Here is a 113100-nt window from a genome sequence, read left to right as displayed (position 1 = left end):
GACTCGACCACCTCACGCACGCCGACACGGTGATCGTCCCCGGCTGGGCCGACACCGACCGAGACCCGCCCGCCGAGCTGGTCGAGGCGATACGTGGCGCCCACGAGGCCGGCGCCCGCGTGGCCTCACTGTGCACGGGCGCCTTCGTCCTGGGCGCGGCGGGACTGCTGGACGGCAGGCGCGCCACCACACACTGGGCCCACACCAGGGAGCTGGCCCGGCGCCACCCGGCGGCCACCGTCGATCCGGACGTCCTCTACGTCGACAACGGCGACGTCCTCACCTCCGCGGGCAAGGCCGCCGCCATGGACCTGTGTCTGCACCTGGTCCGCCTCGACCACGGCTCGGCCAACGCCAACAAGATCGCCCGCCGCCTGGTCATTCCACCCCACCGCGACGGCGGGCAGGCCCAGTTCATCGCCACCCCCCTCCCCGCCCCGGGCAACCACCCACTGGACGAGCTCTTCCCCTGGGCGCTGGAGCGGCTGGACCAACCGCTCACCGTGGAGGACCTGGCCCGCCAGGCCCGCATGAGCTCACGCCACCTCGGCCGCTACTTCAGACACCTCACCGGCACCACACCACTGCGATGGCTCCATACCCAGCGCATCCGCCACGCCCAGGAACTACTGGAGACCACCAACGCCACGGTGGACACCATCGCCACGGCCACCGGCATGGGCACCGCCACCACCCTGCGCCGCCATTTCCACCGCAGCGTCGGCGTCCCACCTGACACCTACCGGCGTACCTTCCGCCCCTGAGGGGTGGTTGGTCCCCTTGATGTGCGGGTCGGCACCGGACTCGTCGGTGAAGGGCGCCTCGCCGCACTCGATGCCGAATGCGCACGACTGGTCCCGCTCGGCGCGGTACACGTGCGAACGCTGTACGACGACAATGACTCGTGCATCCGATGCTGGACATCAAGGGCAACGAGTTCTGTATCGACTGAGCGTTCTCACGGCGTGGTCAACGCGGTCGCCTTGAGACGGGCCCCACCAGGCTTGTGTTGTGGCAAACAGCCCGAGGCCGTCACAGTCGTCAGTCCCGGGATGACCACCTCAAGGTGGGAACCCAGTGCTACGGTCGCCCGTATGACGCTCTCGGCAGCGACAAATCGTGCCGTCGACCTCCGGGTTGCATCCATCGATGAGGTTCTTGATCGTGTGGAGCGGTCGCTTCAGACGCGTTTGGCCCAGGACACCGTGGTACGCAAGCGCCGCTCGGTCGGGGCGCGGACGGACCGTGGTCCATGGGTGCGTATCGAGAGGCGGGGGCTGGACAAGATCGGTGTTCAGGGCTGGAACGGTACGGAGTGCGCTGCGCGTCTGCAGGGCATTGCCCAGCCCGCATGGGGGCAATGCCTGGTCTGGCAGGACCCAGATGAGCCGGTGATGTGACGGGCGGATGAAACCGAGCTTTTGCCAGGGGCACCCGTCGGCACCGCTGTTCTCGGTGCGGACCCCAGACTGCCGGATGAGTGGTGGGGGGCGCTCAGCTCCTCGATGGACGCACTCTCGGCTCAGGACACGAGACGAGTCGCTACGCCGGACACCGTCAACATCACACAAGATCTCGTCACGGAGTCCATCCGTACTGCGTTCTCCGGCGACTTGGACACGACCGTCAAGCGGTGGGTACCGGCCCACGCGGATCTGAACTGGGCCAACGTGACCGCGCCGACGTTCTGCCTGTTCGACAGGGAGGACTGGGAATCGCACCGCGGGGGCTCGACTCGGCATCGCTGTGGGGAAGCTCCCTCGCCGTCCCGGCTCTGGCTGATCGCGTACGGCAAGAGCGGCGCCATGACTTCGCGAGCCGGGACGGCAAGTTGATGACGGTGTTCGTGTGCGCGAAGATCCTTCAGGTCAGCGGCGTACCTCGGCCAGAAGACTGGCCCACGCCAGGACCGACACCGCGAGGTGCGGGTGCTCAGGCCGCTTTGAATCCCGCACGAGTACGCCGGACGGGACGAAGGCGGCCTCGACGCACTCAGTCGCGTTGCCGCCGCTGTACGAGGACTTGAACCAGACGGGCTCAGAGGCAGGCTGGGGACCGGCGGGCATTCACAGCTCCTTGCGGGCGCGATGGATCATGGCGGAGGAAGCTTCCATGTCCAACGCTTGTGCCCGGAGGTACTCGAACGCAAGTCTGTAGCGGTCCAGTTCTTCGTCCTGCTCCAGGAAGAGCGAACCCGTGTGGAAGTCGACGTACACCACGTCGAGAGACGGGTTGGTGCCGCCGATGATGACGAAGCTTCCGAGCGCTGCGGCGTGGGCTCCCTTGGAGAAGGGGAGTACCTGAAGCGTTGTGTGCGGAGACTCGTTCGCTTCGAGCAGGCGGTCGAGCTGGGCCCTCATCACCTGCGGAGATCCGACGACGCGGCGGATCACGGACTCGTCGAGGATCGCCCACAGATGCAGCGCCTTTGGCCGGCTGAGGATCTCCTGGCGCTTCATGCGGATGTCGACCAGGCGCTCGATCTCCGCTGACTCAAGGGGTACTTCGTTGGCCTTCTGCAGCGCCGTGCTGTAAGCGCGAGTCTGGAGGAGGCCGGGAACGTAGACGCAGGAGAAGTGGCTCTCGCGGACAGCCTCGTCCTCCAGCGTGAGCAGCAGGTTCATGCTCTCCGGGATGGAGTCGGCGAAGGAACTCCACCAGCCCTGCTGCTTGGCGTCCTTCGCAAGCCTGACAATGGCCGCACGTTCGGCCTCAGTAGCTCCGTACTCCCGGCAAAGCGCGTCGATGACGATCCACTTGACCGGCCCGGACTGAGTCTCGTACCGACTGACCGTCGCCTTCGATACGCCGACGAGCTGCCCAGCCTCCTCAAGGGTCATGCCCTTCCGAGCACGCAACTTGCGCATCATCGAGCCCAGTTGGCGGCGGCGGGTGGTCGTCCGTTCAGACATGCGGCTCCTTCGCCGTGCATCGGGCGTCGGGCCCGGAGAACCTCCTCAGGCTAGGCAGCCAGGCGGCAGGACCACCATCAGATTCACTCGATGGATTCTCATGAGAAGTTACACAGTGAGACTTCTCTGTGTCATGCTCGCTCACGGATCGCTACGCAGTGCAGTCGTACGGATACGGCAGGCGCAGCACATGCGTGGCTTGGGAGGGAGGAGTGGCCATGCCTGGCTACCAAGTCACCGAACCCCGACTCCGTTGCGTGCTGCCTTTCGAGGCCGCGCCGGCGGAAGTACGGCTGCTCCGGAGAGCCACCGTCAAGCAACTCGACCGATGGGGGATGCCCGTCGCGGCCGATGAAGCGGAACTGCTGGTAACCGAGTTGGCGACGAACGTCGTCAAGCACGTCGGTGAGGGCGCCTCGGCGACTCTGATCCTTGAGTGGAGCGGAGAACGACTCCGCCTTGAAGTGCACGACAAGAGCCGGATCGTGCCGTCACTGAAGACCGCGAGTTGCGACGAGGAGTGCGGCCGGGGCCTGCACCTGCTCTCCATTCTTGCAGTGGACTGGGGCACGGTTCTGACTACGGTGGGCAAGGCGGTTTGGTGTGAGATCTCGACAAGCTCAGGCCAGGCGTACCGTCGCATTGAGCGTGCTGTCGAGGTGCTTGAGGCCTATCAGGGGCCAAGCCGTGGCCTGACGCTTCCGAGGGACAGGCCAGACCTCGGCCTCGACGCGGCGGCGGTTGAGCTGATCGCTGACCTGCTGCACTGGACTGCCGCTCGTGGACTCGACCCGGACGACATCCTCGACCGTGCTCAGATGCATTACGAAGCCGAAGCGGATGCCGCCTAGTGGGGCGGTGTCTGGACGGACTTCGGCATCTGCCTCCGGAGGGCACCCGGGGTACGCCGAGATTCTCCGCGGAAGCTTCTGTGGCGCATGCGGTGGCAGCTCGCGCGCAGGAGGGCAAGATCCGCGATCCGGGTCACTCGAACGAGCACACCTCGTACCCCAGCGGAATGCCTTCTTCCTGGACGGCCTTGATCGCCTTGTCACGCAGGGGTTCGATCCGCCCGGGACAGAGGGCACAGCGTCTGAGGAGCTGCCCCTTGCATCCCGAAGCAGTCTCGCCCTCTTGGGAGGGTATGCATACCAGCTCGGTGGACGCCGTGCCCGCGCACAGAGTCTGGACGGCGGTGCGGATCTCGGCAGCGCGCTCTGGGAAGTCGGCTGGGAGCTGCCGCCGCGCCATCCTGCAACGGAAGCTTCCTGGGGATCTGGGACAGGTGCCGCACCCGCTTGTCGGCTGGCCGCAGCTCACGCCAGCCGTTTTCGACAACGAGCGCGCAGGCCAGCAGCAGCTCCTCGCGTGTCCAGTTTATTTGCGCCACAGCGGTATCGTACGGACATTCGAAATTGCCATGCTGTTGGTGACCGAGGTGGAGCAGAGGATGCCGCACACTGGTGTGTGCCGCCGTGTCGAGTCGCAATGTCACTGGGTCATGTCACCCTCTGTGATGGCTGCCGTATGAGGCGTCACTGGAATTCGTGCAAGAGGAGGGGCCATGACGGGCACTGACCGGGACTACACGTCGATCGAGATCTGCGCCGGTGCTGGCGGACAGGCGATCGGACTGCACCTGGCGGGATTCAGACACCTCGCCCTCGTGGAGATCGACAAGTACGCGGCGGCGACCCTGCGCGAAAACATCGAGGTGCACCCGAAGTGGGACTGGGAACGCGCCAACTGCGATGTTCTCTGCCAAGACGTGGTGGAGTTCGACCCCGCGCGTGACTTGGTGAAGAGTGCCGGGCTCTACAAGCGGGGTGATGTTGACCTGCTTGCTGGGGGTGTGCCGTGCCCGCCTTTCTCGCACGCTGGCAAGCAGCTCGGCGAGGACGATGAGCGTGATCTCTTCCCGCGCATCTTGGACCTGGCCGAACTCATCCGTCCTCGCGCCGTGATGATCGAGAACGTCCGCGGACTCATGGATCCCAAGTTCGACGACTACAGGTCACGGATCCAGGCCAGCCTTGAGGACATGGAAGATGACGAGGACGGGCGGCCGGGCTACGAGGTCGTGGGATGGGACGTTTACGAGGCGGCGGAGTTCGGTGTTCCGCAGCTTCGGCCACGCTCCATCCTCGTCGCTTTCCGGAAAGACGTGCTCAAGGATCTGAAGTACGAAGCTCCCGCGCCGAGCGCCGAAGTGGTAACGGTCTATAAGGCGCTTAAGGACACGATGCAAGAGCGCATCGCACCATTTTTGACGGGAGCTAAAGCCGTCCAAGCGCAGAAGGTCTTCGATGATTGGGCAGACGGCGCTAAAAAGGGCGTAGCCCCCACTCTCGTGGGCGGCTCCAAGAAGCACGGTGGCGCTGACCTCGGTCCCAGCCGGGCTAAGAAGGCATGGGCAAATCTGGGCGTCTCGGGCATGGGTGTGGCCAACGCGCCTGTAGACGGCAAGCCGACCGGCACTGAGGATCGCGATCTGTTTCGTGCCGGAGGGCCCATGCTCACTGTTCGCCAAGCCGCGATCATTCAAGGATTCCCGACGTACTGGGAATTTTCGGGTGGCAAGACGGCCCAGTACCGACAGGTCGGAAACGCGTTTCCGCCGCCCGTCGCACAGGCCATCGGTGAATCGATCATGGACGTGCTCAAGGCAGACCGCAACCGCTCCGCCAGCCAGTGACTGAGGGCGGCTGAGCTGCGGCGCACATAAGCGGTGTCGCAGCTCAGCCGTCCGTCAGGGCAGTCGGCTGTTCAAGTGCGCGAGTAGGGCATGGATGTCATCGGCGTCCATGCCCAGGCCGGTGGTCTCCTCCTCTTGGAGGTCGCCTAGTTGTCGCACCGTCGGGTCATCGAGCACGCTGCCCAGGAAGTGCAGCTTCTTTTCGAGGCGCACGGCCACGATTTCGTCGATCGTGCCCCGGGCCGCCAGCACGGTCACGCGTGTCTCGGTGCCTCGGGGCAGTCCTAGCCGGTGAATGCGGTCAAGGCTCTGGAGGAAGCGGCCGGCCATGAAGTCGCGGTCCACGTACACGGCGTCATGGCAGACCTGGTGAAGGCTTATCCCCTCGCCCAGGGTCGCAGGGTTGGAGATCAGGACCATGCACGATGGGTCCTCACGGAAGCGGCTGAGCTCAGCTTCCCGGTCCTGGGTGGCTCCGTGGACGGAAGCTGGGGCATGCGGCGCCAGTAGCTCCTCCAGGGTTTTCTGGCTTCGGATGAACCCAGTCCAGACCAGTGTCTTGCGGCCGGCCCGCGCGTTCTTCGCGACAATGCGAACGGTTTCCTCGTATTTGGGTGACAGTTCATGCCGAGGGAGCCGCTGGAGCAGTGCGTGAAGCGAGTCGCCGTCGGAGACGTCAAGCGCCGGAAGCTGAAAGGCGAGCGCTTCATAGGGGGTGTCGCTCGGGGCCAGCAGGGCCGGGCTGATTGCGGCCATGAGCGTGCGCATAGCTGCCTTGCCGAGTGAGGCCAGGTCACCTCGGCGTGCGGACGGATTCCCCCTGAGCGCGTCGTACAACTCGCGGTGCAATGGGGGGAGATCGACATAGCGAACTACGGGTTCAAAAGGAGGGAGGCCCAGCTCCTTCTTCGTCGTCCGAGTGAACAGCGGGCGCAGGGCCTGGCTGGCGTAAGCGAGATCCCCGCCGCTGACCGCTTCGACGACGAGTTGCTTGCCGCGTCCTGGCCAGACGAACGAGAGCAGGCTCTCCAGATCCCGGGCACCGTTTGGAGCTGGTGTTCCGGTGAGGATGAGCCGCCGCCGGGCCAGCGGACCGAGCGACAAACAGGCGGAGCCGTAGGTGCCGCGGGCCCCGAGTTTCATGCGGTGCGCCTCATCAAGCACGAACATTGCCGGGGCCGTACGCAGCCACTCTGACAGGTGACCGACGGAACCAGCCAGACGTTCGTAATTGACCAGGACGACATCGGCTTCTGGATCAGGGAAGCCGGCGTCCATGACCGAGGTCAGCAGTGGTTCCTTAAAGCAGACCTCACCTTCGAATTGCCATGCTTCGTAGGCCGGCTTGGGGCATACGACGAGAAGGCGCTTGACTTCTCCTCGCTCCCGCAGGGCGCTGAACACCGCCAGTGCTGTGCGCGTCTTGCCGGCGCCGGGGACGCTGAAGTTTGCGCCGTGGCCCAAGGACAGCAGTTCCCCGATGTCCCGCAGCTGGAACGAAGTGAGGTCTGCCTGCCAGCCCGCACCCAGCAGGGCGGGCGCATCATCCGGTGCGAGCCGTACCTGCTCAGAGCTGGTGGGCGAAAAGCTGAGCCTGGTCTGCACGGTCTCGGAGTCATCAAGGACGCCGGTGACCAGGCTGGCCAGCGCAGGTTCCCACTCGACGTCAGTGTGGGGCCAGTTGGCCAGCTCGCCGATGGAGAAGAGAAAACTGTCCAGGTCGGCATCCGAGGTCAGCGGGCCGCGCTGGCCACCCGGAGTCAGCCGGGTGGCCAGCATCCCAAAGTCCCCTTCCAATCCTGGTCGGGCACGGAGTAGCGCACGCGTCCTAGTGATGTCGAAGGTGATCCGGAGAGAGGGGAGGCCAGAGTGCGTCATCGCTCGTCTGCCATAGCCTCACGCAGCCACGACAGGCCCTCCCCTGGAAGATGGATGCTCTTTGACGCTTCGGCAGACACCTTCGTCAGCGCTTGCCTGAGCGTGAGCAGAGCGTCATCGAAGGCTCCTTCGTCCAGGCTGTTGTTGCCCCGCGCCAGCGCCAGGTCTGTGACGCACTGCTGAAGTTCCTTAACTGCCGCGCTGACACGATCAGGGGCTGCAAGCCGCTTCTTTCGATCGCGGTTCGCCTTGTGAGCGTCCTGGATCGATTCCTCGAAGGCGTCTCGGAGCGAAGACATGGAGCTGTTGGCGGCGGCGAGTTCTTCGGCGGTCGCGGTGGAGACAGACTTCTGCGTGGCCTTCGCCCTGAGGAGCGTGTCAGTGAGCGCACGGGCCCCGGCTGTTTCGGAACTCGGTGCCGGCACGGAACGATTGAGGCCGGGGATAGAAACCGCCTTGGGGGCCTCTGGGGCCACTATGGTGGCCCCTTCAGGCAAGTAACGTTCTAGGTATTTTTCCCGGAAGTCGGTGCGGATGCTACGAATGTCGGTCTTGGCGAAATCGAGGACAATCGCTGCCAGCCGGTATTCGAGAAGGGTGTCGGCCGCCTCCTTGTTCCTGGTCTTCTCCTTTGCATAGGTCCGGTAGAGCTCGGCGAAGCTCTCCTTGGCGTCCTCGAAGTCCATGAGACGCAGTTTGACCTGGCCGTGTTCGCTGCGCTTGACCAGGTCACGTAGCTGCCCCAGAACCCATGTGTCCCGTTCTAGCGCCGGCGTTGAAGTGTGGAACAACTTGGCGATGGCGGCGGGGGGCTGCCCCTGGACAATCTGTTCCTCAATAGCCATGAGCTGGTTGATGTAGGAGTACTCGCGCCGCCGGTCTGGCCTGAGCTGCAACGACAGTTCGACGGAGCGGATATCGTCCCAGGTGCAGCTGGGCGGTAGAACACCCACGCGGATGGACTGGACACCCAGCTCCTTGAGAGCGGCCCTGCGGGTGTTGCCGTTGACGAGAACGCCTTCACGGGAGATGAGACCCGGCTCGTTCTGCCGATGGTCGCGCAGGCTCTCCTTCAGTTTGTCGAAGTCCGGATCGCGCTGGCGCGGGTCAGACGGCATGGCGGTCAGCAGATGGTGCAGATACCTCTGGCCGGCGTCTGACCAGTGGTCCTTCGTCAGTGCCTCTTCCTGCACGGGGTCATAAGCGCGCTGCGCATTGATTCTGTGGGTGGCGGGGTTGTAGTAGAGCTCGTCCACGGGCATGTCGATAACTTCGACGTGGATAGGGCTGCCCCGGAACTCCACGCGGAGCGTTTCAGGAACTGCGCCACCTGCACGCACATCCTGGAGCCGCTGTTCGACTTTGGCGCGGTTCTCATCCGCGATCGGGGGGACGCCGAAGTCCGTCGGCATGGGTACCTCTCGTAGCTGGAATGACCTGTGGGAACAATGGCGCGAGCGTCGGCAAAGGGCCTGCGGGCGCCTAACTCAAGCCTTCGCGAAAGGCTTCGCGTGCCTCAGCCGGCAGTGCCCGGTACTTCGCCCAGACATCCTCCACTGAACTGAAGGTCCGGGCATCCTGGCTGATCCAGGACTTCAGGATGTCGAGTTCGAAGGAAGGGAGCGCGGAGGCCTCCGAGAGCAGCGCCGGCACATCGTACGTGGAACCGATACCGCCGACCCGGCACCGGTTGCACTCGACGACGTACTGCTGAGCCTTCGTGCCGTTCGGCAGCCGGACCTCACGCTTGGCCACATCGAGCTGAGCGGTGACTTCCGAGTCGGTGTACGTGTCCCCGGGAGTGGCCCCACACGAACTGCACTTGTGGTTGTAGGTGGCCAGCAGCTCCCGGCGCTGGTTCACCGTGATCGCGTTCTTCGGACGAGTGCCGCGGCCGGGCTCCCAGACGGCTTCGCCGCGCTGGACGTAGCGCTGTTCGTTCGCGTCGAGGTCGATGTCCTCGCGCTTGGTGTCGATCTTCCATCCGAAGTCGCGGAGATCCCGCATGCGGCGGTCGATCTGCGCCACATCCGGAAAGGCGTCACGGAGTTCCGTCTTGGTGAAGACGTTTCCCTCGCCAACCACCTGGACGAGCCAGAGAGCGGCGCGCTTCATCGTGCCCAGTTTGCTGTCCTGCCAAGAAGGCAAGGCCGTGCTCATCTGCACCTCGCAGAGCCTGAGCGGGCCAGCCCGACTGCGTGTCAGGACAGTTGGTGCCTGACAGTGGCCCGCAAGACACAACGGAACATCAAGTCCGTCTGAAAGCGAAGTGTCTGGGTGTCCGGATGAGCATCCGGACAAAACTGAGGGGCCAGTTGGGGATGGGCAGAGGCACACTGTCGTCAAAGCTTTGATGGGGTGGGACAGAAGGAGCTGGCGTGCCGCGACCGGGTCGCTTCAAAGAACTGGATGCTGGAATACCGGACGAGAGACAGGCTCTGGCCAGGGCCGTGCGCGGCTTGCTGAGAGTGGTCGACCTCTCTCTGAGGGAGATACACCAGGAACTGGCGAGGCGGGACCGCGGCTGCGACACCTCGGCGAGCGCGCTCTCCGACCTGCTCAACGCGCGCATACACAAGCCCAAGCGTGAGGTGATCCGCGGACTCTACGAACTGGCCGAGGCAGTCGCGAGGACAAGCGACGCCTCCATGCCCATCACCTGGGAAGAGCTTGAGAACCTTCTGGTCAAGGCATGCGAACCGCCGGCGGCTTTGTGTGCGAACTGCGAGCGCACCGTGTTGCCGGTCCCCCGAGCGCAGGGGGACCGGCAACACGCGCAAGGTCAGTGGCCCACCGCGCTGACCCTGCTGGACATGAAGCAGAACCGAAGGGCCGAGGATGTTGCCGGCATCCTGAGACACGTGGGCGTGACCAGCGAGCCGGCCGAAGTGGCTCACGCGGTGGCCGCATGCCAGGCATGCGGGCTGAGTTCCGAGGCAGACGTGATTCTCCGCTACGCGCAGACCGGACGCGATGGGCGCCAGCTGGCGGAGATCGCCTATGAGTTTCTGAGGATCGAAGACAGCATCATGGCCCGGCGGGTACTCAAGATGTCCCTGGCTCTGTAGCGGTGTCTGCCTTGCCGGCACGAGAGGCCGGACGCCTGGATATCACCGCCTGGCAGATCGCTGCACTGCTTACTTCCGCTGACTCGTGCTCCCAGAAGCGCAGGACAAGCCAGCCGGCTGCCCGCAGGCGCTCGTCCGTATCGCGGTCCCGGGTCATGTTCCGGGCCACTTTTTCGGACCAGTAGCCGGGATTAGTCCTTGGGGAAACGTAATGTTCAGGGCAGCCGTGCCAGTAGCACCCATCGATGAAGACGGCTACTTTCGCGGGCCGGAAGACCATATCGGCGGTGCGGCGGAGGTCGGGCAGCGGGCGAGCCGCCACTCGGTAGCGCAGACCTTGGGCGTGGACCAGTCGGCGGACAAGCCGTTCCGGCGTGGTGTCCCGGCTCCGGATCGCCTGCATGTTGCGGCGGCGTGCGGCGGACGACGCCCAAGAGCCCTCGGGCGGCACCCAGGCGGCCTTGGACGGATCTGGTTCTGGGGTCGGTGTAGTCATCAGTAGTGAGCTATCAGCCGGGCAGAGTTGGCGGCAAGCATGGCGATCAGACTCTTTATTTGCTTATAGGGTACTGCGGCGGGCAAATATGGATGGCGCGTCCAGCGTCAGTCTCCTCTGGTGTGTGAAGGAAGAGCCGGTGCGGGTACAACCAGGTCATCCGGCTGAGCGAGGACCCATTCCTTCCCGTCCAGGGATACTCGCGGGGAATCCCCGTGCTGGGGTCCGGAGGGGGTCACCCGGGCGCTGACGAATTCGCCTTCCTCGGGGAGGGGAAGGCCAAGCCGGCCGGCGATCTCGCGGTGGCTGGCGTAGTCCCCCATGATGAGGATGCCCTCCGGCCTCAGCGCTGACCGGCTGCCGCCGTTGCCGCGGACTCGTTTCATGTAGTCCTTCTGCTGGGCCACTGTGCGCACCACGTTTCGGCCGATGCGTCGCTTCTGAGCGCGCCGGAAGAGTTCGTTCAATCGGCGCTGCCCCGAGTTCGCTGTGAACACGGCGTCCCGGTCTGCGGCATTCATGTGGAGCAGCACGTTCTCGGGGAGGTCCTCGTCATGCCAGATCCATTTGATCTTGTCCCGGTGGCCCGCCTTGATCGTGAGCTTGAGGTCACGGTTGTTCCCCGTATTCAGCCACTCGTTGCGTATCCGGACGAGGCCGACGCTCCAGAGGGACTTGTAGTCGTCCGCCCAAGCCAGCAGGCAGAGGTGGCCCACTGCTTCTGGCGGAATCATCCAGCCGCCGAACTGCTGGGAGTACTTGCAGTCGACGTCGACGGCGGCGATCTGGTAGTCCATAGCCTTGCCGTCCGCGAACTTGAACTCACGCTGGAAATTGATCTCCACCAGGGTTCCCGCGTGAGTCTTTTCGGTCTTAAAGAGCGTCTTCCAGTCGTAGCGTCCGGTTACCTCGCCGTTGAGCAGCTGGTCGATCGTGTCACGAAGGACCCTGGCGAACCGTCGGCCGGTAGGGTCGAGCGCCATGATGTGCTCGTATACCTTGTCGAGTTCAGGGTCCGCTCCGGCCGCCGCATGCTGTAAGGCGACCGACGCAGCGGCCTTGATATCGGCCTCTTCGAAAGGAAGCATGCTCTCCCCGTCAGTGAGTCATTCGTTACATATAGAGCCATGGCGCCTCAGGACGCGTTGACGATAACCGCATCCGGACGAGTGGAATCCCTTGTCTGGAAGCGCACGAGCCGCTGTTTCGTGTCGATGGCTGTCTTCGGCGGAATTACGGTGAACGCCATGATGACCCGGTCCGCCGCCGCAGTGCCCGTCGCGGCAACGGCCTTCACTCCATCGTCGTGGGTGGCTTCTACGACGGGATACAGGAGGACTACACCTCGAGTCGCTCCTAGCACGGGGGAGCTGTCTCCAGCGGAAGTGGAGTCTGGTCGGTCGATCAACTGCTGGGCGTACAAACGATGTTCCAGGCCCGAGATACGGCCGAAGGACAGCTTTCCGGACTGGCGGCTTCGGCGGAACAGGGAGAAGGGGCCCTGGCCCAGCACGGCCGCCTCTATCCGGTTGCGCTGTGTGCGCTGCGGAGCGATGACCAGCCAGTCGTCGACCTTGGCCAGGCGTCCGTCGAGCTGGGACAGGTAGGTCAGGTGCGGGGCGAGCACGTTGCCGTCCTCCCACTCCAGCGAGCTGAGGGTGGAAAGGAGCTGGGCGTGCGAGACCACCGTGGTAGCTGCCTGGAAGCTACGGGAGAGCGGTGAAGTGTCATCCGGCAGCAGCAGGCAAGTTGTCGGAGCCACGCTGACTGCCGCGAGGACGGACTTCCAGCGCTCGGTGTTCCGCGCCGTCATCTTGGCGTCCTGCGGGTACGCCGCCGGTTCGATCGGCGTACCTGGCGACCGTACCTCCACCAACTCCGCGTTGAACATCTTGTTCCGGGCTGACGGCTTCACCCACGGCAGGTGCTGGGCCACAAGTGGTGGGACCTGAGCAGGCGTGACCTGAGGGCGGCCGTCCACCAAGGGTGCGTAGCGAGCCAGTTCGGCGCGGAAGAGCTCCTCGTCGCGGCAGATCGCCTCGAAGGCCTCGTACAGGTCGACGGTCTTGGCGTTGCGGCCGCGCCCGAGAGACTCCTCACGGCCGATGTAGAGACGTACGAGATCGCGGTAGCCGAGGCGGAAGCCGAACCATCGGCCCATCTGCATCAGGGTGTCGGCCTGTTGGGTCGTGCGGCGGTAGTACGTGATCGTCAGGCCCTCGACCGTGAAGCCGCGGGAGAGTTTGGTGCCGCCGACGAGGATCTTCCAGACGTTCGGGGTGCGGTCGAAGTCCAGATCGGGCTGGGCGTAGTCGCGTTCGCTGTCGCCGTTGACGACTATGACCGGGGTGCCGCCCTTGGTGATGAGCTGGTGGGCGCGGGAGATGTATCGCTTGAGGTCCGCGTACGTCGCTGGGGTGGGCAAGGCGCCGTCCGCGTACGTGTGGAAGTCCTTCTCGAAGAGGGAGGCGAGGCGGGCATGGCCTTCCGGCCCCGTGTATGCCGCGTTGTGCCACATCGTGCTGATGCGCAGGGCGAGGGCAGCGTGCTCGGCCATCCTGACCGACTCGTGCACCAGCATGGTGTGGTGGCGGAACGGGCCCTCGGGGACGCCGTGGTCAACTCGGTAGAGCTTGATTGCGCCAGTGAGGACGAAGGCGTCCATGGCCTCCTGGAGGCGGTCGCCCGTGGAGTCGTAGATGCCTCGGACATGCTTCTTCTCGGCTTCGCCCTCGCCGTTCTCGACGCCGTCCAGATCATGGAAGTCCTGTACGCCCATGTAGCCGGTGGGGCGCGGGAGGGAGATCAGGAAGTCGCGCGGGAAGATGTCCTCCTCGTCACCCGGGTCGACGAAGACGTTGGCGAAGGGAGTTGCGGTGTAGCCGACGTACTGGGCGCGAGGCAGGAGCTTGAGAAGCTTGCTGATCTGGCCATTGATCGCGGTGCGGGTGACGGTGCCAGCCTCCCATTTCTTCGGGTCCGTCGTGTTGACCGAGGCCTGGTCCGACTCGTCGTCGATGATCAGGGCTGGTATCTCGCCGAGGATCGGGCCCATTTTCTTGAGGTCCTTGACCAGCTTCTCCAGCACCGACTTGTTCTTTTTCACGACCATGACGCGGGCGCGGGCCGCATGCAGGTTCGCCGGGTCGTACAGGGGGCGGCTGCGGTCCGGCTTCTCGAACTCCAGGGCGCTGATGCCGCGTTCTAGTGCCATGTAGTCACGGTCGCGAGAGGTCAGACGCTCGATGTCGAAGGCGCCGAGCGTGGAGGGACGGGCGCCGAATGAGACGAACTTCGCGGGCCAGTCCTCGTCGTCCTGGTAGTCGATGCCGACCAGGGCGTCCGGGTCGTTCGCATCGGTGGCACCCAGGATGTTCTCCTGGCCGATCAGTTCCATGTCGAGCCGGCGCTGGGTCTGGCCGCGCAGCAGGTTCAGGGTGCCGCCCAAGACGATGACCAGGCGGTAGCCCGCGTCGATGGCCTTGGCGGTGACGCCGGTGAAGTTGGCGGTCTTGCCGGACTGTACGTAACCCACGACGAGTCCGCGTGCACCGTAGGAGTCGTCACGGGTAGGGTCGGCAAGCCGCTCCACGACCGCATGAGCGGCCTCGTCCAGACTGGAGACCGCCGCGTCGCTCCAGCCTTTGCGGCGCAGCAACTGCTCGTACGAAGTCCAGTAGAACGAGCGATTCGCCGCCTGCTCCCGGGTGTACCAGGGCTGGAACTCGCGGCTGATGGTGACAGGACCCGGTTCTTTGTGGACCGGGACGGCCGCGTCGAGCGCTTTGCGTAGATCCGCGTGGAACGCGAGCTTGTCGTAGACCTCGGCGCGGCGCTCCGGGGTGCGAGGCGTGGTGGCCGACCACGCGGGGGACTGTTCGAAGTCCCATGCGGTGAGCTTGCGGCGCCAGAGAGCGAGCAGTTCGTCGCCGGGGTCCGCGGTCAGGATGCGATCGCGGAAGTGGGATATGTCCGTGTCTGTTGGTTCGTCGGCGTCGCCGAGGGCGAAGACCAGTTTGGCGAAGTTCCTGGGGCCGCGCCGGCTCATCGCGTCGAGAACCTCGCCGTGGAGGTCGGTGAGGTGGTCGAGAGGGGGCGTGTTCTCGGTGGTCACGGCGGCTCGGCGGCCTCTCTGGGAGTACGGGAAGGATACGGGGGAGAGGAGTGGACTAACCCTCGGCGCGGGAGAGTTCGGCCCGTACCGCGGTGACGAGCACGCTGTTCCACAGGGCGACTTTGTCGGTCTGGTTGGCCCAGACCCGCTCCTTCTGGAAGATCTCGTTGAGCATCAGATAGAGAAGGCTCTTGAGGACCGGGGCGTCGTTGGAGCCTCCGCGCCGGCCGCCGTTGAAGGCATGCCGATAGTCCTTGTTGAGGACCACGAGGCGTTCCTTGTGGTCGATCGTGAAGAGCAGGTCTGCGGAGTCGACATCGGGTGGCACGTCTAGCTTGGCCCAGGTGAAGGTGATGGGGTCATCCCCCTCCATCTGCGGAAGTTCGTCGCGTAGTGTCCGCTTCAGCTTCGGGTCGATGCCCTTGCCGGGCGGGATGACGGTCATGCGCTTGACCTCGGTACGCCGTTTGGCGGCCTCGCGGTAGGTCGCCTCAGCCTCGCGGACGTACTCGGTGAAGGTGTGGCCGGTGGCGCTATCTGCTGCCTTCTCCAGTCCTCGGGCGAACGCCGGGGTGACCTGGACACCGTCCTTCTTGACGGTCAGGGCGAACACGTCGTTGGGCTCGGGCGGCAGATCGACGGCGATGCGGGCGAGGGCGAGGTGGCCCTCTGAGCTCCGGGTGTCGTTCCAGCCGCCGGCCTGGACGAGCCGGTCGTTGCGGTAAAGATAGAAGCCTTGACGCTCGGCGAGCGGCCCGATGCCGCGGTATGCGACGAGCGGTGACTTGGGCGGCCATATGTGCGCGGTGAGTGCGACGTCGCCGACACCTTCGACGGGCGCGACGTACGTACGGGGATAGCCGGGGCGGCCCGGGATCCGGTAGCCGAACGGGTCGATGGGCTCCACGCCCCGGTGGTCCAGCTCCTCACGCGTGTGGACATCCTCGACGACGATATCGACGTTGAAGCCGTCGCGCGCGAGGAAGCGGTGGAGGTAGAGGCCGAGGTGGGTCTCAAGCCGTTCGATCGCGTCATTGAGGTAGCGGTCGGTCTGTCCGGCCGTGATGGTCTCGAACGCGCGGACCTGATCCCAGCGCACGATCGTGCCGTGCCAGCCGATGACCCCGTCGTAGCGGTCGACCAGGCTCTGACAGTACGTCGCATCGACGATGTCGCAGGTGAAGTCGGCCTGCGCGCGGGCGGTGAGCCAGCGGCGGCCGGTCGACGGGCTGCGCTTGGTCCGGCTGATCACGGTGAGCGCAGCGGCGTGCGACAGGGATGCTGCCTTCAGCCCGGCACCGAAGTGCCCAAGGGCGTCGGCAGCGTACTTTTCACGCCCGCCGACGGTCATTGCTGTGTCCAGGCCCGCGTCGTCCATGCCGTGGCCGTCGTCGATGACGAGAAGGCCGACGAGGCGGTCTCGGCTGCTGTGCTCACCGGTGTCCCGCAGGAAGCTCACGACGACGTTTTGAGCTCCTGCGTCGATCGAGTTGTCGATCAGGTCGGCGATGGCCGCCTCGAAGCCGTAGCCCTGGTGCGCGAGTGATTCGAAAGACCTGGCTGCCGGGGGGAGCCGCTTGCTGCCGGTTGTGGGGACGTCGTACTGCCAGTCGGCGCTGGGCTTGTAAGGCATGCTTCCTCAAATGCACAGGTCAGGGCCTGCTTCGCGAAGTAGCAGCCCCTTACACACAACAAAACGGAGAGTGTGACCGTACTGCAAAAGTTGGATATAGAGGGAGGTGGATGCTGAACAGGGGTGATAGGTCCCTTATTTCTCACTAGCTTTGGCCATGGATATTCCTCGCGTGTCATCCTTTGTATGCATTATCTGGGCAGGGTCGCTGAGCACTCTGGCGTGATTTCGGCCCGTCACCGGTGTGTGACGTTGAGTTTGCGCGTAGCGGTTGCGGTTCTCGGTCCTTGGAGGGTTTCGTTGCCTGGAGGGCGTTGTTCGGCGCCGTAAGGCCGCTCGCTTCTAGTAGTCGGAGATTCCTCGCCATATCGGCGGCCGTCAGCCGGATGCCGTACGGCTGCCAGGTCCGGGCCGGCTTGCTGGAATCCGGCCGCTAGCACGCCAGTCAGCTCGCGAGATCTACCCGAAATTCTCCGACTCTGGTCACTAGGCCAGTGTCGTGCTTCCGCGGGCCGAGGGTCTTGGTGCAGGGCCTGTTGGGGCCAGTGAGCCGAAAGCCCGCCAGGAGTTCCCGGCGGGCCGTACCTACGTTCTCAGGAGAGATCAGGCCGTGAGGCCGTGGCACTCCGCGTACGCGTGCCCCGACCCGCACCAACACGACGCCCCCCTCTGCGGTGGCCAAGCCACGGCCCGTCCCCGTGCTGCCAGCGTCGTCGCGTACTGGGGGAGCAAGTCACTGTCCGCCGGTGAAGTCCCCTCCGAAGCAGCGAAAGCCTCGTAAGAAGGCACCGTCCCCGTGACGATGCCCAGGTTCGGGGTGCCGGAAGCCGACAGCTCCCTCAGCGACGCCTCTATCGTCGCCAGGTGCTCCTCGTGCGACGGGTACTCCGCAGCCAGCGAGGGATACGCCGACACCAGCTCCGACAGTTCGTCCGCCGGCCAGTGCAGCACGGCCACCGGGAACGGGCGGGACAGGGCCTCCCGGTAGGTACCCAGCTCGGCGCGGAGGCGGGAGATCTCCGCCTCCAGTTCCGCGGGGTTGTCCGAGCCCAGGGACCACACCCGTTTCGGGTCGTGGAGCTCGTCCAACGACACAGGGGACGAATGGAGCGTGTCGGCCAGCATGTCCCACTCGTCGTGGCCGATGCCGAGCATGCGCCGCACCCTGTGGCGGCCGAACAGCAACGCGTGCGTGGCGTACGGGGGCTCCGCGCCTTCCGGGATGAGCAGTTCCGCGCCCTCCGTGAACGTCTTCTGCGCCGCCTCCAGCTCGTCGTGGGACTCCAGGGCCTCCGCGACGATCACCCAGGGGGCCGGGTCGCGCGGGGCGGCGGCGCGGATGCCGTCGATGATCGCGCGGGCCTCCGCCTCGTGGCCGTACTCCCAGAGGTTCGAGGCCTTGAGGGCTCGGACCAGGTGGGGGGCGTCCAGTTCGGCGTCGGAGGACAGCAGGCGGTCGTAGAGTGCGGTCGCTGCGGGGCGGTCGCCGGACAGTTCCAGGTGGGCCGCGGCCTGCAGGAGCAGGGCCTCGGCGTCCTCGGGGTACAGGCCGGCGGTCCGCTCCAGGCGTGCCGCTTCGGCGGGGTGGTCGAGGTTCTCGGCAGGCGTGTCGGGGCGCATGGACGACACCGTACTGCGGGCGGGTGACAAGCGTGAGGTATGCGCAGGCCGGAGGCCCATCGACGCCGACTGGAGATCGGGGTGCCACGACGTCAGGAGGCTGCGCGGAGTAAGGAGGCCCCTCGCCAACTGCACCGTGTGATCCGCGCAAGCCCTTCCAAGTGCCCTGAGTTGATGCGTGCATGTCTGTCTGGCTTGTCACAAGAGCCGGTGTGATCGGGGAATGCAAAAACCGAACGCTTATCTCTTCGCCAAGGGCGCCCCCGTCAATCGCACTGATCCCAGCGGCCTGCTGTCACTCGACGTCTTCGAGAACGCGGGCAGCGCACTCTCGGTGGCGGGGATCGTGTACGCGGGTCTGTCCTTTGGCGAGGACGCGGCCGAAGCAGCGACCGCGGGCGTCATAGCCGACATCGGCATCACCGGCCTCTGCGAGGCGGGTGCAGCGGTCATGGGCGGACGGGCCGGCGCGGTCGCCGCCACGCCCTATCGCACGGCCATCGGCGCCGCCGCAGGCACATACGTGTCCAGCAACTACCAGAAGGGCCTCACATAAGACGTGATATCCCGGGTGTGCTTGCGTGCAGGCACACCCGGGTACACGAAAGCCCGCATGAGACCAACAGGGTGAACGTATGAATGACCGAGAAGGCCAGTTGTTAGCTGTCATTGCCTGCGTAAAGGGAAGGTGCTCACGGTGCTTTTCCTCGGCGGGGCTTGTGCCTGTCTGGCGTTGGCTCGGAGGGGGGACAGGTGAACAGCTTCGCCATCATTCTGGCTGTTCTCCGGGTTCTCGTGCGCGGGAACCGCGGTGGGTGAGGCAGGGCCGAGCGGCTAGATGGTCACGCCGTCGATCTGCAACGTCTGCACCGACTGCGCCGCGAACGGCACCGCCACGCTCTTCCCGTTCAGCTTGATGTCCGAGCGGGGGGTGTACAGGTCGCCGCCGCCTGTCGTCACCGTGTTCCAGCGGGGGACCAGGCCGCCCGTACCGCCGGTCACCGTCGAGAAGCGGGAGAGGTCGAAGGTCAGGGTCTGGGCCGAGGTGGACGTGTTCACGGCGACTATGACCAGGCGCTTCGCCGTAGCGTCGTAGCCCGCCGCCGCGTAGCTCACGCCCGTGTCGAGGATCTTCATGCCGGGGCGGATGTGGCGGCTGAACTGGGCCATCACGTAGTACTTCGTCTGGACGGTGGTCGGCTGGAGCGTGTTCTGGTCGTACGCGATCATCGCCCAGCCCGTGGTCGGGTCCATGACCTGCCAGTACACCCAGGCCGTGGGGTGCAGCCAGCGGAAGTCGTAGCAGAGGTTCGACGCCATCGTGAGGCCGGTGGCGTCCTTGTCGCCGGTCTCCGAGTTCCACAGCTTCTTGCCGGACGTCGTCACCACGTCTGTGTAGAGGAGGTCGCGGCGGCCGCCCGAGCCCTGGTAACCGTGCACGTTGACCTGGTTGACCAGGGCCTTGGTCGAGGAGGAGAACGCGCTCCAGGTCGAGCGGGCCGTGTCGTAGTTCGTCTCGTCGGACGCGGAGATCTTCACGCCGGTCAGGCCGCGCTTGTCCAGCTCGCTGCGCATGTACGGCAGTACGGCCGACTGGACCGTCGAGTCGATGTGGCAGCCCTCCTGGGTGCCCGTCGCCGTCCACCAGTTGGAGCTCGGCTCGTTGAAGGGGTCGACCGTCGCGAAGTTCACGCCCCAGTTGTTCTTGGCGTAGAGGGCCACCGCGGCCAGGTGGGAGGCGTGTTGGCGGTAGTTCCAGGTCTGGAGGTTGTTGCCGCCGTCCGCGGCGCCCGACGGGTTGTGGTTCTTGCACATCCACCACACGGGGGAGTTGGCGAAGAGCTCGCTGGTCGCGCCCCGCTGCGTCGCCTTCACCAGCATCGCGCGCTGCTTGGCGTCGGCCGACCAGTTCCAGGCCGAGGACGTCGGGTCCTCGTTGTTCCAGTCCTGCCAGTAGGCCTCGATCTGCTTGAAGGCGGGGATGTTGGGGGAGGCCACCATGGTCTGGCCGCCGACGGAGTTCCAACTGCTCGCGCCCAGGTTGTAACGGGCGATGTTCAGGCCCAGGCCCGGGAGTGTCTTGCCGCCGTACGCCACCGACTTGGTGGTGAAGAAGATGTCGGCGAAGTCGTCCCGGTTGCCGAAGACGTTGCCCCACCAGGCCAGGGAGGTGCCCCAGCCCTCCCAGGTGCCGTACGACGTGCCGGGGTTGACGGCGATCGTGGCGTCCGCGTGCGCGGTGCCGGTGGCGAGCGCGCTCCCGAGGATCGCTCCGCCGGTGGCCGTCAGCAGGGTTCTGCGTCGGATCATGGCTTCTCCGCTTCGATGATTCGACCGACGGCCGGCCGTCCAACCGGCGTCGTGCCCTGGCGTCCCGTCCAGGCCGACACGAAGCATCGGGTGTGACGTGTGAGGTTGTCGAGAGTTCTGACATCCCTTTCTCAAACCTATGGAGGAAGTGACGAGGGGGCGGGGACGGGGAGGGTGGCCCCTGCGCGGCTCTGGAGACCTCGCGGCCCGGCCCTTATCGTGCCGTCGGTCCCTGGGAAGGGAGGCGTCGCGTGCGGGTTCCCGTCGTACGGCACAGCACCCGGCGGCGACGTGCCCTGCGCCGGCGCGTGCTGTGGAGCGGGGCGGAGCTCCTCGTCACGGCCGGGGTGGTTCTGCTGCTCTTCGTCGTCCATCAGGTGTGGTGGACCAACCGGGAGGCCAAGCAGGGTGCGGGGCGGACCGTCGAGGCGCTGGAGAAGCAGTGGGCGGTCCCCGCCGACGGCGACGGTTCCGCCCGTAGGCGGTCCGCCGAAGGGGGCACGCGCGCGCGTACGTCCACCGCGCCGCCCGATCCCACCCCCGGCCGCACCGGCCGGTCCGAGGGCAGTAGGGGCAACGGGAACGACGGCGACGGCACCTCCGCCGCCCCCCACGCCTCCTCCGCCTACGCCATCCTCACCATCCCCCGCCTCCACCTCCGCGTGCCCGTCGCCGAGGGCACCAGCAAGCGGCACGTTCTCGACAAGGGCTACGTCGGCCACTACACCGGCACCCAACAGCCCGGACAGGCGGGCAATTTCGCGGTCGCCGGGCACCGGAACACGCACGGTGAGCCCTTCCGGTACGTCAACCGGCTCCGCAAGGGCGACACGGTCGAGGTGGAGACGCGCGGCGCGGTGTACACCTACGCCGTCGACCGGACCCTCCCGCGCACCTCCGCGCGGGACGGCACCACCCTCGCGCGCGTGCCGAGGAGCACCACCCACCCCGCCTACGGCTACAGCGAGCCCGGCTACTACCTCACGCTCACCACCTGCACCCCCGAGTACACCTCCCGGTACCGCCTGGTGGTGTGGGCCAGGCTCACGTCGATGAGACCACGGTGAGCGTGCGGGAACTGTCGCGCCGGAACGGGACGTTGTGAGGTGTAGGTCATTGCGCACCGTCGAGCTGCTTCAGGTATAACCGAGTAACGACGGCCGCACGGCCGTTCGGGGGCGTGCGTGTGCGAGAGGGGGAGCTGTCGATGATCCAGGACCGGGCGGGGCTGCGTCCCGCCGTCGTGCTGCTGCTCCTCGTCCTCCAGACCGCGCTGCTCGACACCGGCAGCCTCACCGCCACCGTCGCGCTCGCCGCGACCGCCGCGGCCGGCTCCGCCCTCGTCGTCTGCTCCCTCCTCGGCTCCCGCAGCGCCCCCGCCGTGCCGCCCACCCGGGTGCGCACCGCGATACGCGACCGTGCCCGCCGTACGGCGTTCCTGCCCCAGCGCGACCCAGACGCGAGCGGTCGAATACGACCCCGGGCACCCGGACACGCCCTCCCGGCGATCACCGCGTAGGCACGTAAGTCCCTCAGAGACAGTTCGTGACCCACGCGGGTCGTCATGCCGTCATCCCATTCTCTCGGCACGACGAGACCCCTGGAGGGCTCACCCATGTCCGTTTTCGCCCACCTCGTCGAGCAGCTCGCCGAGCTGCTCCGCCCCTTGTTCGGCGCCTCCGCGGCCGCCGCCGCGATCGTCCTGTTCACCGCGCTCGTACGGCTGCTGGTGCACCCCCTGTCCCGGGCCGCCGCCCGCGGGCAGCGGGCCCAGTCCGCGCTGCGGCCCAAGATCGCCGAGCTGCGCAAGAAGCACGTGAAGAGTCCCGAGCGGCTGCAGAAGGCGATTCTCGAGCTGCACCGGCAGGAGAAGGTGTCACCGGTGGCGGGCTGCCTGCCCAGCCTGTTCCAGCTGCCCGCGTTCTTCCTGCTCTACCACCTGTTCTCCAGCACGACGATCGGCGGTGAGGCCAACGCGCTCCTCTCCCACGAGCTGTTCGCCGCACCCCTCGGTGACCGTTGGGCGGACGCGTTGAGCGACGGGGGTGTGTTCGGCGCGGCGGGGATCGTGTACCTCGGACTGTTCGTGATCGTCGCCGCTGTCGCCTGCTTCAACTACGTGCGGACGAAGCGGACGATGGCCGCGGGCGGCGCCGGGTCACTGCCGGTGGCCGACGGCGGTGAGCAGGTGCCAGGGCTCGGTGCGGTCAGCAAGCTGATGCCGTTCATGTCCTTCTTCACGTTGGTCACCGTGGCGGTCGTGCCGTTGGCTGCCGCGTTGTACGTGGTGACCAGTACGACGTGGAGTGCGGTGGAGCGGGCGGTGCTCTATCCGACCGGGGCGGCCGTCCAGCTTGCAGGAAACGCCTGAGGGGTGGGGGCTGCGGTGCGTTGGTGGCCGGCGGGCCGTGGTGGCTTGTCGCGCCCGCGCGGCGGAGCCGCACATCGATACAGCCCCGCGCCCCTTTCAGGGCGCGCTGTCCCTTACGCCAGTAGCGAGGCCAAGGTGCGCCAGGCTTCCGTCGGGAGGGAATCCCGGGACTCGCCGTCGATCACCTGGAGGGCCAGGTGGTCCGCGCCTGCCTGCTGGAAAGTGGTGATCCGCTCCCGGATCCGGGTCTCGTCGCCCCAGGCGAAGAGGGCGTCGACCAGGCGGTCGCTGCCGCCGTCGGTCAGGTCGTCCTCGGTGAAGCCGTGGCGCAGGAAGTTGTTGGTGTAGTTCGGCAGGGGGAGGTAGAGCGCGAGGAACTCGCGGGCCAGGGCGCGGGCGCGGGCCGGGTCCGTCTCCAGGACGACCCCGAGCTCGGGTGCGAGGAGCGGGCCCTCGCCGAGGATCTCGCGGGCGTGGGCGGTGTGCTCCGGGGTGACCAGGTAGGGAATCGTGCCGGCGGCCCGGTCCCGGGTCAGCTCCAGCGACTTCGGGCCGAGGGCGGCCAGGACGCGCCGGTCGGCGGGCGTGCCGGCCTCGTCCAGGGCGTCGACGTAGGAGACCAGGGCGGAGTAGGGGCGGCGGTACTGCTCCACGCTCCGGGCGTGGCTCACCCCGATGCCCAGGACGAAGCGGCCGGGGTGGGTCTTCTCCAGGTCGGCGAAGGCGGCCGCGCTGTCGGCGGCCTCGTGCTGCCAGATGCTCTGGATGCTGGTGCCGACGGCGATGCGCGAGGTCGCCTCGATGAGCGGGACGGCGTGCGCGGCCGCGCTGTTGCCGCCCAGCCAGATGGCGCCGTAACCCAGCTCCTCCAGCTCGGCGGCGGCCTCGCTCAGTTCGCCCCGGCGGTCCGGGTCCTCGGAACGCAGACCGACGCTCCAGATGCCGTACCGTCCGACGGTCTCCTTCAGTGCCTTGCTCATCGGTTACCGGTCCCTCCGGAAGGGGGCGCTGTGCCCATGATCGTCATGCCTACAGCACGTGCCAACAGGAGGGAGCCCGGCGATCATTCCCGCTGAAGCCTGTCGTTGGCCCTACACCTTCAGGAACTCCTCCAGCGCCTCCACCACGAACCGGTGGTCCTGCAACTGAGGCAGTCCGGACACCGTGACCGCGCCGATCACGCCCACGCCCTCGACATGGATCGGGAAGGAGCCGCCGTGGGCCGCGTACACGTCCGGGTCGAGGCGCGAGGAGTCCTCGAACGTCGTGCCCTTGGCCCGGAAGCGAGCGCCGACCAGGTACGACGAGGAGCCGTAGCGCTCCACGACCCGGCGCTTGCGGGCGATCCAGGCGTCGTTGTCGGGGGTCGAGCCCGGCAGGGCGGCATGGAAGAGCTGCTGGCCGGCGCGGTGGATGTCGATGGCGAGCGGCGCCTGCCGCTCGCGGGCCAGGTCCACGAGGAGCGAGCCGAGGGCCCAGGCGTCGTCGTGGGTGAACTGGCGGAAGACCAGCCGGCGTTCCTGGGCTTCCAGCTCCTCCAGGGGCGGGGTGATCTCCGGGTGGAACTTCGGGGTCAGTTCGTGCGAGCTCATCACAGCTTCACCGCCACTTCCTCGTGCGCCGAACGGCGGGCCGCCTCCAGTACGTCGAGAGCGGCGGCCGCCTCCAGGGCGGTCACCGGGTTGGGGCCGCCGTCCAGCAGTGCCTTGGCCACGGCCGCATAGTAGGCCGGGTAGTCGCCGGGGAGGGTCGGTTCCGGGCGGCCGCCGCCGGTCAGCGGGGACTCCCCGGCGCCGACGCGGCCCCACAGGTCCTCCGTCTCCGTGCCCCAGTCCGACGCCGTGCCGGGTCGCTGCCCCTCCCGCAGCGCGGCCTCCTGCGGATCAAGGCCGTACTTGACGTAGCCCGCTCGCGAGCCCAGCACCCGGAAGCGGGGGCCGAGTTGGGGGGTCGTCGCGGAGACGTACAGGTGGGAGCGGACGCCGCCGGCGTGCGTGAGCGCGATGAAGGTGTCGTCGTCGGCCTCGGCGCCGGGGCGGCGGACGTCGGACTCGGCGTAGACATGGGTGACGGGACCGAAGAGGACCAGGGCCTGGTCGACGACATGGCTGCCGAGGTCGTAGAGCAGGCCCCCGATCTCCGCCGGGTCGCCGGACTCCCGCCAGCCGCCCTTCAACTGCGGCCGCCAGCGCTCGAAGCGGGACTCGAAGCGGGACACCTCGCCCAGTTCGCCCGCGTCGAGCAGCCTCCGCAGGGTCAGGAAGTCGTTGTCCCAGCGGCGGTTCTGGAAGACCGAGAGCAGCAGGCCGCGATCCTCGGCGAGGGCCGCGAGAGTGCGTGCCTCGGCCGCCGTACCGGCGATCGGCTTGTCGACGACGACCGGGAGGCCGGCTTCGAGAGCGGTGGTGGCGAGCGGGACATGTGTCTTGTTCGGGGACGCGACCACGATCAGGTCCAGGTCGCCGGCCCGGTCGAACAGCTCGTCCGGCGTGCCGACCGCGCGGACGTCCGGGAACTCGGCGCGGGCCTGCCGCTGCCGCTCCGGGTTCGAGGTGACCACGGTGTCGAGGACGAGGCCCTCGGTGGCGGCGATCAACGGGGCGTGGAAGACGGAACCGGCGAGTCCGTAGCCGACGAGGCCCACGCGGAGGGGGGTACCAGCGGTCTTGCGTCCAGTCATGCCCTCCACTTTCGCAACGCTGTTGCCAAAGTGCAAGTGAGGAGGACAATGGGGGCATGAAGGGCTCTTCCGTCGGTGCGAACCTGTTCGCCATGCGCAGTCACAACACCGCGCTCGTCCTCGATCTGCTGCGTACGGCGGGACCGCTGGGCATCAGCCGGCTCGAACTCGCCGAACGCACCGGACTCACCCCACAGGCGGTCAGCAAGATCACGGGACGGCTGCGGGAGGACGGCCTGGTGGTGGAGGCGGGGCGCCGGGCGTCCACGGGGGGCAAGCCGCGCACGACGTTGCAGCTGGTGCCGGAGGCCGGGCACGCGGTGGGCGTGCATCTGGACCGGGACGAGCTGCGCACCGTGCTCGTCGACCTCGCGGGGGCGGTGGTCGGGGAGCGGCGCGCCGCACTGGACCTCGGGGCGGGGGCGGACGCGGTCGTCTCGGCCGTGGCCCGGGAGGCGCAGGGGCTGGTGGAGGAGGTGCTCGGGCCCACCGCCGACTCCGAGCCGGGATCGGAGGACTCCGGCTGGAGCCTGGGATCCGGCTGGGGCCTGGGCTCCGGCTCCGGCTCGCTGGCTGCCTACGGGTCGCTCCTCGGGCTCGGCGTCGCGCTCCCCGGGCCGCTCGACCACGCGAGCGGAGTGCTGCACCGGGTCACCGGGTTTCCCGAGTGGGACGGATTTCCGCTGCGGGACGCGTTGGCGCCGCGGCTGGGGGTGCCGGTGGTGATCGACAAGGACACGAACGCGGCGGCGCTGGGGCTGGCCGTGGCGGGTGAGAGCGGCTCCTTCGCCTATCTGCACCTCGGTACGGGGCTGGGTGCCGGGCTGGTGATCGGCGGGGTGCTCCACCGGGGGGCACGGACCGGGGCGGGGGAGTTCGGGCACCAGGTGATCCAGCTGGACGGCCCTGTGTGTTCGTGCGGGAACCGGGGCTGCATAGAGGCGCTGTGTCTGCAGGCCATGGGGCGCCAGGACGCGGAGGAGGCGGCGCGGGTGCTGGGGACGGGGACGGCGAATCTGGTGGCCCTGCTGGACATCGATCTGGTGCTGCTGGGCGGGCGGACGGTGGAGGAGGCGCCGGAGCGGTTCGTGCGGGGGGTCGCGGGGGTGCTCGAGGAACTGGCTCGGCGGGAGGGGGCGACGTGGAGCCCGGTGCCCGTGCGCGTTGCCTCCGGCGGGGTGTGGGGCGTCGCGGTGGGGGCGGCTCAGCTGTTGCTGGGGCCGCTGTTCGGGCGGGGGGACGGGTAGGCCGGGGGCGCGCGGTGGCTCGCGGCTGAGCCGGCCGCGTAGGCCGCCGGCCCGTCCTCCACGGCGTCACCGCCCTGCCGCCGCCTCCATACCGCCGAACGAGCGCATTCGTCCCCCCATTCGAGCCCCTTGGCGGCCCGGCACCTCCCCGGCGCCCCCACTCTCCGCCACGCTCATGTGTTTATGCGACCGTGCACTCCTGCCGCCTCTCTCTGCCTGGCCGCAGCCGCCCTTCTCCTGCCCGTGTCCGTGCCGCCCGCGTACGCGGGTGACGTGCCCGCCTGCGCCGGTGGTGACGCACGGGACTTCCCCCTCACCACCCGCATCCACGGCGGGCCGGACACCTACGAGGCCGGGGGCGGCTACGGCACCTGGTACCTGGACCTCACCAACACCACCTCCCGTACCTGCTCCGGCGTGCACCCGGTCGTCGTGCTGGTCGACGGGAAACGGGTGCTCGCGCCCTCGCAGCCGCGCCTGGAGTTCTACGACGGGGAGCGGCCCCACGCGGTCCGCTTCCTGACGACCGACCAGGACGAGCTGGTCGGCGCGTTCGACGACGGCTTCCCCGGGTTCACCGTGGGCCCGGGGGCGACGCTCAGTGTGAAGGTGCGGCTCGCGCTCACCTCGGACGCGGCGCCGAACGAGATCACCGTCAACGCGGCCGTGGTGCAGCGGCACGAGGCGGACGGGGACTGGGTGGGACAGTCGAACGACTACCGCTTCACCGTCGAGGGCGAAGCCACCCCCGTGCCCGAGGCGACGCCCTCCGAACGGATCGGGCGGCTCCCCTTCGCCGACGAGCTCGCCAGCACCGGCCTCGCGACACCGGCCGGTGCGATCACCGCCACCCTCGCCCTGCTCCTCGTGGGCGGATTGCTGCTGCTGGCCCGCAGGCGGCGCTGATGAGGCACATTCCCCGTACACCCGGTATTACCCGTACACCCGGTATTACCCGTACGCCGGGTATTCCCCGTACTCCCCGCATCCCCTTCTTTCCCTGCATTCCCCGCATTCCCTCAAGATCGGGCCTATGTCTAGGCTGGGGCCCACGCAGTACGGCGTACGGCAGGAGATCCCGCACATGGCAGAACGCAGGCCCATTGAGTCGTGGCTCACCGACATGGACGGTGTGCTCATCCACGAGGGCATCCCGATCCCCGGCGCTGACGCCTTCCTGAAGAAGCTGCGGGAGTCCGGCAAGCCGTTCCTCGTCCTCACCAACAACTCGATCTACACCCCGCGCGACCTGCACGCCCGGCTGCGCCGCATGGGCCTGGACGTGCCGATCGAGAACATCTGGACGTCCGCCCTGGCCACCGCGAAGTTCCTGGACGACCAGCGGCCGTGCGGTTCGGCGTACGTCATCGGCGAGGCGGGCCTGACCACCGCGCTGCACGACATCGGCTACATCCTCACCGACCACGAGCCCGACTACGTGGTCCTCGGAGAGACCCGCACCTACTCCTTCGAGGCCATGACGAAGGCGGTACGGCTCATCAACGCCGGCGCCCGCTTCATCTGCACCAACCCGGACGAGACCGGCCCCTCCGCCGAGGGCCCGCTCCCCGCGACCGGCGCCGTCGCCGCGTTGATCACCAAGGCGACCGGCAAGAAGCCGTATTTCGCGGGCAAGCCGAACCCGCTGATGATGCGTACCGGGCTCAACGCGATCGGGGCGCACTCCGAGACCAGCGCGATGATCGGCGACCGCATGGACACCGACGTGCTGGCCGGTATGGAGGCCGGGATGCAGACCTTCCTGGTCCTCACCGGCCTGACGACACCCGGGCAAGTCGAGAACTTCCCGTACCGCCCTTCGAAGGTCGTCGACTCGATCGCGGACCTCGTCGACCGGATCTAGGCATTCAGCGGTGCGACTGGACCGATTGGTGTAACCCGTACGGAGCAGTGGCCCGGCCCAGCGGATGCAGGGGCGGGCCGCGCGGGGGAGTCTCCAGAGAGCTGGAGGTTCACGATGCGTTCACTGAAAGTCACCTTCTGTGCGGGTGCCGCCGTCGCCGTGGCCGCCCTGGCCCCGGCCGCGTACGCGGCGGACGGGCACGGCGTCTCGGTGACCCCCTCGACCCCCGCCCCCGGCGCCGACGTCACCCTCCGTGTCGCCGACTGCTCCGCCACGACGGCCACCGCGGCCTCGGCCGCGTTCGTCACGGACGCGCACCTCGCCCCGGCCGGAACCGAGGGTCACGCCCTCTCCGGCGAGACCCGGGTCCGCACCTCCGCCCGACCCGGCACCTACGAGGTCAGGATCACCTGCGCGGCGTCCGATGTCACGAGCCACCTCACCGTCGCGACCAGGTCCTCCGGACACGGCCCCCACGCAGCCCCCCTCTCCGACCCCGTCACCCCCGCCTCTCCCGTCGCCCCGGTCCACGCGGGCGGCGGTGGCACCGCTCACCTCTCCTCGTCCGTGGCCGACACCTCCGTCGGGGACTCCTCCGTGGCCGACGCCCGCGCGGCCGGCCCCGGTACCGCCCAGGAGGTGACCGGCCTCGTCCTCGCCGGTGTCGCCGCCGTGGCCGTCGCGCTGCGCAGCGCCCGCCGGGGCCACGGGACGGACTGACCCCGGTGTCCGACGGCGAGCGTTCCTCCGCTGCCGGGCGGCTGCTCACCGGCCTGATCTGGGCGGTACTGCTGCTCGGGCTCTGGCTGTGGGGCCGCGAGGTGACCGACCTGCCGCAGGGGAGGTCCGGGGCGACCACGGGAGACGCGGCCACGGTCGGGCGTCCCCGGCAGGCGGAGCTGCCGCCCGCAGCCGAGCCGCTGGCGGACGCCCTGCCGCAGCGCGTCGACATCCCCGACCTGAACGTGCAGGCGCCGGTCGTGGGACGCGGTCTGGACGGGCGGGGCGCGATCGACCCACCGCCCTTCGACCAGGCGGGCGTCGTGGCCTGGTACGCGGCCGGAGTGAAGCCCGGGGCGGCCGGTACCGCGCTGATGGTGGGCCATGTCGACACGAAGACCCGGCCCGCCGTCTTCTACAGGATCGGCACTCTGCACCCGGGCAACCGGGTCCGTGTGGTCCGCGACGACGGCAGGATCGCCGAGTTCACCGTCGACGACGTCGAGGTCGTCGGCAGTGACCCCTTCGACGCCCGGCGTGCCTACGGTCCCCGCCGGCCGGGCCGGGCGGAACTGCGACTCATCACCTGCGGGGGCACCTTCGACCGCGCGAGCGGCGGCTACACGGCCAACGTGATCGTGTCGGCGTACCTGACGGGAACGGGCGTCTGAACGACGGGAACGGGCGTCCGGGCGAAGGCACTGTCCGACGGCTCCCACGCTGTAACAGCTCCTCGACATCGCCTCGGTGATCTCTTGGGCATGATTGGGTGTATGTCAGGATTGATGGTGGAACTGGCGTGAGCCTAGGGGGAGTTGGATGTACGTCAGCAGGGGGGTCATGGCTGCGCTGGGGGCGGCGCTGCTGATCGCCGGGTGTTCCTCGGCGGGGGAGGGCAAGGACGGGAAACCCGAGCCGCCCGGGAAGGGGGCCCGGATCACCCAGCAGCCCAAGGGGACCGACCCGTTCTGGGTGAACCCGGACGGAACCGCGGCACAGCAGGTCGCCGCGTACGAGAAGACCGGCGAGAAGTCGGACGCCGAGCAGATCCGCAAGATCGCCGAGCAGCCGACCGGCGAGTGGATCGGCCCGGAGAACCCGGAGCAGGAGGCTCGCGGCTTCACCGAGGCCGCCGACAAGGCCGGCCGCACCGCGCTCCTCGTCCTCTACAACATCCCGCACCGCGACTGCGGCCAGTACTCGCAGGGCGGCGCCGCCGACGGCAACGCCTACCGCGCCTGGATCGACGGCGTCGCCAGGGGCATCGGCGACCGCCCCGCCACGGTGATCCTGGAACCGGACGCCGTGCTGCACCTGGTCGACGGCTGCACCCAGGACGCGTTCCACGAGGAGCGCTTCAACCTGCTGGACGGCGCGGTCACCACGCTCAAGGCGCTGAAGAACACGAAGGTCTACATCGACGCCGGGAACGCCGGCTGGAACGCCCCCGACCGCATCCACGACCCGCTGCGACGCGCGGGCATCGAGCAGGCCGACGGATTCGCCGTCAACGTCTCCAACTTCTACTCCACCGAGGACTCCATCGCCTACGGCAAGGAACTCTCCGCGAAGGTCGGCGGCAAACACTTCGTCATCGACACCAGCCGCAACGGCAACGGCCCCTACACGGGCGGCGACCAGGACGAACGCTGGTGCAACCCCCCGGACCGGGCCCTGGGCGAGACCCCCACCACCGACACCGCGGACCCTTCGGTGGACGCCTACCTCTGGATCAAACGCCCCGGCGAGTCCGACGGCGAGTGCAAGGGCGGCCCGAAGGCGGGCCAGTGGTGGCCCGCCTACGCCATGAAGCTCGCAAAGGCTTCACACCCATAAGGGAGCGGGGCGGCGTCGATTGCGGCTCCGCCACGTGGGCGCGACAAGCCACAGCGCTCCCGCACCCGAACGCGGCCCCGCGGGAGCGCTACGGCACCCGAACCCACCGCGCCTCACTGGGCGTCCCCCGGTCGTCGTCCGCGAACAGCATGTACCAGCCGCCCTGCACCAGATTCCTGTTCTTCGGGACGGTGACCGTCACCTTGTCGCCGGCCACCGTGTAGTCCAGCGCGATGGAGCGCTGATCCACATCCGTCACATGGGTGGACGCGCTCGGCCGCATCAGCCGTACCTTCCTGATGGACGACGCCTGACGCGAAGTGAACGTCCCCGTCCCACCCCGAGGAATCGTCTTCGGTCCCCCGGACAGCGACGGCCGGGAATCCCGGTACAGATAGGGCGGCGTGTAGATCTCGATCCGCTGTTCGAACTTGCCCGGCTTCGTGTTCGCCGCGTCGCCGTACAGCGAGTCGGACCCGAAGAACATCACCCGGCCGTCCGGCAGCAGGATCGACCCGGAGTGGTAGTTCCGTCCCACGAGCGGGTCGGCGACGCGGTCGAAGGTGTTCGTGTCCGGGTGGTAGATCCGGGCCTGGAGGATGTTGGAGTCGCCGCGTCCCCGGTAGTCCTCGGAGCCGCCCGAGACCAGAACCGTGTCGTCGGGCAGCACCGACGCCTGCGGGTAGCGGGTCCCCTCCGCCAGGGACGGCCCGTCCACGAACCGCGGACCGTCCGCCTTGAGGTCGACGATCCGCGTCCTCCTGCTCGACAGCCTGGACTCGCCGACCCCGCCACCCCCGATCACCATGAACCGCTCGTCCTGCGCCGGCGCCAGCAGCACCGTCCCGGAGGTCTCCATCAGCTTGGGGTCACTGAGCCCGGGCAGCTTGGTGAATCTGTTGCTGCGCACGTCCCAGATCCCCGGTTCGCGCCCCACGTCGTCCGGCCCGTACCCGGCGTTGGAACCCGAGTAGAAGATCTTGCCGTTCTGCATCAGGAACAGCGCCGGGTAGGTGGGGAACTGACGTTCCTTCGGCGTGTACGTCCACGTCCGCGCCTTCGGGTCGAAGACCTCGTTCTTTCCGGGCACCAGCTGCCCGATGTCGTCGAGACCCGAGACGCTGAGGACCTTTCCGTCGCTCAGGGTCGTCAGCGTCGGATACCAGCGGGCCTCCTTCATCGGATCGACCTTGATGTACTTCTCGGCGACCGGATCGAACTCGAAGGCGTCCCTGATCCCCTGGAAGTCCTTCTTGTCGAGCGCGAGCTTCTGTGCGATGCCGTAGGTGTTGCGGGCGTCGACGCCGGTCAGGCCCTGGATGCGGTAGTTGTCCTGCGTACCGGTCTCGTACTTCGCGCCGCGCTTCTGCGCCTCGACGTAGATACGGCCGAGGCCGGGCGTGTTGCCGAGGAACTTGCCGGTCTTCTTGTCGAAGTTCTTCGTCGCCCGCTCGACGACCACCGGGTCCTTGGAGACGAACGTCCTGCCGTTCTCCCTGCCCTTGAACTTCGTGCCGGCGGGCAGCGTGATCGGCTTGTCCGGGTTCTCGTTGTGGACGATCATCAGGCCGCCGGCCTTGGTGACGTCACCCTTCAGCTTCTCGTACCGCTTGGTGCCGCCCGCGATCAGCAGATTGCCGTTGGCGAGCTGGGTGTGGCCGGTGCAGAACAGGTCCTTCGGGGTGGGCACCTTCTTGATGGTGCCGTTCACCGGGTCCCAGATCCGGGTGTCGAACCGCTTGGCGTCGAAGTTGTCCTGGTTGTTGCCGGAGCCCGCGACCAGCAGGAGCTTGCCGGTGTGCAGGAGCGCCGCGTGGATGGTGTTCTGGCGGTACTCCTCGGGGAACTCGACGATCTCCCAGTGGCCGTTCTCGGCCTTGTACTCCGGCCTGTTGATCTTGTACTGGTGGTACTGCTCCGTGCTGAAGCGGTACACCCACGGGCCGTTCATTCCGGCCAGTGCGAGAACCACCGCCGTGCCGATCGCGAGTCGACGGGCACGGCGGCGGCCGGCTCCCTCCGTCATTCCTTGCGCCCTCCGAGTCCGCCGAGGGCGATCTGCATGGTCTGGTCACCGGTCCCGTGCGCGTCGGGAGAGCCACCCGAGGAGGCCCAACTCGGCTTGCGCGCGGGCGCGTGACCGTGCGGCGCGTACGGCACGGCCCCGGTGGTGGCGCCCACCGGCACCGCGTCCTGCGGCCCCCGGTCCGGGTCCGGTCCGGGCGTCGCGGGCCGCTTGCGTGCCTCGCGCAGTGTCCACCGCCAGGCGAAGATCGGCGAGGCGGTGATCAGCAGGGCGAAGGAGGCCCAGGTGATCATCGCGGGGTGGGCGTGCCCGAGGGTGAATCCGGCGGTGATGGACGCGCCGAAGACCGTGATGAAGAACAGGTGGATCCGGAAGGTCCCGAACAGGGTGTCCGGGGAGGCGGAGTCGCCCTTCGGCGTCACCACGAACTTGCTCTTGCGCCGCAGCACCGCGTCCATCAGCGAGCGGGCGTAGATCGGCGCGGACAGCGCCGACATGACCATGCCCGCCACACCGCCCGAGCCCTCCGGCTCGTGCGGGGAGACGTTGTGCCGTCGGTTCCAGATGTACAGGCCGATCTGGAGCGCGGAGGCGTTGCCGTAGAGCATCAGCCAGACCGTCGGGTCGATGTTGACGCCGGAGGCGCCCAGGCCCAGGAACAGGGCGCAGCTCAGCGCCGCGAGGATCCAGTTGAGGGCCGACATCGGATAGAAGATGATCATCATCGTGTAGTTGAAGAGCTTGCCGGGCGGCAGCGAGTACCAGCCCTTCCAGTACTGCTTGAGGATGGTCTCGTAGGTGCCCCGCGACCAGCGCAGCTGCTGGGTGAAGAAGTCCGTCCAGGCGTTCGGGCCCTCGCCCACCGCGAGCACGTCCGGCGTGTACACCGACCGCCACTTCTTCCCGGTGGCCGGGTTGCGGTGCCGGTGGATCTCGAAGCCGGTCGCCATGTCCTCGGTGATCGAGTCGTACAGCCCGCCGATCTGCTTGAGCGCCTTGATGCGTACGGCGTTCGAGGTGCCCACGAACATGGGGGCGCCGTAGAAGTTGCCCGCCCGCTGGATGAGGGCGTGGAAGAGGAACTGCTGGGACTCGGCGGCCTTGGTGACGAAGGTGTCGTAGTTGCCGTAGACCTGCGGGCCGATGACGAAGCCGACGTCGGGGTCGCGGAAGAAGCCGAGCATCCGCTCCAGGTAGTTGGGCAGCGGCACGTGGTCGGTGTCGACGGAGGCGAAGTAGTCGTAGTCGTCGCCGTGCGCGTCGAGCCAGGCGTTGTAGTTGCCGTGCTTGGTCTTGGCGCGGTGCGGGCCCGAGGGGCGGTTCCACTTCTCGATGCCCTTGCGGGAGAAGTGGCGCACGCCGAGCCGCTCGCAGACCGCCTTCACCTCGGGGTCGTTGCCCTCGTCGAGGAGCCAGACGTGCAGAAGGCCCCGGTGGCGCAGCCGGACGGCGGCCTCCAGGGTCTTCGTCACCATCTCCAGCGGTTCCTTGCCGGGCACGAAGGAGGTCAGGAAGGCGACTTTCGTGCCGGTCTCCGGGACCACCGGGACCGGGTCGCGGGCGACCAGGGTGGCGTGCGCGTTGGACAGCACGTTCATGCAGCGGAAGAACTCGATCAGGCCGATCGCGACCAGCATCACCATGTCGAGTGCGGGCAGCCAGTCGAAGGCCGGGTAGTCCCGTCGGGTCCAGTGCTCCGGCTGCAGCAGCCAGCCGAGCAGGACCAGCGAGAGCAGGGGCGCGGCGCCCAGCATGAGCGCGGCCCGGATCCGGTGCGGCTCCTGGGAGAGCAGCGAGCGGTAGCGCACCTTGTAGGGCTTGTTCGGGTCGGGCTGGGTGAGGGGTCCCGCCAGTCGGCTGTAGTGCTCGTAGTCGTATCTCGGCAGCGTCTTGCTGATTCGGCGGAACGACCCGGTCCCCCCGGTCCGGTGCGTGTCCGTCCTGAGCTGCCTCGTTGGTGACGGGTCGTGGTGGTGCCGGGCGCCCGTCGGCGTCGACGTCATGAGTCATCCCCCCACACGCGGGTCACCCGCGTGTCGTCGTTGTCTTTCCACGCCTGTCGCGGCCCCCCGGCTCTCACAGGCGTCTCATCGGTAAAGCCGCACGTTCCATGCCATTCCTCCCTGAAGACATGGAAGGGCGACTTTCCGGTTGCGGATGCCCCGCTCGGCATCTTGTTCGCGAACGGGGCCCCTCTCCCCGCAAGTCGCGCAACCGGATGCATACCCCCAACTGCCGCGAAACCGCAGCACTTTGACACCAGGGTTCTACGGTGTCCGGCATGATCGCAAGACGCGAAACGCGGTGTTTACCGGCCATACGCGCTCATTGTTGCGCGTGTGGGGGCCTTGTATCTGCCTTGTGGACGGTAGTGGACAGTCGTGCACGAATGTGATCGAAGTGGTCCCTTATGGCGTTCTCCGCTCGAACGGAGTCGCCCGACCGAACGGCGTCGACGATCTCCCGGCGCTGCCGGCAGGTGACCTTCGGATCCTGCGGTACGTCCACCAAACGCGGAACGGGCCCCTCGTCGTACGAGGAGCCCGTCCTGTCTGTGCGCCGCCAGGGACTCGAACCCCGGACCCGCTGATTAAGAGTCAGCTGCTCTAACCAACTGAGCTAGCGGCGCCTGCTGACGTCGTAACTCTACCGGACCTCTGGAAGTGCTCCTGACCATCGCCCCCCGTACATCATTCGGACCGTCAACATGCGCCTGACGAAGACGGTTGCGAAACTGGCGAACGTGTACAGGCGCGGACATTTCCACCCGAAGTGTGAGGGGAATCGCATGGAGACTCCGGTGTTCGAGGAATTCGACCCCGTGAGCGACTGTGACTGCCCCGGATGCGCTCTCCGGCACCGCGCCCTTCCGCCGTCCTCCCCGGTCGGCCGCGCCGCCGTCCACCGGACCCTGATCGTCGCGGCCGCCGCCTCCACGGCGCTCGGCGCGGGCCACGCCGTACCGGCGCTCGCCGCCCCGCACGGCCCCGTCCGGCCCGGCGTTCCCGCAGATGACGATCCCGAGACCCCGCAGGGCGGCGCGGCCCCGCTGCACGGGGCGGCCGGGACGCAGACCCAGCCGACGGACTCGGCCAAGCCGCCTCCGACGACCCGTACGGAGATCATCGACCGGGCCAGGAGGTGGGTCAGGGCGAAGGTGCCCTATCGCATGAGCGCCTACTGGTCCGACGGGTACCGCCAGGACTGCTCGGGCTTCGTGTCGATGGCGTGGAACCTGCCGGGCAACGAATGGACGGGCAGTCTCCACAGGTTCGGCGACCGGATTTCCAAGGAGGAACTCCAACCCGGCGACATGCTGCTCTTCCACAATCCGGCGAACCCCCAGAACGGCTCGCACGTCGTCCTCTTCGGCGGCTGGACCAACGGCACGCACACCACCTACGCGGCCTACGAGCAGACCCGCCCGCACACGCGCACGCTGGCCACGCCCTACGCCTACTGGAGCAACGCCAACCGCTACGTCCCCTACCGCTACAAGTACCTCACGACGGAGACGGCGGCGCGGGAGTCGGCGGCAAGCGCCCCCAAGCCGGCCGGTGGCACCCCGCACGTGCTGTACCCGGGCCCCGCGGCCTTCGGTCCCGGGGCGGACAACGCGTACGTCGCCCAGCTCGGCCGGATGCTCGTCGCGCGCGGCGCCGGTTCCTCCTACGGCCGACGTCCCGGCTCGCGCTGGTCGGACGCGGACCGGCGGGCCACCCGGGCCTTCCAGCTGGCCCAGGGCTGGCGGGGCGCCGACGCGGACGGGCTGCCGGGGCCGCGGACCTGGGCGCTGCTGGTCACCGGCAAGGGGCGCGCCGCCACGACCGGAGCGGCGGGGCCGACGGAACCGTCCGGCACGGTCCCGGCCTACCCCGGGCGGGCCGTGTTCCGGCCGGGCGCCGAGAACGCGCACGTCACCCAGCTGGGCAGGCAGCTGGTGAGGAAGGGATTCGGCAGGCACTACCCGACAGACCCGGGACCCCGCTGGGGCGAGGCGGACCGACGGGCCGTCGAGGCGTTCCAGCGTGCCCAGGGCTGGCGCGGTGGCGCGGCGGACGGCTACCCGGGCCCGGAGACCTGGCGGCGGCTCTTTTCCTGACGCACCTGACGCATCTGGCGCGGAGGCTGGAGGCACGCGATGAGTACGACCACTGCACCGACCCCGGAGCCCGAGGGACCGTCCCGGACGGCCCGGCTCATCCACAACGAGGTGACCACCGAGATCCCCGTGCATCTGCTGTTCCGCGACGACCCCGACCAGCCGGACCCGGTGCCGCTCGGCCCGGCCGTGGTGGGGCGCCGGCAGGGCACGGGTGAACAGCCGCGGTTGCGGCGACCGGTCCAGGCGCCGGCGCGGACGGTGGCCGAGGTCGACCCGGCGCTGGTGGAGCGGCCCGCGCGGGTGCTGCCGGGGGCGGTGGGGCTGCTGGCCGGGAGCTGTGGGGTGGCCGGCTGTGTGGCCACGTCGTGGTGGGCGGGCGCGCTGCCGCCGCTCGCGGTGGAGGCGCTGCGGCTGCCGGCCACCGCGGGGGTGGGGCTCGGCCCGGTGCAGTGGGCGACGTACGTGGGGGCGGCCGCGCTCGGGCTGTTCGGGTTCGGCGGTCTGGCGCGGGGCCGCACCGGGCGGGCCTGGGTGCTCGATCTCTTCGGCCGCTACCGGGGCACGGTCCGGCGCACCGGCCTGCTGTGGGTGAACCCGCTGCTGCTGCGGCAGCGGGTCGACGTGCGGCTGCGGCACTGGCGCAGTGAGCCGATGCCGGCCGCCGACGGCAACGGGGTGGCGCTGCGGGTGGTGGTCCTCGTGGTGTGGCGGGTGCGGGACACCGCGCGGGCGACGCTCGGGGTCGAGGACCATGAGACGTACCTGCGCGAGTGCGTCGAGGCGGCGCTCGCCCGGGTGCCGGTGGAGATGCCGGGGAGCGCGCGGGCCTCCGCGGACGCGACGGGGGAGGCGCTGACCCGGCTGGTGGCGGCGGACGCGGGGGCGGTCGGCCTGGAGATGTTCTCGGTGCGGCCGGTCCGGGCGGAGTACGCCCCGGAGGTCGCCCCGGCGATGCACCGCCGCCGTATCGCCGCGCTGGACGCGCAGCACCGGGCGAGCGTGCTCACCTCGGTGGTCGACTCGGTGGAGGACACGGTGACGCGGCTGACCATGCGGGGCCTTGTGGAGCTGGACGACTACGAACGCAAGGTGCTGGTGAAGGACTTGACGGTGGCGTTCTGCGCGGGGCGGGGGGAAGGCGGCGCGTGATTGGTATGGACATGCTCAACAGCTGGTCATAATCTGAGGCTTGGTCTAGACCTGCACGGCTCACGGAACTCCCCACACGTTCTCCAGGAGCGGCAGCATGCGCAAAAAGACCAAGTGGTACGCCGCCGCGCTCGGGCTCACCACGGCGGGGGCCTTCGCGCTCTCCGTCGGCGGCGCGAGCGGCCACGGCTACACCGACCTCCCCGTCAGCAGGCAGAAGCTGTGCCAGAACGGCTCGGTGACCAACTGCGGCGACATCCAGTGGGAGCCGCAGAGCGTCGAGGGACCCAAGGGCTTCCCCGCCTCCGGAGCGGCCGACGGCCGGATCTGTTCCGGCAACAACACCCGCTTCGCCCAGCTCGACGGCCCGCGCACCCCGTCCGGCGGCGCCTGGCCGACCACCCGCGTCACCGGCGGCCAGAACTACACCTTCCGCTGGCAGTTCACCGCGATGCACGCCACCACCGACTTCCGGTACTACGTCACCAAACAGGGCTGGAACCAGAACCACAACCTGGCCCGCGCCGACCTCACCCTCACCCCGTTCCTGACCGTCCCCTACGGCGGACAGCGCCCGCCCGCCACCCTCTCCCACAGCGGCAGACTCCCCTCCGGCCTCACCGGCCACCACGTCGTCGTCGCGGTCTGGACGATCGCCGACACGGGCAACGCGTTCTACGCCTGCTCGGACGTCACCTTCTGATCACCTTCCGACCGGCGCCCCGGGCCCGCGCGGTAGGGTCCGCGTCTCATGGACGCCTTCTTCAACATCGTCATGCCGCTCATGATCGCCCTGCTGGTCTGGGGCGGGTTCGCGCTCGTCCGGCGGAGTAAGGAGCGGCGGGCCGCCTGGGAGAGCGGGCTCACCGCCCGAGCCCGAGTGGTGCGTGCCTGGGCCACGACCCAGATGGTCAACAACGTGGCCCGGCGCGTGCAGTGGCACGAGTACGACTACACGACCGGCGACGGCCGCGCGGTCCGCTTCAAGGAGAGCAACGGGCCGCGGGACCGCGAGGCCGGCGACGAGGTGCTCGTCTACTACGTGGCGCACGACCCGGAGAAGGCCACCGCGTCCGAGCCCCAGCCCGGCAAGGACAAGGCGGGCACCGTCTTCGGGCTGATCTTCATAGGCGCGGCCGTCATCGCCATCCTCTACGCGTGGACGACCATGCCGAAACTCTGAGCTTCCCTTGAGACAGTCCCCCGGGTCCGGCGGGTACGTTCCCTGCACACCGGCCGCTCAGGCCGGAGCACGGACCTCGGGGGAGTCCATGGAAGTCTTCTTCTACATCGTGCCCTTGTTCATCATCGCCGGCGCGGTGTTCGCCGCCGTCTCCGTGACCGGGCGCTCGCGGCAGGTCGGCCGGGCCTGGAACAGCGGGTTCACGGCGGAGGCACGGTGTCTGCGGTCGTACACGACGACCAGTGGCGGAGGCGGCAGCAGCTCCGTGAGTACGACCCGGCACCACGTCTACGAGTTCGTCACCCGCGACGGCCGGCCCGTCCGGTTCGAGGAGAAGAACGGGCCGGGGACGATCGTCGAGGGCGACATCGTCACCGTGTTCTACACGCCAGACCGCCCCGAGCACGCCACGGCCCACGCCCCGGCACGGGGCAAGCTCGCGGCGAGCACCGGGTGCGCACTGGCGCTGTGCGGGATGGTCGTCGCCTTCTGCGTCTTCTTCATGGTCACCGCCCACCTGATGTTCGCGGCCGAGGGCGACTTTCCGCTGCCTTAGTCTCCACATCTGACGGTACGTCAACTACCGTGCGCGCTCATGGAGTCCACCAGGGGTACCGTCGCCGAGCTGGTGGCCGCGGGGTGGGGCGACCACCGGCCGGGGCTGTGGTTCGAGGACAGGGCGCTGACCCACCACGAGGTGACCGCGGGCGCCGCGGCCCGCGCCGCGCTGCTCGCCGAACTGCTGCCGCCGGCCGCGGAGCCGCACGTGGGCGTCCTGCTCGACAACACCCCCGAGTTCCCGCTCTGGCTGTCCGCGGCTGCCCTCGCCGGCGCCGCGATCGCCGGGATCAATCCCACCCGCAGAGGCTCCGAACTCGCCCGGGACATCCTCCACACCGAGTGCCGGATCCTGGTCACCGAACGCACCCACCTGCCCCTCCTCACCGGCCTCGACCTGCCCGGAGTCCGCCTCCTCACCACCGGCACCGAGGCCTACGACGCCCTGCTCGCCCCCTACGCCGACGCCCGCCCCGACGCCTCCCGCTCCACCCCGGCGGACCGTCTCCTGCTCTACTTCACCTCCGGCTCGACCGGCGCCCCCAAGGCCGCCCTGTGCTCCCAGGGCCGCCTGGCCGCAGCCGGCCGCTCCCTCGCCAAGCAGTTCGCGGTCGTGGCGGACGACGTGCACTACGTCTGCATGCCGATGTTCCACGGCAACGCCGTGATCGCCGACTGGGCGCCCGCGCTGGCGGCCGGAGCGGGCGTCGCCCTGCGCCGACGGTTCTCGGCCTCCGGCTTCCTCACGGACGTACGGCGCTTTCGGGCCACGTACTTCACCTACGTCGGCCGGGCCGTCCAGTACCTCCTGGCCACCGAGGAGCGCCCCGACGACCGCGACCATCCGCTGCGGCTCGGCTTCGGCACGGAGGCGGGCGGGGTGGACGCGGCGGCCTTCGAGCGGCGGTTCGGGGTGCGGCTGGTGGAGGGCTACGGCTCGTCGGAGGGCGGGGCGGCGATCCAGTGGACGCCCGGGACACCGGCCGGGGCGGTCGGGCCGGCCGCCCCGGGGCTCGCGGTGCTCGACCCGGAGACGGGTGAGGAGTGTCCGCGGGCCGTGTTCGACGGAGCCGGGCGGTTGCTGAACGGGGACGAGGCCATCGGGGAACTGGTGAACCGGGGGCCGAACCCCTTCGAGGGCTACTGGCGCCATCCGGAGGCGGACGCCGAGCGGCTACGGGACGGCAGGTACTGGACCGGTGACCTCTTCTACCGGGACGACGACGGCTTCCTGTACTTCGCCGGCCGCACCGACGACCGGCTGCGCGTCGACAGCGAGAACCTGGCCGCCGCGATGATCGAGAACATCCTCGCCCGGTACGAGGGTGCCGACACGGTCGCGGTCTACGCGGTGCCGGATCCGGTGACCGGCGACCAGGTGATGGCGACGATCGCCGGCCGCTTCGACCCCGTCGCCTTCACCGCGTTCCTCCGCGCCCAGCCGGACCTCGGCACGAAGATGGCGCCCCGGTTCGTACGGGTGGTGCGGCGGATTCCGGTCACAGCCACGAACAAGATCCACCGAGCCCGGCTCAGGAAGGAGGGCCTGCGGTGCACCGACCCGGTGTGGTGGCGGCCGCCGGGGGAGGAGCGAACACGCCTCGCCATCGTCATCGTGCGCCGCCAGGGACTCGAACCCCGGACCCGCTGATTAAGAGTCAGCTGCTCTAACCAACTGAGCTAGCGGCGCATGACTCACGCCCTCCGCGCTTGCGCGGTTGGCGACAGGGAAAATACTACCTGGTCCGAAGGGGTGCTCCCGACAACCGGCCGAGGAGTTTCAGAGGGCCAGTGACAGCAGTACCGGAGTCGCGCCCCGGTTCAGCCGGTCCGCCGCCTGGCGGAGCCGGTGCGCGTGCTCGACCGGCAGGGACAGGGCGAGGCAGCCGACCGACGACCCCGCCGTGATCGGGACCGCGGCGCAGACCGTGCCGATCGCGTACTCCTGGAGGTCCAGGACGGGCACGGTGGGCGGCTGGGACTCCAGCCGGGAGAGCAGGAGCTTGTCACTGGTGATGGTGCGCGAGGTGAGGCGGGCCATCTTGTGGCGGGAGAGATGGTCGCGGCGGCCGTTGTGGTCGAGCTGGCCGAGCAGGCTCTTTCCGACCGCGGTGGCGTGGGCGGAGTAGCGGAAGTCGACCCACTCGTTGACCGCGGGCGTGGCCGGGCCGGCGGCGTACTGGGTGACCTTGACCTCGCCGTCGACGTACCGGCTGATGTAGACGGCGGCGCCCACGGAGTCGCGCAGCCGGTCGAGGGTGCGCTGGAGGTGCTCGCGCACGGCCTGGTCATGGCCGTGGGCGGAGCTCAGGCGGGTGAGCGCGTCCCCGGTGACGTACGTCCCGTCGGCGACCTGCTCGACGTACCCCTCACGGCGCAGCATCAGCAGGAGCGTGGTCAGCCGCTCCCTGCTGAGGCCGGTCCGGCGTGCGAGTTCGGCGTCGGTGACGCCGGTGGAGTGTCGTGCCACTGTCTCCAGGACGCGCAGGGCGTCCTGGGCCGAGTGGTACGGCGCGGTCGGCTCGTGCTTCAGCGCCACGGTTGTCCCCCTGCGGTCGCTTTCTGGGCCGTGATCCGGACAGCGGATCCCCTCCACGATAGCTGTCAAAAGGCCGGTGTGGAGTGGTTGTTGGCGAGATTGTGGCCCTCTCGGGGCCCCCTCAACTGCGACACTGACCCTTTGTCATATGCCGCCGTCAAGGACCGGCCTCGAGACCTGGCGTGACACTACCGGCGCGTCGCGTAATTACAGAACAGCGCTCAGGAATTCCCGGGTGCGGTCCTGCTCGGGATCGCCGAAGATCTGCTCCGGCGGACCCGACTCGATGACCCGGCCCGAGTCGAACATCAGTACCTGGTCGGAGATGTCCCGGGCGAAACTCATCTCGTGGGTCACGCAGAGCATCGTGATGTCGGTGGTGCGGGCGATGTCACGGAGCAGGTCGAGGACGCCCGCGACCAGCTCCGGGTCCAGCGCGGAGGTCACCTCGTCGAGCAGCAGCACCTTGGGCCGCATCGCCAGCGCCCGCGCGATGGCCACCCGCTGCTGCTGGCCGCCGGAGAGCTGTGAGGGCCGGGCGTCGCACTTGTCGGCGAGGCCGACCAGGTCGAGCAGTTCCCGGGCGCGCGCCTCCGCCTCGTCCTTGGACAGGCCGAGCACGGTCACCGGCGCCTCGGTGATGTTGCGCAGGACGGTCATGTTCGGGAACAGGTTGAACTGCTGGAACACCATCCCGATCTGCTTGCGCACCTCGCGGCACTGCTTGTCCGACGCCGGGAAGAGCCGCTGCCCGTCGACGGTGATCGTGCCCTCGTCGGGCTTGGTCAGTGTCATCAGCAGCCGCAGGATCGTGGTCTTGCCCGATCCGGACGGCCCGATGAGGGTGACGTGGCGGCCCGCCTGCACCGAGAAGTCCAGGTGGTCGAGGACGGTGTTGCTCCCGAACCGCTTGGTCACCTGCTCCAGGCGGATCAGCTCGCTGGGGGTCGTATGGAGGTCGGTCGGCTGCTTCGAGGTCTCAACGGACAAGGCGTCGCTCCAGGGTGCGCAGAAGAAGGGAGGCCAGATAGGAGATGACGATGAAGGCCACGCCGATCACCGTGAGGGGCTCGGTGAACTGGAAGTGCTGCTGGGAGAAGAGCCGTGCCTGGCCGAGCATGTCCAGGACGGTGATCACCATCAGCATCGGCGTGTCCTTGAGCATCGAGATCACGTAGTTGCCGAGTGCCGGCACGACCCTGCGGATCGCCTGCGGCAGGATCACCGCCGTCCAGGTCCGCCGACGCGACAGGTTCAGTGCCGTCGCCGCCTCCCACTGGCCGACCGGCACCGCCTCGATACCGGCCCGGTAGACCTGCATCGTGTACGTCGAGTAGTGCAGCCCGATCCCGATCACGCCGGTGGTCAGCGCCGAGAACGTCACGCCCCACTCGGGCAGCACGTAGAAGAGGAAGAACAGCTGGACCAGCAGCGGCGTGTTGCGCACGAACTCCGTGACGATCCCGACGGGCCAGCGCACGAAGCGGCTCGGCGTGCGCATCAGCAGCGCCCACACCAGCCCCAGGGCGAACGAGATCAGCGAGCCGAGGACCAGCGCCTGCAGGGTGATCAGCAGGCCGTCCCAGAACTGCGGCATGAAGTCGGATACGGCGTTCCAGTCCCACGTCATGCGACACCTCCACCGACACCGACCGGCCCGGGCTCCGTGACGGTCCTGCGCTCCGGCGCCTTCCCGACGTTCGCCTTCAACCGCGCCTCAAGACCGCGCATGAGCCGCGTGAGCAGGAAGGCGATCACGAAGTAGATGAGCAGGACGTACGCGTAGATCTCCGCGCTCTCCTGGAGCGCCAGCCGCACCAGGTTGCCACTGAAGGTCAGGTCGCCCATGCCCGTGATCGACACCAGCGCGGTGCCCTTGAGCAGCTCTACCAGCAGGTTGGAGAACGGCGGGATCATCTCCGGCACCGCCTGCGGCAGCAGGATCAGCCGCATCCGCTGCCACGGCGTGAAGCTGAGGGCGATCCCGCCCTCCTTCTGCGCCGGGTCGACGGCGGACAGCGCGCCGCGCACGATCTCCGCGCCGTACGCGCCGTAGGTCAGGCCGAGTGCCAGCGTGCCGGCCCACAACTGCACCAGCTGCCAGCCGAAGGCCAGCGGCAGCACGAAGAACACCCAGAAGATCATCACCAGGGCCGAGGTGCCGCGGAACACCTCCGTGTAGAAGCCCGCCAGGAAGCGGACGATCCGCAGCCGGTGGGTGCGCGCGATGCCGACCACGAAGGACACGACGACACCGAGCAGCGCGCTGAGCACGAGCAGCTGGATGGTGGTCCAGACGCCCTTGAGTACGAGTTCCCAGAGTCCCGAGGTCATCCGCCGCACAACTCCTTCGCGGTCAGATCGGTCATCTCGGCCTTGCTGAAGCCGAACGGCTCGAGGATCCGGAAGAGCTCGCCGCTCTTCTTCAGCTTCCGCAGCTCGACGTTGAAGGCGTCACGCAGCTTCGTCTCGGTCCGCCGGAAGGCGAAAGCGCCCCCGTCGACGTGCGGTTTGCCGTCCACCAGCGGTGCGAACGGCTTGGTCGCCTCGGCCTTGCTCGACTTCTTCACCACCTCTCGGGCGGTGAGCGCCGTACCGGCGAACACGTCGACACGTCCGGCCTCGACGGCGTTGAGCCCCGCGACCTGGTCGGGGACGATGAGGATGTCGCTCTGCTTGTACCCCGCGTCGACCGCGTACTGGATCTCGGCGTAGCCGGTCCCGGTCGCGAACTTCGCCTTCTTCTCGATGACGTCCTTGTAGGTGTGCAGCCCCTTCGGGTTTCCCTTGCGCACGATGAAGGAGTCGAGCATCTGGTAGTCGGGGTCGGCGAAGATGACCTGCTCGCAGCGCTCCGGGTTGACGTACATCCCGGCCGCGACCACGTCGAACTGCTGCGCGTTCAGGCCCGGTATGAGCGAGCCGAACTCGGTCGGCACGGGCTGCACCCGGTCCACTCCGAGCCGCTTGAAGATGACCTTGGCCAATTCGGGCGCCTCGCCGGTGAGGTTCCCGTCCTTGTCGATGTAGCCGAACGGGATCTCACCGGCGATCCCGAGCCGTACGACACCCTGCGCCCGCAGCCGGTCGAGCAGTTCCCCGCCCCCGGTCGTGGACGCCGTGGCCACGCGCGAGCAGCCGGCGGCACCCAGCGCGCCGAGCGCCGCCACCCCCGCGAGCAGCGACCGGCGAGCGGGTCCCGAGCCGTGCTCGGGGCGTCTCAGTGGACTGTGTGGACTTCTGCTTGGTGGAGCCATGGGCGCGCGGCTACCCGACGACGTGCCACTTATGCCGATCTTTTCAAGCCCCGCACGTCTGCCCGGCACCCTTGACCGCGGCGGAATCGGGCACTCCCATGGAGGGCATGGCTGACCGCTACATCGAAGTCTCGCTGGTCACACGTGACATCCACTGCACGGCCGAACTCCTCGACGACCGTGCCCCGATCACCTGCGCGACGGTCTGGGACGCCCTTCCGCTCGCCGGGGACGTCTACCACGCGAAATACGCACGCAACGAGATCTATGCCCTTTTCCCGCCCTTCGCGACATCCGAACCACCCCTGGAAAACCCGACCGTGACCCCCATACCGGGCGACCTCTGCTACTTCTCCTTCGCCGGCTCGGAGCTGGGCACGAAGGCGTACGGCTACGACCGCGAGGTCCGCCCGGGCACCACCCTCGTCGACCTGGCCCTCTTCTACGAACGCAACAACCTCCTCCTCAACGGCGACGTCGGCTGGGTCCCCGGCATCGTCTGGGGCCGGATCGTCGAAGGCCTGGAGGAGATGGCCACCGCCTGCAATGACCTGTGGCGCACGGGGGCCGCGGGGGAGACGCTCAGCTTCCGCCGGGGGTGACTCCCGCTTCGTACAGCGCGTGTGCCGCTCGCAGCACCAGGTCGTCGCGGTGGCGGGCGGCCACGAGTTGGAGGCCGACCGGCAGTCCGTCGGGGTCCGTGCCCACCGGGACGCTCGCCGCGGGCTGCTGGGTCATGTTGAAGGGATAGGTGAAGGGGGTCCAGCCCGTCCAGCGGTGGTGGCCCGAGCCCTTCGGCACCTCCGCGTCCGCCTCGAACGCGGTGATGGGGAGGGTCGGCGTGACCAGCAGGTCGTAGGTGTCGTGGAAACGGCCCATACGGCGGCCGAGTTCCATGCGCACGTCCACCGCCGCCAGGTAGTCCAGCGCGGAGCGGCGGGCGCCCTGCGCGGTGACGTCCCGGAAACCGGGGTCCAGCACCTCCCGTTGACGGGGTGACAGATGCTGGGCCACCCGGGCCGCCCCGCTGAACCACAGGGTGTGGAACGCCTCCACCGGGTCGGTGAAGTCGGGGTCGGTCTCCTCGACGTAAGCGCCGAGGCCCGCGAGCCGCTCCACGGCTCGGCGTACCGCCGCCGCCACCGCCGGACGCACCGCGACCTGACCGCCGAAGGTGGGTGAGTAGGCGACACGCAGCCCGCGCACACCCCCGCCCAGCGCGTCCGAGTACGGCCGCCCGGTCGGCTCCAGCGCCGACCAGTCCCGCGAGTCCGGCGCGGCGATCACGTCCATGAGCAGGGCCGCGTCGGCCGCGTCGCGGGTCATGGGACCCACATGGGCCAGGGTGCCGAAGGCGCTGGCCGGGTAGAGCGGAACCCGGCCGTACGTCGGCTTGAGCGCGAAGATCCCGCAGAACGCGGCCGGGATGCGCACACTGCCCCCGCCGTCCGTGCCCAGCGACAGCGGCCCGGCGCCGAGCGCCACCGCGGCCGCGCTGCCCCCGCTGGAGCCGCCCGCGGTGCGCGAGGGGTCGTGCGGATTGCGGGTCACGCCCGACAGCGGCGAGTCCGTGACGCCCTTCCAGCCGAACTCGGGTGTCGTGGTCTTGCCCAGGAAGACCGCGCCGTGCTCGCGCAGACGGGCCACGGAGGGGGCGTCCTCGTCCCAGGGCCCCGCCTCCGCGACGGTCTTCGAGCCGCGCAGGGTCGGATGGCCGCGCAGCAGCAGGATGTCCTTGACGGTGACGGGGACGCCGTCCAGCAGACCCGTCGGCTCGCCCCGCCGCCAGCGGTCCGCCGACGCCCGCGCCTGCGCCTGCGCCTCCTCGGCCAGGAGCCGGACGAACGCGTTCACCTCCGGCTGGATCCGCTCGGCCCGCTCCAGAGCCGCCCGGACCGCCTCCACGGGACTGAAGGCGCCCGCGCGATAACCCTCGACGAGTTCGACGGCGGTGAGGTCGGTCAGATCCGTCATGCGCCCTCCAGGGGAAGGTCAGTGGCCCGGTACGTATCCGCGCTTCTTGTCCACGACGTTCGTCAGGGATTTCCCGGCCGCCCAGCGCTCGAACAACTCCACGAACTGCGCGGCGAGTTCGTCTCGCCAGCCGACGGTGTCACCGCTCATGTGCGGGGACACGATCAGGCCCGGCACCTGCCACAACGGGCTGTCGGCGGGGAGGGGTTCGGTGCCGAAGACGTCCAGGGCGGCGCCCGCGATCCACCGCTTGGCGAGCGCCTCGACCAGCGCGTCCTCCACGACGAGCTGTCCGCGCCCGACGTTGACGAAGCAGGCGGACGGCTGCATCACACCGAAGCGGCGGGCGTCGAACATGCCGTGCGTGTCGTCGGTGAGCGGTGCGGCCGCGATCACCCAGTCGGCGCGGGCCATCAGCCGGTCCAGGTCGTCCGGTCCGTGGATGCCGGTGCGCGGCACCCGGCCGACGATCGCCGTGGTCACACCCAGCGCCTTCAGCGTGCGCGCGATCGCCCGGCCGATCGGCCCGGAGCCGACCACACAGGCGCGGGTGCCGGAGACCCGCCGGCTCTCGCGGTGCCGCCACTCCCGCTGCCGCTGGAGCTCCCACGTCCGGGGCAGGTCCTTCGCCATCGCCAGGACGAGAGCGGCGACGTACTCGGCGATCGGCTCGTCGAAGACGCCGCGCGCGTTGGTCACCACCGTGTCGGAGGCGGCGAGTTCCGGACACATCAGATGGTCCACGCCCGCGCTCGCGGTGTGCACCCAGCGCGGCCGGGGCCCCTCGCCCGGCCAGGCCGCGCGCACCGCGTGCGAGGCGAAGTCCCACACCAGCAGGACGTCGGCCTGTGGTAGCCGCTCGGCCAGCGTGCCGGGATCCGCGTGCACGATGCGCGCGCGTCCGGTGAGGCGGCCGAGGCGGGGGAGGGGATCGGCGTCCAGGACGAGCAGGGTGGGTGCGGTCATCGGGATGGGCGTTCCTCACGGATTGACCAAGTGCCTGACATGCGCGGATTGACCACGCTCGCACCCGAACCTACCTTCGTCAACACGGGCGATCGTACGGTCCGTTGTCCTTCCGTCTCTCACGGTGAGGCCGGTGCCTGCCATGGACGTCACTTTTCTCGGCGGCCCACGCGCCCAGCGCGGTGTCGGTGTCGTCGCCCCCTTCGACTTCGCACTCGACCGCGAGCTGTGGCGATGGGTGCCCGACCAGGTGTCGCTGCACCTCACGCGCACACCGTTCGTGCCGGTCGAGGTGAGTCTGGATCTCGCCCGCCGGGTGAGCGAGCACGAGACGCTCGGCGAGGCGGTGCGCACACTGATCGCCGTCACCCCCGAGGCCGTCGCCTACGCCTGCGCCTCCGGCAGCTTCGTCGGCGGGACCGCCGGGGAGCGGGCGATGTGCGAGACGATGACCCGGGCGGGCGCGGTGCCGTCCGTGACGACGTCCGGGGCGCTGCTCGAGGCGCTGGCCGAGCTCCGCGTACGCCGGGTCGCGCTGGTCACTCCGTACACGGAGTCGGTCACCCGGGCCCTGGAGTCCTACGTCGCCGAGGCCGGCGTCCGGGTCGCCGGCCGGGCGTTCATGGGCCTGACCCGGCACATCTGGAAGGTCCCCTACCGGGAGGTGGTGACCATGGCGCGGCAGGCGGTACGACCCGGGAACGCCGACGCGCTGTTCATCTCCTGCACCAACCTCCCCACCTATGACGTGATCCCCCAACTGGAGGCCGAACTGCGCATACCCGTCATCTCGGCCAACCAGGTCACGATGTGGGCGGCATTGCGCCGACTGGGTACCCGGGCCGTGGGGCCCTATCAGGCGCTGCTCGACACATCGGCACGGGATTGGCCCGTACTGCCGGAAGAACAGCAGGAAGGCTGGACATGACCGCACTCGGATTCCTCTACCCGGGCCACTCCGCCGAGGACGACTATCCACGCATCGAGCAGCTCCTGGGCAGTGACATCCGGGTGGACCTGGTCCACACGGACATCGGCGAGGACGCGCACCGCGTCGACGCCCTGCTGCGCATGGGGGCGCCCGAACGGCTCGAGGCCGGGGTCGAGCAGCTGCGGCTGGCCGGCGCCGAGGCCGTCGTCTGGGCCTGCACGAGCGGCAGCTTCGTGTACGGCTGGGAGGGCGCCCGGGAGCAGGTCCAGAATCTGGCGACCACCGCGGGTCTGCCCGCCTCCTCGACGTCCTTCGCCTTCGTGCACGCGGTGAGCGAGCTCGGGCTGCGCCGGGTCGCCGTCGCCGCGACCTATCCGGAGGACGTGGCCGCGCTCTTCTCGGAGTTCCTGCGGGCCGGGGGAGTGGAGGTGACCGCCGTGCGCGGCGCCGGGATCATCACGGCGGCGGAGGTCGGCACCTGGGGCGAGGCGGAGGTCCTTGAGCTGGCCCGCGCGGCAGACACTCCGGACGCGCAGGCCGTCCTCCTGCCCGACACCGCCCTCCATACCGCCGCCCACATCCCCACCCTGGAGAAGGACCTCGGCAAGCCCGTCCTCACCGCCAACCAGGTCACCGTCTGGGAGGCCCTGCGCCTGGCGGACCGCCGGGTGAACGCTCCGGCGCTGGGGACGCTGTTCTCCCGGGAGCCGCTGGTGCAGGTGTAGAGCGGCGGCCTGTGGCGGCGCCGGGGACGGGCTGATCGGTCGGTGTCGTGGGAATAAGCGGGGACTGCCTCCTGTTATGGGCCCGAGGACAGCGCACGGTCGTACAACAGGAGGCAGGCACCGTGGTGGCAGACGCAGACGAGATCCGGGGCACGGCACACGGCACCGCCCCCACCCCCCTCTCCGTACTCGACCTGGTCACCGTCGGCACCGGCCGCACCGCCACCGACGCGCTGCGCACCAGCGTCGACCTGGCCCGGTTCGCGGAGTCCCGGGGCTTCCACCGCTACTGGGTCGCCGAGCACCACTCCATGCCCGGCGTCGCCTCCTCCTCCCCGGCGGTGATCCTCGCCCACCTCGCCGCCCACACCGACCGCATACGCCTGGGCTCCGGCGGCGTGATGCTCCCCAACCACGCCCCGCTGGTGATCGCGGAACAGTTCGGCACGCTGGAGGCGATGGCCCCCGGCCGGATCGACCTCGGCCTCGGCCGCGCCCCCGGCACGGACGGCGCCACCGCGGCCGCCCTGCGCCGCACCGATCGGCTGAACGAGGGCGCCGACGACTTCCCCGAGCAGCTCGCCGAGCTGACCCGCTTCCTCGACGACGACTTCCCCGACGGCCACCCGTACCGCCGTATCCACGCCATCCCCGGCCCCGTCCAGTCGACCGCGCCCGGCGGTGTCCAGTCCCCGCACCGGCCGCCGATCTGGCTGCTCGGCTCCTCCGGCTTCAGCGCCCGCCTGGCCGGCGTCCTCGGCCTGCCCTTCGCCTTCGCCCACCACTTCTCCGCGCAGAACACCATCCCGGCGCTCGACCTCTACCGCGAGTCCTTCCGCCCGTCGGCCGTCCTCGACGAGCCGTACGCCCTCATCGGCGTCTCCGTCCTCGCCACGGACGACGAGCGTGAGGCCCGCCGCCAGGTGCTGGCCTCCGGCCTCAGCATGGTCCGCCTGCGCACCGGCCGCCCCGGTCTCTTCCCCTCCCCGGAGGAGGCGGAGGCCCACGACTTCAGCCCGCTGGAGCGAGAGTTCGTCGACTCGTGGGCCGGCAACATCGTCCACGGCACGGTCGACGAGGTCAGGACCGGCCTCGACGACCTCCGCAAGCGCACCGGCGCCGACGAGCTGATGCTCACCAGCCACGCCCACCGCGGCGAACTCCGCCTGCGCTCCTACGAACTGATCGCGGACGCCTACGGGTTGCCCACGGCGTAGCTCTCGGTGCCCAGCAGCTCGGAGATGCGATCCGGCGACACCGGGCGGGAGTACAGCCAGCCCTGACCGGTGTCGCAGCCGATGCCGCGCAGGCGGGTCGCCTGAGCGGAGGTCTCGACGCATTCGGCGGTGACCGTCAGGCCGAGGCGATGGGCGAGCTGGATCATCGCCTCGACGATCACCTCGTCCGCCTGGTTCGGCGGTACGGCCGGGTCCTTGGCCCCCTCGTACTGGAACCCCCGGACGAAGGAGCCGTCCAGCTTCAGCACCGACACCGGCAGCCGGCTGAGGTAGGCCAGGTTCGAGTAGCCCGTGCCGAAGTCGTCGATGGCGATGTGTACGCCCATCTCGCTGAGCGCCTGGAGCGCCTGGAGGGGCCGCCCCGCGGAGCCCATCACCGCGGACTCGGTGAGCTCCAGCTGGAGCAGCTCGGGCGCGAGCCCCGTCTCCGCGAGGATGTCCGCCACGTCGGCGACCAGGTCGGAGTCCCACACCTGCCGCACGGCCACGTTGACGCTGACGAAGATCGGCGACTCGTCCGGGTGGTCCAGCTGCCAGCGGCGCGCCTGCCGACAGGCCGTGGCCAGGATCCAGCGGCCCAGCGGCACGATCGAGCCGTCCTCCTCGGCCAGCGCGACGAACCGATTCGGCGTCAGCAGGCCGAACTGCGGGTGATCCCAGCGCACCAGCGCCTCGACGCCCCGCAGCCGTCCGTCCGACATCGCCACCAGCGGCTGGTACTCCAGCACGAACTCGCCGCGCTCGATGGCCGGCCGCAGCGCAGACGCCAGCGCCTGACGGGTCACCAGGTGCGCGTTGCGCTCCGGGTCGAACAGTGTCCAGCGGTCCTTGCCGTCCGCCTTGGCCCAGTACAGCGTCGTGTCCGCCGCCTGCATCAGCCCGTTCGCGGTGGTGCCCGCCGCGTGCCGCTCCACCACCCCGATCGACGCGGACAGCGACAGCCGCCGGCCGGCCAGGTCGAACGGCGCCTGGAGCGCCTTCAGCACGGACTGGGCGAGCTCGGAGAGCTGGTCGGTGCCCGTGGAGTCCTCGACCAGCAGCGCGAACTCGTCACCGCCGAGCCGCGCCACCAGCGGTGTGCTCGCCCTGGCGTACCCGGCCTCGTCGGCGCAGCGGGTCAGCCGCTCGGCCACGGCGGCCAGCAGTCGGTCGCCGACGCGGTGGCCGAGCGTGTCGTTGATCGCCTTGAAGCCGTCCAGGTCCAGGTAGCACAGCCCGATCCGGCCGGTGCCGCTCTGCTCGTACGCCTCCGCCTCCAGCGCGGCGGAGAGCCGTTCGAAGAACAGCGTGCGGTTGGGCAGCCGGGTCACCGGGTCGTGCATCTGCAAGTGCCTGAGCCGTGCCTGGAGTTCACGGCGGGCGCTGATGTCGGCGACGGAGAGCAGCACCCCGGGCTCCGCGTCGTCGAGCGGTGCCACGGTGACCTGGACCCACAGCGTCTGCCCGTCGGGGTGCTTGAGCCGGCGCGTGCACCGCAGCCGCGCCCGCCGGCCCCCCAGCACCTCGCGGTAGGCGTGCCAGACGCGCGCGTCGGAGGCGAGGTCCACCAGGTCGGCGGCGACGCACCCGGCGAGGGCGTCCGGCTCCGTGCCGAGCAGTGTGCCGAGCGCGCCGTTGCCGCTGACCACGAGGCCCTCACGGTCGACCACGGCCATGGCGAGCGGGGCGGCCGCGAAGGCGGAGCGGTACGAAGGGGGCTCGGCACGAAGAGGCGCATGGGAATCACTCTCTGTGACGGCTGACCGGGCGAGGTCTGCCGCGGGCGTCGGCCCTTCGGACGTTTCGTTCACCGCTCGCTCCCGCATGCAGTCGATCGTTGTCCGTGCAGCAAAGTGCGCCGATCATAGAGGCTGGCCCCAGGCCCTTCCAGCCGGTGTCCCATGTCCCGGAGCGCTCCCGGGGTGACCCACCCCTTTGGCAGATCGTTTCTGCCCGCGCCTGGGCGGGTTCTTCAAGCGGCCGACCGCTTGTGACGTTCCGTGAGTGATTCGGGGTGTCGGTTTTACCCGGTTTCCGAGGCTCTCACTCATCTGGTGCAGACAAACAAGGCATACAACAGCAAAGTCACACAGGCTGGGTGCGGTGTCCCGAGAACCGCACCCGGAGGTCCCTGTGCCGCGTCAGCTCCCGCGCCCCCGACTGCGCAGCACCGCGGCCGTGTTCACCACCCTCTCGGCACTCGCCGCGACCTCGATCTTCACCGGCCCCTCGGCCGCCGAATCCTTCGCGGGCTCACCCTGCGCCCTGCGGCGCACCGCCGCACATCACTCCGAGGGCCTCGACACCTGGAACGCCGCCTACGCGCGCCCCGACCGCTCGCTGGAGGCGGTCATGGTCTTCCTGTCCTTCCCGGACTGGCCCCCCATGACGAGCCCCGCCGAACTCGCCGCCGACCACTTCCCGGCCACCAGCCAGTTCTTCGAGCGCGCCTCCTACGGCAAATTCACCCTGCGCGCCCATCCCCTGGACCGCTGGGTCCGGATGCCGAGGCCGTCCACCGCGTACGCCATACAACGCGACTGGAGCCCGGCCCACCGCACCGCCTACCTGCGGGACGCCCTCGCCGCGGCCGACGGGCAGGTCGACTTCTCCCGCTACGACATCGTCTACTTCGTCGCCGACCCGGACGCGCCCGGCGTGGACTCGGACGCCACCAAGGTCGTCAACCTCGACCGCCCGCTGCACGCCGACGGCACGGACATCCGCCGGGTCGTCACGGTGTTCGAGCAGCACCCGCCGGACCACCTCGTCCTCGCCCACGAGACGGGGCACGTCTTCGACCTGCCGGACCTGTACCGCCGGCCCATGGACGGCAAGGGCGACTGGGACACCCATGTGGGTGACTGGGACCTGATGGGGAGCCAGTTCGGGCTCGCCCCCGACCTCTTCGCCTGGCACAAGTGGAAGCTGGGCTGGCTGGATCCGCGGCAGGTGGTGTGCGTCGGGGGGCCGCAGCCGACGCGGCTGACCCTGGAGCCGCTGGGCGCCGGCCCGGGTGTGCCGCTGAAGGGCGCCGCCGGGGCACCGGTCTTCGGCCTCGGCGGCGGAACCAAGCTCGCGGTGGTGCGTACGGGTGCCGACAGCGCGCTCGCCTTCGAGGCGCGCGGACAGCTGGGCAACGACAGCTCCGCCTGCCGGGCCGGGGTCCTGGTGTACCGCGTACGCAGCGAGACCGAGTCCGGCCAAGGCCCCGTCGAGGTGATCGACGCCCACCCGCGCACCGTGGCCTGCTGGGAGGACTCGGTCTACCCGCCCCTCGCCGACGCCCCCATCGCCCTCGGCGAGGGCTTCACGGTGCCGGGGGAGGACGTACGGGTGGACGTGGAGGGACGCACCGCCTCGGGGGCCGAACACGCCTCGCCATCGTCATCGTGCGCCGCCAGGGACTCGAACCCCGGACCCGCTGATTAAGAGTCAGCTGCTCTAACCAACTGAGCTAGCGGCGCCTGCTGACGTCGTAGACCTTAGCATCCAGGTCGGCGGGAGGAAAAATCGATATCCGCACGGCTGCGCGGGCCGCCCGGACGGCCGCCCAGACCATGATTTCAGGGCCCGGCAGCCAGGGGTGACGGGTGTCGGGGGCGACGAGCCAGCGGACGGTACGGGGGCGAGTGCCCGGCGCCGCGGGCATGGGCGGCGGCACGGTCACCGCGTCGCCGTTGCCGTGGCACAGCAGCGGCGGGATGTCGGCCGTACGGCTGCTCGAGTGACCGCGAGAGCCCCACTCCTCCCACTCCAGCAGCGCCGGCAGCCGCTGGGCCGTGCCGGGCGCGGCGAACAGCAGCATCCGCCCGCGGTACTCCGCCACCGGGCCGGAGCCCGGGCCGTCGTCCCAGAGCCGGTCCAGCATCCGGCGCCCGAAGAGCGCGGGTGCGCTGACGACGTCGAAGACGGCGCCGCAGGGCAGCACGGCCGGGGCGTCCGGCCGCTCGTCCCAGAGGGCGAGCGTGCTGCGGGGATACGTTCCTGTCGAGGCGAGCCAGGCGGCGCCCTCCGGGGTGACCCATGCACTGCTCATACCGACAGGTCTACCGACCGTGAGCGCCCGGCTTCCAAGGGTTGCGAGAAACCCGGACAGGCATGGGCCGAAGGGAGTATCTTGCCCACCCGGCATATGCCAGGGCGAGATGCGGGCGGGCTCCGCCGGGGGCCGGGCCGGCTCATCCCGGCTCGGTGGAAGCCGTTCCCTCGCTGCCGCTCTGCAGGTCCCGACCGAACTCGATCATCTTCTTCGCGTAGTCCTCGGTCCACTCGGCCCGCTCGGCGATGTCCGCCGCTGTCAGCCGGTCGAACCGGCGGGGGTCGGCGAGCTGGGCGGCTGCCATCGCCTGGAACTCCATCGCCCGGTCGGTCGCCGCACGGAACGCCTGCGTCAGCTCCGTGGCGCGCGCCAGCAGCTCCCGCGGGTCGTCGATCGACTCCAGATCGAAGAAGTGCTCCGGATCGGCGGCCGCTTCCGCGGGCTCGAAGAGCAGGGGCGCGGGGCGTAGCCGCGGTTCGTTCCGACGCGGCGTGGGCTCCGCCATGTCTTCTCTCCTCCTCGTACGGTTCGGCAGGTTCGGGCGGGCCGGACGGCGCCGCCGGGGGTGGGCCGTCTTCCATTGTCGCCCGGGGCGCAAGGGGGCCCCGGACGAGCGAGCTCCCGGCTCCCCGCACCTTCAAGGACGCAGGCGCACCCGGTGTTCCCCGAGGTGGGTCGGCACCGTGTGATTCGCCTCCCAGCCGTCGGGGGTGTGTCCATCGGCCGTCTCCGGCGGGGTGCCGGGCTCCGTCCGGCTGGTGGGGGGAGTCAGCCAGGCGCGAGCCGGGCGTTGGTCAGGAGCGCAGGCGCACCCGGTGTTCCCCGAGGTGGGCCAGCACCGTGTGATTCGCCTCCCAGCCATCCGGGAACTTCACGATCGTCCCCAGCTGGACCGGCTCCGTCGACGGGTAGTCGTCGAGGAGGTCGCCGACGCCGGCGCGGCAGATCACGATGCAGGCGTGGCGGTGGCGGGAGGCGAGAACGCACAGGCGGCCGGTCTCCAGGTGGAAGGCGGTGGCGTCGGGGCGGCCGGAGAGCGGGTGGAGGACGACCGTCACGTCGTACTCGCGGCCCTGGAGCCGGTTGGCCGTGTCGACGGTGACGTCGGTGACGCCCAGTTCCGTCAGCGCCGCCCGCACCGCCGCCGCCTGGTCCCGGTGGGCCGTGCCGACGGCGATCCGGTCGGCGGTCAGGGGAGCCGGGTCCGGTGAGCGTTCCGACGTGGCCGCGCCGCCCCGGTCGAGCAGGCGCCGTACGACCGCCGCCACCGCCCGCACCGCCTCCGGGTCGGTGCGCGGGGTGTGCCGGGCGGGCAGTTCCAGCAGTCCCCATCCGGACTCCGCGGCCTCGTCGATCACCCGGTCGGGGCCCGAGCCGTCCGACGCGACGGCGAAGGAGAGGCGGCGGTCGCCCTGGCCCGTGCCGCTGCGGAACGGGGTGTACGGGTAGAACGCGTCGGAGACCAGGGGCGCGGCCGACGCCGGGAGCCGCCAGGACACCGGGAGGCGGTGCTGCGGCAGCGTCGGGTTGTGCGCGAGCAGGGTGGAGACGGCGGAGGCCGACGGGTCGTACGACAGGCCCGCCCACTGTTCGCTGCCCACGATCGCGAACGGGTCCAGCTGACCCGGGTCGCCCACGAACAGGGCCCGCTCGAACAGCCCGGCCACGGCCAGCAGGCTGTCGGAGCGCATCTGGTACGCCTCGTCGACGATCGCGTGCGGCCACGGCTCGTCGGTCTTCACGTGCGCCCACTTGGCAGCCGTGGAGATCACGACCGGGAGCCCGTTCAGGTCCCCGGCCTTCGCCGACGTGCGGACCTGCGGCAGGTCGTCGAGCGCCTTGTCGTACGCGTCGGCGTCACTGCTGTGCAGCCGCCCCACCGGCAGCTCGGGGTTCTTCTCGGCGAGCCTCAGCACCAGGTCGTCGACCTGGGCGTTCGTCTGCGCCACCACCATCAGCGGGCGTCCCGCGTCGGCGAGTTCGAGTGCCGCGCGCACGACGAGCGTGGACTTGCCGGCGCCGGGCGGCGAGTCGACCACCACACCGCGCGCGGAGCCGTGCAGCGTGTCGTGGAGGATCGCGTCGGTGGCCCGGGTGGCCGCGGCACCGGGGTCGAACGCACGCGCGGTGCCCTGCCCGTAGGCGGCCTCCTCGGTCTGGGGCGCGGTCAAAGAACGTCCTCCTCGGTCACGGGATCGGCGGCCTCCGGCACGGCGGCCGTCTCACCCGGCGGGCCGCCGTGCGTCCACGGTGTCTCCTCCGGGTCGGGCAGCTTCGCGCCGCCCCGCTGCTCGTGCTCGAACACGGTGAAGCAGACCCGGTCGCCCTTCTCGGGCACCGACCCCGCCTCGGGCTCCTTGCCGCGGCCCATCTTGTCGACGATCCGCAGCACCACCAGACCGTCGCCCTCCAGGCCCACGAACTCCGCCGCCTGCGGCTTCCCGGCGAGCGACCGGTACACCTTCACCCGCTCCCCGAGGTGCGGCCGGTCGTCCGTGCGGACCGTGACCAGCGGGCGAGGGCTGGGCCGCTTGCCCTCGCTGTACGCCATGACGACGTCCGTGACCTCGCCCGCGAACGCCTCCCCGGCCAGCCGCCGCCCCGCCATCACCAGCGGATCGTCGAGGGCTTCCTGTGCCTCCAGGCGGGCCTGTTCGCGCTCGCGCGTCGCGAGCTTGTTGGCGGCGGTGACCGCGTCGTCGCGGCGCGGCTGCGGGGGCTCGCCGGCCACCACACGGTCGCGGTGGCCGGTGAACGACCAGCGGTCGCGCGTCCACCGCTCCTCGACGTGCGCCCCCTCCGGCAGCGCCCGCAGCAGGTCGAGGCCCCGCCACACCGCGTCCCACGTGGGCCGCGTACGGCTCTCGACCAGGGCGCGGATCTCCCGTTCGGCGGCGGTGAGCGCACCGAGCCGGTCGTCCGCCTCCAGCCCGTCCTCGGCGGCCGCGAGGGCGGTACGCGCGCGGTCGTAGCGCTCGATCGCCGGGGCGAGCAGCTTGTTGTCGAACGCCGGGTCGGTGGCCGGGCCGGCCGGCGGGCACAGCAGCTGTCCCTCGTCGTCCCGGCCCACCTCGGCACGCAGCGCCGCCTCGGCGCCCGTGGCGCCGTCGGGAGGATCGATCCACGCGAGGAGGGCGCCCAGGTGCTGGTCCTCCAGGGTGGACTGGCCGGTCGCCCAGTGGCGGGACAGCACCTCGGTCATGGCCAGGAGCAGCGAGGAGCCGGGCACCCGGGCCCGCTCCCCGAAGTGGGTCAGCCAGCGCCCCAGCAGCGGCACGCGCGGCGGGGCGGGGTACGGGGTCTCCGGGTCCTGCTCCGCCGTACGCCGGAACCGCATGGAGCGGCCCAGGAGCCGTACGAGGTCGACGCCCGCGCGGCTCGGAACGATCAGCTGCGGCGCGTCCGCGCACAGCTCGACCTCGACCTTGACCCGTTTGCCGGTCTCCGGGTCGGTCTCGTTGCGTTCGGCGGCCTCGACGACGTCGGCGTAGCCGTCGATGTACGGCAGGACCAGGTCGGCCAGCTCCGCGAGGAACGCGAATCTGAGGTCGCGGTCGCGCGGCTGCGGTACGACGAGCAGGCGCGGCGCGTCCCGGTCGGTGCCCACCAGCGCGCCCAGCGGGGCGCCGGCCTCACCGGCGGTGATGAGCGGCACGAACACCAGCGGCCGGTCGGACAGGTGACGGTGGCGGACGGTGGCGATGGGCTGGGCGCGCCCGGTGCTGACGGCCTCGAGACGGGCGAGGGTGGCGATCAGCGACACACGCCCACCCCTTCGCCGAGCGTCTCCGCACGCAGCTCGCCGAGCGCCTCCGCTCGCAACTCGGCCGCGCGGCGCAGTGCCGCGACCGCCGGGTCGTCCGGGTCACCGGCCTCCCCGCGGGCCGCCGCCAGGACGTCCTCGACGGTCGTCAGACCGCCCAGTTCGGCGCGGACCGAGCGGCCCAGGGAGGTCACCGCGCCGTCCGCGCGGGAGCGGTCGCGGCAGTGGAAGGCCAGCTCGCACGCGGACAGGCACTCGGGCGCGTATGTCGCCGGGACCGACTCGACGGCGGCCGTGAGCTCCTCGGCCGGCAGGCCGGGGGAGAAGCACGTGCCTTCGGGGAGCGCGTCGGCGATGTCCTGCACGCGCGTGAGGCGGGCCAGTTGACGGCTGGTGACCGCGCGCTGCTTGCGGACGTCGACCGCGGACGCCGTAGGCAGGTTGGAGAAGTCCTTGGGGCAGACCAGCAGGACCCGGTGCCGCACGGGCGGGGGCGGGTCCAGGCGGGCGGCGACGTCCTCCAGCGCCAGCACGTACACCGCCGCCTGCCGGGCTGCCGCGCCGACCTTCGCGGGGTCCGCCGAACCGTCCACCATCGGGAAGGACTTGATCTCGACGACCGTCCAGCTGCCGTCCGGGTGCACGACGACGGCGTCCGGCTCCAGGAACGCGGGGGAGCCGGCCACGTCGAGCGCCAGCATCGGGTGGTCGAGGAGCGTCCAGTTGCCGCGCGCCGCGGTGGCGGTCTCCCGCAGCTCCAGCGCCGTACGCGCCGTCCGGCCCTCGGGGCCGATCGCGGACAGGTCGGGCACGCGCGCGTCGGCGGGCGGTTCGGCCCTGGGGTCTAGCTTCTCGTGCACCAGCCGCAGCAGCTCCTTGCCGCCGTCGGCCTTGACCTTCGCCTCGAACGCGTTGCCACGCGTGAGGGCGAACTGCGACTGACCGAACGCCGACGGCGAACCCAACGCGTCCGCCAGGGCCGCCTTGTTCACCCCGGCGCCGTCCAGGATCGCGCGCCGTCTGCACCCGGGGTTCGCGGCGAGCGCCGCGAGGGCGCGGGCGTCCAGCGCCTTGGCCGGTACGTCGGGACCGCGCAGCTCAGCGAGCCGGTGCCGGAGCGCCGTCCCCCGCGTCCGTGGGGGAGGCACTCGGCTCGGCTCCTGACCCGAACCGCGCATCGCGCTGCCGTGGAATTCGCTCACCCGTGGAAGTCTGGCATCCGCCACTGACAATCGGGGCACGTGCGTCGCCGGGGGCGGCGGAGGGGGAGGAGCCGCCAGAGGTGCCCGAGACCCTGGATACCGCGGAGGCCTCGGACACCGCGGAGACCTCGGATACGGGGGCGACCCCGGAGATCGACGGGACGGACCCGGAGCGGTCCGCGAACGCGGCCTTCGCGTGGTCCGCGGCGCGGTTCACCAGGGGCGCCAGCAGGAACCCGACGCCCATCACGGCCGCACCCGCGACCGCGTCGAGGAAGTAGTGGTTGGCGGTGCCCATCACGACGATCGTGGTCACCAGCGGGTAGATCACGCCCGCGGCCTTCGCGGCCGGCGTCCGGCCGTGCCGCCACAGCATCACCCCGCACCACAGCGCCCAGCCCACGTGCAGGCTCGGCATCGCCGCGTACTGGTTCGTCATGCCGCCCATCCCGCGCGGCGCGCTCGCCTCGCCGCCCCACCAGCCGTACGAGCTGTACTGGGCCATCGTGTCAACGAACCCGTGACCGGCCGACAGCAGGCGGGGCGGGCAGGTCGGGAGCAGGGTGAAACCTATGAGGCCGATGAACGTGGAGGTCATCAGCCAGGTGCGGGCCGCGCGGTAGTGCGCGGAGCGGGAGCGGAACAGCCATATCAGGATCGCCGGAGTGACCAGGTAGTGCAGCGACGCGTACCAGAAGTCGGCGGGTATCCCGAGCCATGCCTCGCGGGTGAAGAGACGGTTCAGCGGATGCTCGGCGTTGATGTGCAGGAACTTCTCGACGCGCAGGATCGTCAGACCGTGGTCGACGGCCGAGGAGACGTCGCCGCGCGCGAGGAGCCGGCCGGCCGAGTAGCAGGCGTACACCAGCAGGATCAGTGGCAGTTCGGTCCACCAGCGCAGGCGGGCACGCGAGGCTGCCTCGATGTCCGGTGTCTCGGTCTGCGGCATCCGATCGCCTCCCCCTTCGGTCTTGCGCGGCGCCCGGCGGTCCGGCTGTGCCACTTTACGGCGTATGCGGGCGCCCTCGCCGGGCGCCCCGGCCCTGATAGACGCTGAGATCGCCCACCGGGTTGCCACCGGGAGGTGTGCGCGATGATGGAGAGGTTCCGTCTGACGTTCACTTTCGGAGGGGTCCTCCATGGCACCGCGCATCCTGCTGGCCCGGCACGGACAGACGGAGTGGTCGCTGTTGGGCAAGCACACCGGCAGGACCGACGTGCCTCTCCTGGAAGAGGGGCGCCGCGGTGCCAAGCTGCTCGGTGAGCGACTGCACAGGGCGCCGTTCGACAACCTGTCCGGCGTCGAGATACGCACCAGTCCCCTGTCACGCGCGCGTGAGACATGCGAACTCGCGGGGTTCGGTGAGCGCGCGACCACCTGGGACACGCTCATGGAGTGGGACTACGGGGCGTACGAGGGCATGACCCCGGCGGAGATACAGGCCCTCCGGCCGGGCTGGCTGATCTGGCGGGACGGGGTTCCCGAGGGGGAGACGCTGGACGAGGTGTCCGCGCGGGCCGACGAGGTCGTCGCGTGGGCGCGGGCGCGGGAACGCGATGTACTGGTCTTCGCCCACGGCCACATCCTTCGGTCGATCGGTGCGCGGTGGCTGGGACTGCCGTTGGAATTCGCGGCGCGGATCCGGCTGAACCCGACGTCGCTGTCCGTCCTGGGGTGGGCCTACGGGGAGCCCGCGATCGAGAGCTGGAACGATCTGGGGCACCTGGTCTAGCCGACGGGGCGCGGCCGGGGCCGACGCGGTCACGCCCGCGCGGGAGCGACACCCGGTCACGCCATGCGCGGGAGCGACACCCGGTCACGCCATGCACGGGAGCGACGCGTGTCGCTCCAGGAAGCCCGACACGCCCGACGCCCTGCGGTGCGGCAACAGCACGCGCGCGGTGCCCGACAGCATCGTCTGGATGCGGGAGGACTGCACCTCCGCCAGGAGGTCCAGCACGCGCATCCCCGCGATGGCCGCCTCGTCGGGGCGGCCTCCCCGGGCCAGGTCGTCCGCCAGTTCCGCCGTGTACAGCGCGATGTTCCGCGTGAAGTGGGGGTCCTGCAGCTCCGCCGCCCGCCGCGCGTGCCGGGCCGCCCGGGTCCAGTCGCCCAGCGCGGACCAGCACTGTGCCTCCAGCCCCTCCAGCTCGGCCTCGCCGTAGAAGCTCATCCACTCGGGGTCGGCGTCGCAGGGGCCCCGGTCGAAGAGGGCCTGCGCTCGGACGAGGGCCTGTTCGCAGCCCGCGCGGTCGGCGAGCCCGGCCCAGCCGCCCGCCTCGCGCAGCGCGAGCAGGGACATCAGCCGGGCGGAGCCCAGCGGGCGCGCGACGCGCTGTGCGGCCTGGGCCGCCCGGAACGCCTCGCGGGGCCGGCCGGCGTCGCGCGCGAGGAAGGCGGTGTTGCAGAAGGCGTGCGCCTCCAGGCCGGCGTCCCCGTTCACGCGCGCGGTGGCGAGCGCCTCCGCGTAGTGCGAGCGGGCGTCGTCGAAGCGCCCTGAGTCGTGCGCCAGCCAGCCCACGGAGATGGCGAGTTCACCGGCACCCGAGTGCAGCCGGTCGGCGGTCGCCTGCCGGGTCGCCTGGGCGTCCAGCAGCGCGTACGCGGCGCGCAGCGGGGCCGCCGCGCGCCGGTAGAGACCGTCGGCCCCGTGCCGGTCGTCGAGCAGTCGGATCCTGCGGACCGCTTCTTCCAGGGCGCTCGCCTCACCCGCGCCGACGCGGCGGGCGGGCCGCTGTGCGGCCGAGGCGTCGAGGGCGAGCCCGAAGGGGCCCAGTGAGGCGGCGGCCACCGTGGCGCCCCCGCCTTTCATGAATGCGCGACGCAGCACGTCGCTCTCCTCGTGGTTGTCGTACCTGTCGTACGGGTCCTGCGTGTCATACGGCTCGTGCGCCCCTCGCGTCTCACCAGAGGCGTACGCAGGGCTCGTGGCCTGCGCGAGGGGCGCGCCCTCGGCGGCGCGCGCTCCTCGTCCACGTACGGACGAGCGAGGCGCGAAGCCGAGGTCGGTGAGCGTGCGACCGGGGAACATATGCAGAAACACCCGCTCGTACGCGTAGTTGGGGCAGCGGATCTCACCCGCTTCCACCCGGCCGATGTAGCGCGCGTCACAGCTGACCTGCTCCCCGATCTCGTGCGCCGCCCGCCGCACGAGGGCGGCGAACTCGGCGGGTGAGCGCTGGCCGCGCGCCTGCCGGAAGGCGAGATTGGGTCGCGGTGGCCGACTGGGCTGTGATGAGCTCACCGTTGACGACGCCATGGCCGGGTCCTCTCGTGCGAACCGTCGAACCATGCCGGGTTCGGGTGAGTTATCCATGTGACACCCTGTTTCCGGCGGGCAAGAACGTACCTGCTGTGGCCGTCCCGCCACGCTGCGTTTGGCTACAAACCGGATATCTCATGCGCGATCTGCCATGAACTGCCATCCTTGCGGCGGACTTCCGCCGTAGCCGTTGACGCCGTGCCGCGTTGAACCCCGTGGACTGCAAGAGGGGTTCCGTGGTGGAGGTCGGGATGAAGGCCAGCCAGAGCATCGATCCTCGTACGCCGACGGCGACGGGGGGCGCGACCGCGGAGCGCGGTGCGCCGCCCCGGGCGGGCTGCGAGGTGGTCACCGTTCCGGCGCGACAGGGGTTGGAGGCCGTCGACATCCTGCGGCGGTGCGCCGGGGACGCGGTCGGGCCCATCCTGCACGACGACGGCTGCGGCACACTCGGCTTCGTGGTGCCGCCGGGGACCGCCGCCGCCTGGGACGTGCCGGGCAGCACCTGTACGGAGACCGATGGACGCGGGCTGCGGCTGAACCCCGAGCCGCCGGTGGACGGATCGGACTGGCTGCTGCCCCCGGAGGAGGCGGACCCGGCGACGGACCCCGCGGTGCTGCGGGCGGCGCTCGGCGAGGCGGCACGGCTGATCGAGGCCGCTGACAGCCGAAGATGAATGTCTCCGTACCGCGACTGCCCCGACCCGCGGGGGCGTGAGTCCGCGGCCGCCTCGGCCCGCGGGGGCGGGAGTCCGCGGCCGCCTCGGCCCGCGGGGGCGGGAGCCCGCGATCGCTCCGGCCCGCGGGCGCGTGAGCCGTGACTGCCCCGGCCCGCGGGCGCATGACCGTCGCCCGGCTGCGAAAATAGGGCAATGGGAAAGTCCAGGAAGGGCCGGCGCGGGCAGGACGCCGTCGATGCCGTCGTCGAGACCGTCGACGGTGGGCTGGCTCAACTGATACCCGACCGGGACCGGGCACGGGCCTGGACGCTCCTGATCGACGGTGCCCCGCAGTCGCACGTGGACCTCGACGACCCGGCGTTCCTCTCGTTCGAGTACCAGCGCCGCCTCGGACACGTCATCGACCTCACCGGGCCGCCCGGCAAGCCCCTGCGCGCCGTCCACCTCGGCGGCGGCGCCTTCACGCTCGCCCGCTACCTCGCCGCCACCCGCCCCCGCTCCACCCAGCAGGTCGTCGAACGGGACGCCGCCCTGGTCCAACTGGTCCGCCGCGAGTTGCCGTTGGATGCGAACGCCAGGATCCGGGTGCGATCGGTGGACGCCCGGGAGGGGCTCGGCAAGGTGCCGGACGGCTGGGCCGACCTCGTCATCGCCGATGTGTTCAGCGGAGCCCGCACACCGGCCCACCTGACCTCGACCGAATTCCTGGACGACGTCCGCAGGGTCCTCGCCGCCGGCGGCCTGTACGCCGCGAACCTCGCCGACGGTCCGCCGCTCACCCACTTGCGCGGCCAGATCGCCACCGCCGCCGCCCGCTTCCCGGAACTGGCGCTGATCGCCGACCCCGCCGTCCTGCGCGGCAAACGCTTCGGCAACGCGGTCCTCGTCGCCTCCGACCGCCCCCTGCCGGTGGCCGAGCTGACCCGCCGGGCCGCCTCCGACCCGCACCCCGCCCGGGTCGAGCACGGCAAGCCACTCACCGACTTCACCGGAGGAGCGGTACCGGTGACGGACGCGGCGGCGGTCGCCTCCCCGGCGCCACCGCCCTCGGTGTTCCGCTGAATCGCTGGTTGCCGCCGGCGCGCTGGTCCCCGCCGGCGCGCTGGTCCCCGCCGGCTCGCTGGTTGGCGCCGGCTCAGTAGTTCCCGATCTCCACCCGCGGCGGCCCGTCGTGCCAGGTGCAGAACACCGACACCCGGTCCGCGCCGGAGCTGAACTCGACCCGGATCCACGTCTCCGTCTTCCACACCTGCATGGACCAGCCCGTGCCCGGCGTGGCCGACACGAGCATCGCGGAGGCCGTGCCGAGGGAGAAGACCACGCGCCCGCCGTCGGTGTCGTAGCTCTTCACCTGGCCGGAGGGGCTGGGGGACGCCTCGGGGGTCCGGGCCGGGGGCCGGGAGGGCTTCGGCCTGGCGGACGGGCGGCTCGGGCTCGCCGAGGGACTCCTCGACGGGGACGGCCGGTCGGGGGTGGCCGACGCCAGTGCCTTCGACTCCTGCGTGGTCGCGTCGGCCGCCGTGACGGGCAGGGCGCGGGGCGGGTCGTAGGCCGTGCCGGCCAGCACCGTGTGCACGCCCCACCACGACAGCGTGGCTGCCGCGCCCGTGGCGAGCGTCCAAGCCAGTACGTGTACGAGTCCTCTGCGCATCGCCGGTCATACTGCCTCACACGGCCTCACCCGTCACAGCGGCCTCACGGGTGCCCCACCGGTTGTCCACAGGACGGGAGTTGTCCACAGGCCCCGGTCCGGCTCGTCGGCGTGGCGTACGGTGCCGCGCATGGCAAGTGTGCTCGTGGTCGAGGACGACCAGTTCGTACGCTCGGCGCTCATCCGGCATCTGACCGACGCCGCACACACCGTGCGCAGCGTCGGCACCGCCCTGGAGGCGCTGCGCGAGGTCGCCCACTTCCGCTTCGACGTCGTCATCCTGGACCTCGGACTGCCCGACCTCGACGGCTCCGAGGCGCTGAAGATGCTGCGCGGCATCACCGACGTGCCGGTGATCATCGCGACGGCGCGCGACGACGAGACGGAGATCGTCCGGCTGTTGAACGCGGGCGCGGACGATTATCTGACCAAGCCGTTCTCCGTCGAGCACTTGTCGGCCAGGATGGCCGCCGTGCTGCGCCGCTCCCGTGCGGGCGCCGCCGAGGCACCGCCGTCCAGTGTCATCCGCGTTGGCGGCCTGACCATCGATCCACTGCGCCGTCAGGCCGAGTTGGACGGTGTCCGCCTCGGCCTGACCCGCCGTGAGTTCGACCTGCTCGCCTTCCTGGCCGGCCGGCCAGGTGTCGTGGTCCCGCGCAGGGAACTGCTCGCCGAGGTCTGGCAGCAGTCGTACGGCGACGACCAGACCATCGACGTCCATCTCTCCTGGCTGCGGCGCAAGCTGGGCGAGACGGCCGCGCGGCCCCGCTATCTGCACACCCTGCGGGGCGTCGGGGTGAAGCTGGAGCCCCCGGGGGAGACGGAGCCGGCGCGATGAGATGGGCACTGGTCAAGGTCTGCCTGGCGGTCACCACGATGGTCGTGGTCGCCTTCGCGGTCCCGCTCGGACTGGTCGTCAGGGAGTTGGCCCGGGACCGGGCCTTCTCCAACGCGGAGCGGGAGGCGGCCGCCGTGGTGCCGGCGCTCTCCATCACCACCGACCCCGACCAGTTGGAGCGCGTGGTCGCCTCCGCGGGCTCCGACGCGGGGCTCGCCGTGCACATCCCCGCGACCGGCGGCCGGGCCGCCGTCGACCTCGGCCGGCGGCGCGCGTCCGACGAGGACATCACGACGGTACGGAGACTGGGGCGCGCCTCCACCAGCGAGGTGCCGGGCGGCTCCACGCTGCTCCAGCCGGTCGCGCTGAGCACGGGCGAGATGGCCGTCGTCGAGGTGTACGTGCCCGAGTCCGAGGTCAGCAACGGTGTCGGCACCGCGTGGGCGGTGCTCGCAGCGGTCGGGGTCGCCCTGGTCGTCGGTTCGGTCGCGGTCGCCGACCGGCTCGGCGTACGGATGGTGCGGCCCGCGCGGCGGCTCGTCGAGGGGGCGCACGAGCTCGGCGAGGGCAAGCTGGGCGCCCGGGTGCCGGAGGCGGGGCCGACCGAACTGCGACTGGCGGCGGTCGCGTTCAACTCCATGGCCGACCAGGTCGTCCAACTGCTGGCCAACGAGCGGGAGCTGGCGGCCGACCTCTCGCACCGGCTGCGTACCCCGCTGACCGTCCTGCGGCTGAACACCGCCTCCCTCGGCGACGGTCCGGCCGCCGAGCAGACCCGGGCCGCCGTGGCGCAGCTGGAGCGCGAGGTCGACACGATCATCCGTACGGCCAGGGAGGCCAAGCCGCGGACCGCCGCGGTGGGACCGGGGGCCGGGTGCGACGCGGCCGAGGTGGTGCGGGAGCGGATGGCGTTCTGGTCCGCGCTCGCCGAGGACGAGGGCCGCAAGGTGCGGGTGGCCGGCGTGGACCGGCCGGTGCGCATACCCGTGGCCCGGGCGGATCTGGCGGCCGCCCTGGACGCCCTGCTCGGCAACGTCTTCCGGCACACGCCCGAGGGCACGGCCTTCGCGGTCGACGTGCACAACGGCGAGGACGCGGTGATCGTGCTCGTCTCCGACGCGGGCCCCGGCATATCCGACCCGCAGGCCGCGATGGCGCGCGGACGGGGCTCGGGGAGCGACGGGTCGACCGGCCTCGGCCTCGACATCGTGCGCCGGCTCGCGGAGTCGACGGGCGGGGACGTACGGATCGGCTCGTCGGTGCTCGGCGGCACCGAGGTGCGGATCTGGATCCAGCTGGACGGTCGTGAGCCGGTGCGCAAGGGCCACCGGGGGGCCGTACGAAGACGCCGGTCGGGCAGAGCGGTCTCTACTCGAGGAACGCCGGGTCGAGTGTCCGGGGGCAGCGCCTCACCGTGAAGCCCGCGACTGACCCCGCCCCTCACAAAGATCCCCACTCCTTCCCCTCGGCGAGCACCGGCATCGGCACGCCCGCCTCCGCCCCCTTCGTCCCGGCGGCCGCCTGCCCGTGACGCGGGAGGGGCCGACTCAGGACAGGGTGAACCTCGTGGCCGACGCGATGGCGAACGGCTGGAAGACCGGCGCGGTCGACATCATGTGATGGACCATGGCCCCGCGTGCCCCGGGGGCACGTGCGCCTCCCCCCGAAGACAGGCCGCCATCGCCGCACAGGCGCAGCCCAAGAGCGTCCTCGGGCTGTCCGACCGTGCCGCCGGAGACGGTCGCGTTGACTCCGATGATCGGCGTCAACGTCGGATCCTCCGAGAGCTTCAAGCCAGAAAGATGGTTGCCTTCGCGAAGTCGAACGCGACGTGCGGATCGCCCCTCCAGGGCGAGGCGGCGTTCGCGAGGGCTTTCGCCGCCTTCAAATGATCTTGTGCTGGGCATAGATGACCAAACGTGTCGATTACGTTTCGACAAATGAAGGCAGTGGCTCTTGACGCATGCCCATGCGTGCGGCTGTGATGACGCCACCGTGTTCGGTCAAGTTGATTTCTGGTCGATCGTGATCAGCTTTCAGACAGTCTCGCCCCATGGCCGAACCCTGCCCTCAGGAGCCGTTCATGCACGACCTCTCCCCCTCCGGACTCTCCCTTCCCACCCCGAGCCGCCGCAGCCTGCTGCGCGGCGCGGGCGGCGCCGCCCTCCTCGCGGGGGCCGGCATACCCCTGCTGAGCGCCTGCGGCAGCAGCGGAAGCGGCTCGGACTCCAAGTCCGTCTCCCTCGGCTCCAACGCGTCCGACGCGGTGCCGAAGAAGGCATTCGCCGAGATCTACGCGGCCTTCACCAAGCAGTCCGGGATCAAGGTCGACGTCAACACCAAGGACCACAACACCTTCCAGGAGCAGATCAACTCCTACCTCCAGGGCACGCCCGACGACGTGTTCACGTGGTTCGCCGGCTACCGCATGCAGTTCTTCGCCAACAAGAAGCTCGCCACGCCGATCGAGGACGTGTGGGAGAAGATCGGCGCCAACTTCCCCCTCGCGATGCAGAAGCTCAGCAAGGGGCAGGACGACAAGTACTACTTCGTGCCGCTGTACACCTACCCCTGGGCGCTGTTCTACCGCAAGAGCGTCTTCCAGGAGAAGGGCTACAAGGTCCCCACGACGTGGGACGAGCTCGTCGCGCTGTGCAAGCAGATGAAGAAGGACGGCCTGGTCCCGATCGCGTTCGGTGACAAGGACGCCTGGCCGGCGATGGGCACCTTCGACCAGATCAACTTCCGCACCAACGGCTACGACTTCCACGTCGACCTGATGGGCGGCAAGGCCTCCTGGACCGACGCCAAGGTGCGCAAGGTCTTCGACCACTGGACCGAGATCCTGCCCTACCACCAGGACGGCGCGGTCGGCCGCACCTGGCAGGACGCGGCACAGTCGCTCGTGTCGAAGAAGGCGGGCATGTACATGCTCGGCACCTTCGTCGCCCAGCAGTTCACCAACAAGGCGGACCTGGACGACCTGGACTTCTTCGCGTTCCCGGAGATCGACCCGCAGTTCGGTCAGGACACCGTCGAGGCCCCGACCGACGGCTTCATGCTCTCCAAGGCCCCGAAGAACCACGACGGCGCGGTCAAGCTGCTCCAGTACCTGGGCACCCCGGAGGCCGAGCAGATCTACCTCAAGGCCGACTCCAGCGTGGTGGCCGCCTCCAGCAAGGCCGACACCTCCTCGTACACCCCGCTGCAGAAGAAGGCGTACGAGATGATCTCGGGTGCCAAGAGCCTCACGCAGTTCATGGACCGTGACTCCCGCCCCGACTTCACCTCCACGGTGATGCAGCCCGCGTTGCAGAACTTCATCCGCAACCCGAAGGGCATCGACAGCCTGCTGACGTCGATCGAGCGCCAGAAGAAGCAGATCTTCGCGTCTGCCTGATCACCCACACCATGACTGAGACCTCCACGAAGAGCCCGGAGGCGGCCGCCGTGCCGTCTCCGGGCCGCGCGTCCGCCACCGGGCGGATCCAGCGGGGCCACCGGCGCCTGCTCACTCGTCGTGACCGTGTCACGCTCGGCCTGATGGCGGGCGTGCCCACGATCCTGCACGTCGCCCTCGTCTGGGTCACCGCGCTGGCCTCCATCGCGCTGGCCTTCACCAGCTGGGACGGCATCGGCTTCGACTCGATCAAGTGGGTCGGCCTGCAGAACTTCCGTGACCTGTTCACCAGCAATCCGCAGTTCTGGCCGGCCGTCGAGCACAACGTCATCTGGTTCGTCGTGCTCATCCTGATCCCGACCCCGCTCGGCCTGTTCCTGGCCGTGCAGCTGGACAAGAAGATCCGCTTCTCCCGGGTCTACCAGACCGCGTTCTTCCTGCCCGTCGTGGTCTCCCTGGCCGTGACGGGATTCGTCTGGCAGCTGGTCTACAACCCCGACACCGGCCTGATCAACAGTCTCATCGGGGCCAACAAGCCCGGCCACTACACATCGAGGCGCTGCGCGCCTTCGACCTGGTCTTCGTCTTCAACAAGGGCGCCCAGGGCACCGAACTGCTGTCGATCCTGGTGACGAACAACATCATCGGCGAATCCAGCCGCATCGGCTACGGCTCCGCGATCGCCGTGGTCCTGCTGGTGATCTCCCTCGCCGTGATCATCCCGTACCTGATCGCCACCTTCCGCAAGGAGCGGCGCGCATGAGCCACGTGAGCGCGCTGGGCAAACAGCGCACCCCCATCCGCCCCGCCCGGATCCTGCTGCACACCTTCCTCACCGTCACCGCCCTGGCCTGGCTGGCCCCGCTGCTGTGGGCCCTGTTCGCGGCGCTGCGCCCCTACTCGGAGACCAGCACCAAGGGCTACGTCTCCCAACCTGCTCCCGCAGCAGGTCATCATCACCCCGCTGTACCGCCTCTACCTGCTCATCGACCTGCCCGGCATCACCATGAGCGGCAAGCTGTACGACTCCGCCCTCGGCCTGGTCCTCATCCACGTGGCGTTCCAGTCCGGGTTCTGCGCCTTCGTGCTGAGCAACTACATGCGCTCACTGCCGCACGAGCTGACCGAGGCCGCACTGGTCGACGGCGCCTCCGTGTGGCGGCTGTACTGGCAGATCGTGCTGCCGCTGTGCAAGCCCGCGATGGCCGCCCTGGCGACGTTGCTGTCCATCTGGATCTACAACGACTTCTTCTGGGCCATCGTGCTGATCTCCACCGGCGAGAACATGCCGATCACCTCCGCGCTGAACAACCTCTCCGGCCAGTACTTCACCGACCCCAACCTGGTCGCCGCCGGCGCCCTGCTCACCGCGATCCCCACCCTGATCGTCTACTTCGCGCTCCAGCGCCAGTTCGTCAGCGGCCTGACCCTCGGCGCCAACAAGGGCTGACGCCCTCTCCTTGAAAGAGAACCTTCGTGCACCACCCCTTCACCCCGGTCGCCTCCGTGCCCGTGGACCCGCGCACGGCCCGCGTCCACGAGGAAGGCTGGCAGTCCTGGAGCCCCAGCGGCGCCTACGCCCTCGACGCGACCCCGTACCGCCCGACGAACGCCAACTGGGCGACCGTCTGCTACCGGCCCGGCGTCACCGTCCCGGAGGGTGCCTTCCAGGGTGAGGGCCTGCTCGCGCTCGACCCCGGCGACGGCTCCCCGGTCCGGCTGTGGGCGGCGGCGGAACCTCTGCGTGAGGTGCCGTCGATCCGCCTGGTCGTGCGGGACCGGGCCGTCGCCGAGATCAGCGCGGACGGCCCGGTGAAGGAGTGGACGGGAGAGGACATCCAGTCGGTCCTGGGGGAGTGGGCGGCCTCCCTGGGCCTCGGCGCGCCACGCCCGGCGCCGACGGTCTGGTGCTCCTGGTACGAGTACTTCACGGACGTCACCGAGGACGACATCCACGAGAACATCCGCGCGATGGACACCCTCGACCTTCCCGTCGACATCGTCCAGATCGACGACGGCTACCAGAAGGCCCTCGGCGACTGGCTCACCCTCTCCGGCCGTTTCTGCTCCCGTGCGGGCGTCGCCGACGCCATCCGCGCCCGTGGCCGCCGGGCGGGCATCTGGACCGCGCCCTTCCTCGTCGACCCGGCGAGCGACCTGGCCGCCGCGTACCCCGACTGGCTGGTCCGCGACGCGGACGGCGGCTTCACGCACGCCGGGCACAACTGGGGCCATGATCTCTGCGTGCTCGACACCACCCACCCGGGCGCGGCCGCGTACCTGTCCGAGGTGTACGCCACCCTGCGCGCCGAGGGCTACGACTACTTCAAGGTCGACTTCCTGTACGCGGGGGCGCTGAAGGGCGCCCGGTACGGGACGGCCGACCCCCTCCAGGCGTACCGCAACGGCATCCGGCTCATCCGCGAGGCCATCGGCACCGACGCCTACCTGCTGGGTTGCGGCGCGCCGATCCTGCCCTCCATCGGCCTGTTCGACGCCATGCGCGTCAGCCCGGACACGGCCCCGCACCGCCGTTCCGAGGCCGACGACTACAGCCAGCCCGGCCAGGATCCGGCCGAGTTCACCGGCGCGGCCAGGCAGTGGCAGCACGGCCGGCTCTGGATCAACGACCCCGACTGCCTGATGGCCCGCCCGGCGGTGGAGACCCGGAAGCAGTGGGCGGCACACGTGGAGGCGACGGGCGGCCTGATGGCCTCCAGCGACCGGCTGCTGTCCCTGGACCAGTGGGGCGTCGACACCACCCGCCGGCTCCTTGCGGGAGGTGCCAGGTGAAGCGCACCCTCTCCCTTCCTGGCCTGGCCTACGGCGGCGACTACAACCCCGAGCAGTGGCCCGAGGAGGTCTGGGCCGAGGACGTGCGGCTCATGGCCGAGGCCGGGGTCAACATGGTCAGCGTCAACATCTTCTCGTGGGCGCTGCTGGAACCCGCCGAGGGCGAGTACGACTTCTCGCGCCTCGACCGGATCCTCGACATGCTGTACTGCCACGGCATCGCCGCCGACCTGGCCACCCCGACCGCGGCCCCGCCGGCCTGGTTCTTCAAGGCCCACCCCGAGGCGCTGCCGGTGGACCACGACGGCCGCACCCTGTCGTACGGCAGCCGCCAGACCTTCTGCCCGAGCAGCCCGGCCTACCGGACGGCGGCCCTTCGGATCGCGGGCGAACTGGGACGGCGATACGCCGACCACCCGGCCGTCGTGATGTGGCACATCCACAACGAGTACGGCTGCCACAACGCGGAGTGCTACTGCGACACCAGCGCGCAGGCGTTCCGGCGCTGGCTGCGGGAGAAGTACGCGGACGACCTGGCCGCGCTCAACGACGCCTGGGGCACCACCTTCTGGAGCCAGTGGTACTACGACTGGGACGAGATCATCCCGCCCCGCGCGACGGGCGCGGTCCCCAACCCGACCCACCAGCTGGACTGGCGCCGGTTCTGTTCGGACGAACTGCTCTCGCTGTGCAAGGCGGAGCGCGAGGTCCTGGCACAGGCGGCCCCCGCCGTCCCCGCCACCACCAACTTCATGGTGATGTACAACTTCGACGCGCTGGACTACTGGCGCTGGGCGCCGGAGCTGGACGTGGTGTCGAACGACCACTACCTCCGCTCCACCGACCCCGAGTCGGAGATCGACATCGCCCTCAGCGGCGACCTGGTGCGGTCGCTCGCGGGCGGGCCCTGGCTGCTCATGGAGCACTCGACGGGCGCGGTGAACTGGCAGCCGGTCAACAGGGCCAAGACACCCGGCGAGTTGCGGCGCAACGCGCTCGCCCATGTGGCCCACGGCGCCGACGGCATCGCCTACTTCCAGTGGCGGGCCGCGAAGGCGGGCGCCGAGCAGTGGCACTCGGCGATGCTGCCGCATGCGGGCACCGACAGCGTGATCTGGCAGGACGTGGTCCGACTGGGCGCGGAACTGCGGGCATTGGGCGAGGTGCGCGGGAGCACGGGCACCGCCGAGACGGCGATCGTCTGGGACTGGGACGCCCGGTGGGCGATGGAGATGCCGAGCCAGCCGAGCGCCGCACTGCGCTACCTGGACCTCGTCCGCTCCTGGTACGAGCCGCTGTGGCGGTCGGGCGTCGCCGTGGACTTCGTACGCCCTGACGCGGACCTGTCGGCGTACCGCCTGGTCCTGGCCCCGAGCCTGTACCTGGTGGACGACGCGGGCGCGACGAACCTGACGTCGTTCGCCGAACGCGGCGGCACACTGGCCGTCGGCTTCCACAGCGGGGCCGTCGACGAGAACTGCCACGTCAGGCTGGGCGGTTACCCGGGCGCGTTCCGGGAAGCGCTCGGAGTGAGCACGGACGAATACTTCCCCCTGCTGCCGGAAGAGACGGTCGGTCTGGAGGGCGGCGGTACCGGTTCGCTCTGGTCGGAGCGGGTGCGCGCGACCGGCGCCCAGACGGTGTCCGCCTTCACGGACGGCCCCCTGACGGGCGTCCCGGCGATCACCCGACACGGCTACGGCGCGGGCACCGCCTGGTACGTCGCCACCCTGCCCGATCCGGACACCCTGGCCGCCCTCCTGAAGCGCGCGTCCGACGAAGCGGGTGTGGCACCGGTCCGCACCGGCATCCCTCGAGGCATCGAGGCCGTCCTGCGCCGCAGCCCCACCGCCGACTACCTCTTCCTCATCGACCACCTGGGCCTGGGCGCCGAGGTCCCGGTCGCACCGGACGCCGTCGAACTCCTCACGGCCACACCCCTGACGAACGGCACGGTGACGGTGCCGCCGGGCGGGGTGGCCGTGATCCGGGAAGTACGCGGATAGACGACGTACCCGCCCACCCGGAACCGTCGGAGCGCGGCACGCCCCCACGACGTGCCGCGCTCCTTCCCCGGATCCCCCCGGCTTTTCGTGGTGGGTCTAGCCCACCGTCGGCAGTGTCGGCAGCGTGCCCGTGCGGGCGGCCTGGCTGTACCACAGGGCACTGGACTTCGGGGTGCGGGTCAGGGTCGCGTAGTCCACGTACACCGCCCCGAACCGCTTCTCGTAGCCGTACGCCCACTCGAAGTTGTCCAGCAGTGACCACAGGTAGTAGCCCCGCACATCGGCCCCGTCGGCGATGGCGCGGCGCACCTCCGACAGGTGGCCGTGCAGGTAGGCGACCCGCTCCGGGTCGTGGACGCGGCCGTCGGAGTCGGGCTTGTCGTCGTAGGCCGCGCCGTTCTCGGTGATGTAGAGCGGCAGGCCCGGAGCCTCACGCGTGTAGCGCGTGATCAGCTCGTGCAGGCCGGTCGGGTCGATCGTCCAGCCCATCTCCGTGCGCTCGCCCGGGGTCTGGTGGAAGGCGACGTCGTCGGCGCCCGGCCAGGGGGAGTGGTCGCTCGCGCCGTGACCGTCCGTCCGGGGGCCCCGCACCTGCGCGTCCGCCGCCGAGACGAGGGTGGGCGTGTAGTAGTTCAGGCCCAGCGCGTCCAGCGGCTGGTTGATCGTGCGCAAGTCGCCGTCGAGGACGTACGACCAGTCCGTCACCGACGAGGTCGCCGCGAACAGGGTCTCCGGATAGGCACCGTGCAGCAGCGGCCCGTGGAAGACACCGTTGGCCAGGTCGTCGATCTTCCGCACGGCCGCCAGGTCCGCCGGGTCGCCCGGCGAGAGCGGGCGCACCACCGAGGAGTTGAGGCTGATCGCCACCGAGTTGCGCGCCGGCATCGCCGACCGCAGCGCGGACGTGCCCAGCCCGTGCGCCAGGTTCAGATGGTGCGCCGCCCGCAGGGAGGCCGCCGGGTCCGTCCGGCCGGGGGCGTGCACACCGGAGGCGTAGCCCAGGAACGCGCTGCACCACGGCTCGTTGAGCGTGATCCAGTTCTCCACACGGTCACCGAGCGCCTCACCGACGATCTGCGCGTACTCGGCGAAGCGGAACGCCGTGTCGCGCTCCGGCCAGCCGCCGGCGTCCTCCAGCTCCTGCGGCAGGTCCCAGTGGTAGAGCGTGACGGCCGGCTTGATGCCGTGCGCGAGCAGCTCGTCGACCAGACGGCGGTAGAAGTCCAGGCCCACCTGCACGGCCGGGCCGCGGCCCGTGGGCTGCACCCGCGACCAGGAGATCGAGAAGCGGTACGCCGTCAGGCCCAGCTCCGCCATCAGCGCCACGTCGTCGCGGTAGCGGTGGTAGTGGTCGACAGCGATGTCGCCGGTCTCGCCGCCGGCGGTCTTGCCGGGCGTATGGCTGAAGGTGTCCCAGATCGAGGGTGTGCGGCCGTCCTCCCGCACCGCCCCCTCGATCTGGTACGCGGACGTCGCGGCGCCCCAGAGGAAGGCGGGAGGAAAGGTCACGGACTGTGCGGACTCAGGCATGGAAGCGCTCCCATAGGAGGTCGTGGTGAACGACGGTGGGGGGAGGGGGAGTTGACGGGGCCAAGGCGGCGGTGGCTCGGCCCCCGGGCAGCAGGGGTCAGCCCTTGACGGCGCCCTGCATGATGCCGCCGACGATCTGCTTGCCGAAGATCGCGAAGACCAGCAGCAGCGGCAGCGTGCCCAGCAGCGCGCCCGCCATGATCAGGGACTGGTCCGGCGTGTAGCCGCGGCCCAGGGCCGAGACCGCGACCTGAACGGTCGGGTTGCCGTTCTGGGTCAGCACCAGGAAGGGCCACAGGAAGTCGTTCCAGGTCTGCACGAACATCAGCATGCCCAGGACCGCCATCGCCGGACGCGCGGTCGGGAACACCACGTGCCACACCACACGCCAGCTGCTCGCGCCGTCCACCCGGGCCGCCTCGATGATCTCGTCCGGCAGGGCCTGGATCAGGTACTGCCGCATGAAGAACACTCCGAACGCGCTCACCAGCGAGGGGAGGATCACCGCCTGCAGCTGGTCCGTCCAGTCGAGCTTGGCGACCATCATGTACAGCGGGATCACCTGGAGCTGCGGCGGCACCATCATGGTGCCGATCACGATCAGCATGAGGGCGCCCCGGCCCTTGAACTTCAGCTTGGCGAAGGCGAACCCGGCGATCGTCGACAGGAAGACGATGGTCAGCGCCGAAGTGCCGGCCACGATCGTGGTGTTGAGGAACGCCTTGCCGAGGTTGGCGTCCGTCCAGGCGAGTTCGAGCTTGTCGAACAGGCCCGAGCCGAACCAGAACGGCGGCGGGGTCTGCGCCAGGCGCTGGTTGTCGCGCGAGGCGGCGATCGCCGTCCACACCAGTGGGAACAGCGAGACGAGGGTGAACACGGCGAGGATGATGTACGCCACCGGACCGGCGTGCATCTGCCCGCCCGCGCGCGCCGCCTTCATGCCGCGTGAACGCTTCGGCGGCTCGGGCGCCGCGTCCGCCTCGGGTTTCGTCAAGGTCGTCGTCACGGCCGGTTCTCCTAACTACTGGCGCGCAGCCGGCGCGAGATGACGTAGTTGACGATGCCGACCACGATCAGGATCAGGAACATCGTCCAGGCGATCGCGGAGGCGCGGCCCAGGTGCTGGTTAACCCAGCCCTGTTCGTACATGTACAGGCCGAGCGTCTGGAACTGGTGCTGCGAGCCGCCGGAAGCACCCTTGGTGGAGTCGAACAGCAGGGGCTCACCGAAGAGCTGGGAGGCGCCGATGGTCGACACCACACAGGTGAACAGGATCGTCGGGCGCAGCGAAGGCAGCGTGACGTGGAGGAACTGCCGCCAGCGGTTGGCCCCGTCGAGGGCCGCAGACTCGTACAGGTCCTGCGGGATCGCCTGCATCGCGGCCAGGTAGATCAGCGCGTTGTAGCCGGTCCAGCGCCAGATCACGATCGAGGAGACGGCGATCTGCGAGGGCCACTTGTCGTTCTGCCAGTCGATCTTGTCGATGCCGATCAGGTCCAGCGCCCAGTTGATCATGCCGTAGTCACGGCCGAAGAGCAGCACGAAGACGAGGGACGCCGCGGCGATCGAGGTGGCGTACGGCGCGAGCATCGCGACCCGGTAGAAGGTCGAGGCGCGCAGCCGGTAGTTGAGGATGTGGGCGATACCCAGCGCCATCATCAACTGCGGGACGGTGGAGATGATCCCGATGGTCAGGGTGTTCTTCGCCGCGTTCCAGTAGAAGTCGTCGTCGAAGATCCGGGTGTAGTTGCGCAGGCCCACCCACTCCATGTCGGTGGGCGCGGTCAGCTCCACGGCGTGCAGCGAGGCCCACGCCGTGTAGATCAGCGGGAACAGGCCGAACGCGGCGAACAGCAGGAAGAACGGCGAGACGAAGGCGTACGGGCTCCAGCGCATGTCCCGCTGCCAGCGGCGGGAGAGCCGGGCGCGCCTCTTCGCGACCTCCGCAGGCACCGCCGCGGCGGGTGGACGGGCCGGGGCCGCGCCCCCCTCCTTGGCGGGGGGCGCGGCGGCGGTGTCGTGCCGGGTGGACATACGGGTCACTTCTCGAGGTTGTTGTCGATGGTCTTGACGGCGTTGTCCCAGGCGTCCTTGGGCGACTTGCCCTGGGTCACCAGGATCACGCCGTTGTCGGTCAGGCCCTGCTGGATGATCTGGTCCTTGGCGCCGACGACCTGGACCGGGAGCTCCTTGGCCAGCGGCGCGTAGATCTGGCCGATGGGGGCGTCACCCGTCATCTTGTTCTTGGCGTCCTTGACCAGCGGCAGGTCGTAGGCGGCCTGCGCGGTCGGGAAGCTGCCGCGCTTGGCGAAGAGCTTCGCCTGCTGCTCGGGCGCGGTCAGCCAGGCGGCCAGCTTCGCGGCCTCCTCGGCGTTCTTGCCCGACTTCGGCACGCTGAGGAAGGAGCCACCCCAGTTGGCGGCCTTCGGCGGCACGGCCAGGTCCCACTTGCCGGCGTTCTCCGGCTTCGACTTGCCCTCGATGTAACCGAGCATCCACGGCGGGCAGGCCATCGCGGCGAACTTGCTGTTGGCGATCGTGGTGTCCCAGGCCTGCTGGAACTGCGTCTGGTTGCCGACCAGCTTGTCCTCGGCGGCCTCGGCCGTCAGGTCGAACGCCCTCTTCACGGCCGGGTTCGTCTTGTAGACGACCTTGCCGGAGGCGTCGTAGAACCGCTCCTTCTCACTGCCGATGATGGCGTTGAACAGACCGCCGGGGGAGTCCAGGAAGGTGGTGTCCTTGGGCGCCTTCGCCTTGTACTGCTTGCCGACCTCGATGAGCTTCGCCCAGTCGCCCGCCCACAGCTTGCCGACCTGCTCGCGGTCGGTGGGCAGACCGGCCGCCTGGAACATGTCCTTGCGGTAGCAGATGGCCATCGGACCGACGTCGGTGCCGAGCCCGACCGTCGTACCGCTCTTCGCGGTCCCCTGCTGCCACTTCCAGGGCAGGTAGTCGCTCTCCTTGCCGTACTTCGACAGGTCGACGAACTTGTCGGAGTACTTCTCGACGACCTCGGCGATGTTGCCGACCTCGATGCCCTGGATGTCCTGCAGGCCGCTGTTGGTGGTGAGGTGGTTGACCAGCGGCGGGTAGTAGTTCTCGTTCCGCTCGATGACGGTCTGCTGGATGTCGATGTCCGGGTGGAGCTTCTCGTACTCCTTGTACAGGCCGGCCTCCTCGAGGCCGAAGCTGCCGAAGAGTCCGAGGGTGATCTTCGTCTTGCCCTTGCCGCCGCCGTCCGACGAACCGCCGGAGCCGTCGTCTCCACCGTCGTCGGCACAGCCGGCCAGCAGCCCGGTGCCCAGCGACGCGACGGCCGCGAGGACCAGCGCCTTGCGGGCGATTCGGGTACGTGCTCGCATTGCGTCCTCCTGTTGCCCTGACGTGCCGACCCCCCGGCCAACTGTGTGGTTGGGCCCGTTAGTTCTCGTTGCGGCTCGGGCGGGGAACGTGCGGGATGTGTATGCCTCAGGTACCGTGGGAGCGCTCCCACAAGTGATGTGTTGAAGAGTCGTCGGTTCGAGCGGGGGTGTCAAGGGAGTCGGCGCGGAGAGATGTGTTCAGTTATCGGCCTGTTAACTAACTCCGAGGGGTGGCGAACATTCCGCCCAGATTGCTACATATCGCTCTGTCGGCGGAGTGACGGGAGCCCCCGCCCCCGTGCCGGTCACCACCACGGACGGGACTGTTAAATTCCAGGCCATCGGAAGGGTCGACTTGGAGGCGGAGCCATGGCAAGCCACGGAGCGCGGAACCGGAGTGGGGGGCGGCCCACCCTCGAAGAGGTCGCCGCACGCGCCGGCGTCGGCCGCGGCACGGTCTCCCGGGTGATCAACGGCTCGCCCCGGGTCAGCGACGCGACCCGCGCGGCGGTGGAGGCGGCGGTGGCAGAGCTGGGGTACGTCCCCAACACCGCCGCGCGCGCCCTCGCCGCGAACCGGACGGACGCGATCGCCCTGGTCGTGCCCGAGTCGGAGACCCGCTTCTTCGCGGAGCCCTACTTCTCGGACATGCTCAAGGGCGTCGGGGCCGAGCTGTCGGACACCGAGATGCAGCTGCTGCTGATCTTCGCCGGCAACGACCGTGAGCGCCGCCGCCTCGCCCAGTACCTGGCGGCCCACCGCGTCGACGGTGTCCTGCTGGTCTCCGTCCACGCCGACGACCCGCTGCCCGACCTGCTCGCCCAGCTGGAGATCCCCGCGGTGATCAGCGGCCCGAGGTCGGCCGCCGAGACGCTGACCTCGGTCGACTCCGACAACTACGGCGGCGCCCGCTCGGCCGTGGAGCACCTGCTCGACCGGGGCCGCACCCGTATCGCCCACATCACCGGCCGCCTCGACGTCTACGGCGCCCAGCGCCGCGTCGACGGCTACCGCGACGCCCTGCGCGACGCGGGCCATCCCGTGGACGACCTCCTCATCGAACCCGGCGACTTCACCGAGGAGGGCGGCAGCAGGGCGATGCGGAACCTGTTGGAGCGCCGCCCCGACCTCGACGCGGCCTTCGCCGGCTCGGACGTCATGGCGGCCGGCGCGCGTCAGACCCTGCGCGAGGCGGGCCGCCGCATCCCGCAGGACGTGGCCCTGGTCGGCTACGACGACTCGGCCATCGCCCGCCACATGGACCCGCCGCTGACCAGCGTCCGCCAGCCCATAGAGGAGATGGGCCGCAGAATGCTCGACCTCCTCCTCGCGGAGATCGCGGACCGCCGGCCGGCGGTTTCGCGGGGGCTGGAACGCCGGCAGGTCGTGCTGGCCACGGAGCTGGTGGCGCGGGCGTCGTCCTGAGGACGGTCGGGTCCTTGATCGGTGGCAGGTGATCGCCGGTCAGTCGAACCTCGGAGCGGTCGACGACCGGGGCATGTGGAGGAGTCCCCTGACCGTCGGGATCAACGACGGCCCAAGCGCAATAAGGGTGTTCAGTGCCGGGAAGAGTGTCCGCGAATTGTCACGTCTTCTCGATGGGTTCGTATGACCGGCGATCCCGGCCGGCAAAGAATATGCCTTCTGCTGTTAGCCTCGTACGGCTGTAGCCGCAAAAAACAGGGGAGAATGAATTGCGCATCAAGAAAGTCGTTCAGGGCGGAATTTCCGCACTGACGATGGCGGCGTTCGCAGTGGCCATGGCGCCGGGCTCTGCTCAGGCGATCGACTGGGACCACGGGCCGTTGTATGACGGCGGCAAGGCCGCGGCGGCCTACTTCGAGGAGCACGGTGACCATGTGAAGGTCTGCGACACCAAGACCGACGGCAAGAAGGCGTGGGTGAACGTCTACGATCACATGACCGGACAGTTCTTGTACAGTCTCACCGACACCAAGAACGACGGGAAGTGCAGTTACCGGGACGCATCGGACGGCGGCGTGTACAACCTTCCGGAAAGTCACGACATTGGCTTCTCGGTCTCGAAGGAGCCCTCGGACAATGCGGATTCCGAGTATTACGTGTACTTCAACGACAACTGAGTGTCGTTGAAGCAGCACTGAGCGGGAGCGGCGGCGGCCGTTCCCGCTCGGCCGCGTTCCGTTCCTCGAGGGGACCAGCGGCATCTGCCGCAGACTCGGGGCCCCGTCTGGAACTCACCTCAGCAGTGACCGTCCGGTCGGTTCCAGCCGTAGCCGTTGTGGGGGCCTGGCCCACTGTTCCGGAAGGTTCGGCAGCACCTCCTCGCGCCACCGTTCTGAACGCTGCAAGCGATTCAGGTGGTCATCCAGGTGGCCTTCGTCGGTGAAGCGTGCGAACCATACGAAGACCTCCTCGTTCGTTCGAACCGGCAGCGCCGGGAAGGTGTTCGGGGCGTGTTCCGACTGGAGGTATGCCAGCGGCTCGCCGCCGGTCTCGGCCAGTGCGGGGCGCACACGCTGCTCGAAGAACTCGACGAACGCTGTGTCGAAGGGGCCGTGGCCGTACCAGATCGTGGCGAGGACGAGCGACTGCGGCGATGGCGCCGGCTCGCCTGGGGCCGGCCGGGCGCGGACCGGCACGGGGAAACCACCGTGCGTCGAGGCCGGCCGCAGCAGCAGCACGTTGTCGGAGTCGATCATCGTCGCGTTCGCCTCGTCGCGGTGTGCCCGCCAGACCGGGCCACCGTAGAAGCTGTCCAGGGCCTTGGCGCGGAGCGGCATGTCTGCGAAGCCGCGGAGCCAGACGAACCGGTCGGGGTCATCCAGGTCACGGAATTGCCCCAGGACGGTCGCCCCCACTGCCTCTTGGGACTCGACGAACTCCCGGTCGAACAGATCGATCAGTACGTCTCGCTGTCCTGGGTGCAGCGTGTACTGCCGCAGTTCGAGGACCGGACACCGTAAGGGCTCCACCAGTCTTGCTCCTCGTTCAGTCATTGGAACAGTCTTTGTCACAACAAGCGGTATGGCGGCTGTCGGACCGCCGGTCCGTCGGCTAGTTCACCAGCGTCTCGCGAAGTACGTCGGCGATCGACGTGTCAGCCAACTCCCGCCGCATGACCCGCTCGACCCGGCCGTAGACCCCGCTCAGGGCGGGCCGGATGCCTCGGCCGACCGGACACTCCAGATTGGGCTCGCTGTGGTGCAGGCCGAACGGTGGCTGCGCGTCGACGGCGTCGTACACCTCGAGCAGGGTGATCTCCTCGGGCTCACGGGCCAGACTCCAGCCCGCACCGGCGCCGCGGCGGACCTCCACCAGGCCGGCTCGCCGTAGGTCACCGAGGCTGCGCCGGATGATCACAGGGTTGGTGTTGATGCTGGCCGCGACCTGCTCCGAAGTGAGCACCTCTTGGCCACGGCGCTGCGCCAACGCCATCCAGGCCAGCGCATGCGTCGCGATGGTCATCCGACTGTTCGCCGCCATCACCCCTCCTTGTTGCAACAGCTTCTGTTACATCCATCCCGGGAGTCAAGTCACCTCCATGTGACCGTTTCTCAAGATCCCGGGTGATCACCGGTGCGGGCGCGCCCCAACGCAATCAGCCGGTGACCCTGTCTCCAAGGTCACCGGCTGATTACTCAGGGTGAGTGACGGGACTCGAACCCGCGGCATCCTGGACCACAACCAGGTGCTCTACCAGCTGAGCTACACCCACCATGACCGGTAGTCCGAGGATTCGCTTCCCCGACCGGCCGAGAAAAAGTGTACAGGGTCCGGAGGGGTGCTCGCGCACGGCTTTCGCGGCGCCCCCTCGCGGACCGTGCTCACGCCTGCTGAGCAGGCAGGACGTGCTTGGCCGCGATCGTCTTGGCGGTGTCGGAGTCCGGGCCGGGCTGCGGTACGAAGATGGCCTCGCGGTAGTAGCGCAGTTCCGCGATGGACTCGCGGATGTCGGCGAGGGCGCGGTGGTTGCCGTTCTTCTCGGGGCTGTTGAAGTACGCCCGCGGGTACCAGCGGCGGGCCAGCTCCTTCACCGAGGAGACGTCGACGATGCGGTAGTGGAGGTAGTTCTCCAGCGTCGGCATGTCCCGCAGGAGGAAGCCGCGGTCCGTGCCGACGGAGTTGCCGCACAGGGGCGCCTTGCCCGGCTCCTTCACGTGCTCGCGGACGTACGCCAGTACCTGCTCCTCGGCCTCGCTCAGCGTGGTGCCGCCGGCGAGCTCGTCGAGCAGGCCGGACGCGGTGTGCATCTGGCGCACCACCTCCGGCATCGTCTCCAGGGCCCTGGACGGCGGCCGGATGACGATGTCGACGCCCTCGCCGAGGACGTTCAGTTCGGAGTCGGTGACGAGGGCGGCAACCTCGATGAGCGCGTCGTCGGACAGCGAGAGGCCGGTCATCTCGCAGTCGATCCACACCATGCGATCGTTCATGCGACCACCCTAAGGCTGGGGTTCGGTGAAGGTGCCCCGGACCGGCGTCCTGAAAGGGCACCGGCCGGGGCCCACGTGTCGTGGGCCCCGGCCGGCTCTCTGTGTTCGTCAGCTCACATGCCGCTGCGCTGGCCCGGCAGGCTGGCCCTGGTCGGTACGTAGGCCTCGCGGGCGTGGTCCGACTGCATCGGGGAGCCGAGGGCGCTCGCGGCCGCGGTGCGGCGGGCCTGGATCGGCACCGCGCTGTCCGGGTGCAGTCCCGCGGGTGCCAGGCCGGCCGGGGCGCCGGTCACCGCTGGGGGCGGTGCAGCCTCGCCGTCCGTCTGCCTCTCGACCTGCGGCCTGCGGGCGCGGTAGGCGGCCCGGTAGGCGGCGGGCGACGAGCCGAGCTGGCGGCGGAAGTGGCCCCTGAGCGCCACCGGGGAGCGGAAGCCGCAGCGGCCCGCCACCTCGTCCACCGAGTAGTCCGACGTCTCCAGCAGGCGCTGGGCCTGCAGGACGCGCTGCGTGATCAGCCACTGCAGCGGCGCGCTGCCGGTCAGGGACCGGAAGCGTCGGTCGAACGTACGGCGGCTCATGTACGCACGCGCCGCCAGGGTCTCCACGTCGAACTGCTCGTGGAGGTGCTCCAGCGCCCAGGCGACGACCTCGGCGAGCGGGTCGGCGCCGATCTCCTCTGGTAAAGAACGATCGAGATAGCGCTCCTGGCCGCCCGACCGGCGCGGTGGGACCACCAGGCGGCGGGCCAGCGCGCCGGCCGCCTCGTTGCCGTGGTCCGTCCGCACGATGTGGAGACACAGGTCGATGCCCGCCGCCGTACCGGCCGACGTCAGGACGTCGCCGTCGTCGACGAACAGTTCACGCGGATCCACGTGCACCGACGGATAGCGCTTGGCCAGCGTCGGTGCGTACATCCAGTGTGTTGTCGCGGGGCGGCCGTCCAGCAGGCCCGCCGCCGCCAGCACGAAGGCCCCGGTGCACAGCCCGACGATGCGGGCGCCCTCCTCATGTGCCCGGCGGAGCGCGTCGAGCGCGTCCTCCGGTGGCGGCGAGGTGATCGAACGCCAGGCGGGCACGACCACCGTGCCTGCCCGGGAGATCGCCTCCAGGCCATGTGGTGCGGTGAGTTCCAGGCCCCCTGTGGTCCGCAGCGGGCCGTCCTCGCCGGCGCACACCAACAAGCGGTAGCGCGGCACGCCGGCGTCCTGGCGGTCAATCCCGAACACCGACAGCGGAATGGAACTCTCGAAGATGGGGCCGCCGCTGAACAGCAGCACCGCGACGATCTCCTTGCGGCGTCGCCCGGAAAGTTTCCGGGCCGCGGCTTCCGGCGCGGCAGTGGAGTCGTGGCTCATACTGCTAAGCCCCCCTCGGTGGTCGCGGCTCCTCGGTTGTGTCGCTCCTGCACGTTTCCCCTCGGTCCTGCACGAGTCCCCCGCCATAAGACAGTCAAGATCAAATCTACTGGGTGCCGTTGTGTCCCGTGCCGCCGCAGCCGGGTTGGACGCCCGACGCATTGTCGACATGGCAACTTGGCGTGAAGCATTCGATCACGAAGCGTTGCACTCGTGGGGCGTGCAGGGAAGTGCGCCTTGTCGCAGTGGCCAATCCACGTAGGGTGCGCAGGGTCCCGGAGACCCTTTCCATGCAGGTCATACGGGGGGTGGGGGGTGGTTACGGCAAGGGATGCACACCCGCCAGAAGTTGGCTGAAAAGATGCGGTTGCGTGCGTGAAAACCGGTCAGCCGACCGGTGTGTTTCCCCCAGTGTGACGCCCGCCTCGGCGGGAGCCGGTTCCGGCCCCCCGTTCACGGTCCCGGTTGCGTTCGGAGCGGCGCAGCAGGAACCGGCACGCGGCGGTGACCCCGGCGAGGCCGAGGGCGGTGCCCGCGGCGCCGGCGAGGGACGTGCCGCACCAGAGCAGGACCACCGGGACGAGGACGCAGCTGAAGGCGGCCCAGCGGATGACGTCGGTCGCGGTGTCCTCGGCCGGCCGGCGCGCGGAGGTCGAGCGGGGTGACGGCATGCGGGGCTCCCGGGGGCGGTGGTTCACCGGGTTCAACGCGGGTTCGACCCGTCGGTCACTGCCGCGACGGTCGTGTGAGCGCCCGGTAAGTGAATCCTGTGCGAACCGCCTGTACGGGGCAGCAACCATTGCGTTACGGGCATCTCCTCGTGCATGCTCCCTGGAACCCCCACGGACCGGGGGCGGAGGCCGGGCCATAAAGGCTTGGCGCCGTACCCTTGGGGGTATGGGCTTGGGAAGATGATTCCCGGACACAGCTCCGCCGCACCGTGTCGTCCCACCCAATAAGGATCACAACGCCGAGACAGCCATGGCCGGTCACGAATTCTTCGAACCCGCGGACCGCAAGCGGCCCGTCGCCGACCCTACGGCGGCCGAGCCCCTGGCGGCGGAAGAGTCACGCCATTCCTGCGATCCCGCTTTCAAGCACGGCGTGGTCGTGGGCTTCGACGGCTCCACCTCCAGCGAGCGCGCCCTCGCCTACGCGATCGGCATGGCCCACCGCTCCGGCTCGGGCCTGATCATCGTCCATGTCGCCAACCGGCTGCCGACGACGGTGTGGGCCGGCTGTGAACCCCCCGTCTTCGTGGACGTCCCCGATCACCGCACCGAGGTCCTCGGACTCGAGCTCGCCTGCGCGGACTACCTCGCCGAGGTGCCGTGGATCCTGGTCGAGCGCGGCGGCGACATCTGCCACGAACTCGAGGAAGTGGGGCGCGAGTACGAGGCCGACGCGATCGTCGTCGGCTCCACGCACGGCATCGTGGGCCGCATCTTCGGCTCCGTCGCCGGCCGCCTCGCCAAGCGCGCGCGGCGTCCCGTCGTCGTGATCCCCTGACCGCCGTCCCGCGCCGGTCAACTCCCTTGTGTGCAGCACAAATCTCCTGAGCGGAGGTTGATTGTGCCCTTGTGAAGGGCATATATCGCTCACCGCACCACTGCACATGCACGAAGGGAGCCCGCCGTGGACAACGACGTCTCTGCGGGAAACACCACCACCACCACCACCGCCACCGTCGGCCGACTCGCCCTGGGTATCACCCTGTTGGCGTTCGGACTCGGCCACACCGACCTCATCGACGGCGTGACGGCGGCTGACGCCATATCACTGGCCCACTACGTAGGCGGCGTCGCGCTCTTCGTCGCCGGTCTGCTGGCGCTGCGCGAGCGCGACACCGCGAACGGGACGGCGTTCGCCGTACTGGGCGCACTGTGGTTCACCTGGGCGGTCACCGACGGGGCGCGCGGCTCAGGCAACGCCGCGGGGCTCTTCCTGCTGCTGTTCGCCCTGGTGGCGCTCTCCCTCACCCTGGCGGGCGGGGACCAACTCGGGCAGGGCGTCCACGGGTTGTTCTTCGTCTCACTGGTGCTGCTCGCGGTGGCGGCCTTCGCGGACAGTTCCAGCCTGGCCGAGGTCGGGGGCTGGTTCGCCGTCGCTGCGGGGGCGGTGTCCTGGTACGCGGCGACCGCCGCGCCGGCTCACTGGCCGACGGTTCTTCCGCGGCGGGCTGCTTCTTCCGGCCGGGGTGTGACGGCCACGGGCTGATGGTGGCAGCCGAAGTCGGGGGGTTGGGCTCCCCCGGCGCACATGAGCGGACCCCCGCGTGGTTCTGGCACCACGCGGGGGTCCGTTCTGCTCTGCTTGCCGCTGCGGTTACTCGACCGTCACTGACTTCGCCAGGTTCCTCGGCTTGTCGATGTCCCGGCCCAGCGCCTTGGCGGTGTGGTAGGCCAGGAGCTGGAGGGGGATGCCCATGAGGATGGGGTCCAGCTCGTCCTCGTTCTTCGGGACGAGGATCGTGTGGTCGGCCTTGGGCTGGTCCTGGTGGGCGACGGCGAGGATCTGGCCGCTGCGGGCCTTGATCTCCTCCAGGGCCGCGCGGTTCTTCTCCAGCAGGTCGTCGTCGGGGACGATGGCGACCGTCGGCAGGGCCGGCTCGATCAGGGCGAGCGGGCCGTGCTTGAGCTCGGAGGCCGGGTAGGCCTCGGCGTGGATGTAGGAGACCTCCTTGAGCTTCAGGGAGGCCTCGCGCGCCACCGGGTAACCCCGGACGCGGCCGATGAAGAGCATCGAGCGGGCGTCGGCGTACTGCTCGGCCAGCTTCTGGACCTCCTCCTCCTGCTGGAGGATCTCGGAGATCTGGCCGGGCAGCTTGCGCAGGCCCTCGATGATCCGCTTGCCGTCACGGACCGACAGGTCACGCGTGCGGCCCAGGTGCAGGGCGAGCAGCGCGAAGGCGACCGTGGTGTTGGTGAAGCACTTGGTGGAGACGACGCAGACCTCGGGGCCGGCGTGCACGTAGATGCCGCCGTCGGCCTCGCGGGCGATCGCGGAGCCCACCACGTTCACCACGCCGAGGACCCGCGCGCCCTTGCGCTTCAGCTCCTGGACCGCCGCCAGCACGTCGTACGTCTCACCGGACTGGGAGACCGCGATGTAGAGGGTGTCCGGGTCGACGACCGCGTTGCGGTAGCGGAACTCGGACGCGGGCTCGGCGTCGGCGGGGATGCGGGCCAGCTCCTCGATCATCTGGGCGCCGATCATGCCCGCGTGGTACGAGGTGCCGCAGCCGAGGATCTTCACGCGGCGGATCTGGCGCGCCTCGCGGGCGTCCAGGTTCAGGCCGCCGAGGTGCACGGTGGAGAAGCGGTCGTCGATGCGGCCGCGCAGCACGCGGTCCACGGCGTCGGCCTGCTCGAAGATCTCCTTGTGCATGTACGTGTCGTGGCCGCCCATGTCGTAGGAGGCGGCCTCCCACTCGACGGTGGTGGGCTCGGCGGTGGTGCGGGTGCCCTCGGTGGTGTACGTACGGAAGTCGTCGGCCTTGAGGGTGGCCATCTCGCCGTCGTCCAGCGTGACTATCTGCCGGGTGTGGGCGACCAGGGCGGCGATGTCCGAGGCGACGAACATCTCCTTCTCGCCGATGCCGAGAACGACCGGGGAGCCGTTGCGGGCCACCACGATCCGGTCCGGGAAGTCGGCGTGCATGACGGCGATGCCGTACGTGCCCTCGACGACCCGCAGGGTCTCGCGGACCTTGTCCTCGAGCTTCTCGGCCTGGGAGCGGGCGATGAGGTGGGTGAGGACCTCGGTGTCGGTCTCCGAGAGGAACTCGACGCCGTCCGCCTCCAGCTTCCTGCGCAGGTCGGCGGCGTTGTCGATGATGCCGTTGTGAACGACGGCGACCTTGCCCTCGGCGTCCAGGTGCGGGTGGGCGTTCACGTCGGACGGGGCGCCGTGGGTGGCCCAGCGGGTGTGGGCGATACCGGTGGTGCCCTTGAAGCGCGCCGGGACCTTGGCCTCCAGGTCACGGACCCGGCCCTTGGCCTTGACCATCTTCAGGCGGCCGCTCGTCGGCGTATTGACGACGACGCCCGCCGAGTCGTACCCCCGGTACTCCAGCCGCTGCAGCCCCTCGAGGAGCAGCGGGGCGACGTCACGCTTGCCGATGTATCCGACAATTCCGCACATATGTAGGTGTCCCCAGACTTTCGTTCAGCCGTAGACGATGCGCCGCAGTTGCCGGAGCGTGAGCTCGGGCGGGGCCACCGCACGGTATTTCAGGTCCGCCTCGATCCGGTCGAAGATCGTCGCGTTGACCAGGCCCTGGGCCTGGAGCTCGCGGTGGCGGCGACGGACGAATTCCTCGGTCGTCTCGTCGAAGTAGGCGAGCACGTCCTGGATCACCCGCAGTGCCTCGCCCCGGTTCAGGGGCGTGGAGCGCGTCAGGTGATCAACGAGTTCGTCGTGCACCCGCTAGATCTTGGGGCACGAAAGCGGGTTTCGCAAGAATTCTGCCCGATTTCGGGCAGGCGCTTGTAATGGATCTTTGGGAGAACATTGAATCCGTCATGAGGACCTGTTCGTCGGCCGTCCATCCGGCGTCCTGCGGTTCGTCGCCCGAGGGGACGAGTTTCAGACGCCATGGACACTCCTCGCATGGGGGTACCCGAGAAGCTGGCCGAGCGCATGAGCATGGCCGAGCAGCACGAGTACCTGCGCAGCAGATTCTCCCGGCGCACCATGATCCGCGGTGGCGCGGTCACCCTGGGCGCCGTCGCCGGTGGCGCGTTCGTACCGGGCGCCAGCGCCCAGGCCGCCGTCCCGACACAGGCCGCCCCGAGCACCGAGACCGTCGACGGCTCCCTCGTCGCCCCCTTCGGCCGCCATCTCGCCTACGGCAACGACCCGCGCACCGAGATCACCGTCTCCTGGCAGGTCCCGGTCGCGGTGAAGAAGCCCTTCATCCGCATAGGCGCCCACCCCTGGGACCTCTCCCGCAAGATCGAGGCCGAGGTACGTACCCTCTTCACCCCGGCCGGTGTCGGCGCCAGCGGCAACCACACCCAGTACTACCTGCACGCCAAGCTCACCCACCTCAAGCCCGGGAAGACGTACTACTACGGCGTCGGCCACGCGGGCTTCGACCCGGCCGCCCCGCACCTCCTGGGCACCCTCGGCACCTTCACCACCGCCCCGGCCCACAAGGCGCCGTTCACCTTCACCGCCTTCGGCGACGAGGGCGTCAGCTACCACGGGATCGCCAACAACAGCCTCCTCCTCGGCCAGAACCCGGCCTTCCACCTGCACGCCGGCGACATCGCCTACGCCGACCCCTCCGGCTCCGGCCAGACCTCCGACACCGGCTTCGACTCGCGGGTCTGGGACCAGTTCCTCGCCCAGACCGAGTCCGTCGCCAAGTCCGTCCCGTGGATGCCCGCCTACGGCAACCACGACATGGAGGCCTGGTACTCGCCCAACGGCTACGGCGGCGAGGAGGCCCGCTGGACCCTCCCGGACAACGGCCCCGACGCCAAGAACCTCCCGGGCGTCTACTCCTTCGTCTACGGCAACACCGCGGTCATCTCGCTCGACGCCAACGACATCTCCTTCGAGATCCCGGCCAACCTCGGCATCTCGGGCGGCACCCAGACCACGTGGCTGGAAGCCCAGCTGAAGAAGTACCGCGCGTCCAAGGACGTCGACTTCGTCGTGGTCTTCTTCCACCACTGCGCCTACTGCACCTCCACCGCGCACGCCTCGGAGGGGGGTGTGCGTCAGGAGTGGGTGCCGCTGTTCGAGAAGTACACGGTCGACCTGGTGATCAACGGCCACAACCACCAGTACGAGCGCACCGACGTCATCAAGGCGGGCGCGGTCACCAAGAAGCTCCCGATCGGCGGCACCGCCTACCCCGAGACCGACGGCGTGGTGTACGTGACGGCGGGCGCGGCCGGCCGCAGCCTGTACTCCTTCACCGCCCCGCTGTCCTACGAGGGCCACGAGAACGAGGTCGAGTCCGTGGCCTCCTTCATCAACACCAAGAACGGCAAGCAGAACGAGACGGTCACCTGGTCGCGCGTGCGCTACCTCGACTACTCCTTCCTGCGCGTGGACGTGCGCCCGGCGTCCCCCGGCCGTACCGCCACCCTGACGGTGCGGGGCATCGCCGAGAGCGGCGAGCAGGTCGACCACTTCACGGTGGCCCGCAAGGCCAAGTAGGCCGAGCAGGCCAGGTGCGCCCGGAAGGCGGGGCGCACCATCTCCGGGCGGTCCTCAAGCGCACTACATGCGCTTGAGGACCGCCTGCTTGGCCATGGTGAACTCCTCCTCGGTGAGCACACCCGCCCGGTGCAGCTCCCCCAGCTCGCGCAGCCGCCGCAGCAGCGCGTCATGGTCGTCCTCGTCGGGGACGGACGGCTGCCGCAGAACGGACGGGGGCTCCACCTGCCGTGGGTCCGTGGCGCCCGCGTCGGCCGGGTGCGGCAGGCGGGCCTGGACGGCCGCCGCGACCAGGGCCATCAGCGGGTCCTTCTTGAATCCCCACAGCTCCACGGAGTTGGGGTCGTACTTGGGCGGGGCCTCGGTGGACGCGTTGCGCACGGTGAAGCGCAGCCAGCCGTTCTCCAGGCCGGCCGCCGGATGCCACGCCACGGCCTCGATGTCGGCGACGGCGAGCGTGCGGGCGCCGGCGGCGGCCTTGGCGTCCTCCGTCTTCCAGTTCCACTCCAGACGCACATGCTCGCCGTCGAAGCTCGCGGTGCCGTCCCCGGCGGACACCGACAGGGGCACGGAGGGACCCGGCAGCAGATACGCGGTGACCGGATCGGACGGCACCTGGTCGAGCAGCAGGCCGTTGCGCACCTCGTCCACGAAGTACTCGGCGACCCCGTAGCGGTCGGGCTCGACGACCAGCTGATACGGATCGTGCGGCTCGGTGAGCCGGCCGCCGGTCGCCTGCAGCAGCGGATCGGCGCCGTCCCGCGGCCGCAGCCTGAGCCGCCCGTTCTTGCGGCCCTGCTCGAACGAGACTCCCGCCAACGCCCCTAACGGCACGACCAGTTCGCCCAGCGTTCTTCGTAACAGGCTCACGTTCTTGTCCCGGCCTGGAGTCAGCCGCAGCGCGTCGCCGTCGAAGACCCAGGTGCCGTCCTTCTGGATGATTTCCGCCATGGGGAGATTGTTCCACCCGCCCCACGAGAGATCGGGGCTACAGCCCCGCGATGGGGTTCTCCAGGTTCCCGACCAGCTGGAGGGCGCCCGACGGGTCCGCGAGGTCGACCATCTGCTTGTTGTTGCGCAGCTGGAGCCGGTTGAGGCAGGACAGTGCGAACTCGGGGGCGAACATGTCGTACTGGCGGAACCTCTCGGCCAGTTCGGGTGCCGAGGCCTGGTACTCGCGGGTGACCTCGGCGACCGTGCGCCAGAAGTCGTCCTCCTCCAGGATCCCCTCGGTGGCGAGATTCGCGGCGAGGAAGCGGAAGAAGCAGTCGAAGACGTCCGTGAAGATCGACAGCAGCTTCGTGTCCTCCGGGACCTCGACGCGGATCCGCCGCACCTCCGGCGGCAGCACCGCGTCCGGGTCCATGACCGCGATCTCCTCGGCGATGTCCTTGTAGATCGCGCGCCGCACGACCCCGTCCTCCAGCACGAGGATCACGTTCTCACCGTGCGGCATGAAGACCAGGTCGTAGGCGTAGAAGCTGTGCAGCAGCGGGGTGAAGTACGCCCGCAGGTAGTGCCGCAGCCACTCCGTCGGAGTGAGCCCCGACCGCTCGATCAGGGCGCCCGCGAAGGAGGCGCCCTCGTCGTCGACGTGGACCAGGGAGGCCATGGTGGCCAGCGACTCGCCCTCCCGGAGGGAGGGCACCGGGCTCTCCCGCCACAGGGCGGCCAGCATCTTGCGGTACGGCGAGTAGCGGTCCGTCGCCTGCTCGTACTCCAGGTGCCGGTAGCCGACCGCCGCCCGCTCCCGGATGATCGACAGACCCGTCGACTTCAGCACCGGGTCGCCCTCGATCAGCTGCGCCAGCCAGTCGTTGATCGCCGGGGTCGCCTCCATGTACGCGGCCGACAGACCGCGCATGAAGCCCATGTTGAGGACGGACAGGGCCGTCTTCACGTAGTGCTTCTCGGGGTGCGAGGAGTTGAAGAAGGTCCGGATGGACTGCTGCGCCAGGTACTCGTCGTCCCCCTCGCCCAGGCACACCAGGTGCCGGCGGGCGACCTCGGCGGCGAAGGTGACGGTGAGCTTGTTCCACCACTGCCAGGGGTGGACGGGGATGAGGAGGTACTCGGCGGGGTCGAGCCCTTGGTCGGTCAGCCGCTTCTCGAACCGCTCGACCGTCTCAGCGCCCAGCTCGTCCCGTACGAACGACTCGTAGTCGATGCCCACACCCGCCGTGAACGCGGCGCGCGAGCGGTGCGCGGCCAGCCACACCAGCCGGACCGGGCTCGCGGTCTCCGGGGCGTACGACAGGTACTCGTGGATGCCGAAGCCGAGCCGCCCGTTGTTGGCGACGAAGCAGGGGTGGCCCTCGGTCATGCCGGTCTCGATTGCCTGGAAGCCGCTCCTCGCGAGTTCGGCCGAGGTGACCCGCGGCTTGGTCAGCTTGTAGCAGGTGCCGGAGAGGGTGGAGGAGATCTCCTCCAGGTAGACCGGCAGGATGTCGTCGCTCAGCCCCAGTGTCTGCTTCAGCTCGATGAAGAAGTCCAGTGCGGCGAGCGGTAGTTCGGCGCCGTCACGGGTCCGGGTGATCGAGTCCGCGTCCACCTGCCAGTGGTCGAGGGCCCGGCGGGCGGCCGTGAAGCGGTACGCGGTCAGACCGTCGTCACCGCGTACGACGTACCGCTCGCCGTCCTGCTCGGGGGCGATCAGCCGCTCGTGCGCGAACTCGGCGAGCGCCTTGCGTATCAGGAGGCGATTGGCCTTCTCCCAGCGCTCGGGGGAGAGGTGGTCCACGGCGTCGGCGAGGCTCATGCGGTCACCCCCGTCGCGGCCATGAACTGCTCGCGCGTGCAGCAACTCAGCAACGCCTTCTTCTCCGGCTTCTGGATCTCGCGCTCGGGCACGAATCCGACGGCTTCGTTCAGGGCGTGGACGGCCTTGTTGGACACGTCCGGTTCCACGACGACGCGGCGCACCGCCGGGTCCTCGAAGAGATGGGCCATGACGGCGGTGATGACCGCCCGGGTGAACCCGTGCACGGGCGTGTCGGTCGCGGGCGTGAGGAAGTGCATGCCGACATCACCCGGCCGCGGTTCGTACAGCCCGACCAGCTCGCGGTGCGCGGGGTCGTACTTCTCCATCAGGAAGGCGGGGACGCCGGCCTCGTCCAGACCGAGCAGGGCGTGGTGGTGCTCGTCGGCCGCGATCTCCATGTAGGCACGCTCGACGTCCTCCAGTTTCGCGTCCTGCATCATCCAGAAGGCCGCCTTGGGGTGCGTGACCCAGCCGTGCAGCAGCTCGGCGTCCTTCAGGGGGTCGAGCGGGCGGATCGTGAAGGTCATACCGAGAACTCCTGGAAGGCGATGGTCTTCTCGACCGGGTAGTACTCCGTGCCGAGCAGCTCACGGATGATGTACGCGTTCCGGTACGGGCCCATGCCCAGGTCGGGGCTGGTGATGCTGTGGGTGTGGACGCCGGCGTTCTGGAGGAAGATTCCGCGTCCGGTGATGTCGACGGCGTAGTTGCGGGCGACGTCGAAGTTGCCCCGGGAGTCGTAGCGCAGCCGGTCGCGGACGGGCTTCAGGAACTCGGGCTCGGTGTACTGGTAGCCGGTGGCGAGGATCAGGCCCTCGGAGGAGAGCTCGTAGTCCTTCTCCTGCTCCTCCTGGCGCAGCGCGAGGGTGTACGTGCCGTTGTCGTACCTCGCCCCGGTGAGGGAGGAGTTGGTGAGCAGCCGGGTGGGGACGGGGCCGCCGAGGTTCTTCTGGTAGAGCAGGTCGAAGATCTCGTTGATGAGATCGCCGTCGATGCCCTTGAACAGGCCCTTCTGCTCGGCGGTGAGGCGGTAACGGGTCGGCTCCGGCAGCGCGTGGTAGTAGTCGACGTAGTCCGGGGACGTCATCTCCAGCGTGAGCTTGGTGTACTCCAGCGGGAAGAAGCGCGGGGAGCGGGTGACCCAGTTCAGCCGGTAGCCGTGGACGTCGATCTCGCCGAGCAGGTCGTGGTAGATCTCGGCGGCGGACTGCCCGCTGCCGACCAGCGTGATCGACTCCTTGCTCTGGAGTTCCGCTCTGTGCTCCAGATAGCGGGAGTTGTGGATGAAGTCGCCGCCCAGGTCCCGGCAGGCCTCGGGGATGTGGGGCGGGGTGCCGGTGCCGAGGACCAGGTGGCGGGCGCGGTACGTGTCTCCGGCCGCGGTCCGGACGACGTACAGCTCGTCGCCCTCGTCGTACGTCACTTCGGTGACCGTCGTGTCGAAGCGGACGCTGCTCAGCTTGTTCGCGGCCCAGCGGCAGTAGTCGTCGTACTCCACGCGCAGCGGGTAGAAGTTCTCGCGGATGTAGAACGCGTAGAGGCGGCCCTTCTCCTTCAGGTAGTTGAGGAAGGAGTAGGGGGACGTCGGGTCGGCCAGGGTGACCAGGTCCGACATGAACGGGGTCTGGAGGTGGGCGCCGTCGAGGAACATCCCCGCGTGCCACTCGAAGTCGGGCTTGGACTCCAGGAAGACGCCGTTCAGTTCGGCGATGGGCTCGGTCAGGCAGGCCAGTCCGAGGTTGAAGGGTCCGAGCCCGATCCCCACGAAGTCATGGGTGGTGTCCGTGGATTCAGGAAGCGCGGTCAAGGGACTCTCCCAGGTACTGCTCGGCGTGGCCGGCGATCAGGTCGAGGACGGCGGCGATGTCGTCGGCCGTGGTCTCGGGGTTGAGCAGGGTGAACTTCAGGTAGTGGCGGCCGCCGACCTTGGTGCCCGCGACGACCGCGTCACCGGAGGCGAACAGGGCCTTGCGGGCGTAGAGGTTGGCCCGGTCGATCTCGGCCGGGTCGGTGGCGGCGGGCGGGACGTAGCGGAAGACCAGGGTTGACAGCGACGGCTCGACCACCACGTCGAAGCGGGGGTCGGTGGCCAGCAGCTTCCAGCCCTCCACCGCGAGGTCGCAGACCTCGTCGAAGAGCTGCCCGATGCCGTCGGCGCCCATCACACGCAGCGTCATCCACAGTTTGAGGGCGTCGAAGCGGCGGGTGGTCTGGAGGGACTTGTCCACCTGGTTGGGGATACGTTCCTGCGCCATGCGGCGCGGGTTCAGGTACTCGGCGTGGTAGGTGGCGTGGCGCAGCGTGGCCGCGTCTCGCACCAGCACCGCGGACGAACTCACCGGCTGGAAGAAGGACTTGTGGTAGTCGACGGTGACCGAGTCGGCGCGCTCGATGCCCTCGACGCGGTCGCGGTACTTCAGGGAGGCGAGCAGTCCGCAGCCGTAGGCGGCGTCGACGTGCATCCAGGCGCCGTACTGGGCGCACAGCTCGGCGATCTCCGGCAGCGGGTCGATGGAGCCGAAGTCGGTGGTGCCGGCGGTGGCCACGACGGCCATGGGGGTCAGGCCGTCCTTCTCGCAGCGCTCCAGCTCGCGGGCGAGCGCGACGGTCTGCATACGCTTGTCGTGGTCGACGGGGACGGAGACCACGGAGTCAGGGCCGAGGCCGAGCAGTTTCGCGGACTTCTGCACGCTGAAGTGGCTGACCTCGGAGGCGAAGATTCGCAGCTCGGCGAGGCTGTCGGTCTTCGCCTCCTCGCGGGCCAGCAGCAGCGCCTGGAGGTTGGACTGGGTGCCGCCGGAGGTGAACACGCCGTCGGCGGCCGGGCCGAGGCCGATGCGCTCGGTCGTCCAGTCGATCAGTTTCCGCTCGATGAGGGTGCCGCCGGCCGACTGGTCCCAGGTGTCGAGGGAGGAGTTGACGGCGGAGAGGACCGCCTCGCCGAGCACGGCCGGGATGACGACCGGGCAGTTGAGGTGGGCGAGGTAGCGGGGGTGGTGGAAGTAGACCGCGTCGCGGAGGTAGACCTCCTCCAGCTCGTCCAGGACGGCCGCGGTGTCGTGCAGCGGCCGGTCCAGGTCGATCCCGTCGATGCGGGGCGCGAGGGCGTCGACCGTGACGCCGGTGAACGGACGGTCGGTGGCGGCGAGTTTGGCGGCCACCCGCTCTACCCCTTCGGTCACGGAGCGGCGGTACTGCTCCGCGGTCGTGTCATTGAGCAGGTGCGAGCGCATGGTGGGGGTCCTCCGGTGGGGGAGCGGAACTTAGGTTAGCCTAACCTAAGTTGAGCTCGGGTGTCACTCGTGCACCCGCAGCTGTTCCTCCGTCAGGCCCTGCCGCCAGTACCCGACGAACGTGACCCGCCTCCGGTCGACCCCGCGCTCACCGACGAAGTGCCGGCGCAGCGCCTTCACGCAGCCGGACTCACCCGCGATCCAGACGTACGGGTGCTCGGTGTGCGGTAGTTGGGTGTCCCTGAGCGCGGCGAGGGCCATGGGGGCGCCCTCGCCGCGGGTCTCGTCCTCGATCAGCCAGGTGATCTCCGCGTCCGCCTCCGTGGGCAGGTCCTGGATGTCCCCGGCGTCACGCACCTCCAGCCAGGCGCGCACCCGCTGCCCGGCGGGGAGGGATTCGAGGATCGCGGAGATGGCGGGCAACGCGGACGCGTCCCCCCAGAGCACCACGAGGTCGGTGTCCTGCGGCGGCCGGAAGCGGATCGCCCGGTTGTCGGCGACGGCGGGCCCGAGCAGCAGCACCGGGTCCCCGGCGCTCGCGTGCGCGGCCCACCCCGAGGCGGGCCCCGCCGGAGTGTGCAGCACGAAGTCGATGTCGATCTCGTCCGGGTCGCGACGCAGCGCCCGCAGGGTGTACGACCGCATCACGGCCCGTACGTCGTCCGGCAGTTCACGCCACCCCTGCCACCACCCGTCCCCGAGCTCCAGCGGCACCCGCGGCTCCCGCTGCCCCGGATGGGGCAGGAAGAGGGAGAGCGACTGGTCACGCCCGTCGGAGAGGAAGTACCGCAGGTCTTCCCCGGTGAAGGTCACCCGGACGAGGGACGGCCCGAGCCGCCTCGTCCGTACGACCTGAAGGGAGAAGAAACGGAACGGGGCGGCCACGGCCGTAGTCATGGGGGGCTCCTGAACGTGGGGGAACTGCGGTTGACCCGAACTGCTCAGCTGACCTTCTTCGCCTTCTCCAGGGCCTCCGCGAGCCCCGTGAGAAGCGGCACACACTTGTCGTAGGAAAGAATCGGCTCGGGATTGCGCGCGATGACCTGCCCCGCCTTCACCGCAGGCAGCTTCTTCCATGTCGCCTCGGTGATGTCAGCGGGCTGGATCGCCGAGGTCCGGTTGTCCATCATGATGATGTCCGCGCCGTACTTGTCGACGTTCTCCCAGCTCAGCGACTCGAACCAGCCGCCGCCCTGCTTCTTCGCGGACTCCGGCGGCTCCACGAAGTTCACGCCGAGCGCCTTGAAGTACTCCAGGTCGACGGAGAGGTTCGTGCCGGAGACGTAGAACAGCTCCTGGCTCGCCGACCCGGCGAGGACCTTGATGTCGGGCTTGGCCTTGGCCGCGGCCCGCAGCCGTGCGGCCGCGTCCTCGAACCGCTTCTTCGCGTCGGTCACCTTGGCGGACGTCACGTCCGCCCCGAGGGCCTTGGCGAGCGCCTGCATGCGCTGCAGCGACTCGGTCAACTGGCGGTCGTAGACCGAGATGCCGATGCTCGGAGCGCCGACGGCCTCGATCTTCTTCTTCGACTCCTCGGGGACGTACCAGAGCGTGCCCGCGTCGTCGAACATCGTGGAGACGAGCAGGTCGGGTGCGAGACCCGCGTACTTCTCGACGTTGAACTCGCCCCAGACGTTGCCGAGGACCTCCACCTTGCTGATGTCCATGTCGCCGGCCTGGACGTCGGGCTTGCCGTCCTTCGTCTTCGTGGGGCCGAAGACGCCCTTGACCTGGATGCCGTAGTCGTACAGCGCGGCGGCGGCGCCCGTGAACGCGACGATGCTCGACGGGGTCCTGTCGGCCTTCACGGTCTGGCCGCGGTCGTCCTTGAAGGTGAAGGGGCCGGACTTCGCGGCCGCCCCGCCCTTGCCCGCGTCACCGCTCTTCTTGTCTTCGTCACCACAGGCTGCGAGCACGGCACCGAGGCCGACGGCACCGCCCGCGGCGAGGATGCCGCGACGAGTGGGGTGGGTGGCACGGGCGTTGAACATGGGTATGACTGCTTTCGAACGGGGCGGAGCGCCCGCCGGACAAGTTCGAAGGTAGGTTAGCCTAACCTCACAACGTGTCCAGAGGGCGGGGCCCCCTCCGTTCGAGACTCGGAACGCCCAGCGGGGCTCAGCTGGTCAGGCCCAGCTCCCTCGCGATCAGCATCCGCTGCACCTCGCTCGTGCCCTCGCCGATCTCCAGGATCTTGGAGTCGCGCCACATACGGGCCACCGGGTACTCGTTCATGAAGCCGTAGCCACCGTGGATCTGCGTGGCGTCACGGGCGTTGTCCACGGCGACCGTGGACGAGTGCAGCTTCGCCACCGCCGCCTCCTTCTTGAAGGGCTCGCCGGCCACCAGCCGGGCCGCCGCGTCACGCCAGGCCAGGCGCGCGGTGTGGGCCTTCATCTCCATGTCGGCGATCTTGAACTGGATCGCCTGGTTGGCGCCGATGGGCCGCCCGAAAGCGTGGCGTTCCTTCGCGTACTTCACCGACTCGTCGACACAGCCCTGCGCCAGGCCGGTGCCGAGCGCCGCGATGGCGATACGGCCCTCGTCCAGGATGCGCAGGAACTGGGCATAGCCGCGGCCCTCCTCGCCCAGCAGGTTGGCCGCCGGGACGCGCACGTCGTCGAAGGACAGCTCCCGGGTGTCCGAGGCGTTCCAGCCGACCTTCGAGTAAGGCGGCGCCACCGTGAAGCCGGGCGTGCCCGAGGGGACGATGATCGCCGAGATCAGCGGCCTGCCGTCCGGCTTGCGTCCGGTGACGGCCGTGACCGTCACCAACCCGGTGATGTCCGTGCCCGAGTTGGTGATGAAGCACTTCGTGCCGTTGATCACCCACTCGTTCGTCTCCGCGTCCAGCCGGGCCGTCGTCCGGGTGGCTCCGGCGTCGCTGCCTCCGTCCGGCTCGGTCAGCCCGAAGGCACCGAGCATCTCCCCGGCGCACAGCCGCGGCAGCCATTCCCGCTTCTGCTCCTCGGTGCCGAAGAGATGGATCGGCATGGCGCCCAGCGAGACACCCGCCTCCAGCGTGATCGCCACCGAGGAGTCGACGCGGGCCAGCTCCTCCAGGGCCAGGCCGAGGGCCAGGTAGTCGCCGCCCATGCCGCCGTACTCCTCGGGGAACGGCAGCCCGAACAGGCCCATGCGGCCCATCTCGCGGACGATCTCGTAGGGGAACTCGTGCCGCTCGTAGAAGTCGCCGATCTTGGGCGCCACCACGTCGTGCGCGAACTCCTCTACCGTGCGGCGGAGTTCTTCCAGTTCGGGGGAGAGTCGGTAGTCCATGTCGGTCAGTGCTCCTCGGTGGCCTGGGCGTCCTCGTGGGACAGGGCTCGGACGGTGCGGGACGGGCTGGGTCGGCCCAGTCGGTCGGCCATCCACACGCTGGTGGCGACGAGACGGCCGAGGTCGACGCCGGTGTCGATGCCGAGACCCTGAAGCATCCACACGAGGTCTTCGGTGGCGAGGTTGCCGGTGGCGGACTTGGCGTACGGGCAGCCGCCGAGTCCACCGGCGGAGGCGTCGACGGTGGTGACGCCGTACCGGAGGGCGGTCAGGGTGTTGGCGAGTGCCTGGCCGTAGGTGTCGTGGAAGTGCACGCCCAGCGCGCCGACCGGGATGCCCCGTTCGCCGAGGGCGGTGAGCAGCGCGCCCACGTGGCCCGGGGTCGCGACGCCGATCGTGTCGCCTAGGCTCAGCTCGTCGCAGCCCATGTCGGTCAGCGCCGCGCAGACCCGCACGACCTGGTCGACGGGGACCGGACCCTCCCACGGGTCCCCGAAGCACATCGAGAGGTAGCCGCGGACGTGGACGTCCTCGGCCTTGGCCCGGGCGACCACCGGCTCGAACATCGCGAGCGCCTCGTCCACCGTGCGGTTGAGGTTGGCCTTGGCGAAGGACTCGGTGGCACTGGCGAAGACGGCCACCCGCCGCGCCCCGAGCGCCAGGGCCCGGTCCAGGCCCCGCTCGTTCGGCACCAGGACCGGCAGCGCGACGGGCAGCCCGCTGACGACGGGGAACAACTGTTCGGCGTCGGCCAGTTGGGGCACCCAGTCCGGGTGGACGAAGCTGGTGGCCTCGATCGTCGTCAGGCCCGCGTCGGCCAGGCGGCGGATGAACTCCGCCTTGACCTGCGTCGGGAGCGTCGACTTCTCGTTCTGCAGGCCGTCACGCGGGCCGACCTCGTGAATCCGGACACGGGCGGGCAGGCCCTGGGCCGGCACCACCATGGGGAGCGTCATTTCTCCTCCTCCGCGGTCTCCACGGGCGCCTCCACCGGGGCGATGACCGCCAGGACCTGGTCCATGGCGACGGTCGTGCCCGGCGTCACGTCCAGCTCGGCGACCGTGCCGGCGTGCGGGGCGGAGATGACGTGCTCCATCTTCATCGCCTCCACCACCAGCAGGCTCTGACCGGCGCTCACCTCGTCCCCGACAGCCACCTTCACCACCGTCACCGTCCCCGGCATGGGCGCGGTCAGCGAGTCGGCGCCGGCGTGCGCGGCCCGGTTCAGGGACGCGGCCACGGGGTCGTGGTCGCGCACGTGCCAGGCGTCGCCGTCGCGGCCCAGCCAGTCGGCGGCGCGGTGGAAGGTGTGCCGGACCCCGTCGAGGGTGACGGAGACCCGGTCGTCGGTGACGGTGTGGGTGCCGCGCGGCCCGTACTCCACCGGCTCCTGCACCCGCAGGTGGAAGCCGACCGGCCGTGGCTCCCCGCCGAGCCGCCAGCCGTTCGGCACCGAGAAGGGATCGGTCCAGCCCTCCTCCTCGGGCCGCAGCGCCTGAAGCCGTACGGCCGCGGCCGCCTCGTACACCTCGTCCGGTACGTCGGTGGAGACCAGCCCGTCCACCTCGCGCTCCACCAGACCGGTGTCCAGCTCCCCGGCGACGACCGCCGGATGGGCCAACAGCCTGCGCAGGAACCCCGCGTTGGTCTGCACCCCCAGCGTGACCGTCTCCGCGAGGGCCGCCCGCAGCTTCCTGAGCGCACTCGCACGGTCGGGGCCGTACGCGATCACCTTGGACAGCATCGGGTCGTACAGGCTGCCGACCTCGGTGCCCTCGCTGAGCCCGGAGTCGGTGCGGACGCCGTCACCCTGGGGCTCGCGGAGCCTGAGCACCGTGCCGCCCGACGGGAGGAATCCGCGTGCGGGGTCTTCCGCACAGATCCGGGCCTCGATCGCGTGCCCGGTGAGCGCGATGTCGTCCTGGGCGAAGGCCAGGGGCTCGCCCGCCGCCACCCGCAGCTGCCACTCCACCAGATCGAGTCCCGTGACCAGCTCGGTTACCGGGTGCTCGACCTGGAGGCGGGTGTTCATCTCCATGAAGTAGTACGAGGACGGGTCGCCGCCGGGGACGATGAACTCCACCGTGCCCGCGCCCCGGTAGCCGCAGGAGCGAGCCGCCTGGACGGCCGCCTCGCCCATCGCGGCACGGGTCCGCTCGTCGAGGAGGACCGACGGCGCCTCCTCGATGACCTTCTGGTGCCGCCGCTGGAGGGAGCACTCGCGCTCGCCCAGGTGCACCACGTTGCCGTGGCCGTCGGCCAGGACCTGGATCTCGATGTGCCGGGGCCGGTCGACCCACCGCTCCACGAGGAGGGTGTCGTCGCCGAAGGAGGCGCGGGCCTCACGGCGGGCGGCGGCGATCTCGTCCTCCAGGGCGGTCAGGTCACGCACCAGGCGCATGCCCTTGCCGCCGCCGCCCGCCGAGGGCTTGAGCAGCACCGGCGCCCCGAGCTCACGGGCCGCCTCGGCGAGCTCGGGGTCACGGCCGCCGGGCACGACCGGCACCCCGGCCGCCCGTACCGTCTCCTTGGCGCGGATCTTGTCGCCCATCAACGCGATGGCGTCCGCCGGCGGCCCGATGAACACCAGCCCCGCCTCGGCGCACGCACGCGCGAAGCCGGCGTTCTCGGCGAGGAAGCCGTACCCGGGGTGCACCGCCTGGGCGCCCGTGCGCGCGGCCGCCTCCAGGAGCCGCTCGACGGAGAGATAGCTCTCGGCCGCGGGCGCCGGACCGATCCGTACCGCGGTGTCGGCCTCGCGGACGTGCCGGGCGTCCGCGTCGGCGTCGGAGAAGACGGCCACCGAGCGCACGCCCATCGACCGCAGCGTCCGGATGACGCGGACGGCGATCTCGCCCCGGTTGGCCACAAGCACTGTGTCGAACATCGTCGTCAGGTCCCTCACATCCGGAAGACGCCGAACTGGGGCTCACCCAGCGGGGCGTTGGCGCACGCGGTCAGGGCGAGACCCAGCACCTGCCGGGTCTCCAGCGGGTCGATCACGCCGTCGTCCCAGAGGCGGGCGGTCGCGTAGTAGGCGTTGCCCTGGCGCTCGTACTGCGCCCGGACCGGCGCCTTGAACGCCTCCTCGTCCTCCAGGGGCCAGTCCTCCCCGCGCGCCTCCAGCTGGTCCCGCTTGACCGTCGCGAGGACGGAGGCGGCCTGCTCGCCGCCCATGACGGAGATCTTGGCGTTGGGCCACATCCACAGGAAGCGGGGCGAGTACGCCCGACCGCACATCGAGTAGTTGCCCGCGCCGTACGACCCGCCGACGACGACGGTCAGCTTCGGGACCCTCGTGCACGCCACGGCCGTCACCATCTTGGCGCCGTGCTTGGCGATGCCGCCGGCCTCGTAGTCCTTGCCCACCATGAAGCCGGAGATGTTCTGCAGGAACACCAGCGGGATCCCGCGCTGGTCGCACAGCTCGATGAAGTGGGCGCCCTTCTGGGCGGACTCCGAGAACAGGATGCCGTTGTTGGCGACGATCCCGACCGGGTGGCCGTGGACGCGGGCGAAGCCGGTGACGAGGGTCTGCCCGAACTCGGACTTGAACTCGGCGAACCGGGAGCCGTCGACGACACGCGCGATGATCTCGCGCACGTCGTAGGGGGTGCGGGAGTCGACCGGCACCGCGCCGTACAGCCCGTAGGGATCCACCTTCGGCTCGACGGCCGCGGTGACCTCCCAGGGCAGCTCTCCGCGCGCGGGGAGGGTGGCGACGATGTCCCGCACGATCCGCAGCGCGTGCGCGTCGTCCTCCGCGAGGTGGTCCGTCACGCCCGACACGCGCGCGTGGACCTCGCCGCCGCCGAGCTCCTCGGCGGTGACGACCTCGCCGGTGGCGGCCTTCACCAGGGGCGGGCCGCCCAGGAAGATCGTGCCCTGATTGCGGACGATCACGGCCTCGTCGCTCATCGCGGGGACGTACGCCCCGCCGGCCGTGCAGGAGCCGAGCACGGCCGCGATCTGCGGGATGCCGGCGCCGGACATGCGGGCCTGGTTGTAGAAGATCCGCCCGAAGTGCTCGCGGTCGGGGAAGACCTCGTCCTGCATCGGCAGGAAGGCCCCGCCGGAGTCGACGAGGTACACGCACGGCAGCCGGTTCTCCAGGGCCACCTCCTGCGCGCGCAGGTGCTTCTTCACCGTCATCGGGTAGTACGTGCCGCCCTTGACGGTGGCGTCGTTGGCGACGATCACGCACGCGCGGCCGCTGACCCGCCCGATCCCGGCGATGACCCCGGCGGCCGGGGCCTGCCCGTCGTACATCCCGTCGGCGGCCAGGGGTGCCAGCTCCAGGAACGGCGACCCGGGATCGAGCAGTGTGTCCACGCGGTCGCGCGGGAGCAGCTTGCCGCGCGCGGTGTGGCGGGCGCGGGCCTTCTCGCCGCCGCCGAGGCGGGCCGCGGCCAGCTTGCCGCGCAGCTCCCCGACCAGCGCGCGGTGCGCCTCCTCGTTGGCCCGCCAGACCTCCGACGCGGGGTCTGCCGCGCTCTGAAGCTCCGGTGCCTGGTGCATCCTGCGGCCCCTCACCTTGTTAATGAGCGTTAACGCATTTCCATCAGGTTAACGACCGCTAACCTCCCTGTCTAGAATTGCCTTCATGAGCACCCGGACCGACGCCCCGACCCGCCGTGAGCAGATCCTCAAGGAGGCTGCCCGCCTCTTCGCCGAGCGCGGCTTCCACGGCGTCGGGGTCGACGAGATAGGAGCCGCAGTCGGCATCAGCGGCCCCGGCCTGTACCGGCACTTCCCCGGCAAGGACGCGATGCTCGCCGAGCTGCTGGTGGGCATCTCCGGCCAGCTGCTGACCGGCGCGAAGCAGCGGCTGAAGGAGGCCGACGGGGTGGCCCCGGGGGTGGTCCTCGACTCGCTGATCGAGGGGCACATCGACTTCGCGCTCGACGACCGTCCCCTCATCACCCTGCACGACCGCGAGCTGGACCGCCTCCGGGACAGCGACCGCAAGCTCGTCCGGCAACTCCAGCGGCAGTACGTCGAGCTATGGGTGGGAATCGTCCGCGAGGTCTACCCCGACCTGGGCGAACCGGCCGCCCGCTCGGCGGTCCACTCCGTCTTCGGACTCCTGAACTCCACCCCCCACCTCGGCCGCGCCGGCTCCCTCCCGGGCCGCGGCGCCACGGCCGAGCTGCTGCACCGTATGGCGCGGGGCGCGCTGGCGGCGGCGGGGGCGTGACGAGCGTTACCCGATCCACCCTGGACGCTCTTCCTACCCGCCGGTACGGTTGATGTGAGCAAGCGCTTAGCCGACGGGACCGCAACCATCAATTGAGCAACCCCCACGGCGAGCAACCAGGTACGCGAGAGCGGCGCCGGTTTAGGCGCAAAGAAGGGTGGCGGTCGTGCGCCGTACGGTGTTCAACGAGGATCACGAGGCGTTCCGGGAGACCCTCCGGGCCTTCATCGAGGCCGAGGTCGTCCCCGTCTACGACGAGTGGTTCGCCGCCGGCCAGGCGCCGCGCGACTTCTACTACAAGCTCGCCGACCTCGGCGTCTTCGGGATCCGCGTCGACGAGGAGTACGGCGGCGCCGGCATCGACTCCTACAAGTTCGAGGCCATCCTCTACGAGGAGACCGCCCGCGCGGGCGTCTCCTTCGGCGGCTCCGGCGTCCACGTCCTGCTCGGCCTGCCCTACATCAAGCTGCTCGCCACCGACGAGCAGAAGAAGCGGTACCTGCCCAAGTTCGTCTCCGGCGAGGAGATGTGGGCGATAGCCATGACCGAGCCGGGCACCGGCTCCGACCTCGCGGGCATGAAGAGCACCGCCAAGCTCTCCGAGGACGGCACGCACTACGTCCTCAACGGCGCCAAGACCTTCATCACCGGCGGCGTGCACGCCGACCGCATGATCGTCTGCGCCCGCACCGCCGCGCCCACCGCCGAGGACCGCCGTCACGGCATCTCCCTCTTCGTCGTCGACACCAAGGCCGAGGGCTACTCCGTCGGCCGCAAGCTCGACAAGCTCGGCCTGAAGACCTCCGACACCGCCGAGCTGGCGTTCGTCGACGTCAAGGTCCCCGTCGAGGACCTCCTCGGCGAGGAGAACAAGGGCTTCTACTACCTCGGCCACAACCTGGCCTCCGAGCGCTGGGGCATCGCCTACGGCGCCTACGCCCAGGCCAAGGCCGCCGTCCGGTTCGCCAAGCAGTACGTGCAGGAGCGCGTCGTCTTCGGCAAGCCCGTCGCCGCCTTCCAGAACACCAAGTTCGAGCTGGCCGCCTGCCAGGCCGAGGTGGACGCCGCCGAGGCCGTCGCCGACCGCGCCACGGAGGCCCTCGACGCCGGCGAGCTGACCCCCGCCGAGGCCGCCAGCGCCAAGCTGTTCTGCACCGAGGTCGCCCACCGCGTCATCGACCGCTGCCTCCAGCTGCACGGCGGCTACGGCTTCATGAACGAGTACCCGATCGCCCGCCTGTACGCGGACAACCGCGTCAACCGCATCTACGGCGGCACCAGCGAGATCATGAAGTCGATCATCGCCAAGGACATGGGCCTGTAAGGCCCGCGAAATCGCTGGCCGGTACAACCAGACGCCATGAGCCAGGCACTCCAGGATCTCCTCGATCTGCTCGACCTCGAACAGATCGAGGAGAACATCTTCCGCGGCCAGTCCCGGTCCGCCGTCGTCCCCCGCGTCTTCGGCGGACAGGTGGCGGCCCAGGCGCTGGTCGCCGCCGGGCGGACGGTCCCCCCGGACCGGCACGCCCACTCCCTCCACGCGTACTTCCTGCGCATGGGCGACCCCGGCGCGCCCATCGTCTACAACGTCGAACGCATCCGCGACGGCCGCTCCTTCACCACCCGCCGGGCGGTCGCCGTCCAGCACGGCAGACCGATCTTCACCCTGTCGGCGTCCTTCCAGACGTACGAGGAGGGCCTCGACCACCAGGCCCCCATGCCGCCGTCCCCGGACCCGGTCACGCTGCCCACGTCCGAGGAACGGCTGCGCGGCTACGACCACCTCGACCCGGCGGTCGTCGAGCGGTTCCTGGAGGCCCGCGAGGCCATCGACGTGCGCTACGTCGACGAGCCGCCCTACGGGGAGTTCGGCGAGCCGCGCGAACCGCACTCCCAGGTGTGGTTCCGCACCAACGGCAAGCTGGCTGACGACCCCCTGCTGCACGTCGTCCTCGCCACCTACGTCTCCGACATGACCCTGCTCGACTCGGTCCTGCTCGCGCACGGGCGCGGCGGCTGGGCCGTCGGTGACGTCGTCGGGGCGTCCCTGGACCACGCGATGTGGTTCCACCGGCCGTTCCGCGCCGACGAGTGGCTGCTGTACGACCAGGAGTCCCCGTCGGCACACGGCGGCCGGGGACTCGGCCAGGCCCGTATCTACACGCAGGACGGCAAGCTCGCCATCTCCGTCATCCAGGAGGGCGTGGTCCGCGTCCCGCGCTGATCACTCCCCGGTGAGCCCGGCCTCCGCAAGCAGGTACGCCGTCATCGGGTCGTAGTAGCGCGGGCTGAGCACATGGTCGTCGAGGGGGACCGTCACCTGCACGGTCCCCTCCGCCTCGGCGAGGAACAGCGCCGGGTCGTTGGAGTCGGCGTAGCCGACGGAGTCCACGCCGTGCTGTCCCGCGTACCCCGCCCAGCCGTGGTCGGCGACGACCAGGTCGGGCAGGGGACGGCCCGCGCGCTCCAGGCCGGTCAGGATGGCCTTCATCGGCTCGCCGGAGTGGGTGTGCCACAGGCTGGCGCCGTGCTCCAGCACCGCCACGTCCGCGAACTGCATGACGTACCCCTCGTCCGTCTGCAGCCCGTCCGGGATCACCACGATCTCGCAGCCGGCGGTGCGCAGGGCGGCGGCCGTGGCGTGGTGCACGTGGAGCAGGCCGCCCGGGTGGCCGGTCGCGAAGAGGACCCGCTGCCGCCCGTCGGCCGCCTTGCGCAGCCGGCCCGCCAGCCGCTCCAGGGCCGCCACGGTCAGCTCCGGGTCGATGGTGTCCTGGCCGTACCGGTACTCGTGGTCGTCGTTGACACCCACCCGCTCCGCCATCACCGCGAGCACGTCCTGCTCGTCGCTCCAGCGGTCGCCGAGCTCCAGGCCGAGCCAGTAGCCCCGGTCACCGTTCGCCAGCTTGCGGTAGTGGGAGAGGTTGTTCTCACGCGGCGTGGCGACAGCGCCCGCGATACGGGTCCTCACGAGGTGGTCGACGAGCTCGGCGCGGCTGGGTGTCCCGGATATCGGCATGCCCCCATTGTGAGGCAGCGGTCCGGGCGCACACCCGGCGTCCCGCGCGCTGGGACGTGCGTCACTCCATGATCTACAGCCGCCCCAGCGCGAACCACAGTTCCATCCGGACGTCCGGGTCGTCCAGGTCGGCGCCGAGGAGCGCCGCGCACCGCGCGATGCGCTGCCGCACGGTGTTGCGGTGCACCGACAGCGCCACCGCGGTACGGTCCCAGCTGCCGTGCAGCGACAGCCAGGTGCGCAGTGTCCCGGCGAGGGCGGGGCCCGCTCCGGTGATCGGCGCGAGGAGAGCGCGGGCGTGCGTCTCGGCCTCGTCCGGCGGCACCAGATCCGCGAGCGCGGGGCGCCCGCCGTGCCGGACCAGCGGGGTACGGGTGGCCCGGGCGCGCGCCAGGGCCCGGGCGGCCTGGGCGTCGGCGGCGGGCCAGTCACCGGGGCCGGCGGGGGCGCTCACGCCCAGCGTCCAGCCGGCCGGTGCCGCCACCTCCCGCCCCTCCGCCACGAGGAGGCGCACGCCGTCCGCCGTCAGGTCGACCAGCGCCGTGCCCAGAGCGGCGCCCAGCGCGGACGCGGCGACCGCGTCCAGCCGGCGGCCATGGGGAGCGGCGTGCACGACCATCCACCGCCCGCCGCCCAGCATCGGGGCCACCTCCTCCGGCGTACCGCCCAGCAACAGCCGCACCAACGCCGACGACCGCGCCGCCCCGGAGCCGCTCTGCTGCTCCCCGGTCAGGAGCGAGAGCAGGACGGCGGCGACCGACGCGATCGTATGGTCCCCCGACTCGCGCCCGGCCGCCGCGACACCGAGCACGAAGCCCTGCCCGGCGCCGAGGACGTAGGCGGCGAGCCGGGTACCGGCGACGGTGTCGGTGGCGGAGGAGGGGGTGGGGGCCGGGCTGCCGATCTGTGTGGGTTGCCGGAGCACTGACGTCAGCTCTCGCAGCGCCCCGCTCACCGTCTCCTCCGGTGTGCGTCCCGCCGTGGCGATCTCCGTGCCCTCGGGGTCGTAGAGCACCGCCCAGCCCCCGATCCGCCGGGCGAGTTGGCCGAGGACGGAGGGGACCGGGTCGGGGTGGGAGGCCGCGGCGGCCAGGCTCTGCTGGGCCTCGGTGACGCGGCGCAGCTCGGCGTGGCGGGCCTGGGCCATCAGCTGCCAGACCGCGCGGGCCACGCCGGAGAAGGTCGTGCGGGGCGGGACCTGAAGGAGCGGCAGCCCGTGCGTGTCGCAGGCCGTCACCAGGGCACCCGGCACGCTGTCGTGCACCGGGGCGAGCCCGAAGCCGAGGGCCGCGCCGCCCGCCTCGACGATCCGGGAGACATAGCCGTCGAAGTCGAAGCCGATGTCCATGGAGGACTCCGGACCCGCCGCCTCAGGGATGTACGCCCCGGCGGTCAGCAGCAGCTCGCCGCCCAGGAGGTAGGGGGAGGGGTCCGCCATCTCGGAGGAGTGCGCCCCGTGGATCGCGACGTCCCCGCCCGCCGGTCCGGCGATCCGGCGCAGGCCCAAGTCCCCGCGGGTCAGCAGCGCGGTGAGCGGCACGGGCGGGGTGGGCGGAACGGTGGGGTCCGGCACGATGGACGTTTCCTCCATCCTCAGGGCATCACCTGGATGAAACGTACACTTCGCAGCCGCGTGCCGGCCACCTAGGGTCGGGTTCCGTCGGCGCCCCCCGAGAACGCGAAAGAAGGCACACGACCATGAGCAGCAACGAGACGCCCCGCGGTCCGGTCGACTCCTCACGCGTCCCGCGGTACGCCGGACCCGCGACCTTCGCCCGGCTGCCCCGCCTCGACGAGGTCGGCCGCGCCGATGTCGCCGTGGTGGGCGTGCCGTTCGACTCGGGTGTCTCCTACCGGCCCGGCGCCCGCTTCGGCGGCAACGCGATCCGAGAGGCGTCCCGGCTGCTCAGGCCGTACAACCCGGCGCAGGACGCCTCCCCGTTCGCCCTCGCGCAGGTCGCGGACGGCGGCGACATCGCGGTGAACCCGTTCAACATCAACGAGGCCGTGGAGACGGTCGAGGCGGCCGCCGACGACCTGCTCGGCACCGGCGCCCGCCTGATGACCCTCGGCGGCGACCACACCATCGCGCTGCCGCTGCTGCGGTCCGTCGCGAAGAAGCACGGTCCGGTCGCCCTGCTCCACTTCGACGCCCACCTCGACACCTGGGACACCTACTTCGGCGCCGAGTACACCCACGGCACCCCGTTCCGCCGCGCGGTCGAGGAGGGCATCCTCGACACCGAGGCGCTCTCCCACGTCGGCACCCGCGGCCCGCTCTACGGCAAGCAGGACCTCACCGACGACGAGAAGATGGGCTTCGGCATCGTCACCTCCGCCGACATCTACCGCCGGGGCGCCGACGAGGTCGCCGACCAGCTGCGTCAGCGCATCGGTGACCGCCCGCTGTACATCTCCATCGACATCGACTGCCTCGACCCGGCGCACGCGCCCGGCACGGGCACCCCGGAGGCGGGCGGCATGACCTCCCGCGAGCTCCTGGAGATCCTGCGCGGTCTGGCGTCCTGCAACCTGGTCTCGGCCGACGTCGTCGAGGTGGCGCCCGCGTACGATCACGCGGAGATCACGTCGGTGGCCGCGTCCCACACGGCCTACGAACTGACCACCATCATGTCCCGCCAGATTGCCGAGGCCCGCGCGAAGTGACTCACGACCACGACCTGGTGCTCCGTCCCACGCCGGCCCAGACGGAGGCCGCGCTGAACCCTCCGCCCGGCCGCACCGGCGGAGACCTGGTCGTGGAGACCCTGGCCGGGCTCGGCGCGACGACCGTCTTCGGCCTGCCCGGCCAGCACGCCCTCGGCCTGTTCGACGCCCTGCGCCGCTCCGACCTGCGGTACATCGGCCTGCGGATGGAGAACAACGCGGGGTTCGCGGCGGACGCGTACGGCCGGATCACGGGTGAGGCGGCGCCGCTGCTGCTGTCGACGGGGCCGGGCGCGCTGACGTCGCTCGCCGCGCTCCAGGAGGCGGCCGCGGCCTCCGCTCCCGTCCTTGCGATCAGCAGCCAGATCCCGACCGCGGGACTGGGCGGCGGCC

101 protein-coding genes, 4 tRNA genes and 4 pseudogenes (2 of these 109 cut by a window edge) are annotated in these 113100 nt (G+C 69.9%); 47 read left to right on the top strand and 62 right to left on the bottom strand.

What is annotated here, in order from left to right; all coding sequences use genetic code 11:
- The 3 genes and pseudogenes from IG99_RS22035 to IG99_RS49625 form a co-directional block, all read left to right on the top strand.
- A protein-coding gene (locus IG99_RS22035; RefSeq protein WP_037676521.1) for a helix-turn-helix domain-containing protein crosses the window boundary here: on the top strand, nucleotides 1-764 show its 3' portion. 172 nt of this gene lie to the left of the window's left edge; the window shows 764 of its 936 coding nt (coding positions 173-936); its start codon lies off the left edge, out of view; it ends in the stop codon at nucleotides 762-764.
- A gap of 15 nt (nucleotides 765-779) precedes the next feature.
- Nucleotides 780-952, top strand: a pseudogene (locus IG99_RS51685) (VOC family protein); the annotation flags it as partial.
- Nucleotides 953-1094: 142 nt separating this feature from the next.
- Nucleotides 1095-1885 (top strand): annotated as a pseudogene (locus IG99_RS49625) (hypothetical protein); the annotation flags it as partial.
- Here IG99_RS49625 and IG99_RS22020 read toward each other — a convergent pair.
- Nucleotides 1869-2066 carry a DUF397 domain-containing protein gene (locus IG99_RS22020; protein WP_037676518.1) on the bottom strand — a complete coding sequence of 66 codons (198 nt, stop codon included), beginning with the start codon at nucleotides 2064-2066 and terminating at the stop codon, nucleotides 1869-1871. The pseudogene IG99_RS49625 and the gene IG99_RS22020 overlap by 17 nt on opposite strands.
- Entirely contained in the window at nucleotides 2067-2912 is an 846-nt protein-coding gene (locus IG99_RS22015) for a helix-turn-helix domain-containing protein (RefSeq protein ID WP_037676517.1), read from the bottom strand.
- A 218-nt stretch (nucleotides 2913-3130) separates the two neighbouring features.
- On the opposite strand from IG99_RS22015, the gene IG99_RS22010 reads away from it, so the two are divergent.
- Nucleotides 3131-3763, top strand: a complete 633-nt coding sequence (locus IG99_RS22010) for an ATP-binding protein (RefSeq protein ID WP_037676515.1) — start codon at nucleotides 3131-3133, stop codon at nucleotides 3761-3763.
- 713 nt (nucleotides 3764-4476) lie between these two features.
- The gene (locus IG99_RS22000; protein WP_037676513.1) at nucleotides 4477-5607 is read left to right on the top strand and encodes a DNA cytosine methyltransferase; all 1131 of its coding nucleotides are present in this window, start codon (nucleotides 4477-4479) and stop codon (nucleotides 5605-5607) included.
- Between the two features lie 54 nt (nucleotides 5608-5661).
- Here IG99_RS22000 and IG99_RS21995 read toward each other — a convergent pair whose 3' ends face one another.
- From IG99_RS21995 to IG99_RS21985, 3 genes are all read right to left on the bottom strand, one after another.
- The gene (locus tag IG99_RS21995; RefSeq protein WP_037676511.1) at nucleotides 5662-7485 is read right to left on the bottom strand and encodes a DEAD/DEAH box helicase; all 1824 of its coding nucleotides are present in this window, start codon (nucleotides 7483-7485) and stop codon (nucleotides 5662-5664) included.
- Nucleotides 7482-8897, bottom strand: a complete 1416-nt coding sequence (locus tag IG99_RS21990; RefSeq protein ID WP_037676510.1) for a ParB N-terminal domain-containing protein — start codon at nucleotides 8895-8897, stop codon at nucleotides 7482-7484. Before IG99_RS21990 ends, IG99_RS21995 begins: the two co-directional genes overlap by 4 nt.
- Before the next feature lie 70 nt (nucleotides 8898-8967).
- Nucleotides 8968-9645: a hypothetical protein gene (locus tag IG99_RS21985; protein WP_037676508.1), complete on the bottom strand. Its 678-nt coding sequence runs from the start codon at nucleotides 9643-9645 to the stop codon at nucleotides 8968-8970.
- 218 nt (nucleotides 9646-9863) lie between these two features.
- Between IG99_RS21985 and IG99_RS21980 the strand changes: the two genes are divergently transcribed.
- Nucleotides 9864-10553, top strand: a complete 690-nt coding sequence (locus IG99_RS21980; RefSeq protein WP_158973219.1) for a hypothetical protein — start codon at nucleotides 9864-9866, stop codon at nucleotides 10551-10553.
- On the opposite strand, the gene IG99_RS45670 is transcribed toward IG99_RS21980, so the two are convergent.
- The 5 genes from IG99_RS45670 to IG99_RS21960 form a co-directional block, all read right to left on the bottom strand.
- On the bottom strand, nucleotides 10531-11049 hold the full coding sequence (locus tag IG99_RS45670) for a very short patch repair endonuclease (protein ID WP_078947823.1): 519 nt from the start codon (nucleotides 11047-11049) through the stop codon (nucleotides 10531-10533). The two genes, IG99_RS21980 and IG99_RS45670, sit on opposite strands and share 23 nt — an antisense overlap.
- A gap of 107 nt (nucleotides 11050-11156) precedes the next feature.
- Nucleotides 11157-12137, bottom strand: a complete 981-nt coding sequence (locus IG99_RS21975) for a NaeI family type II restriction endonuclease (protein ID WP_037676505.1) — start codon at nucleotides 12135-12137, stop codon at nucleotides 11157-11159.
- Nucleotides 12138-12184: 47 nt separating this feature from the next.
- Nucleotides 12185-15097, bottom strand: coding sequence for a Z1 domain-containing protein (locus IG99_RS21970; RefSeq protein WP_051865741.1), 2913 nt, complete (start codon nucleotides 15095-15097; stop codon nucleotides 12185-12187).
- A 121-nt stretch (nucleotides 15098-15218) separates the two neighbouring features.
- Nucleotides 15219-16796 (bottom strand): ATP-binding protein, encoded by a 1578-nt coding sequence (locus IG99_RS21965; protein WP_037676502.1) that lies wholly within the window; start codon nucleotides 16794-16796, stop codon nucleotides 15219-15221.
- 603 nt (nucleotides 16797-17399) lie between these two features.
- Complete coding sequence (locus IG99_RS21960) at nucleotides 17400-18416, bottom strand: SEC-C domain-containing protein (protein ID WP_037676501.1); 1017 nt, start codon at nucleotides 18414-18416, stop codon at nucleotides 17400-17402.
- Nucleotides 18417-18639: 223 nt separating this feature from the next.
- On the opposite strand from IG99_RS21960, the gene IG99_RS21955 reads away from it, so the two are divergent.
- Nucleotides 18640-18972, top strand: coding sequence for an RHS repeat-associated core domain-containing protein (locus IG99_RS21955; protein WP_037676500.1), 333 nt, complete (start codon nucleotides 18640-18642; stop codon nucleotides 18970-18972).
- 278 nt (nucleotides 18973-19250) lie between these two features.
- Here IG99_RS21955 and IG99_RS21950 read toward each other — a convergent pair whose 3' ends face one another.
- Nucleotides 19251-20726 carry a glycoside hydrolase gene (locus tag IG99_RS21950; protein ID WP_037676499.1) on the bottom strand — a complete coding sequence of 492 codons (1476 nt, stop codon included), beginning with the start codon at nucleotides 20724-20726 and terminating at the stop codon, nucleotides 19251-19253.
- A 251-nt stretch (nucleotides 20727-20977) separates the two neighbouring features.
- Between IG99_RS21950 and IG99_RS21945 the strand changes: the two genes are divergently transcribed.
- The 3 genes from IG99_RS21945 to IG99_RS21935 all read left to right on the top strand — a co-directional run bounded on the left by IG99_RS21945 (nucleotide 20978) and on the right by IG99_RS21935 (nucleotide 23097).
- Entirely contained in the window at nucleotides 20978-21793 is an 816-nt protein-coding gene (locus IG99_RS21945; protein ID WP_037676498.1) for a class E sortase, read from the top strand.
- A gap of 140 nt (nucleotides 21794-21933) precedes the next feature.
- Nucleotides 21934-22245 (top strand): DUF6412 domain-containing protein, encoded by a 312-nt coding sequence (locus IG99_RS21940; protein ID WP_037676497.1) that lies wholly within the window; start codon nucleotides 21934-21936, stop codon nucleotides 22243-22245.
- A gap of 96 nt (nucleotides 22246-22341) precedes the next feature.
- Nucleotides 22342-23097, top strand: a complete 756-nt coding sequence (locus tag IG99_RS21935) for a YidC/Oxa1 family membrane protein insertase (RefSeq protein WP_037676560.1) — start codon at nucleotides 22342-22344, stop codon at nucleotides 23095-23097.
- 113 nt (nucleotides 23098-23210) lie between these two features.
- Here IG99_RS21935 and IG99_RS21930 read toward each other — a convergent pair whose 3' ends face one another.
- The 3 genes from IG99_RS21930 to IG99_RS21920 form a co-directional block, all read right to left on the bottom strand.
- Entirely contained in the window at nucleotides 23211-24077 is an 867-nt protein-coding gene (locus IG99_RS21930; RefSeq protein WP_037676496.1) for an LLM class F420-dependent oxidoreductase, read from the bottom strand.
- A 111-nt stretch (nucleotides 24078-24188) separates the two neighbouring features.
- Nucleotides 24189-24689, bottom strand: a complete 501-nt coding sequence (locus IG99_RS21925; protein ID WP_037676495.1) for a heme-degrading domain-containing protein — start codon at nucleotides 24687-24689, stop codon at nucleotides 24189-24191.
- The gene (locus IG99_RS21920) at nucleotides 24689-25777 is read right to left on the bottom strand and encodes a Gfo/Idh/MocA family protein (protein ID WP_037676494.1); all 1089 of its coding nucleotides are present in this window, start codon (nucleotides 25775-25777) and stop codon (nucleotides 24689-24691) included. The genes IG99_RS21925 and IG99_RS21920 overlap by 1 nt, the downstream gene beginning before the upstream one ends.
- A 56-nt stretch (nucleotides 25778-25833) precedes the next feature.
- Here IG99_RS21920 and IG99_RS21915 point away from each other — a divergent pair, with 56 nt between their 5' ends.
- The 6 genes from IG99_RS21915 to IG99_RS21890 all read left to right on the top strand — a co-directional run bounded on the left by IG99_RS21915 (nucleotide 25834) and on the right by IG99_RS21890 (nucleotide 31444).
- Nucleotides 25834-27024 (top strand): ROK family transcriptional regulator, encoded by a 1191-nt coding sequence (locus tag IG99_RS21915; protein ID WP_037676493.1) that lies wholly within the window; start codon nucleotides 25834-25836, stop codon nucleotides 27022-27024.
- A gap of 183 nt (nucleotides 27025-27207) precedes the next feature.
- Nucleotides 27208-27930 (top strand): hypothetical protein, encoded by a 723-nt coding sequence (locus IG99_RS21910; RefSeq protein ID WP_037676492.1) that lies wholly within the window; start codon nucleotides 27208-27210, stop codon nucleotides 27928-27930.
- Between the two features lie 178 nt (nucleotides 27931-28108).
- Nucleotides 28109-28888 carry an HAD-IIA family hydrolase gene (locus tag IG99_RS21905; protein ID WP_037676490.1) on the top strand — a complete coding sequence of 260 codons (780 nt, stop codon included), beginning with the start codon at nucleotides 28109-28111 and terminating at the stop codon, nucleotides 28886-28888.
- A 114-nt stretch (nucleotides 28889-29002) separates the two neighbouring features.
- Complete coding sequence (locus IG99_RS21900) at nucleotides 29003-29608, top strand: hypothetical protein (protein WP_037676489.1); 606 nt, start codon at nucleotides 29003-29005, stop codon at nucleotides 29606-29608.
- A gap of 5 nt (nucleotides 29609-29613) precedes the next feature.
- Complete coding sequence (locus IG99_RS21895; RefSeq protein ID WP_037676488.1) at nucleotides 29614-30279, top strand: class F sortase; 666 nt, start codon at nucleotides 29614-29616, stop codon at nucleotides 30277-30279.
- A gap of 148 nt (nucleotides 30280-30427) precedes the next feature.
- Complete coding sequence (locus tag IG99_RS21890; protein WP_037676486.1) at nucleotides 30428-31444, top strand: glycoside hydrolase family 6 protein; 1017 nt, start codon at nucleotides 30428-30430, stop codon at nucleotides 31442-31444.
- A gap of 88 nt (nucleotides 31445-31532) precedes the next feature.
- On the opposite strand, the gene glxA is transcribed toward IG99_RS21890, so the two are convergent.
- The 4 genes from glxA to IG99_RS21875 form a co-directional block, all read right to left on the bottom strand.
- Entirely contained in the window at nucleotides 31533-33470 is a 1938-nt protein-coding gene (gene glxA, locus IG99_RS21885; RefSeq protein WP_037676485.1) for a radical copper oxidase GlxA, read from the bottom strand.
- Nucleotides 33467-35473: a glycosyltransferase family 2 protein gene (locus tag IG99_RS21880; RefSeq protein ID WP_037676484.1), complete on the bottom strand. Its 2007-nt coding sequence runs from the start codon at nucleotides 35471-35473 to the stop codon at nucleotides 33467-33469. The genes glxA and IG99_RS21880 overlap by 4 nt, the downstream gene beginning before the upstream one ends.
- Nucleotides 35474-35795: 322 nt before the next feature.
- Nucleotides 35796-35978: an FCD domain-containing protein gene (locus IG99_RS52020; RefSeq protein ID WP_158973218.1), complete on the bottom strand. Its 183-nt coding sequence runs from the start codon at nucleotides 35976-35978 to the stop codon at nucleotides 35796-35798.
- 47 nt (nucleotides 35979-36025) lie between these two features.
- Nucleotides 36026-36099, bottom strand: a tRNA-Lys gene (locus IG99_RS21875).
- Between the two features lie 159 nt (nucleotides 36100-36258).
- Here IG99_RS21875 and IG99_RS21870 point away from each other — a divergent pair.
- The 6 genes from IG99_RS21870 to IG99_RS44825 all read left to right on the top strand — a co-directional run bounded on the left by IG99_RS21870 (nucleotide 36259) and on the right by IG99_RS44825 (nucleotide 42116).
- Nucleotides 36259-37572, top strand: a complete 1314-nt coding sequence (locus IG99_RS21870; RefSeq protein ID WP_037676481.1) for a peptidoglycan-binding protein — start codon at nucleotides 36259-36261, stop codon at nucleotides 37570-37572.
- Between the two features lie 39 nt (nucleotides 37573-37611).
- Entirely contained in the window at nucleotides 37612-38724 is a 1113-nt protein-coding gene (locus IG99_RS21865; protein ID WP_037676480.1) for an SPFH domain-containing protein, read from the top strand.
- A 97-nt stretch (nucleotides 38725-38821) separates the two neighbouring features.
- Nucleotides 38822-39427, top strand: a complete 606-nt coding sequence (locus IG99_RS21860) for a lytic polysaccharide monooxygenase auxiliary activity family 9 protein (RefSeq protein WP_037676477.1) — start codon at nucleotides 38822-38824, stop codon at nucleotides 39425-39427.
- 48 nt (nucleotides 39428-39475) lie between these two features.
- Entirely contained in the window at nucleotides 39476-39907 is a 432-nt protein-coding gene (locus tag IG99_RS21855) for a DUF3592 domain-containing protein (RefSeq protein WP_037676476.1), read from the top strand.
- An 88-nt stretch (nucleotides 39908-39995) separates the two neighbouring features.
- On the top strand, nucleotides 39996-40463 hold the full coding sequence (locus IG99_RS21850) for a DUF3592 domain-containing protein (RefSeq protein WP_037676475.1): 468 nt from the start codon (nucleotides 39996-39998) through the stop codon (nucleotides 40461-40463).
- 39 nt (nucleotides 40464-40502) lie between these two features.
- Entirely contained in the window at nucleotides 40503-42116 is a 1614-nt protein-coding gene (locus IG99_RS44825) for an AMP-binding protein (RefSeq protein WP_078947822.1), read from the top strand.
- Here IG99_RS44825 and IG99_RS21840 read toward each other — a convergent pair.
- The 6 genes from IG99_RS21840 to ehuB all read right to left on the bottom strand — a co-directional run bounded on the left by IG99_RS21840 (nucleotide 42082) and on the right by ehuB (nucleotide 46261).
- A tRNA-Lys gene (locus tag IG99_RS21840) sits at nucleotides 42082-42155 on the bottom strand. The two genes, IG99_RS44825 and IG99_RS21840, sit on opposite strands and share 35 nt — an antisense overlap.
- A gap of 90 nt (nucleotides 42156-42245) precedes the next feature.
- Nucleotides 42246-43004, bottom strand: coding sequence for an IclR family transcriptional regulator (locus tag IG99_RS21835; RefSeq protein ID WP_037676472.1), 759 nt, complete (start codon nucleotides 43002-43004; stop codon nucleotides 42246-42248).
- A 207-nt stretch (nucleotides 43005-43211) separates the two neighbouring features.
- Nucleotides 43212-43994, bottom strand: coding sequence for an ectoine/hydroxyectoine ABC transporter ATP-binding protein EhuA (ehuA, locus tag IG99_RS21830; RefSeq protein ID WP_037676471.1), 783 nt, complete (start codon nucleotides 43992-43994; stop codon nucleotides 43212-43214).
- Nucleotides 43984-44634: an ectoine/hydroxyectoine ABC transporter permease subunit EhuD gene (gene ehuD / locus IG99_RS21825; protein WP_037676470.1), complete on the bottom strand. Its 651-nt coding sequence runs from the start codon at nucleotides 44632-44634 to the stop codon at nucleotides 43984-43986. The genes ehuA and ehuD overlap by 11 nt, the downstream gene beginning before the upstream one ends.
- Nucleotides 44631-45338 (bottom strand): ectoine/hydroxyectoine ABC transporter permease subunit EhuC, encoded by a 708-nt coding sequence (gene ehuC / locus IG99_RS21820; protein WP_037676469.1) that lies wholly within the window; start codon nucleotides 45336-45338, stop codon nucleotides 44631-44633. Before ehuC ends, ehuD begins: the two co-directional genes overlap by 4 nt.
- The gene (ehuB, locus tag IG99_RS21815) at nucleotides 45335-46261 is read right to left on the bottom strand and encodes an ectoine/hydroxyectoine ABC transporter substrate-binding protein EhuB (protein WP_037676468.1); all 927 of its coding nucleotides are present in this window, start codon (nucleotides 46259-46261) and stop codon (nucleotides 45335-45337) included. The genes ehuC and ehuB overlap by 4 nt, the downstream gene beginning before the upstream one ends.
- 107 nt (nucleotides 46262-46368) lie before the next feature.
- Between ehuB and IG99_RS21810 the strand changes: the two genes are divergently transcribed.
- Nucleotides 46369-46863: a DUF3830 family protein gene (locus IG99_RS21810; RefSeq protein ID WP_037676558.1), complete on the top strand. Its 495-nt coding sequence runs from the start codon at nucleotides 46369-46371 to the stop codon at nucleotides 46861-46863.
- Here IG99_RS21810 and IG99_RS21805 read toward each other — a convergent pair.
- Together IG99_RS21805 and IG99_RS21800 are read right to left on the bottom strand one after the other, a co-directional pair.
- Nucleotides 46844-48235 (bottom strand): amidase, encoded by a 1392-nt coding sequence (locus IG99_RS21805; RefSeq protein WP_037676466.1) that lies wholly within the window; start codon nucleotides 48233-48235, stop codon nucleotides 46844-46846. The two genes, IG99_RS21810 and IG99_RS21805, sit on opposite strands and share 20 nt — an antisense overlap.
- Before the next feature lie 18 nt (nucleotides 48236-48253).
- Complete coding sequence (locus tag IG99_RS21800) at nucleotides 48254-49201, bottom strand: D-2-hydroxyacid dehydrogenase (RefSeq protein ID WP_037676464.1); 948 nt, start codon at nucleotides 49199-49201, stop codon at nucleotides 48254-48256.
- A 142-nt stretch (nucleotides 49202-49343) separates the two neighbouring features.
- Here IG99_RS21800 and IG99_RS21795 point away from each other — a divergent pair, with 142 nt between their 5' ends.
- The 3 genes from IG99_RS21795 (at nucleotide 49344) to IG99_RS21785 (ending at nucleotide 52074) form a co-directional block, all read left to right on the top strand.
- On the top strand, nucleotides 49344-50129 hold the full coding sequence (locus IG99_RS21795) for a maleate cis-trans isomerase family protein (protein ID WP_037676463.1): 786 nt from the start codon (nucleotides 49344-49346) through the stop codon (nucleotides 50127-50129).
- Complete coding sequence (locus IG99_RS21790) at nucleotides 50126-50857, top strand: maleate cis-trans isomerase family protein (RefSeq protein WP_037676462.1); 732 nt, start codon at nucleotides 50126-50128, stop codon at nucleotides 50855-50857. Before IG99_RS21795 ends, IG99_RS21790 begins: the two co-directional genes overlap by 4 nt.
- A 122-nt stretch (nucleotides 50858-50979) precedes the next feature.
- Complete coding sequence (locus tag IG99_RS21785) at nucleotides 50980-52074, top strand: LLM class flavin-dependent oxidoreductase (RefSeq protein WP_037676461.1); 1095 nt, start codon at nucleotides 50980-50982, stop codon at nucleotides 52072-52074.
- On the opposite strand, the gene IG99_RS21780 is transcribed toward IG99_RS21785, so the two are convergent.
- A complete protein-coding gene (locus IG99_RS21780; RefSeq protein WP_037676460.1) occupies nucleotides 52053-53885 on the bottom strand; it encodes a putative bifunctional diguanylate cyclase/phosphodiesterase in 1833 nt (610 codons plus the stop codon). The two genes, IG99_RS21785 and IG99_RS21780, sit on opposite strands and share 22 nt — an antisense overlap.
- A gap of 322 nt (nucleotides 53886-54207) precedes the next feature.
- Here IG99_RS21780 and IG99_RS44250 point away from each other — a divergent pair, with 322 nt between their 5' ends.
- Complete coding sequence (locus IG99_RS44250; RefSeq protein WP_078947827.1) at nucleotides 54208-55506, top strand: M6 family metalloprotease domain-containing protein; 1299 nt, start codon at nucleotides 54208-54210, stop codon at nucleotides 55504-55506.
- On the opposite strand, the gene IG99_RS21770 is transcribed toward IG99_RS44250, so the two are convergent.
- From IG99_RS21770 to IG99_RS21745, 7 genes are all read right to left on the bottom strand, one after another.
- Nucleotides 55468-55541, bottom strand: a tRNA-Lys gene (locus tag IG99_RS21770). The two genes, IG99_RS44250 and IG99_RS21770, sit on opposite strands and share 39 nt — an antisense overlap.
- Entirely contained in the window at nucleotides 55532-56113 is a 582-nt protein-coding gene (locus tag IG99_RS44820) for a bifunctional DNA primase/polymerase (protein WP_063768324.1), read from the bottom strand. The genes IG99_RS21770 and IG99_RS44820 overlap by 10 nt, the downstream gene beginning before the upstream one ends.
- Nucleotides 56114-56255: 142 nt before the next feature.
- Nucleotides 56256-56621, bottom strand: coding sequence for a hypothetical protein (locus IG99_RS21765; RefSeq protein WP_037676458.1), 366 nt, complete (start codon nucleotides 56619-56621; stop codon nucleotides 56256-56258).
- Between the two features lie 289 nt (nucleotides 56622-56910).
- Nucleotides 56911-58287: an AAA domain-containing protein gene (locus IG99_RS21760; RefSeq protein WP_051865722.1), complete on the bottom strand. Its 1377-nt coding sequence runs from the start codon at nucleotides 58285-58287 to the stop codon at nucleotides 56911-56913.
- Nucleotides 58284-59879, bottom strand: coding sequence for a hypothetical protein (locus IG99_RS21755; RefSeq protein WP_037676457.1), 1596 nt, complete (start codon nucleotides 59877-59879; stop codon nucleotides 58284-58286). The genes IG99_RS21760 and IG99_RS21755 overlap by 4 nt, the downstream gene beginning before the upstream one ends.
- A complete protein-coding gene (locus IG99_RS21750) occupies nucleotides 59870-61027 on the bottom strand; it encodes a hypothetical protein (RefSeq protein WP_051865719.1) in 1158 nt (385 codons plus the stop codon). The genes IG99_RS21755 and IG99_RS21750 overlap by 10 nt, the downstream gene beginning before the upstream one ends.
- Nucleotides 60978-62030 carry a phosphatase PAP2 family protein gene (locus IG99_RS21745; RefSeq protein ID WP_037676456.1) on the bottom strand — a complete coding sequence of 351 codons (1053 nt, stop codon included), beginning with the start codon at nucleotides 62028-62030 and terminating at the stop codon, nucleotides 60978-60980. Before IG99_RS21745 ends, IG99_RS21750 begins: the two co-directional genes overlap by 50 nt.
- Before the next feature lie 190 nt (nucleotides 62031-62220).
- Here IG99_RS21745 and IG99_RS21740 point away from each other — a divergent pair, with 190 nt between their 5' ends.
- The gene (locus tag IG99_RS21740; RefSeq protein ID WP_037676454.1) at nucleotides 62221-62814 is read left to right on the top strand and encodes a histidine phosphatase family protein; all 594 of its coding nucleotides are present in this window, start codon (nucleotides 62221-62223) and stop codon (nucleotides 62812-62814) included.
- 84 nt (nucleotides 62815-62898) lie between these two features.
- Here the strand turns inward: IG99_RS21740 and IG99_RS21735 are convergent, their stop codons facing one another.
- Entirely contained in the window at nucleotides 62899-64341 is a 1443-nt protein-coding gene (locus IG99_RS21735) for a tetratricopeptide repeat protein (RefSeq protein WP_037676453.1), read from the bottom strand.
- A gap of 254 nt (nucleotides 64342-64595) precedes the next feature.
- Here IG99_RS21735 and IG99_RS21730 point away from each other — a divergent pair, with 254 nt between their 5' ends.
- Together IG99_RS21730 and IG99_RS21725 are read left to right on the top strand one after the other, a co-directional pair.
- Nucleotides 64596-65021, top strand: coding sequence for a hypothetical protein (locus tag IG99_RS21730; protein WP_051865738.1), 426 nt, complete (start codon nucleotides 64596-64598; stop codon nucleotides 65019-65021).
- A 195-nt stretch (nucleotides 65022-65216) separates the two neighbouring features.
- Nucleotides 65217-66086, top strand: coding sequence for a spermidine synthase (locus tag IG99_RS21725; protein ID WP_037676451.1), 870 nt, complete (start codon nucleotides 65217-65219; stop codon nucleotides 66084-66086).
- Between the two features lie 73 nt (nucleotides 66087-66159).
- On the opposite strand, the gene IG99_RS21720 is transcribed toward IG99_RS21725, so the two are convergent.
- Nucleotides 66160-66675, bottom strand: a complete 516-nt coding sequence (locus tag IG99_RS21720) for a hypothetical protein (RefSeq protein ID WP_037676450.1) — start codon at nucleotides 66673-66675, stop codon at nucleotides 66160-66162.
- Between the two features lie 130 nt (nucleotides 66676-66805).
- Here IG99_RS21720 and IG99_RS21715 point away from each other — a divergent pair, with 130 nt between their 5' ends.
- A complete protein-coding gene (locus IG99_RS21715; protein WP_037676448.1) occupies nucleotides 66806-67513 on the top strand; it encodes a response regulator transcription factor in 708 nt (235 codons plus the stop codon).
- Nucleotides 67510-68931 (top strand): sensor histidine kinase, encoded by a 1422-nt coding sequence (locus IG99_RS21710; RefSeq protein WP_051865717.1) that lies wholly within the window; start codon nucleotides 67510-67512, stop codon nucleotides 68929-68931. Before IG99_RS21715 ends, IG99_RS21710 begins: the two co-directional genes overlap by 4 nt.
- Nucleotides 68932-69060: 129 nt before the next feature.
- On the opposite strand, the gene IG99_RS48800 is transcribed toward IG99_RS21710, so the two are convergent.
- The gene (locus IG99_RS48800; protein ID WP_158973217.1) at nucleotides 69061-69306 is read right to left on the bottom strand and encodes a hypothetical protein; all 246 of its coding nucleotides are present in this window, start codon (nucleotides 69304-69306) and stop codon (nucleotides 69061-69063) included.
- A gap of 290 nt (nucleotides 69307-69596) precedes the next feature.
- Here IG99_RS48800 and IG99_RS21705 point away from each other — a divergent pair, with 290 nt between their 5' ends.
- The 5 genes and pseudogenes from IG99_RS21705 (at nucleotide 69597) to IG99_RS21685 (ending at nucleotide 75712) form a co-directional block, all read left to right on the top strand.
- Nucleotides 69597-70913 (top strand): ABC transporter substrate-binding protein, encoded by a 1317-nt coding sequence (locus IG99_RS21705; RefSeq protein WP_037676447.1) that lies wholly within the window; start codon nucleotides 69597-69599, stop codon nucleotides 70911-70913.
- Between the two features lie 11 nt (nucleotides 70914-70924).
- A pseudogene (locus tag IG99_RS21700) lies at nucleotides 70925-71676 on the top strand (carbohydrate ABC transporter permease).
- Nucleotides 71673-72363, top strand: a pseudogene (locus tag IG99_RS21695) (carbohydrate ABC transporter permease). Before IG99_RS21700 ends, IG99_RS21695 begins: the two co-directional pseudogenes overlap by 4 nt.
- 26 nt (nucleotides 72364-72389) lie before the next feature.
- Nucleotides 72390-73706, top strand: a complete 1317-nt coding sequence (locus IG99_RS21690; RefSeq protein ID WP_037676445.1) for a glycoside hydrolase family 36 protein — start codon at nucleotides 72390-72392, stop codon at nucleotides 73704-73706.
- Nucleotides 73703-75712, top strand: coding sequence for a beta-galactosidase (locus IG99_RS21685; protein ID WP_037676444.1), 2010 nt, complete (start codon nucleotides 73703-73705; stop codon nucleotides 75710-75712). The genes IG99_RS21690 and IG99_RS21685 overlap by 4 nt, the downstream gene beginning before the upstream one ends.
- A gap of 96 nt (nucleotides 75713-75808) precedes the next feature.
- On the opposite strand, the gene IG99_RS21680 is transcribed toward IG99_RS21685, so the two are convergent.
- The 4 genes from IG99_RS21680 to IG99_RS21665 form a co-directional block, all read right to left on the bottom strand.
- Complete coding sequence (locus tag IG99_RS21680) at nucleotides 75809-77242, bottom strand: GH1 family beta-glucosidase (protein ID WP_037676443.1); 1434 nt, start codon at nucleotides 77240-77242, stop codon at nucleotides 75809-75811.
- A 97-nt stretch (nucleotides 77243-77339) separates the two neighbouring features.
- Nucleotides 77340-78248, bottom strand: a complete 909-nt coding sequence (locus tag IG99_RS21675) for a carbohydrate ABC transporter permease (protein ID WP_037676440.1) — start codon at nucleotides 78246-78248, stop codon at nucleotides 77340-77342.
- Between the two features lie 11 nt (nucleotides 78249-78259).
- Nucleotides 78260-79276: a carbohydrate ABC transporter permease gene (locus tag IG99_RS21670; RefSeq protein ID WP_037676439.1), complete on the bottom strand. Its 1017-nt coding sequence runs from the start codon at nucleotides 79274-79276 to the stop codon at nucleotides 78260-78262.
- Nucleotides 79277-79281: 5 nt separating this feature from the next.
- A complete protein-coding gene (locus IG99_RS21665; protein ID WP_037676438.1) occupies nucleotides 79282-80604 on the bottom strand; it encodes an ABC transporter substrate-binding protein in 1323 nt (440 codons plus the stop codon).
- A 369-nt stretch (nucleotides 80605-80973) separates the two neighbouring features.
- Here IG99_RS21665 and IG99_RS21660 point away from each other — a divergent pair, with 369 nt between their 5' ends.
- Together IG99_RS21660 and IG99_RS44245 are read left to right on the top strand one after the other, a co-directional pair.
- Entirely contained in the window at nucleotides 80974-82029 is a 1056-nt protein-coding gene (locus IG99_RS21660; RefSeq protein ID WP_037676434.1) for a LacI family DNA-binding transcriptional regulator, read from the top strand.
- A gap of 269 nt (nucleotides 82030-82298) precedes the next feature.
- Nucleotides 82299-82706 (top strand): hypothetical protein, encoded by a 408-nt coding sequence (locus IG99_RS44245; RefSeq protein ID WP_158973216.1) that lies wholly within the window; start codon nucleotides 82299-82301, stop codon nucleotides 82704-82706.
- Nucleotides 82707-82820: 114 nt separating this feature from the next.
- On the opposite strand, the gene IG99_RS21650 is transcribed toward IG99_RS44245, so the two are convergent.
- The 6 genes from IG99_RS21650 to IG99_RS21625 all read right to left on the bottom strand — a co-directional run bounded on the left by IG99_RS21650 (nucleotide 82821) and on the right by IG99_RS21625 (nucleotide 87045).
- A complete protein-coding gene (locus tag IG99_RS21650; RefSeq protein ID WP_037676433.1) occupies nucleotides 82821-83558 on the bottom strand; it encodes an NIPSNAP family protein in 738 nt (245 codons plus the stop codon).
- 82 nt (nucleotides 83559-83640) lie between these two features.
- Complete coding sequence (locus tag IG99_RS21645; protein WP_037676432.1) at nucleotides 83641-84069, bottom strand: Rrf2 family transcriptional regulator; 429 nt, start codon at nucleotides 84067-84069, stop codon at nucleotides 83641-83643.
- Between the two features lie 159 nt (nucleotides 84070-84228).
- A tRNA-His gene (locus IG99_RS21640) sits at nucleotides 84229-84301 on the bottom strand.
- Nucleotides 84302-84410: 109 nt separating this feature from the next.
- Nucleotides 84411-85019 (bottom strand): oligoribonuclease, encoded by a 609-nt coding sequence (gene orn / locus IG99_RS21635; RefSeq protein ID WP_037676431.1) that lies wholly within the window; start codon nucleotides 85017-85019, stop codon nucleotides 84411-84413.
- 113 nt (nucleotides 85020-85132) lie between these two features.
- On the bottom strand, nucleotides 85133-86374 hold the full coding sequence (locus tag IG99_RS21630) for a helix-turn-helix domain-containing protein (RefSeq protein WP_037676430.1): 1242 nt from the start codon (nucleotides 86372-86374) through the stop codon (nucleotides 85133-85135).
- Nucleotides 86375-86760: 386 nt separating this feature from the next.
- A complete protein-coding gene (locus tag IG99_RS21625; RefSeq protein ID WP_037676429.1) occupies nucleotides 86761-87045 on the bottom strand; it encodes a hypothetical protein in 285 nt (94 codons plus the stop codon).
- A gap of 310 nt (nucleotides 87046-87355) precedes the next feature.
- Here IG99_RS21625 and IG99_RS21620 point away from each other — a divergent pair, with 310 nt between their 5' ends.
- Both IG99_RS21620 and IG99_RS21615 read left to right on the top strand, forming a co-directional pair.
- Nucleotides 87356-87883 (top strand): universal stress protein, encoded by a 528-nt coding sequence (locus IG99_RS21620; RefSeq protein ID WP_037676425.1) that lies wholly within the window; start codon nucleotides 87356-87358, stop codon nucleotides 87881-87883.
- Nucleotides 87884-88009: 126 nt separating this feature from the next.
- Entirely contained in the window at nucleotides 88010-88591 is a 582-nt protein-coding gene (locus IG99_RS21615; protein ID WP_037676424.1) for a GPR1/FUN34/YaaH family transporter, read from the top strand.
- A 108-nt stretch (nucleotides 88592-88699) separates the two neighbouring features.
- On the opposite strand, the gene glmS is transcribed toward IG99_RS21615, so the two are convergent.
- Nucleotides 88700-90517, bottom strand: coding sequence for a glutamine--fructose-6-phosphate transaminase (isomerizing) (gene glmS, locus IG99_RS21610; RefSeq protein ID WP_037676421.1), 1818 nt, complete (start codon nucleotides 90515-90517; stop codon nucleotides 88700-88702).
- Between the two features lie 24 nt (nucleotides 90518-90541).
- On the bottom strand, nucleotides 90542-90799 hold the full coding sequence (locus IG99_RS21605) for a hypothetical protein (RefSeq protein WP_037676419.1): 258 nt from the start codon (nucleotides 90797-90799) through the stop codon (nucleotides 90542-90544).
- A gap of 186 nt (nucleotides 90800-90985) precedes the next feature.
- On the opposite strand from IG99_RS21605, the gene IG99_RS21600 reads away from it, so the two are divergent.
- Nucleotides 90986-92548 (top strand): purple acid phosphatase family protein, encoded by a 1563-nt coding sequence (locus tag IG99_RS21600; protein WP_037676418.1) that lies wholly within the window; start codon nucleotides 90986-90988, stop codon nucleotides 92546-92548.
- Between the two features lie 63 nt (nucleotides 92549-92611).
- Here the strand turns inward: IG99_RS21600 and IG99_RS21595 are convergent, their stop codons facing one another.
- The 11 genes from IG99_RS21595 to IG99_RS21545 form a co-directional block, all read right to left on the bottom strand.
- The gene (locus IG99_RS21595; protein ID WP_037676417.1) at nucleotides 92612-93499 is read right to left on the bottom strand and encodes a DUF4429 domain-containing protein; all 888 of its coding nucleotides are present in this window, start codon (nucleotides 93497-93499) and stop codon (nucleotides 92612-92614) included.
- A gap of 37 nt (nucleotides 93500-93536) precedes the next feature.
- Nucleotides 93537-95306, bottom strand: a complete 1770-nt coding sequence (locus IG99_RS21590; RefSeq protein ID WP_037676415.1) for an IucA/IucC family protein — start codon at nucleotides 95304-95306, stop codon at nucleotides 93537-93539.
- Complete coding sequence (locus tag IG99_RS21585; protein WP_037676413.1) at nucleotides 95303-95836, bottom strand: GNAT family N-acetyltransferase; 534 nt, start codon at nucleotides 95834-95836, stop codon at nucleotides 95303-95305. Before IG99_RS21585 ends, IG99_RS21590 begins: the two co-directional genes overlap by 4 nt.
- The gene (locus tag IG99_RS21580) at nucleotides 95833-97116 is read right to left on the bottom strand and encodes a lysine N(6)-hydroxylase/L-ornithine N(5)-oxygenase family protein (RefSeq protein WP_037676411.1); all 1284 of its coding nucleotides are present in this window, start codon (nucleotides 97114-97116) and stop codon (nucleotides 95833-95835) included. The genes IG99_RS21585 and IG99_RS21580 overlap by 4 nt, the downstream gene beginning before the upstream one ends.
- Nucleotides 97100-98542 carry a lysine decarboxylase DesA gene (gene desA / locus IG99_RS21575; protein ID WP_037676410.1) on the bottom strand — a complete coding sequence of 481 codons (1443 nt, stop codon included), beginning with the start codon at nucleotides 98540-98542 and terminating at the stop codon, nucleotides 97100-97102. The genes IG99_RS21580 and desA overlap by 17 nt, the downstream gene beginning before the upstream one ends.
- Before the next feature lie 63 nt (nucleotides 98543-98605).
- On the bottom strand, nucleotides 98606-99439 hold the full coding sequence (locus IG99_RS21570; RefSeq protein WP_037676408.1) for a siderophore-interacting protein: 834 nt from the start codon (nucleotides 99437-99439) through the stop codon (nucleotides 98606-98608).
- Nucleotides 99440-99483: 44 nt separating this feature from the next.
- Nucleotides 99484-100533 (bottom strand): ABC transporter substrate-binding protein, encoded by a 1050-nt coding sequence (locus IG99_RS21565; RefSeq protein ID WP_037676406.1) that lies wholly within the window; start codon nucleotides 100531-100533, stop codon nucleotides 99484-99486.
- Between the two features lie 127 nt (nucleotides 100534-100660).
- Entirely contained in the window at nucleotides 100661-101821 is a 1161-nt protein-coding gene (locus IG99_RS21560) for an acyl-CoA dehydrogenase family protein (RefSeq protein WP_037676405.1), read from the bottom strand.
- A 5-nt stretch (nucleotides 101822-101826) separates the two neighbouring features.
- A complete protein-coding gene (locus IG99_RS21555) occupies nucleotides 101827-102777 on the bottom strand; it encodes a hydroxymethylglutaryl-CoA lyase (RefSeq protein WP_037676404.1) in 951 nt (316 codons plus the stop codon).
- Entirely contained in the window at nucleotides 102774-104708 is a 1935-nt protein-coding gene (locus IG99_RS21550; RefSeq protein WP_037676553.1) for an acetyl/propionyl/methylcrotonyl-CoA carboxylase subunit alpha, read from the bottom strand. The genes IG99_RS21555 and IG99_RS21550 overlap by 4 nt, the downstream gene beginning before the upstream one ends.
- Nucleotides 104709-104722: 14 nt before the next feature.
- The gene (locus IG99_RS21545; protein WP_037676403.1) at nucleotides 104723-106339 is read right to left on the bottom strand and encodes a carboxyl transferase domain-containing protein; all 1617 of its coding nucleotides are present in this window, start codon (nucleotides 106337-106339) and stop codon (nucleotides 104723-104725) included.
- An 85-nt stretch (nucleotides 106340-106424) separates the two neighbouring features.
- Between IG99_RS21545 and IG99_RS21540 the strand changes: the two genes are divergently transcribed.
- From IG99_RS21540 to IG99_RS21530, 3 genes are all read left to right on the top strand, one after another.
- Entirely contained in the window at nucleotides 106425-107018 is a 594-nt protein-coding gene (locus IG99_RS21540; RefSeq protein ID WP_037676401.1) for an SACE_7040 family transcriptional regulator, read from the top strand.
- Nucleotides 107019-107184: 166 nt separating this feature from the next.
- A complete protein-coding gene (locus IG99_RS21535; RefSeq protein WP_037676552.1) occupies nucleotides 107185-108342 on the top strand; it encodes an acyl-CoA dehydrogenase family protein in 1158 nt (385 codons plus the stop codon).
- Nucleotides 108343-108378: 36 nt separating this feature from the next.
- The gene (locus IG99_RS21530; RefSeq protein WP_037676400.1) at nucleotides 108379-109245 is read left to right on the top strand and encodes an acyl-CoA thioesterase; all 867 of its coding nucleotides are present in this window, start codon (nucleotides 108379-108381) and stop codon (nucleotides 109243-109245) included.
- Here IG99_RS21530 and IG99_RS21525 read toward each other — a convergent pair whose 3' ends face one another.
- The gene (locus IG99_RS21525) at nucleotides 109246-110040 is read right to left on the bottom strand and encodes a phosphatase (RefSeq protein WP_037676398.1); all 795 of its coding nucleotides are present in this window, start codon (nucleotides 110038-110040) and stop codon (nucleotides 109246-109248) included.
- A 73-nt stretch (nucleotides 110041-110113) separates the two neighbouring features.
- Nucleotides 110114-111631, bottom strand: a complete 1518-nt coding sequence (locus tag IG99_RS21520) for a PucR family transcriptional regulator (protein WP_037676397.1) — start codon at nucleotides 111629-111631, stop codon at nucleotides 110114-110116.
- A 107-nt stretch (nucleotides 111632-111738) separates the two neighbouring features.
- Here IG99_RS21520 and speB point away from each other — a divergent pair, with 107 nt between their 5' ends.
- Nucleotides 111739-112707 (top strand): agmatinase, encoded by a 969-nt coding sequence (gene speB / locus IG99_RS21515; protein ID WP_037676393.1) that lies wholly within the window; start codon nucleotides 111739-111741, stop codon nucleotides 112705-112707.
- Nucleotides 112704-113100 carry the start of a thiamine pyrophosphate-binding protein gene (locus IG99_RS21510; protein ID WP_037676392.1) on the top strand. The gene runs 1289 nt beyond the window's last position, so 397 of the gene's 1686 nt are visible here — the first part of the coding sequence; the start codon lies at nucleotides 112704-112706; its stop codon lies off the right edge, out of view. The genes speB and IG99_RS21510 overlap by 4 nt, the downstream gene beginning before the upstream one ends.

The organism is Streptomyces griseus subsp. griseus, assembly GCF_000720255.1.
Lineage (GTDB): Bacteria > Actinomycetota > Actinomycetes > Streptomycetales > Streptomycetaceae > Streptomyces > Streptomyces griseus_I.
This window is presented reverse-complemented; position numbering and strand designations above follow the sequence as displayed.

Bases quoted from the DNA above. Each gene is read 5' to 3' on its own strand.
- IG99_RS22020 (WP_037676518.1), bottom strand. From the start codon at position 2,066: ATGCCCGCCGGTCCCCAGCCTGCCTCTGAGCCCGTCTGGTTCAAGTCC.
- IG99_RS22015 (WP_037676517.1), bottom strand. From the start codon at position 2,912: ATGTCTGAACGGACGACCACCCGCCGCCGCCAACTGGGCTCGATGATG.
- IG99_RS22010 (WP_037676515.1), top strand. From the start codon at position 3,131: ATGCCTGGCTACCAAGTCACCGAACCCCGACTCCGTTGCGTGCTGCCT.
- IG99_RS22000 (WP_037676513.1), top strand. From the start codon at position 4,477: ATGACGGGCACTGACCGGGACTACACGTCGATCGAGATCTGCGCCGGT.
- IG99_RS21995 (WP_037676511.1), bottom strand. From the start codon at position 7,485: ATGACGCACTCTGGCCTCCCCTCTCTCCGGATCACCTTCGACATCACT.
- IG99_RS21990 (WP_037676510.1), bottom strand. From the start codon at position 8,897: ATGCCGACGGACTTCGGCGTCCCCCCGATCGCGGATGAGAACCGCGCC.
- IG99_RS21985 (WP_037676508.1), bottom strand. From the start codon at position 9,645: ATGAGCACGGCCTTGCCTTCTTGGCAGGACAGCAAACTGGGCACGATG.
- IG99_RS45670 (WP_078947823.1), bottom strand. From the start codon at position 11,049: ATGACTACACCGACCCCAGAACCAGATCCGTCCAAGGCCGCCTGGGTG.
- IG99_RS21975 (WP_037676505.1), bottom strand. From the start codon at position 12,137: ATGCTTCCTTTCGAAGAGGCCGATATCAAGGCCGCTGCGTCGGTCGCC.
- IG99_RS21970 (WP_051865741.1), bottom strand. From the start codon at position 15,097: ATGAGCCGGCGCGGCCCCAGGAACTTCGCCAAACTGGTCTTCGCCCTC.
- IG99_RS21965 (WP_037676502.1), bottom strand. From the start codon at position 16,796: ATGCCTTACAAGCCCAGCGCCGACTGGCAGTACGACGTCCCCACAACC.
- IG99_RS21960 (WP_037676501.1), bottom strand. From the start codon at position 18,416: ATGCGCCCCGACACGCCTGCCGAGAACCTCGACCACCCCGCCGAAGCG.
- IG99_RS21955 (WP_037676500.1), top strand. From the start codon at position 18,640: ATGCAAAAACCGAACGCTTATCTCTTCGCCAAGGGCGCCCCCGTCAAT.
- IG99_RS21950 (WP_037676499.1), bottom strand. From the start codon at position 20,726: ATGATCCGACGCAGAACCCTGCTGACGGCCACCGGCGGAGCGATCCTC.
- IG99_RS21940 (WP_037676497.1), top strand. From the start codon at position 21,934: ATGATCCAGGACCGGGCGGGGCTGCGTCCCGCCGTCGTGCTGCTGCTC.
- IG99_RS21935 (WP_037676560.1), top strand. From the start codon at position 22,342: ATGTCCGTTTTCGCCCACCTCGTCGAGCAGCTCGCCGAGCTGCTCCGC.
- IG99_RS21930 (WP_037676496.1), bottom strand. From the start codon at position 24,077: ATGAGCAAGGCACTGAAGGAGACCGTCGGACGGTACGGCATCTGGAGC.
- IG99_RS21925 (WP_037676495.1), bottom strand. From the start codon at position 24,689: ATGAGCTCGCACGAACTGACCCCGAAGTTCCACCCGGAGATCACCCCG.
- IG99_RS21920 (WP_037676494.1), bottom strand. From the start codon at position 25,777: ATGACTGGACGCAAGACCGCTGGTACCCCCCTCCGCGTGGGCCTCGTC.
- IG99_RS21915 (WP_037676493.1), top strand. From the start codon at position 25,834: ATGAAGGGCTCTTCCGTCGGTGCGAACCTGTTCGCCATGCGCAGTCAC.
- IG99_RS21910 (WP_037676492.1), top strand. From the start codon at position 27,208: ATGCGACCGTGCACTCCTGCCGCCTCTCTCTGCCTGGCCGCAGCCGCC.
- IG99_RS21905 (WP_037676490.1), top strand. From the start codon at position 28,109: ATGGCAGAACGCAGGCCCATTGAGTCGTGGCTCACCGACATGGACGGT.
- IG99_RS21900 (WP_037676489.1), top strand. From the start codon at position 29,003: ATGCGTTCACTGAAAGTCACCTTCTGTGCGGGTGCCGCCGTCGCCGTG.
- IG99_RS21890 (WP_037676486.1), top strand. From the start codon at position 30,428: ATGTACGTCAGCAGGGGGGTCATGGCTGCGCTGGGGGCGGCGCTGCTG.
- glxA (WP_037676485.1), bottom strand. From the start codon at position 33,470: ATGACGGAGGGAGCCGGCCGCCGCCGTGCCCGTCGACTCGCGATCGGC.
- IG99_RS21880 (WP_037676484.1), bottom strand. From the start codon at position 35,473: ATGACGTCGACGCCGACGGGCGCCCGGCACCACCACGACCCGTCACCA.
- IG99_RS21870 (WP_037676481.1), top strand. From the start codon at position 36,259: ATGGAGACTCCGGTGTTCGAGGAATTCGACCCCGTGAGCGACTGTGAC.
- IG99_RS21865 (WP_037676480.1), top strand. From the start codon at position 37,612: ATGAGTACGACCACTGCACCGACCCCGGAGCCCGAGGGACCGTCCCGG.
- IG99_RS21860 (WP_037676477.1), top strand. From the start codon at position 38,822: ATGCGCAAAAAGACCAAGTGGTACGCCGCCGCGCTCGGGCTCACCACG.
- IG99_RS21855 (WP_037676476.1), top strand. From the start codon at position 39,476: ATGGACGCCTTCTTCAACATCGTCATGCCGCTCATGATCGCCCTGCTG.
- IG99_RS21850 (WP_037676475.1), top strand. From the start codon at position 39,996: ATGGAAGTCTTCTTCTACATCGTGCCCTTGTTCATCATCGCCGGCGCG.
- IG99_RS44825 (WP_078947822.1), top strand. From the start codon at position 40,503: ATGGAGTCCACCAGGGGTACCGTCGCCGAGCTGGTGGCCGCGGGGTGG.
- ehuD (WP_037676470.1), bottom strand. From the start codon at position 44,634: ATGACGTGGGACTGGAACGCCGTATCCGACTTCATGCCGCAGTTCTGG.
- ehuC (WP_037676469.1), bottom strand. From the start codon at position 45,338: ATGACCTCGGGACTCTGGGAACTCGTACTCAAGGGCGTCTGGACCACC.
- ehuB (WP_037676468.1), bottom strand. From the start codon at position 46,261: ATGGCTCCACCAAGCAGAAGTCCACACAGTCCACTGAGACGCCCCGAG.
- IG99_RS21810 (WP_037676558.1), top strand. From the start codon at position 46,369: ATGGCTGACCGCTACATCGAAGTCTCGCTGGTCACACGTGACATCCAC.
- IG99_RS21805 (WP_037676466.1), bottom strand. From the start codon at position 48,235: ATGACGGATCTGACCGACCTCACCGCCGTCGAACTCGTCGAGGGTTAT.
- IG99_RS21800 (WP_037676464.1), bottom strand. From the start codon at position 49,201: ATGACCGCACCCACCCTGCTCGTCCTGGACGCCGATCCCCTCCCCCGC.
- IG99_RS21795 (WP_037676463.1), top strand. From the start codon at position 49,344: ATGGACGTCACTTTTCTCGGCGGCCCACGCGCCCAGCGCGGTGTCGGT.
- IG99_RS21790 (WP_037676462.1), top strand. From the start codon at position 50,126: ATGACCGCACTCGGATTCCTCTACCCGGGCCACTCCGCCGAGGACGAC.
- IG99_RS44820 (WP_063768324.1), bottom strand. From the start codon at position 56,113: ATGAGCAGTGCATGGGTCACCCCGGAGGGCGCCGCCTGGCTCGCCTCG.
- IG99_RS21765 (WP_037676458.1), bottom strand. From the start codon at position 56,621: ATGGCGGAGCCCACGCCGCGTCGGAACGAACCGCGGCTACGCCCCGCG.
- IG99_RS21745 (WP_037676456.1), bottom strand. From the start codon at position 62,030: ATGCCGCAGACCGAGACACCGGACATCGAGGCAGCCTCGCGTGCCCGC.
- IG99_RS21740 (WP_037676454.1), top strand. From the start codon at position 62,221: ATGGCACCGCGCATCCTGCTGGCCCGGCACGGACAGACGGAGTGGTCG.
- IG99_RS21735 (WP_037676453.1), bottom strand. From the start codon at position 64,341: ATGGCGTCGTCAACGGTGAGCTCATCACAGCCCAGTCGGCCACCGCGA.
- IG99_RS21730 (WP_051865738.1), top strand. From the start codon at position 64,596: ATGAAGGCCAGCCAGAGCATCGATCCTCGTACGCCGACGGCGACGGGG.
- IG99_RS21725 (WP_037676451.1), top strand. From the start codon at position 65,217: ATGGGAAAGTCCAGGAAGGGCCGGCGCGGGCAGGACGCCGTCGATGCC.
- IG99_RS21720 (WP_037676450.1), bottom strand. From the start codon at position 66,675: ATGCGCAGAGGACTCGTACACGTACTGGCTTGGACGCTCGCCACGGGC.
- IG99_RS21715 (WP_037676448.1), top strand. From the start codon at position 66,806: ATGGCAAGTGTGCTCGTGGTCGAGGACGACCAGTTCGTACGCTCGGCG.
- IG99_RS21710 (WP_051865717.1), top strand. From the start codon at position 67,510: ATGAGATGGGCACTGGTCAAGGTCTGCCTGGCGGTCACCACGATGGTC.
- IG99_RS21705 (WP_037676447.1), top strand. From the start codon at position 69,597: ATGCACGACCTCTCCCCCTCCGGACTCTCCCTTCCCACCCCGAGCCGC.
- IG99_RS21680 (WP_037676443.1), bottom strand. From the start codon at position 77,242: ATGCCTGAGTCCGCACAGTCCGTGACCTTTCCTCCCGCCTTCCTCTGG.
- IG99_RS21670 (WP_037676439.1), bottom strand. From the start codon at position 79,276: ATGTCCACCCGGCACGACACCGCCGCCGCGCCCCCCGCCAAGGAGGGG.
- IG99_RS21665 (WP_037676438.1), bottom strand. From the start codon at position 80,604: ATGCGAGCACGTACCCGAATCGCCCGCAAGGCGCTGGTCCTCGCGGCC.
- IG99_RS21660 (WP_037676434.1), top strand. From the start codon at position 80,974: ATGGCAAGCCACGGAGCGCGGAACCGGAGTGGGGGGCGGCCCACCCTC.
- IG99_RS21645 (WP_037676432.1), bottom strand. From the start codon at position 84,069: ATGGCGGCGAACAGTCGGATGACCATCGCGACGCATGCGCTGGCCTGG.
- orn (WP_037676431.1), bottom strand. From the start codon at position 85,019: ATGAACGATCGCATGGTGTGGATCGACTGCGAGATGACCGGCCTCTCG.
- IG99_RS21630 (WP_037676430.1), bottom strand. From the start codon at position 86,374: ATGAGCCACGACTCCACTGCCGCGCCGGAAGCCGCGGCCCGGAAACTT.
- IG99_RS21625 (WP_037676429.1), bottom strand. From the start codon at position 87,045: ATGCCGTCACCCCGCTCGACCTCCGCGCGCCGGCCGGCCGAGGACACC.
- IG99_RS21620 (WP_037676425.1), top strand. From the start codon at position 87,356: ATGGCCGGTCACGAATTCTTCGAACCCGCGGACCGCAAGCGGCCCGTC.
- glmS (WP_037676421.1), bottom strand. From the start codon at position 90,517: ATGTGCGGAATTGTCGGATACATCGGCAAGCGTGACGTCGCCCCGCTG.
- IG99_RS21600 (WP_037676418.1), top strand. From the start codon at position 90,986: ATGGGGGTACCCGAGAAGCTGGCCGAGCGCATGAGCATGGCCGAGCAG.
- IG99_RS21595 (WP_037676417.1), bottom strand. From the start codon at position 93,499: ATGGCGGAAATCATCCAGAAGGACGGCACCTGGGTCTTCGACGGCGAC.
- IG99_RS21590 (WP_037676415.1), bottom strand. From the start codon at position 95,306: ATGAGCCTCGCCGACGCCGTGGACCACCTCTCCCCCGAGCGCTGGGAG.
- IG99_RS21585 (WP_037676413.1), bottom strand. From the start codon at position 95,836: ATGACCTTCACGATCCGCCCGCTCGACCCCCTGAAGGACGCCGAGCTG.
- desA (WP_037676410.1), bottom strand. From the start codon at position 98,542: ATGCGCTCGCACCTGCTCAATGACACGACCGCGGAGCAGTACCGCCGC.
- IG99_RS21570 (WP_037676408.1), bottom strand. From the start codon at position 99,439: ATGACTACGGCCGTGGCCGCCCCGTTCCGTTTCTTCTCCCTTCAGGTC.
- IG99_RS21565 (WP_037676406.1), bottom strand. From the start codon at position 100,533: ATGTTCAACGCCCGTGCCACCCACCCCACTCGTCGCGGCATCCTCGCC.
- IG99_RS21560 (WP_037676405.1), bottom strand. From the start codon at position 101,821: ATGGACTACCGACTCTCCCCCGAACTGGAAGAACTCCGCCGCACGGTA.
- IG99_RS21555 (WP_037676404.1), bottom strand. From the start codon at position 102,777: ATGACGCTCCCCATGGTGGTGCCGGCCCAGGGCCTGCCCGCCCGTGTC.
- IG99_RS21550 (WP_037676553.1), bottom strand. From the start codon at position 104,708: ATGTTCGACACAGTGCTTGTGGCCAACCGGGGCGAGATCGCCGTCCGC.
- IG99_RS21545 (WP_037676403.1), bottom strand. From the start codon at position 106,339: ATGCACCAGGCACCGGAGCTTCAGAGCGCGGCAGACCCCGCGTCGGAG.
- IG99_RS21540 (WP_037676401.1), top strand. From the start codon at position 106,425: ATGAGCACCCGGACCGACGCCCCGACCCGCCGTGAGCAGATCCTCAAG.
- IG99_RS21530 (WP_037676400.1), top strand. From the start codon at position 108,379: ATGAGCCAGGCACTCCAGGATCTCCTCGATCTGCTCGACCTCGAACAG.
- IG99_RS21525 (WP_037676398.1), bottom strand. From the start codon at position 110,040: ATGCCGATATCCGGGACACCCAGCCGCGCCGAGCTCGTCGACCACCTC.
- IG99_RS21520 (WP_037676397.1), bottom strand. From the start codon at position 111,631: ATGGAGGAAACGTCCATCGTGCCGGACCCCACCGTTCCGCCCACCCCG.
- speB (WP_037676393.1), top strand. From the start codon at position 111,739: ATGAGCAGCAACGAGACGCCCCGCGGTCCGGTCGACTCCTCACGCGTC.